General features: G+C 38.3%; 97 protein-coding genes (2 of these 97 cut by a window edge). 44 read left to right on the top strand and 53 right to left on the bottom strand.

Annotated elements, in window-relative coordinates; genetic code table 11:
• From atpD to DHD80_RS04300, 4 genes are all read right to left on the bottom strand, one after another.
• Positions 1-838: the 5' portion of a F0F1 ATP synthase subunit beta gene (gene atpD / locus DHD80_RS04315; protein ID WP_251739905.1), read on the bottom strand. The gene continues 674 nt to the left of window position 1, outside the view; the window shows 838 of its 1,512 coding nt (coding positions 1-838); it begins with the start codon at positions 836-838; its stop codon lies off the left edge, out of view.
• 216 nt (positions 839-1,054) lie between these two features.
• Entirely contained in the window at positions 1,055-2,902 is a 1,848-nt protein-coding gene (gene glmS, locus DHD80_RS04310; protein ID WP_251739904.1) for a glutamine--fructose-6-phosphate transaminase (isomerizing), read from the bottom strand.
• Positions 2,903-2,907: 5 nt separating this feature from the next.
• Positions 2,908-4,467, bottom strand: a complete 1,560-nt coding sequence (locus DHD80_RS04305) for a DUF4270 domain-containing protein (RefSeq protein WP_251739903.1) — start codon at positions 4,465-4,467, stop codon at positions 2,908-2,910.
• Between the two features lie 19 nt (positions 4,468-4,486).
• Positions 4,487-5,296 (bottom strand): glycogen/starch synthase, encoded by an 810-nt coding sequence (locus DHD80_RS04300; protein WP_251739902.1) that lies wholly within the window; start codon positions 5,294-5,296, stop codon positions 4,487-4,489.
• 111 nt (positions 5,297-5,407) lie between these two features.
• On the opposite strand from DHD80_RS04300, the gene panC reads away from it, so the two are divergent.
• From panC to DHD80_RS04270, 6 genes are all read left to right on the top strand, one after another.
• Positions 5,408-6,253, top strand: coding sequence for a pantoate--beta-alanine ligase (gene panC, locus DHD80_RS04295; protein WP_251739901.1), 846 nt, complete (start codon positions 5,408-5,410; stop codon positions 6,251-6,253).
• A gap of 11 nt (positions 6,254-6,264) precedes the next feature.
• Positions 6,265-6,615: an aspartate 1-decarboxylase gene (panD, locus tag DHD80_RS04290; RefSeq protein ID WP_251739900.1), complete on the top strand. Its 351-nt coding sequence runs from the start codon at positions 6,265-6,267 to the stop codon at positions 6,613-6,615.
• Positions 6,616-7,581: a lysylphosphatidylglycerol synthase transmembrane domain-containing protein gene (locus tag DHD80_RS04285; RefSeq protein ID WP_347709953.1), complete on the top strand. Its 966-nt coding sequence runs from the start codon at positions 6,616-6,618 to the stop codon at positions 7,579-7,581.
• 37 nt (positions 7,582-7,618) lie between these two features.
• On the top strand, positions 7,619-8,770 hold the full coding sequence (locus DHD80_RS04280) for an alpha/beta hydrolase-fold protein (protein WP_251739898.1): 1,152 nt from the start codon (positions 7,619-7,621) through the stop codon (positions 8,768-8,770).
• Positions 8,771-8,960: 190 nt separating this feature from the next.
• Positions 8,961-10,322 carry a DNA repair protein RadA gene (gene radA, locus DHD80_RS04275; RefSeq protein ID WP_251739897.1) on the top strand — a complete coding sequence of 454 codons (1,362 nt, stop codon included), beginning with the start codon at positions 8,961-8,963 and terminating at the stop codon, positions 10,320-10,322.
• 17 nt (positions 10,323-10,339) lie between these two features.
• Positions 10,340-11,500, top strand: a complete 1,161-nt coding sequence (locus DHD80_RS04270; RefSeq protein WP_251739936.1) for a M23 family metallopeptidase — start codon at positions 10,340-10,342, stop codon at positions 11,498-11,500.
• Here DHD80_RS04270 and DHD80_RS04265 read toward each other — a convergent pair.
• Complete coding sequence (locus tag DHD80_RS04265; RefSeq protein WP_251739935.1) at positions 11,497-12,528, bottom strand: NADP(H)-dependent aldo-keto reductase; 1,032 nt, start codon at positions 12,526-12,528, stop codon at positions 11,497-11,499. The two genes, DHD80_RS04270 and DHD80_RS04265, sit on opposite strands and share 4 nt — an antisense overlap.
• 193 nt (positions 12,529-12,721) lie before the next feature.
• Here DHD80_RS04265 and DHD80_RS04260 point away from each other — a divergent pair, with 193 nt between their 5' ends.
• Entirely contained in the window at positions 12,722-13,690 is a 969-nt protein-coding gene (locus DHD80_RS04260) for a carbohydrate kinase family protein (RefSeq protein ID WP_251739896.1), read from the top strand.
• An 8-nt stretch (positions 13,691-13,698) separates the two neighbouring features.
• Here DHD80_RS04260 and DHD80_RS04255 read toward each other — a convergent pair whose 3' ends face one another.
• The 5 genes from DHD80_RS04255 to DHD80_RS04235 all read right to left on the bottom strand — a co-directional run bounded on the left by DHD80_RS04255 (position 13,699) and on the right by DHD80_RS04235 (position 20,518).
• The gene (locus DHD80_RS04255; RefSeq protein ID WP_251739895.1) at positions 13,699-14,460 is read right to left on the bottom strand and encodes an exodeoxyribonuclease III; all 762 of its coding nucleotides are present in this window, start codon (positions 14,458-14,460) and stop codon (positions 13,699-13,701) included.
• 55 nt (positions 14,461-14,515) lie between these two features.
• Positions 14,516-14,818 (bottom strand): hypothetical protein, encoded by a 303-nt coding sequence (locus DHD80_RS04250; protein ID WP_251739894.1) that lies wholly within the window; start codon positions 14,816-14,818, stop codon positions 14,516-14,518.
• A gap of 110 nt (positions 14,819-14,928) precedes the next feature.
• Complete coding sequence (locus DHD80_RS04245) at positions 14,929-17,910, bottom strand: GEVED domain-containing protein (RefSeq protein ID WP_251739893.1); 2,982 nt, start codon at positions 17,908-17,910, stop codon at positions 14,929-14,931.
• A gap of 107 nt (positions 17,911-18,017) precedes the next feature.
• The gene (locus DHD80_RS04240; RefSeq protein ID WP_251739892.1) at positions 18,018-19,571 is read right to left on the bottom strand and encodes a glycine--tRNA ligase; all 1,554 of its coding nucleotides are present in this window, start codon (positions 19,569-19,571) and stop codon (positions 18,018-18,020) included.
• 65 nt (positions 19,572-19,636) lie between these two features.
• The gene (locus DHD80_RS04235; protein ID WP_251739891.1) at positions 19,637-20,518 is read right to left on the bottom strand and encodes a hypothetical protein; all 882 of its coding nucleotides are present in this window, start codon (positions 20,516-20,518) and stop codon (positions 19,637-19,639) included.
• A 64-nt stretch (positions 20,519-20,582) separates the two neighbouring features.
• Between DHD80_RS04235 and DHD80_RS04230 the strand changes: the two genes are divergently transcribed.
• On the top strand, positions 20,583-21,263 hold the full coding sequence (locus tag DHD80_RS04230) for a phosphoribosyltransferase family protein (RefSeq protein ID WP_251739890.1): 681 nt from the start codon (positions 20,583-20,585) through the stop codon (positions 21,261-21,263).
• Positions 21,264-21,508: 245 nt separating this feature from the next.
• Positions 21,509-23,122: an Ig-like domain-containing protein gene (locus tag DHD80_RS04225; protein ID WP_251739889.1), complete on the top strand. Its 1,614-nt coding sequence runs from the start codon at positions 21,509-21,511 to the stop codon at positions 23,120-23,122.
• On the opposite strand, the gene DHD80_RS04220 is transcribed toward DHD80_RS04225, so the two are convergent.
• Complete coding sequence (locus tag DHD80_RS04220; RefSeq protein ID WP_251739888.1) at positions 23,109-23,888, bottom strand: amidohydrolase; 780 nt, start codon at positions 23,886-23,888, stop codon at positions 23,109-23,111. The genes DHD80_RS04225 and DHD80_RS04220 overlap by 14 nt on opposite strands.
• Positions 23,889-23,991: 103 nt before the next feature.
• On the opposite strand from DHD80_RS04220, the gene DHD80_RS04215 reads away from it, so the two are divergent.
• Positions 23,992-24,495, top strand: a complete 504-nt coding sequence (locus tag DHD80_RS04215; RefSeq protein ID WP_251739887.1) for a DUF1440 domain-containing protein — start codon at positions 23,992-23,994, stop codon at positions 24,493-24,495.
• A 59-nt stretch (positions 24,496-24,554) separates the two neighbouring features.
• Here the strand turns inward: DHD80_RS04215 and DHD80_RS04210 are convergent, their stop codons facing one another.
• Entirely contained in the window at positions 24,555-26,126 is a 1,572-nt protein-coding gene (locus tag DHD80_RS04210; protein ID WP_251739886.1) for an FAD-dependent protein, read from the bottom strand.
• 649 nt (positions 26,127-26,775) lie between these two features.
• Between DHD80_RS04210 and DHD80_RS04205 the strand changes: the two genes are divergently transcribed.
• Positions 26,776-27,210, top strand: coding sequence for a retropepsin-like aspartic protease (locus DHD80_RS04205; protein ID WP_251739885.1), 435 nt, complete (start codon positions 26,776-26,778; stop codon positions 27,208-27,210).
• A gap of 238 nt (positions 27,211-27,448) precedes the next feature.
• On the opposite strand, the gene odhB is transcribed toward DHD80_RS04205, so the two are convergent.
• The 3 genes from odhB to DHD80_RS04190 form a co-directional block, all read right to left on the bottom strand.
• Entirely contained in the window at positions 27,449-28,747 is a 1,299-nt protein-coding gene (gene odhB, locus DHD80_RS04200; RefSeq protein WP_251739884.1) for a 2-oxoglutarate dehydrogenase complex dihydrolipoyllysine-residue succinyltransferase, read from the bottom strand.
• Positions 28,748-28,797: 50 nt separating this feature from the next.
• Positions 28,798-31,572 carry a 2-oxoglutarate dehydrogenase E1 component gene (locus tag DHD80_RS04195; RefSeq protein ID WP_251739883.1) on the bottom strand — a complete coding sequence of 925 codons (2,775 nt, stop codon included), beginning with the start codon at positions 31,570-31,572 and terminating at the stop codon, positions 28,798-28,800.
• A gap of 134 nt (positions 31,573-31,706) precedes the next feature.
• Positions 31,707-32,681: a polyprenyl synthetase family protein gene (locus DHD80_RS04190; protein ID WP_251739882.1), complete on the bottom strand. Its 975-nt coding sequence runs from the start codon at positions 32,679-32,681 to the stop codon at positions 31,707-31,709.
• A 137-nt stretch (positions 32,682-32,818) separates the two neighbouring features.
• Between DHD80_RS04190 and DHD80_RS04185 the strand changes: the two genes are divergently transcribed.
• From DHD80_RS04185 to DHD80_RS04170, 4 genes are read left to right on the top strand one after another with little or no spacing between them, the layout of a single operon-like run.
• Positions 32,819-33,424 carry a TetR/AcrR family transcriptional regulator gene (locus DHD80_RS04185; protein ID WP_251739881.1) on the top strand — a complete coding sequence of 202 codons (606 nt, stop codon included), beginning with the start codon at positions 32,819-32,821 and terminating at the stop codon, positions 33,422-33,424.
• A complete protein-coding gene (locus tag DHD80_RS04180) occupies positions 33,414-34,784 on the top strand; it encodes a TolC family protein (RefSeq protein ID WP_251739880.1) in 1,371 nt (456 codons plus the stop codon). The genes DHD80_RS04185 and DHD80_RS04180 overlap by 11 nt, the downstream gene beginning before the upstream one ends.
• A 10-nt stretch (positions 34,785-34,794) precedes the next feature.
• On the top strand, positions 34,795-35,958 hold the full coding sequence (locus tag DHD80_RS04175; RefSeq protein WP_251739879.1) for an efflux RND transporter periplasmic adaptor subunit: 1,164 nt from the start codon (positions 34,795-34,797) through the stop codon (positions 35,956-35,958).
• Between the two features lie 9 nt (positions 35,959-35,967).
• Positions 35,968-39,474, top strand: a complete 3,507-nt coding sequence (locus tag DHD80_RS04170) for an efflux RND transporter permease subunit (protein ID WP_251739878.1) — start codon at positions 35,968-35,970, stop codon at positions 39,472-39,474.
• Positions 39,475-39,548: 74 nt separating this feature from the next.
• Here DHD80_RS04170 and DHD80_RS04165 read toward each other — a convergent pair whose 3' ends face one another.
• A complete protein-coding gene (locus tag DHD80_RS04165) occupies positions 39,549-39,914 on the bottom strand; it encodes a nicotinic acid mononucleotide adenyltransferase (RefSeq protein WP_251739877.1) in 366 nt (121 codons plus the stop codon).
• A gap of 224 nt (positions 39,915-40,138) precedes the next feature.
• Here DHD80_RS04165 and aspS point away from each other — a divergent pair, with 224 nt between their 5' ends.
• The 4 genes from aspS (at position 40,139) to DHD80_RS04145 (ending at position 44,264) form a co-directional block, all read left to right on the top strand.
• Positions 40,139-41,887, top strand: coding sequence for an aspartate--tRNA ligase (gene aspS / locus DHD80_RS04160; RefSeq protein WP_251739876.1), 1,749 nt, complete (start codon positions 40,139-40,141; stop codon positions 41,885-41,887).
• A gap of 55 nt (positions 41,888-41,942) precedes the next feature.
• Positions 41,943-43,733, top strand: a complete 1,791-nt coding sequence (locus tag DHD80_RS04155; protein WP_251739875.1) for a chloride channel protein — start codon at positions 41,943-41,945, stop codon at positions 43,731-43,733.
• A gap of 9 nt (positions 43,734-43,742) precedes the next feature.
• A complete protein-coding gene (locus DHD80_RS04150; RefSeq protein ID WP_251739874.1) occupies positions 43,743-43,982 on the top strand; it encodes a hypothetical protein in 240 nt (79 codons plus the stop codon).
• A gap of 87 nt (positions 43,983-44,069) precedes the next feature.
• Positions 44,070-44,264, top strand: coding sequence for a cold shock domain-containing protein (locus DHD80_RS04145; RefSeq protein ID WP_251739873.1), 195 nt, complete (start codon positions 44,070-44,072; stop codon positions 44,262-44,264).
• 59 nt (positions 44,265-44,323) lie between these two features.
• On the opposite strand, the gene DHD80_RS04140 is transcribed toward DHD80_RS04145, so the two are convergent.
• Positions 44,324-45,283 carry an NAD-dependent epimerase/dehydratase family protein gene (locus DHD80_RS04140; RefSeq protein WP_251739872.1) on the bottom strand — a complete coding sequence of 320 codons (960 nt, stop codon included), beginning with the start codon at positions 45,281-45,283 and terminating at the stop codon, positions 44,324-44,326.
• Positions 45,284-45,433: 150 nt separating this feature from the next.
• On the opposite strand from DHD80_RS04140, the gene DHD80_RS04135 reads away from it, so the two are divergent.
• The 3 genes from DHD80_RS04135 to DHD80_RS04125 all read left to right on the top strand — a co-directional run bounded on the left by DHD80_RS04135 (position 45,434) and on the right by DHD80_RS04125 (position 49,068).
• Positions 45,434-46,000 carry a hypothetical protein gene (locus DHD80_RS04135; protein ID WP_251739871.1) on the top strand — a complete coding sequence of 189 codons (567 nt, stop codon included), beginning with the start codon at positions 45,434-45,436 and terminating at the stop codon, positions 45,998-46,000.
• A 30-nt stretch (positions 46,001-46,030) separates the two neighbouring features.
• Positions 46,031-46,567, top strand: coding sequence for a nuclear transport factor 2 family protein (locus DHD80_RS04130; protein ID WP_251739870.1), 537 nt, complete (start codon positions 46,031-46,033; stop codon positions 46,565-46,567).
• Between the two features lie 431 nt (positions 46,568-46,998).
• Complete coding sequence (locus DHD80_RS04125; protein WP_251739869.1) at positions 46,999-49,068, top strand: M13 family metallopeptidase; 2,070 nt, start codon at positions 46,999-47,001, stop codon at positions 49,066-49,068.
• Positions 49,069-49,232: 164 nt separating this feature from the next.
• On the opposite strand, the gene DHD80_RS04120 is transcribed toward DHD80_RS04125, so the two are convergent.
• Both DHD80_RS04120 and DHD80_RS04115 read right to left on the bottom strand, forming a co-directional pair.
• Positions 49,233-49,592, bottom strand: a complete 360-nt coding sequence (locus DHD80_RS04120) for a YraN family protein (RefSeq protein ID WP_251739867.1) — start codon at positions 49,590-49,592, stop codon at positions 49,233-49,235.
• Between the two features lie 7 nt (positions 49,593-49,599).
• A complete protein-coding gene (locus DHD80_RS04115; RefSeq protein WP_251739866.1) occupies positions 49,600-50,184 on the bottom strand; it encodes a hypothetical protein in 585 nt (194 codons plus the stop codon).
• Between the two features lie 122 nt (positions 50,185-50,306).
• Between DHD80_RS04115 and metG the strand changes: the two genes are divergently transcribed.
• From metG to DHD80_RS04095, 4 genes are all read left to right on the top strand, one after another.
• On the top strand, positions 50,307-52,373 hold the full coding sequence (gene metG, locus DHD80_RS04110; protein ID WP_251739865.1) for a methionine--tRNA ligase: 2,067 nt from the start codon (positions 50,307-50,309) through the stop codon (positions 52,371-52,373).
• 147 nt (positions 52,374-52,520) lie between these two features.
• On the top strand, positions 52,521-53,423 hold the full coding sequence (locus DHD80_RS04105) for a histone deacetylase (RefSeq protein WP_251739849.1): 903 nt from the start codon (positions 52,521-52,523) through the stop codon (positions 53,421-53,423).
• Between the two features lie 100 nt (positions 53,424-53,523).
• On the top strand, positions 53,524-53,781 hold the full coding sequence (locus tag DHD80_RS04100) for a DUF4212 domain-containing protein (protein WP_251739934.1): 258 nt from the start codon (positions 53,524-53,526) through the stop codon (positions 53,779-53,781).
• A gap of 27 nt (positions 53,782-53,808) precedes the next feature.
• The gene (locus DHD80_RS04095) at positions 53,809-55,581 is read left to right on the top strand and encodes a sodium:solute symporter family protein (protein ID WP_251739847.1); all 1,773 of its coding nucleotides are present in this window, start codon (positions 53,809-53,811) and stop codon (positions 55,579-55,581) included.
• A gap of 71 nt (positions 55,582-55,652) precedes the next feature.
• Here the strand turns inward: DHD80_RS04095 and ssb are convergent, their stop codons facing one another.
• On the bottom strand, positions 55,653-55,985 hold the full coding sequence (gene ssb / locus DHD80_RS04090; protein WP_251739845.1) for a single-stranded DNA-binding protein: 333 nt from the start codon (positions 55,983-55,985) through the stop codon (positions 55,653-55,655).
• A 225-nt stretch (positions 55,986-56,210) separates the two neighbouring features.
• Between ssb and DHD80_RS04085 the strand changes: the two genes are divergently transcribed.
• The 5 genes from DHD80_RS04085 to DHD80_RS04065 all read left to right on the top strand — a co-directional run bounded on the left by DHD80_RS04085 (position 56,211) and on the right by DHD80_RS04065 (position 59,373).
• The gene (locus DHD80_RS04085) at positions 56,211-57,080 is read left to right on the top strand and encodes a restriction endonuclease (RefSeq protein ID WP_251739843.1); all 870 of its coding nucleotides are present in this window, start codon (positions 56,211-56,213) and stop codon (positions 57,078-57,080) included.
• A gap of 323 nt (positions 57,081-57,403) precedes the next feature.
• The gene (locus DHD80_RS04080; RefSeq protein ID WP_251739842.1) at positions 57,404-58,120 is read left to right on the top strand and encodes a hypothetical protein; all 717 of its coding nucleotides are present in this window, start codon (positions 57,404-57,406) and stop codon (positions 58,118-58,120) included.
• 104 nt (positions 58,121-58,224) lie between these two features.
• Positions 58,225-58,572 (top strand): hypothetical protein, encoded by a 348-nt coding sequence (locus DHD80_RS04075; RefSeq protein ID WP_251739840.1) that lies wholly within the window; start codon positions 58,225-58,227, stop codon positions 58,570-58,572.
• Between the two features lie 46 nt (positions 58,573-58,618).
• Positions 58,619-59,035, top strand: coding sequence for a DUF4174 domain-containing protein (locus tag DHD80_RS04070; RefSeq protein ID WP_251739838.1), 417 nt, complete (start codon positions 58,619-58,621; stop codon positions 59,033-59,035).
• Between the two features lie 20 nt (positions 59,036-59,055).
• Positions 59,056-59,373 carry a gamma-glutamylcyclotransferase family protein gene (locus DHD80_RS04065; RefSeq protein WP_251739837.1) on the top strand — a complete coding sequence of 106 codons (318 nt, stop codon included), beginning with the start codon at positions 59,056-59,058 and terminating at the stop codon, positions 59,371-59,373.
• Between the two features lie 106 nt (positions 59,374-59,479).
• Here DHD80_RS04065 and DHD80_RS04060 read toward each other — a convergent pair whose 3' ends face one another.
• Together DHD80_RS04060 and DHD80_RS04055 are read right to left on the bottom strand one after the other, a co-directional pair.
• Positions 59,480-60,580 carry an ATP-grasp domain-containing protein gene (locus DHD80_RS04060; protein ID WP_251739835.1) on the bottom strand — a complete coding sequence of 367 codons (1,101 nt, stop codon included), beginning with the start codon at positions 60,578-60,580 and terminating at the stop codon, positions 59,480-59,482.
• Positions 60,581-60,612: 32 nt separating this feature from the next.
• Positions 60,613-61,080 carry a CBS domain-containing protein gene (locus DHD80_RS04055; protein ID WP_251739833.1) on the bottom strand — a complete coding sequence of 156 codons (468 nt, stop codon included), beginning with the start codon at positions 61,078-61,080 and terminating at the stop codon, positions 60,613-60,615.
• 125 nt (positions 61,081-61,205) lie between these two features.
• On the opposite strand from DHD80_RS04055, the gene DHD80_RS04050 reads away from it, so the two are divergent.
• On the top strand, positions 61,206-63,527 hold the full coding sequence (locus DHD80_RS04050) for a M28 family peptidase (protein WP_251739831.1): 2,322 nt from the start codon (positions 61,206-61,208) through the stop codon (positions 63,525-63,527).
• A gap of 1 nt (position 63,528) precedes the next feature.
• A complete protein-coding gene (locus DHD80_RS04045; protein ID WP_251739829.1) occupies positions 63,529-64,341 on the top strand; it encodes an NAD(P)H-binding protein in 813 nt (270 codons plus the stop codon).
• Here DHD80_RS04045 and DHD80_RS04040 read toward each other — a convergent pair.
• The 15 genes from DHD80_RS04040 to DHD80_RS03970 all read right to left on the bottom strand — a co-directional run bounded on the left by DHD80_RS04040 (position 64,338) and on the right by DHD80_RS03970 (position 75,619).
• Entirely contained in the window at positions 64,338-65,066 is a 729-nt protein-coding gene (locus DHD80_RS04040; protein ID WP_251739827.1) for a hypothetical protein, read from the bottom strand. The genes DHD80_RS04045 and DHD80_RS04040 overlap by 4 nt on opposite strands.
• 54 nt (positions 65,067-65,120) lie before the next feature.
• The gene (hflX, locus tag DHD80_RS04035) at positions 65,121-66,341 is read right to left on the bottom strand and encodes a GTPase HflX (RefSeq protein WP_251739824.1); all 1,221 of its coding nucleotides are present in this window, start codon (positions 66,339-66,341) and stop codon (positions 65,121-65,123) included.
• 121 nt (positions 66,342-66,462) lie between these two features.
• Positions 66,463-67,365 (bottom strand): DUF3078 domain-containing protein, encoded by a 903-nt coding sequence (locus tag DHD80_RS04030; RefSeq protein WP_251739822.1) that lies wholly within the window; start codon positions 67,363-67,365, stop codon positions 66,463-66,465.
• A gap of 9 nt (positions 67,366-67,374) precedes the next feature.
• Positions 67,375-67,890 carry a DUF2480 family protein gene (locus tag DHD80_RS04025; RefSeq protein ID WP_251739821.1) on the bottom strand — a complete coding sequence of 172 codons (516 nt, stop codon included), beginning with the start codon at positions 67,888-67,890 and terminating at the stop codon, positions 67,375-67,377.
• 11 nt (positions 67,891-67,901) lie between these two features.
• Positions 67,902-68,225, bottom strand: a complete 324-nt coding sequence (locus tag DHD80_RS04020) for an SUF system Fe-S cluster assembly protein (RefSeq protein WP_251739819.1) — start codon at positions 68,223-68,225, stop codon at positions 67,902-67,904.
• Between the two features lies 1 nt (position 68,226).
• Positions 68,227-68,649: a SufE family protein gene (locus DHD80_RS04015; RefSeq protein ID WP_251739817.1), complete on the bottom strand. Its 423-nt coding sequence runs from the start codon at positions 68,647-68,649 to the stop codon at positions 68,227-68,229.
• A 37-nt stretch (positions 68,650-68,686) separates the two neighbouring features.
• On the bottom strand, positions 68,687-69,118 hold the full coding sequence (locus DHD80_RS04010; protein ID WP_251739815.1) for a hypothetical protein: 432 nt from the start codon (positions 69,116-69,118) through the stop codon (positions 68,687-68,689).
• Positions 69,119-69,121: 3 nt separating this feature from the next.
• A complete protein-coding gene (locus tag DHD80_RS04005) occupies positions 69,122-69,331 on the bottom strand; it encodes a PLDc N-terminal domain-containing protein (RefSeq protein WP_251739813.1) in 210 nt (69 codons plus the stop codon).
• Positions 69,332-69,390: 59 nt separating this feature from the next.
• Positions 69,391-70,629 carry a cysteine desulfurase gene (locus tag DHD80_RS04000; protein WP_251739811.1) on the bottom strand — a complete coding sequence of 413 codons (1,239 nt, stop codon included), beginning with the start codon at positions 70,627-70,629 and terminating at the stop codon, positions 69,391-69,393.
• Positions 70,630-70,644: 15 nt separating this feature from the next.
• Complete coding sequence (gene sufD, locus DHD80_RS03995; protein WP_251739809.1) at positions 70,645-71,958, bottom strand: Fe-S cluster assembly protein SufD; 1,314 nt, start codon at positions 71,956-71,958, stop codon at positions 70,645-70,647.
• A 211-nt stretch (positions 71,959-72,169) separates the two neighbouring features.
• Complete coding sequence (sufC, locus tag DHD80_RS03990) at positions 72,170-72,922, bottom strand: Fe-S cluster assembly ATPase SufC (protein WP_251739807.1); 753 nt, start codon at positions 72,920-72,922, stop codon at positions 72,170-72,172.
• Between the two features lie 41 nt (positions 72,923-72,963).
• Positions 72,964-73,356, bottom strand: coding sequence for a hypothetical protein (locus DHD80_RS03985; RefSeq protein WP_251739805.1), 393 nt, complete (start codon positions 73,354-73,356; stop codon positions 72,964-72,966).
• A gap of 15 nt (positions 73,357-73,371) precedes the next feature.
• The gene (gene sufB / locus DHD80_RS03980) at positions 73,372-74,817 is read right to left on the bottom strand and encodes a Fe-S cluster assembly protein SufB (protein ID WP_251739803.1); all 1,446 of its coding nucleotides are present in this window, start codon (positions 74,815-74,817) and stop codon (positions 73,372-73,374) included.
• 36 nt (positions 74,818-74,853) lie between these two features.
• Positions 74,854-75,243 carry a four helix bundle protein gene (locus DHD80_RS03975; protein ID WP_251739801.1) on the bottom strand — a complete coding sequence of 130 codons (390 nt, stop codon included), beginning with the start codon at positions 75,241-75,243 and terminating at the stop codon, positions 74,854-74,856.
• Between the two features lie 46 nt (positions 75,244-75,289).
• Positions 75,290-75,619, bottom strand: coding sequence for an iron-sulfur cluster assembly accessory protein (locus DHD80_RS03970; protein ID WP_251739799.1), 330 nt, complete (start codon positions 75,617-75,619; stop codon positions 75,290-75,292).
• Positions 75,620-75,828: 209 nt separating this feature from the next.
• On the opposite strand from DHD80_RS03970, the gene thiL reads away from it, so the two are divergent.
• The gene (thiL, locus tag DHD80_RS03965; RefSeq protein WP_251739797.1) at positions 75,829-76,881 is read left to right on the top strand and encodes a thiamine-phosphate kinase; all 1,053 of its coding nucleotides are present in this window, start codon (positions 75,829-75,831) and stop codon (positions 76,879-76,881) included.
• Here the strand turns inward: thiL and DHD80_RS03960 are convergent.
• Entirely contained in the window at positions 76,878-77,777 is a 900-nt protein-coding gene (locus tag DHD80_RS03960; RefSeq protein WP_251739795.1) for a hypothetical protein, read from the bottom strand. The genes thiL and DHD80_RS03960 overlap by 4 nt on opposite strands.
• A 213-nt stretch (positions 77,778-77,990) precedes the next feature.
• Between DHD80_RS03960 and DHD80_RS03955 the strand changes: the two genes are divergently transcribed.
• Complete coding sequence (locus DHD80_RS03955; protein WP_251739794.1) at positions 77,991-78,455, top strand: hypothetical protein; 465 nt, start codon at positions 77,991-77,993, stop codon at positions 78,453-78,455.
• 842 nt (positions 78,456-79,297) lie between these two features.
• Here DHD80_RS03955 and DHD80_RS03950 read toward each other — a convergent pair.
• Positions 79,298-80,587 (bottom strand): aminopeptidase P family protein, encoded by a 1,290-nt coding sequence (locus tag DHD80_RS03950; RefSeq protein ID WP_251739792.1) that lies wholly within the window; start codon positions 80,585-80,587, stop codon positions 79,298-79,300.
• A 118-nt stretch (positions 80,588-80,705) separates the two neighbouring features.
• Here DHD80_RS03950 and DHD80_RS03945 point away from each other — a divergent pair, with 118 nt between their 5' ends.
• Complete coding sequence (locus tag DHD80_RS03945) at positions 80,706-83,555, top strand: glycosyl hydrolase (RefSeq protein WP_251739790.1); 2,850 nt, start codon at positions 80,706-80,708, stop codon at positions 83,553-83,555.
• Between the two features lie 251 nt (positions 83,556-83,806).
• On the opposite strand, the gene DHD80_RS03940 is transcribed toward DHD80_RS03945, so the two are convergent.
• From DHD80_RS03940 to DHD80_RS03930, 3 genes are read right to left on the bottom strand one after another with little or no spacing between them, the layout of a single operon-like run.
• Entirely contained in the window at positions 83,807-84,097 is a 291-nt protein-coding gene (locus DHD80_RS03940) for a chaperone modulator CbpM (protein WP_251739789.1), read from the bottom strand.
• On the bottom strand, positions 84,094-85,011 hold the full coding sequence (locus DHD80_RS03935; protein ID WP_251739787.1) for a J domain-containing protein: 918 nt from the start codon (positions 85,009-85,011) through the stop codon (positions 84,094-84,096). The genes DHD80_RS03940 and DHD80_RS03935 overlap by 4 nt, the downstream gene beginning before the upstream one ends.
• Positions 85,011-85,532: a DinB family protein gene (locus tag DHD80_RS03930; RefSeq protein WP_251739785.1), complete on the bottom strand. Its 522-nt coding sequence runs from the start codon at positions 85,530-85,532 to the stop codon at positions 85,011-85,013. Before DHD80_RS03930 ends, DHD80_RS03935 begins: the two co-directional genes overlap by 1 nt.
• Before the next feature lie 255 nt (positions 85,533-85,787).
• On the opposite strand from DHD80_RS03930, the gene DHD80_RS03925 reads away from it, so the two are divergent.
• The 3 genes from DHD80_RS03925 to DHD80_RS03915 all read left to right on the top strand — a co-directional run bounded on the left by DHD80_RS03925 (position 85,788) and on the right by DHD80_RS03915 (position 89,338).
• Positions 85,788-86,504 carry a succinate dehydrogenase cytochrome b subunit gene (locus DHD80_RS03925; protein WP_251739783.1) on the top strand — a complete coding sequence of 239 codons (717 nt, stop codon included), beginning with the start codon at positions 85,788-85,790 and terminating at the stop codon, positions 86,502-86,504.
• Between the two features lie 3 nt (positions 86,505-86,507).
• Positions 86,508-88,511: a fumarate reductase/succinate dehydrogenase flavoprotein subunit gene (locus DHD80_RS03920; RefSeq protein ID WP_251739781.1), complete on the top strand. Its 2,004-nt coding sequence runs from the start codon at positions 86,508-86,510 to the stop codon at positions 88,509-88,511.
• Positions 88,512-88,594: 83 nt separating this feature from the next.
• A complete protein-coding gene (locus DHD80_RS03915) occupies positions 88,595-89,338 on the top strand; it encodes a succinate dehydrogenase/fumarate reductase iron-sulfur subunit (protein ID WP_251739779.1) in 744 nt (247 codons plus the stop codon).
• Between the two features lie 54 nt (positions 89,339-89,392).
• Here DHD80_RS03915 and DHD80_RS03910 read toward each other — a convergent pair whose 3' ends face one another.
• Positions 89,393-92,542: a DEAD/DEAH box helicase gene (locus DHD80_RS03910; RefSeq protein WP_251739777.1), complete on the bottom strand. Its 3,150-nt coding sequence runs from the start codon at positions 92,540-92,542 to the stop codon at positions 89,393-89,395.
• 143 nt (positions 92,543-92,685) lie between these two features.
• Between DHD80_RS03910 and DHD80_RS03905 the strand changes: the two genes are divergently transcribed.
• The 3 genes from DHD80_RS03905 to DHD80_RS03895 are packed head-to-tail and all read left to right on the top strand — an operon-like array spanning position 92,686 to position 95,282.
• Positions 92,686-93,840: a methionine aminotransferase gene (locus tag DHD80_RS03905; RefSeq protein ID WP_251739775.1), complete on the top strand. Its 1,155-nt coding sequence runs from the start codon at positions 92,686-92,688 to the stop codon at positions 93,838-93,840.
• A complete protein-coding gene (pdeM, locus tag DHD80_RS03900) occupies positions 93,841-94,476 on the top strand; it encodes a ligase-associated DNA damage response endonuclease PdeM (RefSeq protein ID WP_251739773.1) in 636 nt (211 codons plus the stop codon).
• A gap of 14 nt (positions 94,477-94,490) precedes the next feature.
• The gene (locus DHD80_RS03895; RefSeq protein ID WP_251739771.1) at positions 94,491-95,282 is read left to right on the top strand and encodes a tryptophan-rich sensory protein; all 792 of its coding nucleotides are present in this window, start codon (positions 94,491-94,493) and stop codon (positions 95,280-95,282) included.
• Between the two features lie 190 nt (positions 95,283-95,472).
• Here DHD80_RS03895 and DHD80_RS03890 read toward each other — a convergent pair whose 3' ends face one another.
• The gene (locus DHD80_RS03890) at positions 95,473-96,828 is read right to left on the bottom strand and encodes an NAD(P)/FAD-dependent oxidoreductase (RefSeq protein WP_251739770.1); all 1,356 of its coding nucleotides are present in this window, start codon (positions 96,826-96,828) and stop codon (positions 95,473-95,475) included.
• 138 nt (positions 96,829-96,966) lie between these two features.
• On the opposite strand from DHD80_RS03890, the gene mfd reads away from it, so the two are divergent.
• On the top strand, positions 96,967-100,395 hold the full coding sequence (gene mfd, locus DHD80_RS03885) for a transcription-repair coupling factor (RefSeq protein ID WP_251739767.1): 3,429 nt from the start codon (positions 96,967-96,969) through the stop codon (positions 100,393-100,395).
• Between the two features lie 241 nt (positions 100,396-100,636).
• Here the strand turns inward: mfd and DHD80_RS03880 are convergent, their stop codons facing one another.
• The 3 genes from DHD80_RS03880 to DHD80_RS03870 all read right to left on the bottom strand — a co-directional run bounded on the left by DHD80_RS03880 (position 100,637) and on the right by DHD80_RS03870 (position 105,394).
• Positions 100,637-100,996, bottom strand: coding sequence for an endonuclease domain-containing protein (locus tag DHD80_RS03880; protein WP_251739766.1), 360 nt, complete (start codon positions 100,994-100,996; stop codon positions 100,637-100,639).
• Positions 100,997-101,196: 200 nt separating this feature from the next.
• Positions 101,197-102,570, bottom strand: coding sequence for a DUF5689 domain-containing protein (locus DHD80_RS03875; protein WP_251739765.1), 1,374 nt, complete (start codon positions 102,568-102,570; stop codon positions 101,197-101,199).
• A gap of 10 nt (positions 102,571-102,580) precedes the next feature.
• Positions 102,581-105,394, bottom strand: coding sequence for a TonB-dependent receptor (locus tag DHD80_RS03870; RefSeq protein WP_251739763.1), 2,814 nt, complete (start codon positions 105,392-105,394; stop codon positions 102,581-102,583).
• Between the two features lie 94 nt (positions 105,395-105,488).
• Between DHD80_RS03870 and DHD80_RS03865 the strand changes: the two genes are divergently transcribed.
• A complete protein-coding gene (locus tag DHD80_RS03865) occupies positions 105,489-106,571 on the top strand; it encodes an endonuclease/exonuclease/phosphatase family protein (RefSeq protein ID WP_251739761.1) in 1,083 nt (360 codons plus the stop codon).
• A gap of 84 nt (positions 106,572-106,655) precedes the next feature.
• Here the strand turns inward: DHD80_RS03865 and DHD80_RS03860 are convergent, their stop codons facing one another.
• The 6 genes from DHD80_RS03860 to DHD80_RS03835 form a co-directional block, all read right to left on the bottom strand.
• Positions 106,656-107,093 (bottom strand): hypothetical protein, encoded by a 438-nt coding sequence (locus DHD80_RS03860; RefSeq protein WP_251739759.1) that lies wholly within the window; start codon positions 107,091-107,093, stop codon positions 106,656-106,658.
• A 40-nt stretch (positions 107,094-107,133) separates the two neighbouring features.
• Positions 107,134-108,768, bottom strand: coding sequence for an Ig-like domain-containing protein (locus DHD80_RS03855; protein WP_251739757.1), 1,635 nt, complete (start codon positions 108,766-108,768; stop codon positions 107,134-107,136).
• Between the two features lie 110 nt (positions 108,769-108,878).
• Positions 108,879-110,591: a hypothetical protein gene (locus tag DHD80_RS03850; protein WP_251739755.1), complete on the bottom strand. Its 1,713-nt coding sequence runs from the start codon at positions 110,589-110,591 to the stop codon at positions 108,879-108,881.
• A 10-nt stretch (positions 110,592-110,601) separates the two neighbouring features.
• Positions 110,602-113,142: a TonB-dependent receptor gene (locus DHD80_RS03845; protein ID WP_251739753.1), complete on the bottom strand. Its 2,541-nt coding sequence runs from the start codon at positions 113,140-113,142 to the stop codon at positions 110,602-110,604.
• Positions 113,143-113,329: 187 nt separating this feature from the next.
• Complete coding sequence (gene pgi / locus DHD80_RS03840; RefSeq protein ID WP_251739751.1) at positions 113,330-114,961, bottom strand: glucose-6-phosphate isomerase; 1,632 nt, start codon at positions 114,959-114,961, stop codon at positions 113,330-113,332.
• Positions 114,962-115,343, bottom strand: partial view of a peptidoglycan DD-metalloendopeptidase family protein gene (locus tag DHD80_RS03835; protein WP_251739749.1) — the 3' portion only. Its footprint extends 851 nt past the window's final position; 382 of the gene's 1,233 nt are visible here — the last part of the coding sequence; the start codon falls outside the window, past its right edge — the gene reads right to left on this strand; the stop codon is at positions 114,962-114,964.

The raw sequence follows: 115,343 nt of genomic DNA, 5'->3' as shown, positions 1-115,343 counted from the left end.
AGAAAAGAACATCTTTTCCCTGACCTTCACCTGCACCATCACGAAAATATTCTGCAATAGTCAATCCTGAAAGTGCTACACGTGCACGTGCTCCGGGAGGTTCGTTCATTTGTCCAAAAACGAAAGTCGCTTTCGATTCTTTCATTCCTTCCTTATCCACTTTTTCAAGATCCCATCCACCTTTTTCCATAGAATGCATAAAATCATCGCCATATTTGATAATTCCAGACTCCAACATCTCACGCAGTAAATCATTCCCTTCCCGGGTACGTTCTCCAACGCCCGCAAATACAGAAAGACCACCGTGTCCTTTCGCAATATTGTTAATTAGTTCCTGTATAAGTACCGTTTTACCAACACCTGCACCACCAAAAAGACCAATTTTACCACCTTTTGCGTAAGGCTCAATAAGGTCAATTACTTTAATTCCCGTAAAAAGTACTTCCGTAGAAACAGATAAATCTTCAAATTTTGGAGCATCACGGTGAATGGAAAGTCCGTCTTTTCCAGTTTTCGGAAGATTCCCCAAACCGTCAATCGCATCCCCAACAACATTGAACAATCGCCCGTATACATCATGCCCAATAGGCATTTTAATAGGATTTCCTGTGTTTACCACCTCTACCCCACGGCTTAAACCATCGGTAGAATCCATAGAAATTGTTCTTACGGTATCTTCTCCAATATGAGACTGCACCTCAAGGACAATAAGAGATCCATCCTTCCGGGTAATCTCCAAAGAATCATAAATTTTTGGCAGTTCAGCATTTTCTGCGTTGAAAACAACATCAACTACAGGACCAATTATCTGGGCAACTTTACCTGTGACTTTAGACATTTATCTAATTCTTTAATTTTTAATAAGTATTATTTAAAAAATCTAATTTCCTGATTTAAAATTACCTAAATAAGGAAGCGATTCTTTTCAGGCTGCAAAGATAATTTTTTCTTGCAAAAAACATATTGAAAATAACAGAAGTTTTTGACGGAAAAAGACACTATAAAAAAAGCCCTTCCAATTTTCTGAAAGGGCTATAAATTTCAAGTGTTTTAATTATTCTACAGTCACCGATTTAGCCAGGTTTCTAGGCTGATCTACGTTCTTACCAAGCATTACCGCTATATGATAAGAAAGCAATTGCAGCGGAATCGTAGTCAACAAAGGCGTCAAAGATTCAATAGTTTCGGGTACCTCGATTACATGATCTGCAAGATCCCTAACTTCTTCATCTCCGTGAGTCACAATGGCTATAATCTTACCTTTTCTGGACTTTATTTCCTGAATATTGCTTACTACTTTTTCATAATGGCCTTTTTTGGTGGCAATGACCACAACTGGCATTTGTTCATCGATAAGAGCAATAGGGCCATGTTTCATCTCTGCCGCCGGATAACCTTCAGCATGGATATAAGAAATTTCTTTTAATTTTAATGCTCCTTCAAGCGCAACAGGGAAATTATACCCCCTGCCTAAATATAAGCAGTTTGGCGCGTCCTTATAAATATTTGCGATCTCTCTAATAATCGTATCAGACTTTAAAGAGTCCTTTATTTTATTCGGAATTAATTCCATTTCCCTTAAATGATATTGAAAATCACTGTGAGAAATAGTCCCTTTGAACTTTCCAAGTTTTAAAGCCATCAGGGTTAAAACCGTAATTTGGGTTGTAAATGCTTTTGTTGATGCCACTCCAATTTCAGGTCCCGCGTGCGTATAAGCCCCGGCGTTGGTTTCCCTTGAAATTGAAGAACCTACCACATTACAAACCCCAAAAGTAAAAGCTCCTTTTTCCTTGGCCAGTTTGATTGCCGCCATTGTATCTGCGGTTTCCCCACTTTGGGAAATAGCGATAACCACATCATTTTCTGAAATTACCGGATTGCGATATCTAAATTCTGAAGCATATTCAACTTCAACAGGGATACGGGCAATATCTTCAAAAATATATTCAGCAACAAGTCCCGCATGCCATGAAGTTCCACAGGCAACGATAATAAAACGCTTTGCATTGGCAATGCGCTCCATATTATCATCCATTCCTGCCATTCTAATAATACCTTCATCAACCAGCATTCGCCCTCTATACGTGTCGCTTATGGCACTTGGTTGCTCGTGGATCTCTTTCAGCATAAAATGCTCGTATCCCCCTTTTTCAATTTGTTCCAGGTTCATTTGAAGTTCCTGAATATAAGGATCCACTAAAGAGTCATCTTTAATTTTTCTAATTTTCACCTCTTTTCCCCGGCGTACTACCGCCATCTCACCATCTTCCAGGTAAATTGCGTTGTTGGTAAATTCAATAAACGGGGAAGCATCTGAAGCGATAAAAAATTCATCTTCACCAACACCAATCGCTAACGGACTTCCAAGTCTTGCTACCACTAATTCATCTGGTTTTTGCTTATTAAAAACAGCAATGGCATAAGCACCAATAGTCTGGTTCAAAGCAATTTGAACAGCTTTTCCCAGCTTCACATCCTCCTTGGAAATAACATCTTCAATAAGATTTACCAAAACCTCGGTATCAGTATCACTTTTAAATTCGTAGCCCCTGGTTTTTAATTCTTTTTTTAAGGAATCGTAATTTTCGATGATTCCATTATGGATAATTACTATATCCCCGGAGTTTGAGTAGTGGGGATGTGAATTTACATCATTTGGCTCGCCGTGCGTGGCCCATCTGGTATGCCCAATTCCCACTGTTCCTTTAGTAGAAATTTCAGCTTCAAGTTTGGTTTTTAAATCGGCGACCTTTCCTTTGGTTTTGCACATTTTTAATTCCGCACCATCATACAAAGCAATTCCTGCGCTATCATAGCCCCTGTATTCAAGGCGTTGTAGTCCTTTTAAAACTACGGGATAAGCTTCACGGTGACCAATATATCCAACAATTCCACACATAATTTCTAATATTCAGTATAATAAATTCTTAATTGCAATCGCTTCTCAGGATCAGTAGCACCACTTCCATACAAAACCGTGCCAAGGGGAGTTAAGGTAACTACCGACGGAGCAACTTCAATATCTCCTGAGTCCCTAATTGCAGAATTTCTAACAAAAATATTTCCATTTTGATCTCTGGCAGCAACAGCATTAATATTGGGGACTACCACAAGTCCCAAACGAACATTATCGATATCACCTTCTAAGATCCCGCTAACATGCTGGGTAATCCTTAATGTATATTGAATTCCCTCTTCATCCTCGGTCCTTTCTAAAGGCGTTGAAAAATTGATGATAGAATTGTATGGATTTGAAGGCGTATAACTTTCATCAAATGCGTAATCTATCAGTATATTTTTTGAATCCAGATCGAATAAATAAATCCTATCTGGTTCACGCGCTCCATTCAGCAAATCCCTGTTTACATAAAAGGTGAGATTGGCTTCATTAATCAACCAGTTTCTTGTTTTTAAATCGGCTAATTCAGTAGAATCCGGAAACAATTCCACAATCCCCATGATTCCTTCCTGTCCTTTTACATAAAGGTTTTCAGCATTTTCCTCATCAGCATTAATTTCAGCCAGAAAACTTTCGTTAAAATCATTTTCAAAAGCATTGAAGTGATTTCCGGTCAACACCAGATTATAAACATCACGTTGGCGAACAACTTCTTCATCTACCGTCACATCACTTTTATAATACAGGCTGATTTTTGCACTCGTTCCGCTAAAATCAAGCAAAACCTGAGAACCTTCAGAACTATTAGCTTCAGCTTTAATTAATAAGCTTCGTAAATAATTATTGAAATTCCCATGGTTTAATAAAATATTGGTACCTGCATTATCCAACACTTTTTTCTTGAAGAAATCTACCGGAAGTTTTATTCTTAGGGATGGCGGCAACACTATCGTATCACTTTCCCCATCATTATTAGGCTCAAAATCTACATTTACCTGAGCTGAAGGTTGGAAAGCACCATCTGTAAAAAGTGCCTCCCCAATGATGTTTTGCTCCACTGCCGGCAGCTGATTGGAATAATATTTTTGCGATAATGTAAAATCTGTATCCGGATCCAGAGTATTTAGAAAATACGATGTTTCAAAAATTGAAATTTTAAAGCTTCCTTCTCCATAAATCGAATCCAATTGATAAGTAGTAGTTTCGACAGACTCATCAGCTATTTCCGTAGAGAAATAAGGTATATTCAAAACCACACTATCCAGTTCAGGATTATCACCAAAGCCAGGGTTTTCAGAAGAAAGACTGGCCTGAGTTACAATACTGGCGATGCTGGAACCAAAGGCGGGATTTTTATCTACTCCTAAAAATAGGCCTGTAGTGCTATTGGTTTGTATACTATTTATTTTTTGAGAATAAGCCTTGACATTTGATGTATAAAGGTCTACGTTCGTTGGGTTGTTAATAACCTCTCCACCAATTGAAGTGAAATCTTCATCACATCCAATAAAAGCGAAAACAACAACCACTAGGGTTGTTATTTGTATCCATTTGTATAATTTCATTGTTGTTTTTACTTACTATTTAAGGTAATACGTGAATAGCATAAAATTCCTGATAAGCCTGAGAGAAATTTTCCTTACCTGCATATGGAAGAACTGGTTTGTCAAGTTTCTCGATATATTTTTTAAGGTCTTCCGGAACATTATCCCCACCTATGACAATTGCATCTGAATTATCTACCGCAGTTTTTATGAGTCCCGCATAATTAGGGGTTTTTAAATGTTTTACATTGGAGTTTTCCAAGCCATCAAATAATATTTTCTTATGCATTTCACTATCTAACGTCTCATCGAAGCTTTGATTGTAAACAGAGGTCACAATTTTTGAATCTTTAAATAATGGTTCGTTGCCATAATAATTTCTAAGGTATAAAGGCAATAAGGAGGCAAGCCATCCGTGAACATGTATAATATCTGGAGACCAGTTAAGTTTTTTTACTGTTTCTATAACACCTTTGGCAAAGAAAATGGCGCGCTCATCATTATCTAAAAAAAGATTTCCATCTTCATCGGTAAGGGTAGCTTTTCTTTTAAAATAATCTTCATTATCAATAAAATAAACCTGCATTCTTTCCTTTGGTATAGAGGCCACTTTTATAATAAGGGGCATATCCAGATCGTTAATCACCAGGTTCATTCCAGAGAGCCTTATCACCTCATGCAGTTGATGTCTACGTTCGTTGATATTCCCAAACCTCGGCATAAAAATTCTTATCTGTCCTCCCTGGTTATTAACCATTTTGGCAGCTTCAAAAGAAGTAGATGAGATTTCAGTTTCAGGTAAGTAGGGTATAACTTCAGACGAGACGTATAACACTCTCTTATCTTTCATAAATTCTTTACTTTAGGTTGCGTTTCGAAATAAAAAACACGCAAAATTACAAAAATTTATGCAGATTGCCAGAGATATCTTAAGTTTGCACGCTGTTAATTTTATAATAAAGTGCAGGTATTTAAAGAGAAGAGGCCTTTAATTGATAGGATCGAGAAGGCAAAATCTGATGATTTGATCTTAGGATTAGTGCCCACCATGGGTGCGTTGCACGAAGGCCATATTTCTCTTATCCAAACTGCTTTACAGCAAAGTGATCAGGTGGTGGTGACAATTTTTGTGAACCCAACACAATTTGATAATCCCGAAGATTTGGATAAATATCCCAGAACCCTTGAGAACGACCTTTTATTAATTTCAGCATTAAAGAAAGATATCTGGGTGTTCACTCCTTCTCCGCAGGAATTATATGGAGAAAATATCTTTTCGGAACATTTTGAATTCCAAGGGCTTGAAAAAGTAATGGAAGGAAAATTTAGAAGCGGACATTTTGACGGAGTTGGAACTGTAGTGAAACGGATCTTTGATATTGTTAATCCAGATAGGGCATTCTTTGGGGAAAAAGATTACCAGCAATTACAGATCATTCGTAAATTAACTGAAATCACTGCCTCTCCGGTGGAAATCATTGGTTGTCCTATCCTGAGAGAGCAATCGGGACTTGCAAGGTCTTCAAGAAATGAACGTCTAACTTCAGCCCAGCGTAACGAAGCAGCTTTTATATATAAAACGCTCAAGGATGTCAAAAATTTATTTGGCACAAAAAGTGCAAAATATATAAGCAAATGGGTAGAAAGGGAATTTAAGAATAAGAAAAACCTGAAATTGGAATATTTTGAAATTGCCAATGAAAACTCACTTGAAAAATTAGTAGTCCAATCGAAAAATGAAAAATACAGGGCTTTTATCGCCGCTTATGCCGATGATATTCGACTGATTGATAATATTGCTCTATAGACTTAATTAAAATGCAAATTCACGTAGTAAAATCTAAAATTCATCGCGTCAAGGTTACCGGCGCAGATCTGGAATATATTGGAAGCATTACCATAGATGAAGATCTTATGGAAGCTGCCAATATTATTGAAGGAGAAAAAGTTCAGATCGTAAACAATAATAATGGTGAACGTTTGGAAACTTATGTGATCCCGGGACCAAGGAATAGTGGTGAAATCACCTTAAATGGTGCTGCTGCGAGAAAAGTTGCGAAAGGCGACGTTTTGATCATTATATCTTACGCGATCATGGAAATGGAAGAAGCCAAAAAATTTAAGCCTTCTCTGGTTTTTCCAGACGAAACCACCAACCTGCTTAATTAAGTGAGTAAAAGTTTCAAAAAAATATTAAAAATAGTAATCCCCCTTTCTTTGGGGATTTTTTTAATCTGGTATTCATTATCCTCATCTACCCCGCAGGAAAGGGAAAATTTATGGAGTAGTATTAAAAGTGCAAACAAATTCTGGATAGCGCTTTCATTTTTCCTGGGCACAATTTCCCATATGTCCAGAGCTTACAGGTGGAAATATTTATTAGAGCCAATGGGCTATAAGACCCGGTTTTTGAACCGGTTTATGGCAGTAATGGTAGCATATTTAGCAAACTTCGGAATACCCCGCTCGGGAGAAATTTTAAGGGGAGTAACATTGGCGACTTACGAAAAAGTGCCTTTCGAAAAAGGTTTTGGAACCATCATTTCTGAAAGGGTTGCAGATCTAATTATTTTAATGCTGGTGGTTGCATTGGCTTTAATTCTTCAAACCGATGATCTTCTTGCATATTTACAGGATCAGAATATTCAGCCGTTAAACACATTCCTGATTTTTATAGGGGCTATTAGTTTGGGTATTTTAGCCTTAAACGTCATAAAAAAATCTACATGGAAACCTTTTCTGAAAATTAAATCTTTAGCCAAAGGACTTCTAGAAGGGATGAAAAGTATCTTTCACATGAAAGATAAATGGCCCTTTATATTTCATACCATCTTTATTTGGTCTCTTTATGTTTTGATGTTTTTCGTGATCAAGCATAGTATTCCTGAAACTTCGAATGTTCCCGCCGGAATCATCATGGCGGCATTTGTCGTGGGATCTTTTGCCGTATCTGCCACCAATGGCGGTATTGGAGTTTACCCAGTTGCCGTGGGAAGCATCCTTTATTTCTTTGGGGTGGATAAAAGTGGTGCCGAAGCTTTTGGATGGATTTCCTGGGCCACTCAAACCTTAGTTGTTGTGGTTTTTGGCGGTCTGGCATTCATATTGCTACCTATCTATAACAATAAGAAATAATTTCTTATCTTGGAAACCCGAATCTAAACCAATACATATGAAACTCATTATCACCATGATAGTGGCAATGTTGCTATTGCCCTTTCAACAATATGGGCAGGTAACCTACGAGACTATAAATTCTGCCAAGCTGGGAGAAGCCCGGCAGATAAAAATCCAATTACCCAGAAATTATAAAGAAAACACCAACAAACACTATCCGGTGATGGTTGTTTTGGACGGTGATTATTTATTTGAACCTGTCGCCGGAATGGTAGACTACTATTCTTACTGGGAAGAAGCTCCTGAAATGATTGTGGTGGGAATAAAACAGGGGGGCAAACGAATGGATGACACCAATTATGACAACAAACAATTTTTACCTGCAGAGAAAGGAGCGAAATTTTTTGAATTTTTAGGCATGGAGCTTTTGGCCAGCATGGATCAAAAATATCGCACGGCCGATTTTAAAATTATCGTTGGCCATGATTTTACTTCCAATTTTATCAATTATTATCTTCTAAAGGATAATCCGGTTTTTGATGGATATATTAATATAAGCCCGGACCTTGCCCCGGAAATGTCCAATAGACTGGTAAATGCACTTTCCAAAAGTCAGTCAAAAAAATGGTATTATCTGGCAACCGGTGGCAATGATATCCCGGAGTTGAAAAAGAATATTCTTGATCTGGACGCCAGTTTGAGTAAAATAGACAACGAAAATCTGGATTACAATTTTGATAATTTTAAGGATGCCTCACATTATTCTTTGGTAGCAAAAGCAATCCCCTCTGCGATCGGTCAAATGTTTGAGATTTATAGACCAATCAGTATAAAAGATTATAACGAGATTTTATTACAAACGTCAATATCCCCATCAGAATACCTTGCGGATAAATATGAAAGTATTGAAGAGCTATACAGTGTAAAAATCCCTATTCGTATAAGCGATTTTATGGCTATTTATAATGCTATTGAAAAAACCCGGCGTTGGGATGAGTATAAACCATTATATAAAATGGCCTATGATTCGTTTCCCGGTACCATGTTGGGAACTTTCTTTGAAGCCCGGTATGAAGAAGAACTGGGAAATCCGAAACGCGCTATGCGCATCTATCAAAATGCTTATGGCCAGCAGAAAGTTGCCTTTCTGGACAGTGATTTTATGCTCAAAAAAGCAGATGCAATCAAAAAAGATTTCGGTTATTAGCAATATAAAATTTCTTAAAACCGACTATCCCCCAGGCAAGCCGTAGGGGCATTTCGCCCCCCGATAGCCATCGGGGTTATTTTAGCCTCTGGGCAAAAAAGCAGTTCCGACCTCTCCCGAGGGAGAGGTGAAGAGGAAACCCCGACACAAAAGGATCGGGGAATTATTTAGATTAAATCGATTTGTTTTTATGGCTAAAGTTAAGACCGCTTATTATTGCCAAAAATGCGGAGCTCAATACTCCAAATGGCAGGGAAAATGCAATTCCTGCGATGACTGGAATACGATTGTTGAAGAAATTGTACAAAAAGCCGATCCTAAAGACTGGAAAGTTTCTGCCAAAAATGAAGCGAGGAAAGCGGCGAAACCTTTATTGATCGCCGAGATCGAAAATACACCGCAGTACCGTATTAAAACCAATAATAATGAACTGGACAGGGTGCTGGGCGGCGGACTCGTTCCCGGATCCCTTACCTTGCTTGGTGGAGAGCCCGGGATTGGGAAGAGCACGCTATTATTACAAATTTCGCTTCAGCTTAATATCAAAGTTTTATACGTTTCCGGGGAAGAAAGTCAGCAGCAAATAAAAATGCGGGCGGAACGCATCAATCCCAACCCCGCAAATTGCTATATTTTAACTGAAACCAAAACCCAGAATATTTTCCGACAGATTGAAGAGATTTCACCAGAAGTTGTAATTGTCGATTCCATTCAAACCCTGCACAGCGATTATATTGAGAGTTCCCCGGGCAGTATTTCACAAATTCGAGAATGCACTTCAGAATTGATAAAATTTGCCAAGGAAAGCAACACTCCGGTGATTCTTATTGGCCATATCACCAAAGAAGGAAGTATCGCCGGTCCAAAAGTTTTAGAACATATGGTAGATACGGTACTTCAGTTTGAAGGCGATCGTAATCATGTTTATAGGATTTTGCGAGCACACAAAAACCGTTTTGGTTCCACGCATGAACTTGGCATTTATGAAATGCAGGGCAGTGGGTTACGCGAAGTTTCCAATCCTTCAGAAATTTTAATTTCCAAAACCGAGGAAGATCTTAGCGGCACCGCCATTGCTTCTACGCTGGAAGGAATGCGACCTTTGATGATAGAAATTCAGGCGCTGGTGAGTACTGCGGTATATGGAACGCCACAACGTTCTACTACCGGTTATAACGCGAAACGACTGAATATGCTTCTGGCTGTTCTGGAAAAAAGGGCCGGTTTTAGACTTGGTGCAAAAGATGTTTTTTTAAATATCACTGGCGGAATAAGTGTGGACGATCCCGCAATCGATCTGGCAGTTATTGCCGCTATTTTATCCTCAAATGAAGATATCGCTCTTCTAAAAGATTCCTGTTTTGCTGCAGAGGTTGGCCTTGCCGGAGAAATTAGGCCGGTTACCAAAATTGAGCAAAGAATTCTGGAAGCTGAAAAACTCGGTTTCTCAAGAATTATGATCTCCAGGCAAAGTAAACTTCCGAAGAATAATTACAAAATTGAAATTATTAAGGTCGCCAAAATTGAAGACGTGGTAAGTCATCTTTTTTAACTATAATGGCATGATTGATGCGAAAACTAGCTCGTTACAGATTGATTATGCGAATTCCATTTTTACTAAGCATCCTGGCGATTTTAAATTTTGCTTCCTGCTCAAAGATTGAAAAGGCAGCCAACGCGCTTAAAGGCCTATCTGAAAAGGAACAGTATCGTGAAGAGCATGAAATTAGTGAAGAACTTTACAATCTCTGGATCTCCAGGATTGATACAGCCTTAGGTGATAATATTGAAATTGAATTGCCTTACCAGGAATTCGGTGAATTGCAACCCCGTAGTTTTTCTGTGTATTCTTATAATACGTATTTGATGACCGGCGAAGTTCTGGAAATTGAAATGGATTTGGATTCTCTAAATACACTTGTTTTCCTGGATGTTTATAAGCAGAATGGAGCGCAAAAAACTTTTAATAAAATTGAATCGGCTAAAGCCGAAAAAAGATTTTTAAATTTTGAGGCTCCTGAAAATGCTTTATATAAGATTGTAATTCAGCCTGAAATTGAAGCTCACTCGCCTTTTCATTTAAAAGTTCAGAAAAGCCCTGCCTATATTTTTCCGGTAGCAAACGGGAAAAATGGGGATATTGGAAGTTATTGGGGCGATGCCAGGGGCGGTGGAGAACGCAACCATGAAGGTATCGATATATTCGCCAAAAAAGGAACTCCCGTAGTTGCCTCAGTGAATGGCAGAGTTGGATTTACCGGAGAAAAAGGGCTTGGCGGGAAGCAGGTTTGGCTTAGGGATTCTCGAAGAAGGCAGTCGTTATATTATGCACATTTAGACAGTATAATGCCAAATCTCGGTCGGGTTAAAATCGGGGATACGTTGGGATTTGTTGGTAACACGGGCAACGCAAGGACAACTCCATCGCATCTGCATTTTGGCATTTATAAACGTGCTACAGGCGCGATCGATCCCCTGGGGTTTGTCTATAAAACTGATAGCTTGCAAGAGGATCCTTATCCACAAACAATTTTAGACAGGCTTGTTGTAGGTTCTACAAAAGCGAATTTCAGGAACAAACCTTCCACCATGAATTCCAAAATCCTTAGAAATGGAACAAATGGTGAAAAATTAAGGGTTCAGGGAATTGTGGAAGACTGGTATCATGTACGCGATAGTCTGGACAAATCCCTTTTTATTCATCAAAGTCTTGTTGGTCCTGCCGGTTAAGGTGCAGGATTTGGAATTGCTTCATGAATTTCTTCAATCTTATTCAAAATTTCTTTAGAAAGCGTCACCTCGATACTTGCAATATTTTCCCTCAATTGTTCCATACTGGTCGCACCAATAATATTACTGGTTACAAAGGGCTGCTGATTCACAAATGCCAGCGCCATATGCGTTAAGCTCATATCATATTCTTTGGCAAGTTGCTGATATCTTCTCGTAGCTTCTGTAGCCTGTGCGTTAGAATACCTGGAATACTGCGGAAAAAGATCCAGTCTGGAGTTTTTCTGAATTCCGTTTAAATGTTTTCCGGAGAGAACGCCCATGCCCAAAGGAGAATAAGGAAACAATCCCACATGTTCACGATGGAGAATTTCAGTTAAACCAATTTCATCCTTTCGGTTCAACAAATTATAAGGATTTTGAACCGTTACCACGCGAGGCAGATCATTGTTGCTTTCTTCCAGAAATCGCATCAATCCGTAAGCAGATTCATTGGAGAGTCCTATATATCGTATTTTTCCCTGCTTGATAAATTCCTTCAGATTTTCTAAAACCTCCCGGAAATTATCTTCCCAACTTTCATCCTGGTGTTGATAGCCCCTTTTTCCGAAGTAATTCGTATTGCGTTCCGGCCAGTGCAATTGGTAAAGATCGATATAATCGGTTTTCAGCCTTTTCAGGCTTTTATCAATCGCATCCTGCAAAGCTTCCTTATGAAAACCCATATTTTCGCGAATATGTGCAGCCATTTTTGCAGGCCCGGCAATTTTGGAAGCCAGCACTATTTTATCCCTATTTCCGGTCTTTTTTAACCAGGTGCCAATAATCCTTTCGGTACTTCCCTGTGTTTTTGCATTAGCTGGAACCGAGTATAATTCTGCCGTATCTATAAAATTAATTCCCTGCTCCAGGGCGTAATCCATTTGTTCATGACCTTCAGCTTCCGTATTCTGTTGTCCCCAGGTCATGGAGCCAAGGCAGATTTTACTAACTTTTACATCGGTATTAGGTAAGGTGGTATACTTCATCATTTTTCTTTTTCGAGGCGCAAAGTTAGCATTAATAATCTCAATCAAAAACCGAATTCCATTAGCAAAATAAACTGTTTTCAGCAGTTCAGATGAAATTAGATATTTACGGAAAACCTCCCGGAATTTTGATATATTTGAGATAAAGCATTCAGAATTTTATCATTTTCTGAAATTTCCTATTCTTTTTACTATGACCAAAATTGCCATTTTAGGACCTATTCCCAGAGATACGATTCTCACGCATAAAAATGAAACCATAAAAAAATACGGATGTGCTACGCACCCGGCCATTGCGCTTGCTAAACTGATGCAGGGAACCGGTAAAGTCGCTTTGATCTCCCATGTGCATAAAAAAGACCATGAAGCAATTACACAAATTTTTCAGCATTACGATAATGTGGACCTCAGCGGAATTGATTCCAGCAGGGATCGCGGGACGGTGATCGAACTTAATTTTATCGATCAGAACAACCGCCTGGAAAAGCAAACTGCTTTTATGAATCCCATTCTTCCGGAAGATGTTAAGCCACATTTAGATGCCCAGGCCTTTGTATTTGTACCTATTACCGATTTTGAGGTGTCCCTAAGCACGCTTCAGTATATTAAGCAGCATAGCGAAGGGATCATCATTTTCGATGCGCACGGCCCAACCACAGCCATGAATTTTAACGGCAGTCGTATTAGGAAATTCTGGACAGATCGTGATGAGTGGCTCCCCTACATAGATGTGCTGAAAATGAACCTCGAAGAATCCCTGTGTTGCTGGTTTAAAAATGAATATTCCCTGGAGGAAATGGGGAATTATGATGAAGAAGATACGTCCCATTTAGATGATTTCGCCGGCCATGTTTTGGAAAAAGGGGTAAAAGTGCTTTATGTAACGCTCGATTCGCGTGGTTGTGTTGCCTATACCCTGAAAAACGGAAAAATGGACAAACAGTTTATCGCTTCAGTTCCGGTAAATGAAGTGATCGATACCACGGGTTGTGGGGATTCTTTTGCTGGGGGTCTTGCTTATGGCTTTGCCGTGCATAATGATGAAGTGAAAGCCGCGCAATTTGCCAATACCCTTGGGGCTTTAAGAACGCAGGGAAAGACTTTTGATGTATTTAAAAATCTTGCCGATACGGAAGCAATTATCAAAAAACACTATTCTTAAATTGAGGATTATTCGATCTCAACAAGCACAGGGCAATGATCGCTGTGATAGACCTGCGGAAGAATCACTGCGCGTTTGAGCCTGTCCTCCAGGGTTTCTGAAACCAGGTTGTAATCTATCCTCCAGCCTTTATTATTGTTCCTGGCATTGGCACGATAGCTCCACCAGGAATACTGGTCCGGCTCCTGATTGAAGTAACGGAAAGAATCAATAAACCCACTTTTCATAAAGCCGTCTATCCAGGCACGTTCTTCAGGTAAAAATCCTGAAACTGTCTTAAGCCGAACCGGATCGTGGATATCTATAGGTTGATGACAAATATTATAATCGCCGCCAATAATAAGGTTAGGAATTTCCAATTTTAACTGATCGATATAAAGCTGAAATTCATCCATAAACCTGAACTTATATTCCAGCCGGTTAATATTGGTACCCGAAGGCAGATACAAACTCATTACCGAAAAAGTATCAAAATCGGCTCTTAGGCAGCGTCCTTCAAAATCCATATGATTGATGGAAGTACCGTATTCAACATGATTTGGTTCAGTTTTACTTAAAATTGCCACTCCGCTATAGCCTTTTTTATCTGCTGAAAACCAGTAATGATAAGGATAGCCTGCTTCTTCAATTTCTTTAAGATCCAGTTGCTCCTTATGTGCTTTTGTTTCCTGGAGAAGGATGATATCAGGATTTGCCTGTTGCAGCCATTCTAAAAAACCTTTTCTAATAGCAGCGCGAATGCCGTTAACATTATAGGAAATAATCGTCATGAAGTAGCATTTTTAAGATTCATTCCAGAAAAGGAAATTTCTGAGGTTTGCCCGGTTAAGTATAATTCAGCTTTAAACTATCAAAAAACGACTCCAGATCTTTTTTTGAATCTGAAGCAATGATTTCCCTGCCTATGGAAAGTTTTTTGATTTCAGTTTCAACAGAATAGGAATATCTAAATCTCGTAACCTTTTTGATTTCTGAAATTTTCAGGCTTTTAGAGAAAAAAAGCGTGATTCTTTTAATACGCTCTTCTGAAATGCTCAAATACTGGTTCTTCCGCTCAATAAAATAAATGATTAGTTGAAAAACCCCCAAAAGGAACCAGGTTGCAGAAATCAATATTTGATCTTTCATTACGAAAAGCCAGACGATGGAAATTATTATTTGGAAAATGCCAAAAATAAGATTGAACAGCAACCTCTTTTTTTCGAATTTTATCTTTAATTTTTCCGGCAAATTTGCTTTTATTTAACGATGAATCGAGTGACTTTACCCACCTTTCGCGTTCCTACCCGTAAGAGATAAACTCCTGTCGCGGCATAAGACATATCCAGTTCATAAACATAACCATCAGTAGTATTCAGAATTTCATTTTCGATCATTTTCTGACCTATAATATTATGCACGGTAATCCTTAAAGGCTCCGTAAACATAGTCTCAACAATTACCCTAAACTGATTATTTCCTTCAGAAACCACCACAACCTCAGCATCATTCATAAGAAAATCGCCAATATCCAGAGTGCTGTCTACGATATTCACCGAATAATCATGCGTGGTTCCATACTCCATCATACTACATGGATCATTTAAAGAACCGCCAAAAGAAGTATCGCCGGCTCTGGCCCGCAATAAATGTTGCCCTAAGGGGGCATCGTTTGGAATTTCAAAATCAAAATCGAACCATTCTATAGACCTGGGAATGGTTGCGCTGGAAACCACACGTTCGCTATCTTCAAAAACAGCATTGTCATTAAAATCTATCCACATGCTGAATTTTTCAGCATTGGCCGTGGTGATCGTTTCATTGAAGCGTGATTGTACGGAAACGGTAAAATTAGCCTGCGACCTGTCCAGATTTGTGGTAGAGGTAATAAAATCGGCATAACCATCCCCACAGGGAATTCTTTCGTTTAGAATACTGCCAAGTTCAAATGATGAGATTCCATCACCCAATGTACAATCTGAGCCTTCCGGAATACAATCCAGATTTGCAACAGATTTCACTTGTGTATCATTCGAAGGATCGAAATCGTCCTCCAATTTTGTACGTGCCGTAATCCGGTACCTGCCCGAAGTTCCAAAATTTCCTTTTTGATTAAAGGTATAAACCGCATTCTCCCCCACCGAAATTGTTGGACCGTACACTTCATTCACCGGTGTATTATTTCCAATTTGGTAACTCACCGGAATATTTTGCTGGGGCTCGCCACCAAAATTTTCAATCGTGATGGTAACGTCTTCAGCTGTGGTAAGATTTTCATCGGTTTGTGGCCCGTCGATAGAACTTACCCCAACATCACGAGCCGGAAGGTTCTTCACTTCTTCGGAAATATCATCATTGTCAGGATTACCGTCATTTTCCAAACTGGTAGTTACGGTAATGGTATACGTCTGTCCTATTTCTGAAAGATCTGCGGTTGTTTCAAAAGTATATTGAATAGAAGTTGAAGCTCCAACGGTTTGGGTCACTGTTTCGGTAACAGGTGCTCCGCCGTCAATACTATAACTCACTTCAAAATTTGATTGAGGATTACTTCCGAAGTTTCTAATCTCTACGGTAATTTGTTCCGCGTTGGTCAAAGAAGCATCGGTAGGAGAAACGAGACGAACAACGGCAAGATCATCTGGCTGGTCTGAAGCCAGTTTAAAGACACCAACCGTATTCAATCGATATGGGGAATCGAAAGTTTCCGCGTTATGCCAAAAGGTAAGATCATCTGAGGGATCGATATTCAAGTGGGCATAATCACCATATCTTGCATTGGGATCTATACTAACACCTTCAACAATAGAGCCTTCTTCCAGGGTCATTAGGCCAAGTGGGTCATTTACATATCTTCCGGTAAAACGAATAGAAGGGAAAACAGGACTTTCAGGACTGTCGTCTAAAACCGTATATCCCAAACCAATATTTCCCTGCGCATCAATTCCAATACTTCCGCTAAAACGGTCACTTTTATCTGGCGCATAGGTACCTTCCTGGTAAACACTATAATTTCCTCCGGCACTGGGTTGTCTTAGCTCATACCAGCGTATTGCGGCATGTTCCGCGGCAGAAGGTTCCACATCTACGACAAAATTCAGTACTACGGAGTTATGATTATCAAATCTTCGATACTGCGTCATGAACATCATCGTGGCCTGTAAAGCATCAATATCGGCACCATCATTTGGCTGGGAAAGATTTGAAAAATCCCCTCCGTCAAAAGTAGCCCTAAAAGGGGAAACTCCATTCGCTGCACCCAATTCCTGACTTTCAGCAATTGTTGAAGATGATAAATTATTCCAATTCACGTTGATAAGCCACAACTTTAAATTGTCTTCGCCTACTCCAGCCCATGCATCATCCTGCATGTAAATAATAGGCGAATTTCCCCGAGGTGGCAATTCTTTTCCCATTACCTGAAAACCAGCCGGACTGTAAAATCCGTTAGTCTCAATTCCCGGAAGTGGAAAAGAAACAATTTGCGCTGTATTTCCTTTAAGCATTTCATCCCTTTCCAAAACATACACTACCTGGGCGTTATCAGCATTTCTGGATTCTTTATTAGAAGTGATATAATATCCATCACTCCACAGGGAAATTTTAGGATAATCTGGATCTACCCCATTCGTGGGAAAACTATAGGTGTACCATCCATCATTGATAGGATCTGGACCCTGAGAAATCGCGACCAAAAGGCCCACGGGAGTTCCGGTTTTAAATTCCATGATCACCCACCGGTTTGCAATTTGATCGTAGATAACTATAGGATCTGTAACGGCAGAAGTTGCAAAAGTTCCTCCTATAGAAGAAAGATTTGCCGGTTCTACTAACTGGTTTCCATTTTTATCCCAGATTGAAAATGCGGTATTCCAGGCATTTACGTAATGATTTGGGCCCACTGCACCTGTGGGGTCTGAAGGAGTGGAAAATGTTTGCGCCGCTTCAAAAATAAATTGAGGTCCCCGGGCTTTCAAGGATCCCATTTCCTTTTGTGCGGTTAAATCTTCGCCTTTAGGATAGCCTTTTCCCGGAACGACCCGATTTATACCCCTGCCCCGAGGTTTAAATTCTTTGAATTTTTTTGGTGCAGGAATGATTACCCCCTTTTTTAAGCTGCTGCTGGGTATTGCTTTCGCAGAGTCTATATAAACAGGTCCTGCAACTTCATTGGATTGTGCGATAAGATTTAATTGAAATACAAACCCGAAAAAGAGCAGGAAATATAATTTTTTCGTCATTACTCAGATATTCTGGAAAAATTTCTCAAAAATAGGAAATAAGGATTTAAATGAAATATAAAAGGAAATTATATAATGAACCGCCATTTTGGAAAAATCTAAAATTTTTAAATTTTGTGCTGAAAGTCTTTCATCCAGGTTTTAAAAGCTGTTTCCGCCTGAATAATTGACTTTACTTCTGATATTTTCACCCGCTTTTGCTCCATACTATCCCGAAATCTTACCGTAACAGAATCATCTTCCAGCGAATCATGATCTACGGTGATACAAAGGGGCGTTCCCGCAGCATCCTGCCTTCTATATCTTCTCCCAATGGCATCTTTTTCATCATATTGCACCTGGAAATCCCATTTAAGATCATCCACGATTTTTTGAGCAAGCTCAGGTAAACCATCTTTTTTAACCAGGGGTAATATTGCAGCTTTGGTTGGCGCAAGGATTGACGGTAATTTTAAAACCGTTCTGATGTTCCCGTCTTCCAACTGCTCTTCTTTTAGCGAAGCTGAAAGTACAGATAAAAACATTCTATCCAGCCCAATTGAAGTTTCAATCACATAGGGCACGTAATTTTCCTTTAATTCGGGATCATAGAACCGTAGTTTTTTTCCTGAAAATTCTTCATGGGCTTTCAGGTCAAAATCGGTTCTGGAATGGATTCCTTCCAATTCTTTAAAGCCAAACGGGAAATTAAATTCGATATCTGTCGCGGCATTGGCATAATGCGCTAATTTTTCATGATCGTGAAAACGATAATTTTCTTCACCCAAACCTAAAGATCTATGCCAGTTTAAGCGGGTTTCTTTCCATTTTTCATACCAACCCAGCTCTTCTCCCGGTCTCACAAAAAACTGCATTTCCATTTGTTCAAATTCACGCATCCTGAAGATAAACTGCCTGGCGACAATCTCATTTCTAAAAGCTTTTCCAATTTGGGCAATTCCAAAAGGAATTTTCATCCTTCCGGTTTTTTGAACATTCAGAAAATTTACAAATATTCCCTGAGCGGTCTCGGGTCTTAGGTAAAGTTGCGTGGCCGAATCAGCCGAAGCGCCCAGCTTTGTCCCAAACATCAGGTTAAACTGGCGAACATCTGTCCAGTTTTTAGAACCGGTTTCCGGATCGGCAATTTCCAATTCTTCAATTAAAGATTTTACATCAGCCAGATCTTCGTTGGTAAGTGATTTAGCCAGCCTACCCAAAATTTCAGAACGATCATCCAAATATCGTTTTACCCTGGGGTTGGTTTCACGGTACATCGCTTCGTCAAAAGATTCGCCGAAACGTTTTTTTGCCTTCTGAATTTCTTTTTCAGCTTTCTGAAGCAGTTTTTCAGCATAGTCTTCTACCAAAACATCGGCTCGGTATCGCTTCTTCGAATCCTTATTATCGATTAAAGGATCATTAAAGGCATCTACATGACCTGAAGCTTTCCAGGTAGTAGGATGCATCAAAATTGCCGCATCTATGCCCACGATATTCTGGTGCAGCTGCGTCATGCTTCTCCACCAGTATTCTTTTATATTCTTTTTTAATTCCGCTCCATTTTGTCCATAATCATAAACAGCGCTTAAACCGTCATAAATTTCACTGGAAGGAAAGATATATCCATACTCCTTTGCATGGGATATTACATTTTTAAATAGATCTTCTTGATTTGCCATAGCGCAAAAATAAAAAAACCGCCTTGAAATAACTTCCAGGCGGCCTTTTAATTCAAATTATTAAATTATCTAAGATTAAAACTTGCTGTTCCCAGTAATACAGCGTCGTTATACACATATACTTTATAGGTTCCTTCTTCCAACATATCTTCATTCGTATTAGAAAGGATACATACATCCAGTTCTTCATTTTCGTAAAAAACTTTTGAAGAGGCACTGTAAACCATAGGCCCTCCATCATGTTGAACCACGATTTGATCCCCTACCAGTTCATTATTTGGATTATATACCTGTACATACATATTCTTTTCCCCGGCGGGAGAAAGGTCATTGGCGGTTAAAGTAAAACAGGTTCGAATCTGGTCGATTCTACCGGTTCTGTCGTTTTCCACGATTTTACCGCTATTTCTCACGATTACACCTTCACCTTTTAAACTAACGACTTTTAATCGTGCAGCCTTGTCTACTTTTGTAGATAAACTCTGATTGGTCGTTTGAAGGGAGTCAGACATTCTTACTCGTTGCTGAAGAGCGGTGCTGGTACTATCCAACGAACTGGTCAACATCTGGTTTCGATTACTTAAACTGTCTACTACTCTAAATAATCTATCTTTTTCAGATCTTAAATTACCAATTTCCCTGCGGTATCTTGAAATTAGGACCAAATTCGCATCATTGTCTTTTACTGAATCGAGTAAAGTAGCAATCCTATTCCTGGCGTTTACCAGATCCTGATCCATCACTTCATTTTCCTTTATCGCCTCGTCGTAATTAACAATTAACTCATTTAGTTCATTCTCTATAACTGATTTTTCCTTCTGAAGAATTTCCTTATTCTCCTTCTCCTCATTGTAGAATTTAATCGTGTAAATACTCAATGCGATAAGGGCAACAGCCAAAATACCAGTTAAAATTTTTAATGCAGTATTGTTTTTACTCTCTGTCATTTTTTTAGTTGATTTAGTTTGTAAATTTAGTTGTTTAACTAAGTAAGCTACAAGTCCTTAACAAATGTTTCACGATTTTTTAAACCTCCTCTATCCACGTGTTTGCCACATTTGTGAAGCTGAACTCTTAAAAAATGAAAACATTCTTTGTACAAATTGCCTTCATGATTTGCCGGTTACCAGTTATCACCTGGATAACGAAAATCCAGTTAAAAAAGTATTTTATGGAAGGCTCAAGGTAGAGGGCGCCACTGCTTTACTCCATTTTAGAAAGAAAGCCGGGGTCCAGCAATTGATCCATAATTTAAAATATCGTGGCCATCAGGAAATAGGTGAATTTCTTGGGGACTGGCTGGGAACTGAACTAAAAAATTCAGGAAATTATAATCACATTGAGGCCGTAATTCCCGTCCCGCTTCATAAATCGAAACTACAACAAAGAGGTTACAATCAGGTGGAAAAATTTGGAAGAAAGTTAGCTTCCCATTTAAATGCGCATTATTACGATGATATCCTCCTAAAAACTACCGCAATGCAAACTCAAACTTTAAAGAACCGAATTGCCCGCTGGGGGAAAATTGAAGAAACCTTGAAAATAGCTAATTCAGAAAAAATTAAAGACAAACACATACTTCTCGTAGACGATCTGGTGACCACGGGAGCAACGCTGGAAGCCTGCGGACATAAACTTCAGGAAATAAATGGTATTAAAATTAGTATCGCCACCATGGCAATTACCAAATAAAAAATTCCGAAAAATTTTTTATTTCCCCTCACCCGATCCCGAAAGCTTCCGGGAGCGAAATGCAGTTCCGTACATCTCCCCAAGGGAAAGTTAAAACGGAAATCCTTCTTATAAATAAGGGTAAGTGAACCCGGGTGAGAACCACAAGGGAATAATAATAGTAGACTTTGCGTTGTATTTTAAAATAATTGTTTCTTTGCTAATCCCGATGCAAAAGTATCGGGAGATTATTTATATTAAATTGTATGATCAAAAGGGTTCCCGGTTACATACTTGTGATGTTATGCATTTTTTCTCTGGTACAATGCGCTAAAAAAGGAATGCCTGAAGGGGGACCGATAGATGAAGACCCACCGGTATTTATACGGGCGAATCCAGAAAATTATACCACCCACTTTAAAGCAAAAGAGATTAGGATTTATTTTGATGAATATATCAAATTAGAAAAACCTCAACAACAAATCATCATATCCCCACCAATGGTTCCCACGGCCAATATCACACCTTTGGGAACCGCAAGAAAAGATATCAAAATTGAAATTTTCGACACCCTTGCAGAAAATACTACCTACGCGATCAACTTCGGAAAAAGTATCGTTGATAATAATGAAGGTAATTCTTTCGATTTCTTTAAATATGTCTTTTCTACGGGAGATTATATAGATTCCCTTACGGTTTCAGGAACTGTAAAGGACGCACTACTTAAAGAACCCAAGGAGCCCATTTCAGTCTTTTTATATGAGATCGATTCAACGTATTCAGATTCTATTGTGTATAAAGAAACTCCCCGCTACGTAACCTATTCCAAAGACAGCACCTTTACTTTTTCCCTGGAAAATCTTAAGGAGGGACAATATAAAATGGTGGCCATGCTGGATAAGAACAATAATTATTTATTCAATCCACGTTCAGAAAAAATTGGTTTTGTTGAACAGACTATAAGTATTCCCACGGATAGCACTTATAACCTCACTGTTTTTAAGGAACAACTGGAATTCAATGTGAAACGCCCCAGTCATTTTAAAGGAAATGTGATCCTTTTTGGGTACGAAGGTGCGGTGAAGCCTGACAGTATCAAAATTGACTTATTAAATGGCAGGCCGGAAGGTTTTGTTTCCCGGATTATCAAAGACAAAGTAACCGACAGCCTTTACTACTGGTATAATATAAAGCCGGAAATAGACAGTCTTTCTTTTAAAGTCTCCACACCTAAAACCATCGATACCTTATTTGCCAGATTGACCTCTTTGGAAAGGGATTCCATCAGTATTTCCACAGAACCCGGTTCAATTATAGGATTAGATGAAAAAGTGAGAATTACTTCCACGACCCCTATTATGGAATTCAACGAAGAATTCATCAATTTGATTGATAAGGATTCAGCAGAGGTTGTTTTTACATCAGAATATTTTCCCTTGAAGAATTCCGTAGAACTTTCATTCGCCAAAAAACCTGAAAATAATTATACACTTTCAGCATTTCCGGGAGCTATGATCGATTTGTTTAATGAAACGAACGATTCCATTCAAAAGAGCTTTAAAACAAAATCCCTGTCAGAATTTGGATCGGTACAACTCAATATCGTAAATGTAGATACGTATCCAATTATTGTTCAATTAACCGATACGAAAGGGGAAGTAAAAGCTGAAAAATTTTCAGAAAATTCTTCCAGCTTTCCGTTTAATTACCTGGAACCGGGAAAATATCTAGTGCGCGTAATCGATGATACTAATGGAAATGGGAAATGGGATACGGGAAATTATCTAAAAAAGATCCAGCCGGAACGAATCAGATATTATTCCGATACCTTGGAAATGAGGAAAAACTGGGATTTTAAGGAAAATGTTATTTTAAAGTAAACTCGTCCCGGTCTTCCAAAAACCTCAATTTATTACGGGTTTCATTCAAATGCTCTTTATTTAACTGAATTTCCTGAATAAAAGTTTTCTCAAAATCTTCGGAACTTTGTAAAATTCCAAGGGAATCATACACTGCAGAATGACCGTTGTATACATAGCCGTCTCCATCTTCACCGGTTCGGTTCACTCCAATACAATAACTCATATTTTCGATCGCCCTTGCTTTCAACAAAGCGTCCCAGGCGTTCACCCTTGTTTTAGGCCAGTTTGCCACATACAGCAAAAGGTCATAATCTTGGGTATTTCTCGCCCAAACCGGGAATCGAAGGTCATAACAAATTAACGGACAAATTTTCCAGCCTTTGTATTCTACCAGTAGTCTTTCTGTACCCGCAGTATACGTAAGATGCTCCTTTGCCAGCGTAAATGTATGCCGCTTATTATATTTTTTAAAAGAACCATCAGGGTATACAAAAAAAAGGCGATTAAAATAATTTTTATCTTCCTCAATAATGACGCTCCCGGTGATAGCCACATCATATTTTCGGGCATTATCCTTCATCCAGGATAAAGTTTTCCCATTTTCAGGTTCCGCTAAATTTTCAGCATTCATACTAAAACCAGTTGTGAACATTTCGGGTAATATGATGAGATCTACCTGCTCATTTAGCTGTTCAAATCTTTGGGAGAAAAGATTTCTGTTCGCTTCAGGATTTTCCCATATGAGGTCTTCCTGTATGATCGCTACATTCAAATTTCCAGTCATATTCAAAGATATCAAAATAGATATTCCAATGCCAAATACTTGTTAAATGGTTGGTGAAGAATTTACTAATAAATAGTTTTACCCAGATAAAAATATTGCAATTATGAGCGTTTCAAATTTTTTACAAGGTGAATCTTATATGTCCAGTACCAGCCGTAGTTTATTGGCCGGGGTGATTGGAGGATTAGTGGGAACAGCAGTTAAAGTTACCATTGAACATTTTCTCCCCGTAAGAAAGATAGAACAGCGGTCTGCTCAAATTAAAATTGTGGATGATCTTTCCACCAAAATTACAGGTACTCCTATTAGTGTGCAAAATGAAGCTTTAGCGGAACAACTGGTAAACATTCCTATGGGTGCATCTTTGGGTGCTGCTTACGGTTATGGTAAAAAAGGTCGCTACGGTTTAAAACCTATGGATGGGGTTATTTTTGGAGCTACCACCTGGGCGACTACTCATGAGACTTCTTTGCCAATCTTAGGTTTGGAGGCAAAGCCAACTAATATTCCTGTAAGGATGCAGTTAAACGAGTTGTTCGCACATGTTGCTTTTGGGATTACTACCGAATATGTTCGCCACAAAGTCGATGAAAACCTAAGAGGTTAATTTTCTAGTTGCTTCAGCATTTAAAGTAAAATTACCGCTGAGTTAGCGTTTAGAATTCTCTATATTTTTTCAGATTTGAGATCATACTTTTTCGTGATGGCATCTACACAATTGATCCCGTCTATCGCTGCGGAAATGATCCCGCCGGCATAGCCCGCACCTTCCCCGCAGGGATACAAACCTTTAATTTCTATATGCTCAAGTGTTTCAGGATTTCGCGGAATGGATATAGGGGAAGAAGTTCTACTTTCCGGCGCATGTAAAACTGCTTCATTGGTATAATATCCTTTCAGTTTTTTTCCAAATTGAATAAATGCTTTCCGCAGGCGTTTTGAAATAAGATCAGGCAGTACTTTATTCAAATCTACGCTAACAATCCCAGGCTGGTATGAGGTTTTCGGGAAGTCTTTAGATAGTCTTCCTTCCACAAAATCTATCATCCGCTGGGCAGGAACTTTCTGGGTTTTACCGGCAGCTTCCCAACATGCTCTTTCTACCATCTTTTGAAAATCCAGACATACAAAAGGATCATCTTCCTGGTAATTGGGAAGATCTTTCGGCTCCACACTCACCACAATCCCGGAATTTGCGTACGGATTGTTACGTTTGCTGGGACTCCATCCATTAGTCACTACTTCTTCCTGCTCAGTAGCACACGGCGCGATAATCCCCCCCGGGCACATGCAAAAGGAATACACTCCCAATCCATTTACCTGTTCCACCAAACTATAGGAAGCCGGAGGTAAATATGGGTTTTCATCATCTCCGTGGTACTGTATTTTGTCTATCAACTTTTGGTGATGTTCTACCCGCACCCCAATGGCAAAAGCTTTGGCTTCAATTTTTATATTCCTTTTGTGCAACAGGTAAAAAATATCCCGGGCTGAATGCCCTGTTGCCAGGATCACTTCAGAAAAAGTATACCATTTTTCAGCATTAATTTCTATAGAATCAATATGATCACCTGAAATTTTAAGATCGGTAAGTTTGGAATTAAAATGAACTTCTCCCCCGGCTCCAAGTACTGCCTCGCGCATAGCGGTAATAATTTTCGGAAGTTTATTGGTACCAATATGAGGATGTGCATCTACGAGAATATCAGGATCGGCTCCAAATTCCACAAACCATTCTAAAGCTTTAAGCACATTTCCGCGTTTTTTAGAACGGGTATACAATTTCCCATCAGAATAGGTACCTGCGCCCCCCTCGCCAAAGCAATAATTGGATTCAGGATTTACCAGATGTTCTTTATGGATTTTTGCCAAATCATGCCTTCTCGCCCGTACATCTTTTCCTCTTTCAAAAAGTATGGGTTTTAATCCGGCCTCTACGGCTCGCAGGGCAGCATATAAACCGGCAGGACCTGCACCAATAATTGCTATTTTATGAGCTCTGGAAACGTTCTGCGGAACAAATGGAGAAATATTTAGTTTTTCCTCTCCCCTTTTCCAAATTTCAATCTGGAGGTTTAAGCATACCGGTTTTTTACGCGCATCGATAGAGCGTTTGCGTATGCGCCAGTCGGCAATATCATCTTTTCGTATTAGTGATTTTTGAATAGCCCTATTTAGGAGCAATTCATGATCCTTCTGTTCTTTGGGGAAAGCGGTAATTTGTACCAGTGTGCTCATTGGCGGTAAAGATAAAAATTTATCAAGCGCAGGAGAATGAAGTTGAAAATTTAGAATTGAAGGCTAAAGTTTTCAAAGTTTGAAAGTTGAAGCCTTGTCACACTGGGCGGAGTCGAAGTGTGGCACATCCGATCTTTGAATAGGAAGGAAGATGAGATTGCTTCGCTGCACTACCATTGACATATTTTTATTTGGTTACGTATTAGAGACCCTGAAACCAGTTCAGGGTGACGATGCTGGTTTTTAAAATTTCCGTCATGCTGAACTTGTTTCAGCATCTTATTAGAGATACTAAAAAATACGTCAATTTCCTACGCTAGAAAATTTTTCAGGGATCTCGCAATGACTGGTTTCTCGTCACTGCGAGTGAATGAAATGAACGTGGCAGTCTCTAAATGCTGTTTGCCTCAATTCATGGGATTGCTTCGCTGCGCTCGCAAAGACGGCAAAATACAGTTTAAAAAGTTAAAAGTTGAAGCCTTGTCACACTAGCGGAGTCGAAGTGTGGAAGTTAAAAATTAGAGGTTAGAAAATAAGGAGAATTTTTAGACTCATAGAACAGAGAAACAGACAATACATAACAAAGATTTTTACGGAGTTCAACGGTTTTAATTCTTTTCCTTATAAGCCTATATTTGCAAAAAAAAGAATGTCTTTAAAAACGCTTTTAAAAGAAAAAGGCTACCACCATATAAAACTGGGTTACACTAAAACCAACCATCTTGAACTGGTAGCAAAAATTAATGATATTGAAGGGAATTTTATTCTGGACACCGGAGCTTCCAGTACCTGTGTTGGGCTTGAAGCAGTAGGGCATTTTGAACTAATGGCAGAAGATAGCGATATTAAGGCCGCAGGTGCCGGCGCCTCGAATATGTTAACCCAGATCGCCCAGAAAAACAGGATAGAGATAAAAGGCTGGAAGAAAAAGAAGATCGATATTGTGCTTTTTGACCTTAAGCATGTAAACGAAGCCCTAACGAATCATAAAGCTGAAAAAGTTCACGGGATCATTGGTGCCGATATCTTAAAGAAAGGAAAAGCTATCATTGATTATAAAAATAAATCGCTCTACTTAAAATAAAGGGGAAAATGCCCCTTTTAGAATTTTAAGACAGTCTCTATCTTTGAGTGAAAGAAATTAAAATGAGTACGACCACTAAAAAAAGAATTCAGCAGCAAGTGATATTTTTACTTTTAGTGATCATGGTTTTAAGCGTTTTGAGTTTGAATCTTTTTTATTTATTGTTTTTGTTATAGGTTAGTTAGAGAACAAAAAAAGGCAGCCTTTCAGCTGCCTTTTTTTATGAATTCTCTTTAGATTATAATTCCAAAGCTCTTTTTACATCATTATCCATCAATAATTCTTCAGGATTTTCAATCGCTTCTTTTACTGCAACCAGAAATCCAACAGATTCTTTTCCGTCGATAATTCTGTGGTCATAAGATAAGGCCACAAACATAATAGGCCTAATTTCTACATGGCCCTCGATCGCTACCGGTCTTTCCACAATATTGTGCATTCCCAGGATTGCACTCTGGGGAGGGTTAATAATAGGAGTAGAAAGCATCGATCCAAAAACTCCTCCATTGGTAATTGTAAAGGTTCCCCCGGTCATTTCATCTACCGTAATCTTCCCGTCACGCGCTTTAACCGCCAGTCTTTTTACTTCAGATTCTACTCCGCGGAAACTTAAATTTTCAGCATTTCTTATTACCGGAACAGTTAGGCCCTTAGGGCCCGAAACCGCGATACTAATATCTTTATAATCAAAGCTGATCATATGATCTCCATCGATCATAGAATTTACCGAAGGATATTCCTCCAAAGCTCTAACCACGGCTAAGGTGAAAAAGGACATAAATCCAAGGCCTACATCATGCTTTTCCTTAAACTCTTCCTTATACTTTTTTCGCAGCGCAAAAATGGCCGACATGTCTACCTCATTAAAAGTAGTCAACATAGCGGTATCATTTTTAGCACTTACCAAACGTTCAGCTAGTTTACGACGGAACATGGACATTTTTTTCTTGGATTCCCCACGTTTTCCGGTTCCCGGAGTTCCCATGGAAGCCTTTGCACCTACCGCATCTTCTTTGGTAATTCTACCATCCCTTCCTGAGCCTTTTATCTCTTTGGAATCCATTCCTTTTTCATCAAGGATTTTCTTAGCTGCAGGAGATGGAGTTCCGGAAGCGTATGTATCCTGTTTTTGACTTGGAGTTGAAGATTTTGAAGGACTTTCAGTTTTTGAATCTGCCTTTTCACTGTCTTTTTTGTCCTCTTTACTATCCTGACGTTCTTTTTCCTCTTTTTCAGCCGGTTTATCTTCAGAAGTATCTTTTTCAGACTTTTTCCCTGACGCTCCGCCACCTGGCTTTTCAGCTTCCGTATCAATAAGACATACAACATCGCCCACGGCTATTACATCGCCTTCCTCTGCCTTAAGAGTTATAATTCCGCTGGCTTCTGCAGGAAGTTCAAGAGTTGCTTTATCACTATCCACCTCGGCAACTGCCTGATCTTTTTCTACGTAATCGCCATCTTCTACCAGCCATTGAGCTATTTCAACTTCTGTGATAGATTCTCCCGGTGAAGGAACTTTCATTTCTAAGGCCATATTGTATTTTTTTGAGTTCCTGAAAAGCTTCAGGAAATTATTCTTAATTATTATGCTTCTTCGTTAATATTCCGGTCAAAAACGCTTTCAATCACACGTTCATGACGTTTTTTAAATCTTACTGCACTTCCTGCCGCAGGTGAGCCGTAGAATTTCCGGCTACATACACGCCATTTTCTTGTTTCTTCAAAATGAAGCAGTAAATGTGAGTAAGCCCCCATATTTCTTGGTTCTTCCTGAGCCCAAACCACATCATCTGCCTGATCGTATTTTTTGATGATCTCTAAAATTTCTGAAGTTGGTATGGGGAACAATTGCTCTACTCTAACTAACGCGATGTCATCTCGTTCAGTTTCTTCCTGATGCTTCAATAGATCATAATAAAATTTTCCGGTACAAAATACCAGGCTTTTTACTTTTTCTACTTTAGCTTCTTTATCGTCTATTACCGCCTGAAAACTCCCGTTGGCAAATTCTTCTTTCGTTGAAATTACTTTTGGATGTCGCAGTAAACTTTTCGGGGTAAAAATGATCAAAGGTTTTCTGAAGTCTGCCTTCATTTGCCTTCTCAAAATGTGGAACATGTTCGCCGGAGTAGAAATATCAGCTACATACATATTATCTTTTGCACAAAGCTGAAGAAAACGCTCCATTCTTCCGGAGGAATGCTCTGCTCCCTGCCCTTCATACCCGTGGGGCAACAACATTACCAATCCATTCTGAAGTTTCCATTTATCTTCTGCGGCAGAAATATATTGATCGATCAAAATTTGGGCACCATTCACAAAATCTCCAAATTGTGCTTCCCAAATGGTCAAGGTTGTTGGGCTCGTCATGGCATAACCATAATCAAATCCCACTACACCATATTCTGAAAGAGGGGAGTTATAAATAAAAATATCCCCTTCCCTACCTTCAATATTATTATGAAGAATGATCTCTTCTTCGCTATCTTCCACTTTTACAATGGCATGCCGGTGAGAGAAAGTTCCCCGTTCACAATCCTGACCACTCATTCTCACATTATAACCTTCAGTAAGTAAAGATCCATAAGCTAAATGCTCGGCCATAGACCAGTCCAGCTTATCATCATCAAAATACATCTGCTTGCGGCCATTTATAATCTTCTGGATCTTTCTCATGAATTTTTTACCCTCAGGTAAATGAGAAATCGCTTCCGCTACCTTGTCCAGTTTTTCCATGGGAAAGGTAGTATCTACTTTCTTCATCATTTCGTCTTCCTGGACGTTATGATACCCCTGCCACTCATCTTCCATAAAAGGAGTAATATGGGTTGTCTTTTCTTTTCGGGAATCTTCCAGTTTTTCCTCTAAAGAGGCTTTATATTCTTCTTCAAGTTTTTCAAGATATTTATCATCTATCAAACCTTCTTTTTTCAATTTATCAGCATAAATATCGCGTGCATTTTCATGTTTTGCGATTGCTTTATACAATTTTGGTTGGGTAAATCGTGGTTCATCACCTTCGTTATGGCCATATTTTCTATAGCCAAGAAGATCTATAAATACATCCCTTTTAAATTTCATCCTGAAATCCAATGCGAAAAGTATTGCGTGTACCACGGCTTCGGCATCATCAGCATTTACGTGGAGAATGGGTGAAAGCGTTACTTTCCCCACATCTGTACAATACGTGGAACTTCTTGCATCCAGGTAATTAGTCGTAAAACCAATCTGGTTATTGATGACCATATGTATGGTACCGCCGGTTTCATAACCTTCCAGCTGGGCCATTTGCACTATTTCATAAACAATCCCCTGTCCTGCAATTGCAGCATCCCCATGAACAACGATAGGTAAAACTTTAGAATTATCGCCATCATAACGACGATCCTGCTTAGCCCTTGTAATTCCTTCTACAACCGCACCCACTGTTTCTAAATGTGAAGGGTTAGGAGCAATATTGATATTGATCTCATGACCGGAATTAGTGCTTCTACAGGAAGTCCAACCCAGGTGATATTTTACATCCCCGTCAAAAATATCCTGCTCGTAATCTTTCCCGTCAAATTCACTGAAAAGATCTTTTGCACTTTTTCCGAAGATATTGATAAGGGTATTTAAACGGCCACGATGTGCCATTCCCATAACAAATTCCTTCACTCCAAACTCTGCTGCTTTCTCAATTAAAGCATCTACTGCCGGGATAAAACTTTCGTTCCCTTCTAAAGAGAACCTTTTTTGCCCCACATATTTAGTGTGTAAAAAGCTTTCAAAAGAAACGGCATCGTTCAGCTTTTTAAGAATTTGTTTTTTACGCGCCTCATCAAAATTTGGCTGATTATCATTTACGTTAAGCTTATTCTGGATCCATTCAATTTCCTCTGGTTTTCGGATATACATGTATTCAATCCCGATGGATTCACAATATACTTTTTCCAGATGCTGGATAATTTCTTTAAGGGATGTTGGCCCTATTCCAAGAATATCACCCGCATTAAAGATGGTTTCCAGATCTGCAGTTTCCAAACCAAAATTTTCAATATCTAAAGTTGGTCTGTATTGCCGGCGATCCCTAACCGGGTTTGTTTTAGTAAATAAGTGTCCGCGTGTGCGATACCCATCGATAAGACGAATTACCTGAAATTCCTTAACAACATGTTTGGGTATTTCCCCTTCGGCAAAATTCACCGGGGCTTCCGATAATACTTCATTGGAAATGCCATTTTGTTGCATTCCAAAATCTAATCCCTGAAAAAAAGCCCTCCAGCTTGGCTCTACACTATCGGGATATTGTAAGTATTGATCGTAAAGTTCTGCGAAATATGCAGTATGAGCAGCATTTAGAAATGAAAATCTATCCATAAAGTTTGAAACCTATGTTTCTTTTGTTATAAAAACAGAACAAAAATACAATTTTTAGCAAAAACAGCTCCTAGGCTTTATGATAATTCTCTATGGGATTATAGGAAATTTAACAATGAAGAACTCGGTGAAGATTAGACTTCCCTTTCCATAAGCATCATCCCAAATTTGTTAAGTGGTTCTTTTTTTTCAGCAGGGATGTTGATTTTTTCTAAAACTGAAAAAGCTTTTTCCGTATATTTTTTAATCTCGTTTCGCGTCATTTCTGCCGCGCCACTGGATTCAAATAAACTTTTTACCGCTTCAATTTTTGCTGAATTATCCCCGGGACTTATGCTGTATAAATGCTGAAGTTGTTGTGCTTCACTATCGTTGGCGGCTTCTAAAGTTTTTAGATAAAGGAAAGTTTTTTTGTTTTCGATAATATCCCCGCCAGATTGCTTTCCGAAGGTTTTAGGATCGCCAAAAGCATCTAAATAATCATCCTGAAGCTGAAAAGCAATGCCCAAAAGCCTTCCGTATTGATAGATAGCATTTTTGCAATCTTCAGAAGTTTCAGCAATGATAGCGCCCATTTGTAAAGAAGCTCCCACTAATACCGCAGTTTTATATTCGATCATCAGTAAATAATCTTCAATACTCACGTAATCGCGGGTTTCAAAGTCTATATCATACTGCTGCCCTTCACAAACCTCAATTGCTGTTTTGGTGAATAATTTTGCGAGTTGCTTAAAAATATCCCCTTCATAATTTTCAAAAAGCTGGTAGGCATTGATGAGCATCGCGTCTCCGGAAAGAATTCCCGTATTCAAATCCCATTTCTCGTGTACCGTCTTCATTCCCCTTCTTAAAGGAGCATCGTCCATAATATCATCATGAACAAGGGAGAAATTGTGAAAGATTTCAATGGCCAGAGCGGCATCCAAAGCTTTACGATGATCACCATCAAAAATTTCAGTCGCCATTAAAACCAAAACCGGCCGTAAACGCTTTCCTCCCTGTTTTAAAATATAAACCATCGGTTCATATAAATTTTCAGGTTTTTTTACGACCACTTTTTCACTAAGATAATTGGTAATAGCCTCTCGATACTGGGAAATAGAAAGCATGTTTCTGAAAATTTTCCGCTAAAATACCATTATTGGAAATAATTCAAATTGTATGTTTCTATTAAATCTTAGTAAAACTTTGGAAACTTTTATTGTTTTTAAAGTTTCCTGTGTTATATTTGCCGAAAATTTAGCAATTGAGAGAAAAGATTTTAGAAACGGCGGCAGAGCTTTTTTTAACCTTCGGGTTCAAGAGCGTGACCATGGATGATATTGCGGAGAAAATGGGGATCTCTAAAAAAACTATTTATGCCCATTTTTCCACGAAGACTAAACTCGTACAGGCAACAACAACTCATCTTTTAGAAAAAATTAATACGGGCATTGAAGATATTAGGAACCGACAGGAAAATCCAATTATTGAAAATTATTCGATCAAACGTTTTGTATTGCACAATCTAAAAGGTGAGAAAACCTCCCCTCATTACCAGTTGCAAAAATACTACCCCAAGATTCTCGAATCTATTAAGGAAAAACAATTCTACATTTTAGAAAAGTGCGTGGTTGAAAATTTGCAACGCGGCATTAAAGAAGGGTATTACCGTGAAACTGTTCCGGTTCAATTTATAACCCGGTTGCATTTCCTGGGAATGATGGGAATAAAAGATAAAAATCTTTTTTCAGCAGACGAATATACCGAAGAATATTTAATGGAAAATTTTTTGGAATATCATTTAAGAGCGATTTGTACGCCTAAAGGAATTAAAAAACTTGAAGAATTTATAAGTGAACATGAAAAATAAAAAGATTCTCTTCATTCATCTTTTCGTCATGCTTTCCGTGGGAGTTTTCGCCCAGGAAGACACGACCAAAACGTACTCATTTAGTCTAAGTGAAGCCATCGAATTTGGAATTAAGAATAGTTACCAGACCAGGATTGCCCAAAAGGAAGTAGATAAAGCATTGAAGCAAAAGTGGGAGATCATCTCCCAGGGATTACCTCAAATTAGCGGAAATGTAGATTACCAGAATTTTCTGAAGCAACCAGTAACTTTACTTCCTGCAGAGATTACCGGCGGTGAACCCGGAACTTTTGTTCCCGTGACTTTTGGAACCAAACAAAACCTCAACGCTACAGCAACATGGAACCAGTTGATTTTTGATGGTTCTTATATTGTTGGTGTACAATCTGTGCAAACCTTATTGCAGATTTCTAAAAATGCCAAAACCAAAACCAATCTACAGATAAAAGAAGCGATTATTAATGCCTATGGAAATGTGCTCCTTGCTGAAGAAAGTGTGACTATTTTCGAGAAAAACCTGGAGACAATCAATAAGAATTACAGGGAAACCCAGCAGATCTATGAAAATGGATTAACCGAGCAGGAAGATGTGGAGCAGTTGGAGATCACCTCACTGGGCCTCGAAATTAATCTTAGCCGAAGCCAGAGAATGAGGGATATTGCCTATGAAATGTTGAATATGACGCTGGGAATTCCCGTGGAAGACAGGGTTTATTTAACCGATGATCTCGAGCAGCTTTCCATGAAGTATTATGACCTCTCCCTACTCAATCAAACAATTCCTATTGAAGAAAATATAGATTACAGGATCGCACAAAATACAGCAGATAATGCCCAAATTCAGGTTCGCTTACAAAAAGCCAAGGCTTTGCCCACGCTTACCGGATTTGTAAATTATGGATACCAGGGATTTAGCGAACGCTTTACTTTCTTAAATGGAAACCAGGAATATTTTGACCAATCCATTTTAGGTCTAAGCTTAAATATTCCAATTTTTAGTAGTGGCATGCGCAGCTCCAGGACACAGCAACGTGAAATTGAATACGAGCAGGCGTTGATCGATTTGGAAAGAACTGAAAATGAAGTAAAAAGGCAAATCAATACCGCCAAAAGTGAATATGAATTTAGCCTGGAAAATTATAAAAATGCCCAGAGGAACCTGGAACTGGCTGAAAGAATTGAAAATAAAAACCAGATCAAATTTTTTGAAGGGATTGCGAGCAGTTTCGAATTAAGCGAAGCGCAGCGGCAGTTATATTCCGCGCAACAGGATTATCTGCAATCTATGCTGGACGTGATCACCGCTAAAGTCACTCTGGAAAATTTATTAGATACAAGAACCTATACCAAAAACGACTAATTTCTATACAATGAAAAAATTAATATATATCAGCTTTATTTTTATTCTTGCCGCCTGCGGAAATAAAGAAGAAAAATCTACCCAGGCTTTACTGGAAAGCAATGATGCAGAGAAAATCCAGCAAAAACGTGATGCCCTTACCGCCGAAATGAAGGAAATGGACACCGAAATTAAAAAACTGGATGCGCGTTTAAAGGAAATCAATCCAGAGAAAAATGTCCCATTAATTACGGCTTATGAAGTAAAATCTGAGAATTTCAATCACTTTCTTGAACTTCAGGGAAGTGTAGAAACCCGGAAAAATGTGGTTCTTAATGCTGAAATCGGCGGAATTCTTCAACGTCTCTATGTACAGGAAGGACAAAAAGTTTCCAAAGGCCAGTTACTGGCAAAAATCGATGATGGCGGGATGAGCCAACAGGTCGCGCAGCAGGAGATCCAAATGGAACTTGCCAAAACTACCTTTGAGCGCCAGAAAAGATTATGGGACCAGCAAATTGGAAGTGAAATTCAGTATTTACAGGCCAAATCCAGCTATGAAGCACAGCTAAGCGCGGTAAATCAAATGAAAAGTCAGTTAGCGAAATCCACCATAACTGCTCCTTTTTCAGGAAATATTGATGAGATTATTACGGAACAGGGAAGTGTAGTTAGCCCGGGCCAGACTCCGGTAATGCGCATCGTGAACTTGGATGATATGTACATTCAAACCGATGTTCCTGAAACCTATATCGCCGATGTTACCGAAGGTAAATCAGTGCAGGTCTATTTCCCGGTGCTTGGAGATACCATTGATTCAAAAGTGAAACAAACGGGAAGTTATATCAATCCCAACAACAGAACTTTTAATGCGGAAATAGATGTTCCCAATAAAAACCGGAACATTAAACCCAACCTTACCGCACGAGTAAAGATCAATGATTACACCAGTGATAATGCGATTTTAGTACCTCAAAGTATTATTTCTGAAAATGCCAATGGTCAGCAATATTTATATGTCCTGCAAAATGTTGAAGGCGATTATGCCGAAGCAAAACAGCTGATCGTACAAACAGGAAAAACCCAAGGCGATAAGATCGAAATCCTTAACGGACTTGAAGATGGCGATATGATCATTGAAGAAGGTGCGCGTAGCGTAAAAGAAGGCCAGAAGGTAAAAATCATCACCTATTAAACGAACAAAATGGCAAAAAATAAAAAAGTAACCGAGAAAGAATTTGGCCTTTCTTCATGGGCAATAAAGAATAAAACCACGATCTACATTGCGATGATCCTGATTCTGTTCTTTGGGATCACCGCTTATTTCTCTATGCCCCGGGAAAGTTTTCCCGAAGTAAAGGAAACTAAAGTCTATATAAGTTCCATCTATCCCGGGAATACTGCGGAAGACATCGAAAAACTGATCACCAATCCTTTGGAAGATCAATTAAAAACGGTGAGTAATGTTGTGGAGATCACCTCTTCTTCACAAGAAGATTATTCCATGATTATTGTGGAATTTGACGAAGGAATTTCCGTAGAGCTTGCTAAACAGAAAATTAAGGATGAGGTAGATTCTGAAACGAGTAGTGAAGACTGGCCAACCTTCAACGGCGCCAAAGTTGAACCGAATGTCTTTGAATTAAGCCTTTCCGAAGAAATGCCTATTCTGAATATTAATATTTCAGGAGATTATCCTGTTCAGAAATTAAAAGAATATGGAGAATATCTTCAGGATGAAATTGAGAATATTCAGCAGATCAAGCAGGTAGATATTCGTGGTGCGCAGGATATGGAAGTTGAAGTTGCCGTTGATATTTATAAAATGATGGCTTCTTCCGTAAGTTTTCAGGATGTTTCCAGTGCAATTTCAAATGGAAATATGACCATGAGTGCGGGAAATTATGTAACCAGTGGTCAGCGTAGAACGATTCGAATTATTGGAGAGATCGATAAACCTTCAGAACTGGAGAATTTCGTAGTAAAATCTGAAAACGGTAACACGGTTTATTTAAGGGATATCGCTGATGTTACTTTTCAGGATAAAGACAGGACTACCTATGCGCGTGAATTTGGCGATCGCGTGGTGATGCTGGATGTTAAAAAACGTGCGGGAAAAAATATGGTGCAGGCCGCAGAACAAATTGAAGAAATTGTTAAAGATGCCAGGGCAAATGTTTTTCCTTCAAATCTTCAGGTGACAATTACAAACGACCAGTCTTCACAAACCATTGGTCAGGTAGACGACCTGGTAAATAATATTATTTTCGGGATCATTCTGGTGGTGACGGTTTTAATGTTCTTCCTGGGATTCAAAAATGCGCTTTTTGTGGGATTTGCCATTCCCATGTCCATGTTCATGTCGCTTATGATCCTTAACCAATTAGGTTACACCATGAACACCATGATCCTTTTCGGATTGATTATGGGGCTGGGAATGCTCGTAGATAATGGGATTGTGGTTGTAGAGAACGTGTATCGTTTGATGGATGAAGAAGGAATGTCCAGGCTTGATGCCGCAAAAGAAGGAATTGGAGAAATTGCTTTTCCCATTATAATTTCTACCGCAACTACTGTGGCAGCCTTTATCCCTTTGGGGCTCTGGCCGGGAATCATGGGGGAATTTATGATTTACTTCCCAATCACCCTCTCTATAGTTTTGGGTTCGTCCTTATTTGTGGCCATATTCTTTAACTCGGTTTTAGTGTCCCAATTTATGACCACGGAAGACCGGGATATGCCTATTTCAAGAATCATAAAAATTTCAGCAATTGTTGCCGGGATCGGGCTGTTAATCTTATTATTTGGAGGAGAATATCGTGGGCTCGGAAGTCTCATGATCTTCACCGCTATCATGCTTTGGGTTTACCGATTATGGCTAAGGAAAGCTGCAAATAATTTTCAGGACAATTCGCTGGCTAAACTTGAAAACTGGTATGAACGAAAATTGACCTCATCTTTTAAAAGAAAAAGACCCTACTGGCTGGTTGGAGCTACGTTTTTATTACTGATTGGTGCATTTGTTGCTTTTGGAGCGTCACTTGCTTCGCAAAGGACTAAAGTTGAATTTTTTCCTGATAACAAGCCCAACCAGATCATCGTTTATATTGAATATCCTGAAGGGACAGATATTGAAAAAACCAATGCCATCACCAAAGAAATAGAAACGAAGGTTTATTCTGTTTTAAACTCGGAGGAATACATGGATGACGGTTATAATTTTATGGTTGAGAGTGCTGTTTCCCAGGTGGGTGAAGGTGCCGGAAATCCCCAAACCGATGGTGGCTCTGCCGCAGAAATGCCCCATAAGGGTAAGATTACCGCGACTATGCGGGAATATAAATATAGAGAAGGAAAGGACAGTGAGCTTTTAAGACAAAAAGTACAGGAAGCATTGGTTGGAATTTACCCCGGAGTGCTAATTTCCGTGGAAAAAGATCAAAATGGTCCCCCTACAGGTGCTCCTATTAATATTGAACTGGAAGGGGAAGATTACAATGAATTGATCAATACCGCAGAGAGAATGCGGGAATTCATCAACAGCAAAAACATTGCTGCAATTGATGAATTGAAGATTGATGTGAATAAAGACAAGCCTTCCATGCAAGTTGAAATTGATCGTGCAAAAGCCGGTGAATTGGGAGTAAGTGCAGGACAGGTAGGACAGCAACTTAGAAATTCAATTTTTGGAACCAAAGCAGGGATTTATAAAGAAGCCGGGGAAGATTATGATATTTATGTGCGTTTTAATGAAAACAGTAGATATAATTCCAGCGCTCTTTTCAACCAAAGTTTAACCTTTAGAACCAATACCGGGGAGTTGCGCGAAATCCCGCTTTCAGCAGTGACAAGCAAATCCAATAATTCCGGATTTAGTACCATTAAACATCGGGATACCCGACGGGTGGTAACTGTTTATTCAGCATTATCGCCGGGTTATACAGATGCCGGCGCGGCGGTAGCTCAAATTCAGCATGAAATGCAGGCTTTTGAAGGCCTGCCCGAGAATATTTCTGTTGATTATACCGGGCAAATCGAAGAGCAGAACAAACAACAGGCGTTTTTAATGGGAGCGTTTTTCAGCGGACTTGGTTTGATCTTCCTGATCTTAATTTTCCAGTTTAACTCCATTTCCAAACCCTTGATCATTATGATCGCAATTTTCCTAAGTTTAATTGGTGTGTTTGGTGGGATTGTAATCACCGGTTCAGCATTCGTAATTATGATGACCATGATGGGAATTATTTCGCTCGCGGGAATTGTGGTGAATAACGGAGTGGTGCTCCTCGATTATGCCCAACTTTTGATAGATAGAAGAAAAAATATACTAGATCTTGATGAGAGCGAATTTTTACCGAAGGATGAATTGTTAGCTGTAATCATACTGGCAGGGAAGGCCAGGTTAAGACCTGTATTATTGACCGCGATTACCACAATTTTGGGGCTAATACCCTTAGCAATTGGTCTCAATATCGATTTCTTTGGATTATTTAGTGAATTCAATCCGCATATTTATATGGGTGGTGATAATGTGATCTTTTGGGGACCTTTAGCCTGGACCGTCATATATGGTTTGATGGTGGCAACTTTCCTTACCCTAATTATTGTACCGGTATTATTCTATATAGCTATGAGAATTAAAATGTGGGCTTCTGAAAAATTTAGAAAAGAAGAAAATGTTCCTTCTCTTGAACCCGTTCCCGGGGAATAGGTTGAATACTCATTAGAAAATAAAAAAACCCCGAAGTTTTTCACTTCGGGGTTTTCCATAAAAGAAAAATTCATTTATTCGTTGATTACGACAGAACTTTCACTTTTATAGTTATTTACACTGGCCACCTTGTTTTCTTTATAGTCTACTTCAGTAAGTTTATCACCTGACCAAAAAAACCATTTGCCATCCTTTTCTCCTTGATTGTACTGACCGAGGGCAACCTTTTCACCGTTTTCGTCAAAAGAAACCCACTCCCCGTGGAGTTTACCGTCCTTGTACGTACCTTCCTGCTTAACACTTCCGTCGTCATAATAATACGTTCCTTTAATTAGATCGCCCTGTTTTTCGAATTCAGGTTTAGGGCTTTTTTCCTGTGCAAAAGCAGTCCCTCCAACTACAAACAACGCTGCTAATGCTATATTTTTGAAGGTTTTCATTCGTTTAATTAACAATTATCTTACAAATCTACCAAAATTTTACATATAATCAATATTTTGGTAACATTAAGTTTACATTAAAGCTATATTATACTGATTATTAGTATTTTATAATTTATGCATTTTATTACATTTAGCTGCTTTTGATAACATTTACACATTATTCCTATTGCAAAACATTAATACTTATTACTTTTGTGCCCATTCTCAAATGAATAAGAATAATGTATAGAAGTAATACCTGTGGCGAGTTAAACGCTACACATATAGGTCAAAAAGTCACTCTTTCCGGATGGGTTCAAAAAAGTAGAAACAAAGGTTTTATGATCTGGGTAGATCTTCGGGATCGATATGGTATTACGCAATTGATCTTTGATGAAGAAAGATCTTCTTCAGAATTAATGAAAAATGCAGCCGAGCTTGGAAGGGAATTCGTGATTCAGGTTGAAGGTGAGGTAATTGAGAGAGAATCCAAAAACCCTAATATCCCCACTGGAGAGATCGAAGTTCTGGTGGAAAATTTCAAGATATTAAACGCATCGCTTACGCCTCCCTTCACCATTGAAGATGAAACCGATGGCGGCGAAGATCTTAGAATGAAATACCGTTACCTGGATATTCGTAGAAATCCGGTGAAGAATAAACTTGTTTTTAGGCATAAAGTGGCCATGCAGGTGAGAAATTATCTCTCTGAAGCAGGATTTGTGGAAGTGGAAACCCCCTATCTTATTAAATCTACTCCGGAAGGTGCCAGGGATTTTGTAGTTCCCAGCAGGATGAATGAAGGCCAGTTTTATGCGCTGCCACAATCACCGCAAACTTTTAAACAATTGCTCATGGTTGGCGGCCTGGATAAATATTTCCAGATCGTAAAGTGCTTTCGGGATGAAGATCTTAGAGCAGACAGGCAACCGGAATTCACCCAGATAGATTGTGAGATGTCTTTTGTGGAGCAGGAGGATATCCTCAATATTTTTGAAGGCCTAACCACACATTTGCTGAAAGAAATCAAAAATGTGGATATTAAGGAGTTTCCAAGAATGACCTATGATGAGGCCATGAAGAGATATGGAAATGATAAACCTGATATTCGATTTGGAATGGAATTCGGTGAACTTAATGAAGTAGCCAAAAATAAAGGCTTCAATGTATTCGACCAGCAGGAATTGATTGTTGGGATTGCCGTTCCAAATGCGGCCAATTTTACCCGAAAAGAGATCGATAAATTAATAGACTGGGTAAAACGTCCTCAAATTGGTGCCAACGGAATAGTGTGGGCAAAATACAATGAGGATGGAACGATAAAGTCTTCCGTAGATAAATTTTATTCAGAAGAAGACCTTAAGAGTTGGGCTGAAGTGACCGGGGCGAATCCGGGTGATTTAATTGTGGTCATGGCCGGAGATGCCAATAAGACCCGAACTCAATTAAGTGCGTTAAGAATGCACCTTGGAAATGAGTTGGGCTTAAGAAAACCTGACGAATTCGCACCACTTTGGGTGGTAGATTTCCCCTTGTTGGAATGGGATGAAGAGACCGAACGTTTCCATGCCATGCACCATCCTTTTACTTCACCTAAAAAGGAAGATATTTCATTGTTAGAATCGGAACCCGGAAAAGTTAGGGCAAACGCTTATGATCTTGTTCTAAACGGAAATGAGATAGGTGGTGGATCTATTAGGATTCATGATAAGAAAACCCAGGCGATGATGTTTAAATATCTTGGTTTTACTGAAGAAGAAGCAAAGGAACAATTTGGATTTTTAATGAATGCTTTCGAGTATGGCGCGCCTCCACATGGCGGGATCGCTTTTGGTTTCGATAGACTTGTAGCTATTTTAGGCGGCCAGGAAAGTATCCGGGATTATATTGCTTTTCCTAAAAACAACGCCGGAAGGGACGTGATGATCGATGCACCTTCACGATTAGATCAGGAACAATTGAACGAATTGCATTTGCAAACGAAATTATAAAATAAACATCCCGCACGTAGCGGGATTCTTTATCTTCACGGCATAAAAAACAGGAATGCCCAATATTAGTAAATCCCTTCTGCACAGATTTTTAAGATGGAAATCAAAAAATCTTTCGCACAACCAGTTCCTCATGTTTTTGAGTGCGATCATAGGTTTAGGTGCAGGATTGGGAGCGGTACTCATTAAGAACCTTACCCATTTTATTCAGTTTTTGTTGGAAACTAAATTCATTGAGAATTATCGGGAAGGCTTTTATTTCATTTTTCCTTTGATAGGCTTGTTCCTGGTCTATATTATTATCAATTTCATCCTTCAAAAAAAAGTTGGTCACGGCATTCCATCTACCCTTTACGCCATATCGCGGAAAAAAGGGATTATGCGCACCTATCAAATGTATGCTTCCCTAATAACCGCACCAATTACAGTTGGTTTTGGTGGATCTGTTGGATTGGAAGGGCCTACAGTGGCAACAGGAGCTTCGTTAGGATCTAATATTTCCAGATTATTCCTAATGAACCAGGCTTCACGTACCTTATTAATAGGTTGTGCCGCCGCCGGCGCCATGTCATCGATCTTTAAAGCACCTATCGCCGCCATCATTTTTGCCATTGAAGTTTTTAGTCTGGACCTAACCCTGGCTTCACTTTTACCACTTTTAATCGCATCGGTTTCAGCTATACTCACCTCTTATTTCTTTTTCGGAAATGATATCATCCTCCCCTTTCGGCTGGAAGATGCTTTTAGCCTTTCTGAAGTGCCTTTTTATATTCTACTGGGAGTGCTGGCTGCGGCATGTTCCCTTTATTTTTCGAAAGTTTATTTTAGTATTATGAGCCTTATGGCAAAGATCAATTCCCCGCTCCTGCGCCTAACCACGGCCGGTTTGGGTTTAGGGGCATTGATTTATTTCATTCCGCCACTTTATGGTGAAGGTTATAATGTGATCAATAATTTACTTCAGGAGAACTATTTGCAGGCTTTAGGGACTAATTTTTTCAATGCGTACCTGGAAAATATCTGGGTGGTCATTCTATTACTCGCCGGACTCGTTTTCTTTAAAATTATTGCTTCCTCACTTACCTTTAGCGCGGGAGGTATTGGAGGTATTTTTGCACCGGTACTTTTTATGGGAAGCGCTATGGGACACTGTTTCGCCCTAATTTTGAATAATCTGGGTATTTTAAAAAATCCGTTATCGGTTAGTAATTTTACGCTGGTGGGAATGGCTGGTTTGATGGCCGGAGTGCTTCATGCACCGCTTACCGCGATATTCCTTATAGCCGAATTAACTCATGGGTACGAGTTATTTATTCCCTTAATGATTACCGCAACGATCTCCTTTATGATCACGAACAGGTTCCAGCCACATTCGGTTTATACCATGGAACTTGCCCAAAGGGGGGATTTGCTTACTCATAATAAGGATCAAACTGTCCTCACACTTATGAATATTTCCAGAGTGATCGAAAAGAATTTTATCACGTTGAATATCGACATGAATCTAGGTGATGTGATCCATAAAGGTGTGATGAAATCATCCCGAAATCTCTTCCCTGTTATTGATGGAAATCGTAATTTTATGGGAATCATATTGCTGGATGATATCAGGCCCATTATGTTCGATCAAAAAATGTATGAAAAATTAAGTGTGCGCGAACTTATGCATCAGGCGCCAGAAATTATCGATATTGAAAAAGATAAAATGCAAGAGATCATGGCCAAGTTTCAGGATAGCAATGCCTGGAATTTACCTGTGGTAAAACAGGATAAATATGTTGGCTTTATTTCGAAATCTAAACTTCTAACGGCATATCGACAAAAATTAATCGAGGTAACTGTATAAATTCGAATTATGAAAACCTTCATGAAGATCCTGGGAATTTCCATCTTAATCGCCATTGTTATTGGTTTTTATTACCGGATAAACGATGATGAAGCAACCGGGGACCGCATTATTGGAATTGCTGTTCTGGCCAGCGCTTTTATCCTGATGCCAATTTTTTTATACGTGAGGTGGAAAGGTAAAAGCCTGAAGGATTACACCTTATCCGAAGAAAATCTCAAAAAAATGAAAGAAAAAAAGATCGACTAAAACCAAAATTATCCATAAAAAAATTTGTTTTTCAGTTATTTCTTAAATTTTATCTATTATGTTTGTGATTATTAATTATTATTTTTTATGCAAGGCACAGTAAAATTTTTCAATGAATCTAAAGGTTTTGGGTTCATTACCAACGACGACACCAAAAGAGACATTTTCGTACACATTACCGGTTTAAACGGTGAAACTATCCAGGAAGGGGATAGAGTGGAATACGAAGAAACAGAAGGAAGAAAAGGAGTGAACGCTACTGAAGTACGCGTGATCGAATAATATATTTTTTCTGAAAAGTAAGAAAAGCTGCATCTTGCGGCTTTTTTCATTTCTAATAGTTATGCTTGGGTTTTCATCTTTTCGGAAATCCCTTCAAGCATTGTTTCAGTCATCTTGGGAAGATCAAAATCATGCTCCCAGCCCCAATCTTCACGTGCTTTAGAATCATCGATGATTGCAGGCCAGCTATCAGCAATATGTTGCCTAAAGTCTGGCTTATAAGCAATTTTAAATTCAGGTAAATGCTTTTTAATCTCATTTGCAAGCACTTCAGGAGTAAAACTGATCGCACCAAGATTATAAGAAGACCTGATCTTTATGTTTTCTGAAGGAGCCTTCATGATCTCTACGGTAGCTTTTATGGCATCTTCCATATACATCATAGGTAAGGCTGCGTTTTCTTTTAAAAAACTAGTGTATTTCCCTTCTTCCAGGGCTTTGTAAAAAATCTCAATCGCATAATCTGTGGTGCCTCCACCGGGCAAGGTCGTGTAGCTTATAATACCGGGAAAACGTATACTTCGAACGTCTACACCAAATTTGGAATGATAGTATTCACACCATCGTTCCCCGGTTTGTTTACTAATTCCATACACCGTGGTTGGTTCCATTATGGTGGTTTGAGGAGTATTTTCTTTAGGCGTGGTTAAACCAAAAACCGCGATACTGCTTGGCCAGAATATCTTTTTTAAAGTCCCTTCTTTTCCCAGATTCAAAACATTGAATAAAGAATTCATATTGAGATTCCACGCTTTCATAGGAAATTTTTCTGCCGTTGCGCTAAGCATGGCCGCCATTAAATAAATTTCCTCTACCTCATATTTCTTAACAAGTCTTCTTAAACCATCATCATTCGTAGCATCAAGAATTTCAAAAGGCCCGCTTTGCATAAGTTCATCGTTACCTTCACGAATATCACTGCCAACCACATTGGCATTACCATAAATAGATCGTAATTTTAAAGTAAGCTCTGTTCCAATTTGCCCGCATGCACCAATGATCAAAATCCTTCCCGTCATCTTTTAAATTTTGTGCAAATATATTTAATTAAAAATACGAATTCCTAATCGTTTTAGCCCTCTGCCGGATATTTTTGAATATTATTCAAAGCGCCGAAACTTAATCAATCTGGGATATTTCAATACCTTTGTTTCTCTTAGTACACGACTATGAAAAATTATATCTGGATACTTATTGTTTTATGCCTTTCGGCATGCAAAAAGGATGTGGACAAGACAGATCAGGAGACTGATGTAAATGAAGGTTTTCAGAAAGAGATAGAGGTCCATGAGAATAGCATCCAATTATCTCCAGATTCAAAAAAGATTGCCGCTAGATGGGTAGAATATATCACTGCAGAAAATGAGATTAGCCGAATCAAAAAATCTACCGTAGGCAATGTGGTAAATAATTCCGAAGCTATCGCCCAGATCATTTCCTCACTGAAGAATTCGGTTCCCGATAGTTTAAGGGCAGTTCCGGTAGTCTCGAGGCTCAATGTTCTAAATACCAAAGCGCAGTTACTAAAGCAATATTCGAACAAGCAAAAACCGAATGCCGAATTAATTGGCAAAACTGCCACTTCCCTAATTGATGAATTCGACAATTTAAAGATCCAGATGAATGAACTCTTTCTTAAGTCGCTTGAAGAATTTGAAAAAGAGCTGGATGAATTTGAAGAGAATGAGCGTGTACTTATGGAGCGTGATTCTATAGGAGATACCATCACACAATAATTACGTATCTTTTCCTTAAATTTTCAGGACATGAAAAAATTCTTGTTTATATTTTCCCTTATAGGATGTTTTTTCTTCACCCTTAATGCTGAGGCTCAGGTAAAAGAAACTGAAAAACTCATTGCGGCCTCAAAAAACCAGATCACTAAAAATCTAAACGGCTGGCATAAAGCCGCAGCAGATGCAGATTTTAAAAAATATTTTGGTTACATGACCAAAGACGCCGTCTTTATTGGTACCGATGCTACGGAAAACTGGGATTTGAAATCTTTTAAAAAATTTTCCAAACCTTATTTTGATGAGGGAAAAGCCTGGAGTTTTACGCCACTGGAACGAAATATCTATGTTTCCCTGAACCGGGGTATCGCCTGGTTCGATGAATTATTAAGTACCCAAATGGGAATTTGTCGTGGTTCCGGAGTGATGAAAATGGATGGTGATTCCTGGAAAATCCAGCATTATGTACTTTCTATCGCCATTCCTAATGAGAATGTGGATGAGATTACCAAAATGAAAAAAGAATTCGACGAAAATCTTATTTCGGCCCTTCAGAAGTCAGAACAATAAGTTTTTCATTTCTTTTCCATTTTCTGCCCATCAGATTAATTGCAGCTTGTTTGAACGAAAAGTTTGTCCCCCTGAGACCAGTGATAAAAAAATTATATAGCGCAGGAAATTGACATATTTTTAGATTATCTAATGAGATGCTGAAACAAGTCAGCATGACGGCAATTCTAAGATCAGTATCGTCACCCTGAACTGGGTTCAGGGTCTCTAATACGCAAATAAATTAAAATACGTCAATGTTAGCGCAGTCGAAGGGCTAAAAAGCATCTCAACTGCGCTCGATGTGACTTATTAAACCTAGACTTTATGTATTTTGAAATCTTTACAGATAGATAATCAAATTATTAACAGTTATATCAAACTTGGTTTAAACCTATTATATTTGGTCGCCTGAAAAGGAATTTGTAGTAATTAAAAACAAACAAACAAACATGAAAAAAATAAGTACGCTGTTTTTTAGCGTTTTCACCATGGGAGCGGTTTTGGTTTCCTGTAATGACGATGATAAAAAAGAAGATCAAAAAGAAGAGATCCATGGGATTAACCTTGCCTATATGGATACCACGGTATCACCAAAAGAGGACTTTTTTAGATATGTAAACGGGACCTGGCTGGATAGCACGGAAATTCCTGCTGATCGTACCAGTTGGGGCGGTTTTAATGAATTGAGAAAGCAAACCGATAATGACGCTCTGGCTATTCTGGAAAAATCTGCGGAAAGTGATAGCCTCGATGCTGCAAGCGATGAAGCAAAAGCTGTTTACCTCTACAAAAGTATCATGGATACGGTGACCCGAAATAAGTTGGGAGTGAAACCCCTTGAGCCATATTTGGCAAAAATCGATTCTATTCAGAATAAAAAAGACCTGCAGAAGTTCATTATGGAAATGAGCGAATATGGCAGCATGGGATTTTTCTCCTTTGGGGTTAGGGCAGATAGAAAAGACAGCAACATGAATGTTGCGTATCTTTTTCCTTCCGGCTTAGGCCTTCCTGATAGGGATTATTATGTCGCAGATGATTCAGACTCTAAAGACAAGCGCGAAAAATACAAGGAATATATCTCGGAAATGCTTCCTTATATTGGATATTCTGACGAAGAAGCTGATGAAAAAGCAAAAACTATCCTCGATTTTGAAACCAGCCTGGCTCAGCCCATGCTGGATAAAGTTGAAAGAAGGGATGCCCGGGTAACCTATAATCCCATGAGCGTGGCCGATGTTCAAAAAATGGTTCCGGCAATAGACTGGAAAGCCTATTTCAATGAAATTGGGGCTACAGAGCTGGATAGTATTATTGTTTCTGAACCAAAATACATGAAAGCCTTTCAGCAAATCCTGGCGAAGAATGATGTTGAGGACTGGAAAGCTTATTTAAAATGGACGATGTTCAATAATGCTGCTCCTGCTTTAACTACAGAATTAGAAACTAAAAATTGGGAATTTTACGATAAAACGCTTCGTGGGGCAAAAGAGCAAAGACCAAGAAAGGAAAGAGCTTTAGCTTCAGTAAATGGCGTTGTGGGCGAAGCACTGGGTAAATTATATGTGAAAGAACATTTCCCCGCCGAAGCGAAAGAAAAGGCTCAGGAAATGATCGATAATATCGTAAAATCCTACGAAACACGCATCAATAATTTATCCTGGATGAGTGATGATACCAAGAAAAAGGCCCTGGAAAAACTGGGCACCTTCAATGTAAAAGTTGGTTATCCTGATAAATGGAAAGATTATTCTGAGCTTGAGATCGTTGCACCGGAAGAAGGCGGATCTTATTTTCAAAACATGATGAACACTCTAAAATGGAGCACCGCAGAAAATATGGTAGATCTTGGCGAACCGGTAGATAAATCTGAATGGTTTATGTCCCCACAAACAGTGAATGCCTATTACAATTCAAGTTATAATGAGATCGTTTTCCCCGCCGCGATCCTACAACCACCTTTCTACGATTATAAGGCTGATGCTGCCGTTAATTATGGTGGAATAGGTGCAGTGATTGGCCATGAAATATCTCATGGTTTTGATGACAGCGGATCACGATTTGATGCCGAAGGCAACCTGAACAACTGGTGGACAGATAAAGATTTGGAGCAGTTTGAAGGACTTGGCGGTAGTTTGGCCGATCAATACAGCAATATTGAAGTTTTAGATAGTGTTTATATCAATGGGAAGTATACTTTAGGGGAGAACATTGGCGACCTTGGAGGAGTAAACGCCGCTTATGACGGACTTCAGCTTCACCTTGCTGAACATGGAGATCCCGGCAAAATTGATGGTTATACCCCGGAGCAACGTTTCTTCCTTTCCTGGGCAACTGTGTGGAGAACCAAAATGAGGGATGAAGCAATGAAAAATCAAATAAAAACCGATCCTCATTCTCCCGGAATGTACAGGGCTTATGTACCGCTTCAAAACATTGATGCCTGGTACGAAGCATTTGATATTCAGGAAGGAGATGCCATGTATATCGAGCCAGATAAAAGAGTAAGAATCTGGTAATCTTACAGATTTTAAAATGAAAGCTGTCTCACAAATATTTTAAAACGTCACCCTGAACTAGTTTCAGGGTCTGAATCAAAAAGTAAATTTTACTAAATGAGATTCTGAAATAAATTCAGAATGACGGCCTACTATCTTTTTGAGACAGCTTCTTTTATAAGGGCTTAAAAATAAAAATAAGCATCCTGGATATGCTCTATTTTAGTACCTGCTTTATTCTGAACAATCGCCAGAATATCAAAACGGACCTCAACCTCTAAATTATTATTTTCCACATAAAAATTCATTGCTTTTACCTGTTGCTGGATTTGTTTTGGTTTCACAAAATCCTGGGGGTTTCCAAATTCAGAAGTGCTTCGGGTCTTTACTTCAACAGCAACTAAAATATTTCCCCGCCTGGCGATAAGATCAATTTCAGCTCTCTGGTAGCGAAAATTCTTTTCCAGAATCTCGTATTCCTTCAACTGTAAATATTCTGCGGCCAGCTTCTCCCCTTTTTTGCCTAATCGATTATGTTCTGCCATTTTTATGCTATTCTGAAGCATAATTTATGACAATGGAAGCAACTTTTAAATTCATATCCTGAATTTCCTGCGCGGTCGCTTTTGCTATTTTATCACTATAAAATTTCGATGGTGGGGTCGCTTCCGGCTGTAAAAATACTCGTAGTCCGCTGTTTTCTAATTTTCCTCCATTCCAAAGCACTGCTCCTCCGTAATCCCAGCCAAATCCATAAAAGGAAATATCCTTTCCGTTCTTCTCCACTAAAGTTTGGTAAGAATCACCTACTTTAATGCCCGTATTAGAGGCCCATTTACCGTTTCCTTTGGTACGAATCTCATAGATTTGATCTTTTTCTTTATTCTTCCAAATAAGCATCAACTCATTTTCCGTATCCGGGTATAAAATGGAATAAGGTCTTTGCGTAGTTCCTTCCTCAAACATTTCCGAAGCTTCCTGAATATTGGCATCAGCATAGATACTTTTTATCTCTTCTGAATTTAAATTCTCCAGGTTCTCAATGCTATATGATTTTGCATTCGATTTTGAAGTAGTTTTCGTTCCACTACAACCTGCGAGAATAATAAGACTCAAAAACATCATAAATTTATTCATAACCTCAATTTTGACAGTAAAAGTAACTACTTCCCTAACCTGAACAGAGCCTTTTACAAGAATTTAACGCGTATTCACGAGCCTTTGCTTAACTTTGCTGATTCTAAAAAAGTTGATCCATAATGAGCCAAAAAACTCAGAGATATACCATTACCGCGGCCTTACCTTATACTAACGGCCCTATTCATATTGGGCATTTAGCCGGTGTTTATGTGCCAGCCGATATTTTTTCCCGTTTTCAGCGTATGCAGGGAAACGATGTGGCTTTTGTTTGTGGTAGTGATGAGCATGGCGTGCCCATAACCATTAAAGCGAAAAAAGAAGGTATTACTCCGCAGGATGTGGTAGATAAATACAACGGAATTATTAAAAAATCTTTTGAAGACTTCGGAATAAGCTTCGACAATTATTCCAGGACTTCAGGATCAACGCATCATGAAACAGCTTCAGCATTTTTTAAAAAATTATATGAAGATGGGAAATTTGTTGAAGAAACTACCATGCAATTGTATGATGAGGAAGCCGGGCAATTTCTGGCTGATCGTTTTGTAACCGGAACCTGCCCTAAATGTGGGCACGAAGAAGCCTATGGCGACCAGTGTGAAAACTGCGGAACTTCCCTTAATGCAACAGACCTCATTAACCCAAAATCGGCAATTAGCGGAGCCGTTCCCACATTAAAGAAAACCAAACACTGGTTCCTACCCTTAGACCAATATGAAAACTGGCTAAAAGAATGGATCCTTAAAGGCCACAAAGCCGACTGGAAAACGAATGTTTACGGACAGGTAAAATCCTGGATTGATGATGGATTGCGCGCCAGAGCGGTAACCCGTGATTTAGACTGGGGAATTCCTGTGCCGGTTGAAGGTGCTGAAGGAAAGGTTTTATATGTTTGGTTCGATGCTCCTATTGGTTATATTTCTTCTACTAAAGAGTGGGCGAAGGAAACCGGAAAAAACTGGGAAACTTACTGGAAAAATGAGGATACGAAATTGATCCATTTTATCGGGAAAGACAATATCGTTTTTCATTGTATCATTTTTCCGGTGATGCTTAAAGCGCATGGAGAGTATATTCTACCTGAAAATGTGCCCGCTAATGAGTTTCTCAACCTGGAAGGAAAGAAACTTTCCACTTCTAAAAACTGGGCGGTCTGGCTACATGAATATCTGGAAGATTTCCCCGGGCAGCAGGATGTGTTACGTTATGCTTTAACTGCGAATGCGCCGGAAACCAAGGATAATGATTTTACCTGGAAAGATTTCCAGGCCAGGAATAACAATGAACTGGTCGCTATCTTTGGGAATTTCATCAACCGGGTGGTGGTGCTTACCAGTAAGTATTATGATGGGGAAATTCCCAAGCCCAATGAATTTAGCGAAATTGATGAAAAAACACTTACAGAATTAAAAGCCTATCCTGCGGTGATCGCAAGTTCTATTGAGAAATATCGCTTTCGGGAAGCCCAGGGGGAATTGATGAATTTAGCCCGCTTGGGAAATAAATACCTGGCTGATGAAGAGCCGTGGAAAGTGATCAAAACCGATCCCGAACGCGTGAAAACGGTCATGTTTGTCGCCTTACAGATCGCTTCTGCCCTGGCTATTCTTAGCGAACCTTTCTTACCCTTTACTTCAGCGAAATTGAAAAAAATGTTGAACAATGCAAATGTTGAAAATGGCAAATGGGGCGATGTTTCTTTGACTACTGAATTAATTAAAGCCGGACACAAGATTGGGCAAGCCGAATTGCTTTTCAGCAAAATCGAAGATGAAGAAATCGAAAAGCAACTGGAAAAACTAAAAGCGACCAAAACCGCGAACGAGATGGAAAACCAAAAAGCTGAACCACAAAAGGATATCGCCACTTTTGAAGATTTTACTAAAATGGACCTGCGCGTGGGAACTATCCTGAAAGCTGAAAAAATGGCGAAAACCAAAAAGCTGATGGTGCTAAAAGTGGATACGGGAATCGACCAGCGAACTATTGTTTCCGGGATCGCCGAACATTTTAAAGCGGAAGAAATCATTGGAAAGAAAGTAACCGTTTTGGCAAATCTGGCCCCGAGAAAATTACGTGGCGTGGAAAGCGAGGGCATGATCCTGATGACCGAAAATGCGGAAGGCAAACTGGTATTTGTAAATCCTGATGAAGCCAACGTGAATGATGGGACTACTATAAACTGATTATGGAGACTGGAGGCTGGAGGCTGGAGGCTGGAGGCTGGTAAAATAGTAAGGAAACCTGAAATAGGAATGGGAGAGAAAAAAAATATTCGTGCATTCGTGGCAAGAAGCATACTGCTTACCTTCTAATAACAGGTTTAATTAAGAATGCTTAAAATCGCTTTTCATCCTATTTACAAACATCCGTTACCGGAAGGGCATCGGTTTCCCATGGAAAAATATGAGTTGCTGCCCAGGCAACTTTTATATGAAGGCACCTGTAAAGATGATAATTTTTTTAAGCCAGAATTTCCAGATCCGGAGCATATCCTTAGGGTTCATACCCAGGAATATTTTAATAGACTGCGCAATCTCGAACTTTCCTCTAAAGAAATGCGCAAAGCAGGTTTCCCCCTTTCCCGGGAATTGGTAGATCGCGAACAAATTATTGTAGACGGCACCATTCAAGCCTGTGGTCTTGCCCTTGAAAATGGCATCGCCATGAACATTGCCGGCGGCACGCATCATGCCTATTCCAATAGCGCGGAAGCATTTTGTTTACTCAATGACCAGGCCGTGGCTGCGAGATATCTCCAGCATAAAAAACTGGCGAAGAAAATTTTAATTGTAGATCTTGATGTACATCAGGGAAATGGTACGGCAGAAATTTTCCAGAAGGATGCTTCGGTATTTACTTTTTCCATGCATGGGAAGGGAAATTATCCTTTTAAAAAGGAAATTTCAGATTTGGATATTGCCCTGGCAAATAAAACTCAGGATGAAGAATATTTAAAGATCCTGAAATCCACCCTTCCGAAGTTAATCGATCAACAAAAACCAGATTTTATCTTTTACCTGAGTGGGGTAGATATTCTGGAATCAGATAAACTGGGAAAACTAGGTTGTACCACTAACGGTTGTAAGGAAAGGGATCGCTTCGTTTTGCAAACCTGCCACGACCTTCAAATTCCTGTACAATGTAGTATGGGCGGCGGTTATTCCGAAGATATTAAGGTGATCATAGAAGCACATGCAAATACCTATCGCCTGGCTCAGGAAATTTATTTTTAGAGTATTGCTTTAATAAGGAAGCTTCATTTTTATGAAAAACAAAATTTTATATTTTCTCCCTATTTTCATCATAATTAATTGAAAATTGTATCTTAGAATGATGAGCGAAAAATCTAATAGCCAGTCTTACTGGAAAACCAACTTGAAATACCTGGCAATTTTGTTAAGTATTTGGTTTCTCGTTTCCTTTGCTGCCGGGATTCTTTTTAAAGATTATCTGAATCAATTTAAACTTGGTGGTTTTAAACTCGGTTTTTGGTTCGCCCAACAGGGCTCGATTTATGTTTTTGTGATCCTCATTTTTATTTATATCAGGCTTATGAATAAGTTGGATAAGAAACACGGTTATCTTGAGTAGAACCCTCCTATTTAAAAATCACAATTTATGAATGTACAAATTTGGACCTGGATCCTTGTTGGCGTAAGCTTTGCGCTTTACTTCGGGATTGCCATTTGGGCCAGGGCAGGTTCTACTAAAGAATTTTACGTGGCCGGTGGGGGAGTCTCGCCACTTGCCAACGGAATGGCCACCGCAGCTGACTGGATGAGCGCGGCTTCCTTTATTTCTATGGCGGGAATTATTTCCTTTAGCGGTTATGACGGTTCTGTGTATTTGATGGGTTGGACCGGCGGCTATGTTTTACTGGCTTTACTTTTAGCGCCCTACCTTCGGAAATTTGGAAAATTCACCGTTCCCGATTTTATTGGCGACCGTTATTATTCTAATACCGCCCGAACCATCGCCGTTATTTGCGCGCTCATTGTTTCCTTTACCTATGTTGCGGGGCAGATGCGCGGGGTAGGAATCGTCTTTTCACAATTTCTTCAGGTAGATATTACTTATGGTGTATTAATAGGTATGGCCGTTGTGTTGGTTTTTGCCCTTTTGGGCGGAATGAAAGGAATTACCTATACCCAGGTGGCACAATATTGTGTGTTGATCTTTGCCTTTATGGTTCCGGCAATTTTTATTTCTATACAAATGACGGGAAATCCTATTCCGCAGATCGGGATGGGTGGCACATTAGAAGATGGAACTTATTTGCTGGATAAATTAGATTCTTTACATACTCAGCTTGGTTTTAAGGAATATACAGATGGATCAAAATCTACCTGGGATGTCTTTGCCATCACCCTAGCTTTAATGGCTGGAACTGCAGGGCTCCCCCATGTGATCGTTCGGTTTTTTACGGTTCCCAAAGTAAAAGATGCACGAAAATCTGCCGGATATGCCTTACTTTTTATTGCAATTTTATATACCACTGCTCCGGCGGTTTCAGTTTTTGCCCGAACAAATTTGATCAATACGGTAAGCGAAAAACGCTATTCAGATTTGCCGGAATGGTTTAAAAACTGGGAAAATACAGGACTTATTTCCTGGACAGATAAAAATGAAGATGGAAGGATTCAGTATGTAAACTCTGAAGCTATCGATGGTAAACCACTCTACACGGGTGATCGGGGGGAAAATGGGGAACGCCTGGTTTCCAATGCCACTTCAGAAAGAAATGAATTATATGTAGACCGTGATATTATGGTTTTAGCCAATCCTGAAATTGCCAGTTTACCAGATTGGGTAATTGCGCTGGTAGCTGCAGGGGGGCTGGCCGCAGCGCTTTCTACTGCCGCAGGATTGCTATTGGTAATTTCGACCTCGGTTTCCCATGACCTTATCAAAAAACAACTTAAACCAGATATTTCAGACAAAGGGGAATTGATGGTGGCCCGGATTAGTATTTTTGTAGCCATTATCATTGCCGGAATTTTCGGTATATATCCGCCGGGATTTGTAGCTGCAGTGGTTGCATTGGCTTTTGGTCTCGCCGCAGCTTCGTTTTTTCCCGCAATCGTGCTGGGGATTTTTGATAAACGAATGAACAAACAGGGTGCCATCACCGGAATGGTGGTGGGCATAAGCCTGATGCTCTTTTATATGATTCGCTTTAAAACCGGTCTTATTGGTATTCTGGAACCCTTACCCGAAAGTGAATGGTGGTTGGGAACATCTCCTGAAGGTTTTGGCGTGGTTGCTATGCTGATCAATTTTGTGCTGGCCATGGTAGTTTCAAGATTTACTACTCCCCCACCTCAACACGTCCAGGAAATCGTGGAAGATATTCGCATTCCCAGTGGTGTGAAAGAAGCCCAAAGTCACTAAAAACGATCCCGCCAATCCATATTGGCGGGATCGTTAATTAATTCTCAGGTTTTTTTGATCCAACTGACTTATTATTTTCCTAATAAAAGAATTTCATTACAAACCACTTCAGTCACATAACGTTTAATCCCATCTTTATCTTCATAACTTCTGCTGGTTAGTTTCCCTTCAATACCCACTTCTTTTCCTTTAGGGACATAATTTTCAATCAGCTCGGCTGTTTTTCCCCAGGCAATAATATTATGCCATTGTGTATCGGTAATTTTTTCCCCTTTCGCGTTCTTATAACTCTCATTGGTGGCTACAGAAAATTTGGCCAGCTTTTTACCGGAATCTAAATTGAGGATTTCAGGATCGTTACCTACGTGACCAATTAATTGAACTGTGTTTCTTAAAGTGCTCATAACTAAAGATTTTATTGCAGTTGAAAATCATTCGTTCATTTCAACAGGACAAATCTGCGCTAAGTTTTTTAAGTTATTCGTATCCAAAATATTTGCTTACGTTTACTTGCGTTTGTAAACGTTTGCAAATGACTGATCGCTTTATTTTGGGGAACTATATCAAGGAGCAGCAATAAAATATTTGTTAGTATATTAGGAGTTATCTTGCATTTTTAAACAAAATTTATGGATCATAACTTTAAATATAAATACGACGACTTATTTAATCCTGTATTAAAAGCCTTGAAAGAATTAGGAGGTTCTGGTTCTATAAGTGAAATTGAGGAAGAAGTTATTCAAATTTTGAATTTAAATGAGGATGCTATCAACGAAATTCATAGAGAAAGCACTACAAAACTCGCTTATAGATTAGCTTGGGCCAGAAATTATTTAAAAAGATATGGTTTAGTGGAAAACTCTTCAAGAGGAGTTTGGGCATTAACGGACAAAGGACAAAAAATAGACAAAGTTGACCAAGAAAAAGTAAAAAAAGCAGTTGTAAAAATTGATAGAGAAGAACGCAGCCAGAAAACAACAAAAAATAAAGAAAATAATGAACCTGAATTAGAAAATACAACTAACGAAATTGAGGAATTTAGTTGGCAGGATAAATTAATTCAAACTATAAGAAAAATAAGTCCTGATCAATTTGAAAGATTATGTCAAAGACTTTTAAGGGAGTTAGGATTTGTAAATGTTGAAGTAACAGGACGCACTAATGATGGCGGAATCGATGGAAAAGGTATTTACAAAATTGGAAGCGTATTATCATTTCACGTTGTTTTCCAGGCAAAAAGATATAAAGGTTCTGTGTCTCCTTCCGTAATACGTGATTTTAGAGGTGCAATGAGTGGAAGAGCTGATAAAGGACTAATTCTAACCACAGGAAGTTTTACAAGAGAAGCGAAGAAAGAAGCAACTAGAGATGGTGCAATACCAATTGACCTAATAGATGGAAATGACTTTGCAGAAAAACTTAAAGAATTGGGCTTAGGCGTTTCAATAGAAATGGTTGAAGATGTAAAAATAAAACCAGATTTTTTCAAGAGTATCTAAGAAAACGCAAGGTAACAAAGTTCATCGCAAATAACGGGCAATCTGGTGAAAAGTGCTATTTTAGAAACCAAGTAAAAACCAACAAAGCCGACAAGTTCTCGTCCATACCCCGCGCCACTTGTCGTTATAGATCGAAAGTGCACTCTATAAAGATTTCTATCCTAAATGGGATTTAAGACTTCAATCAAAATCTGGTGGTAATTAATAAGGAGCCGCCTATAAAAAAAAAGCAAATGATGTGTCTTTAATTGCTAACCATATTGTTTCATCCTAACATAAAATGAAAGGCAGGAAATTTGTAAATTTGGACAAAACCGAAGTCTTTGCCATATTTTTTAATAGCTTTCTTGCTAAGTTTCAATACCAGTACAAAAAATGTAAGCTATACTTTTGACCATTTACTACATTATGAATATCAATATGCTGAAGGAAAAGAAATGGAGGAAAGGTTTTTCCTAACCAATTCTAAAGATAACAGCTATTTTGCCGATTTACGTATTGTAAACCATGATTCTATCGAAATAAGATTTTTACACCACGATAAAATTATGGGTTTTTATAAAATTCAGGCTAAAGATATTTATGAAAAAGATCGTTTTGAAATGTTCTGCAAAAATCTGAGTAGCGCAAAGAATTATTTTAAATTCAGGACTAAGGAATATGCCTATCATCATTTTAAGGATACACTTCTAAAATCATATCCTGGAGAATTTTATGTTTTTAAACATAAATCACCCGGGATCGAGAAGAATTTAAACCTGGTTCGCAGCTGGTATAGACAGAAAAAAGGAACTGAAAATCATATGCCCTTACTTACTCATCCTACAGCCTATGCAGAATGGAAAAAAGAAAAGAATATGGGTAACGGAATTTCAGATTTAAGGTTCAAAGAATATCTGGATGAACCTATAGAAAGGGAAATTTTTAAGTTGAAAAATATCATCCCGGTAAGTAAAATCTTCTTTTATAATTCGCGGTGCGAACTCGATTCCCAGAAGAAAGAAATATATACTAAATTTTATAAAGTAGAACCGCATTAAATTGTTGTTCAGCATATTTAATGGGACTATAATTTTTCACAACAAATTCATCTAAACTTATAAAGCTGAAACAGGGATAAATCCATTTTTGATTATATTTAATCATGGAAAAATTGTGTTCTGAATGTGGCGAAAAAATAAAAGGCAGGACAGATAAAAAGTTCTGTAGCGATTACTGCCGGAATTCCTTCCATAATAAGGCAAATAAAGATGCTACAAATCTTATCAGGAATACAAATAACGCGCTGCGCCGCAATTACAGAATTCTTCAGGAGCTAAATCCCGGCGACAAGACGACCGTTCCTAAATCTAAACTGCTTTCCAAAGGCCTGAATTTTGAGTTTGTTACAAGTATTTACATCACCAAAAATGGCAAACAGTATTTCTTTGTCTACGATCAGGGATACTTGAAACTCGAAAATGATATTTATGCTTTAGTTAGAAGAAATTAGCGTTTTTTTGAGAGGCCTAATGGGAAAACTTGTTTAAATTCCCAATATGAAATTAGGTATCTTACTTTTAACGCTATTTAGCTTTCAAATGATGGATGCGCAAAATATTTCCAAGGAGAGATGGGAAAACAGGCTGTTAATTATCATAGCAGAAAATGCAGCTAATTCAAATGTAAAAGATCAAAGATCGATTTTAGCAAAAGATATAAAAGGTTTAAAAGATCGTAACTTAAAGATCATCCTGGCGACTCCAGGATTTCAACAGGAAATTTTACCAGAAAAAGGTGAAATCCAAAGTTCTACAATTTATTCTGAATTAAATGAAAGACAGGATTTTCAGGTGTTGCTGATTGGCCTGGATGGTGAAGTGAAATTGAAGAAAAATCAAATCCTCAATCTTAAAGAACTGTTTGGAACTATTGATTCAATGTCTATGAGACAGGCCGAAATGAAAAGCCAATAATAATAACTATAAATTAAGAAATGCCAAAGTTATTTGCATACGGGACCCTGCAGGACGAAAAACTTCAACAGAAACTCTTCGGAAAAATTCTCAAGGGCAAACCGGCCATTCTTAAAGGATATCATTTAGGGAAAATTACCATACCCAGAAACGAGACGGGAAGTATTTATCCGGCAATTCGTATTTCTGAAAATGACACTGACAAGGTTTTCGGTTATGTTTACGACATAAGCGATGACGAAATGGAAATAGCTACTGATTATGAGGGGGATGATTATAATTTGGTCGAAGCCACCTTGGAATGTGGTACAAAAGCCAAAGTCTTTATAGTGGATTGATTCTGTCTTGGTTATCGCAAGGCGTGTAAGAACACTCCCGAAAGCTATCGGGATTGTGTCGGCCAAGTTGTTTTGTTACTTGGTGTCTTAAAATATTACTTTTTGTTCAAATACCTGCTATTTGCTGAAAACCATCTTTGTTGGCAGCTGGCGTAATCCATTTTTGTTCTAATATATTTATCAATAAGTGTTCGTAATTCCAACCAATTTTTCTTGCGGCTAAGGAAGTTAAACTATCTTGATCTTTTCGATGTGGTCTTGAAGATCCCGTCATATTAGGTTTCATATTTAAATCAAAAATAAAGTAGTCCCCTTTGTCATTTGCCCTGCAATCTATCCTAATCGGTGCTTTTGCTTTTATGATTTTTGCTGCATTTTCACAATGTTTTGATACTATTTTGATTTCATCTTGTTGTAATTCATCATCATTTAAAATCGAACTATTCTCAATTACTGCAACAGTTCCATTATATGGAGCAATTCCATTATGGTGATTAAATCTTTTTATAGCCGGCAAACTCCAATAAGAATGAATTCTTTTTTCCTTGTTTGTAAAAATATATTTTCCCGGAGGCATCACGGTTATTGTAATTTCCTGACCGGACAAATATTCTTCTATATAGACTTCCTTGCCATATTTATTTGAATCGATTAAGTCGTTTATGAGTTGACATAATTCTTTTTGATTTTGGGCAACATATACACCTTGACTGCCTCGACCTCTAATAGGTTTTGTTACTATTGGAAAAGGAAAATCAAATTTATTATTCTTTAAGTTCTTTTTTGAAAAAACCTTTGCTCTGGGAATGGGTAAATTTTGTTCTTTTAATAATTGATTTGTCCTCCATTTATCATCGAATAAATCTACATCTTTTGGACGTTGACCAACTATTTCTATTTTTCCATCAAAAAAGGTTTCTATTGGATGATTTTTATATAAAACGGTATTTAACCAAAATATAGTTGCCCCTTTATCTAATGCCGATTGGATACCATTTTCCGTATCTGGAAAAACCCAATCATAGTCATTTTTTACATTAGGATTTTTAACCGGAGTGATTATGGATAGGTTGATATTTTTCAAAGAAAAAGCAATATCCGCTCCGCTATCAGAATATCCACCTGGTTTCATTGGTTTTTGAATTCCATCTTGGATCGGGGGTTTCTGTGCTTGAAATAAAATTGCAATATTTTTCTTTCCTGGCAATTTTTTCGTTTTGCTCCGCTTAAGCACAACTCCTAATATTGCCAGTTTTGACCCTTTAATTTTAGTGCGGCCCTTAACACATCACGCTGACTGATTTGCCCAATTAACCGCCCATTCTCAACAATCGGAAACCTTCGGAACTTTTTTTCAATAAAGATCTTCGCTGCATCCAAGACATTCATATTCCCATCGATGGTTTCTACATTGCGGTTCATTCGGTTTTCCACAAAAGAATCACTCATGGGCATGTTGTAATAACGGCTATCTGAAACCTGCTTCATACAATCACCTTCAGAAATAATTCCGACAAGTTCATGTTTGTCATTCACCACACATCCACCGGAAATCCCGTTCTTCACCAGTTTTTCCATCACATCCATAATATGATCTTTCTCCCTGAAGGTCACAAGTTTAGAAGTCATATAATCTTTCACCAAAATGGGTTCTTGAAATGACTTTTTTGATGCTGCCCGCTTTCCCATAAAACTCTTGATACCCATAACTTATAATATTTTGATTGCTAAGCTTTTAAATATAAGGATTTTTGTTTTAATTTCAATCGTTTAGCGAATCGCTTAGGTTTAAAAAAAGTTTCTATAACTTTAAGACTTTATGATCCCTATATATGAGTAACCGATTAACCGGCCTTGCTGCTTTCCTACTTTTAGTTTTTGCCGTTTGGTTATCTTTTCAATTCGACCAACCAAATTATAAGAATAATGAGAAATCACCACTTACTGCATTCTCTACAGATCGCGCTTTTAAACACGTAGAAGCTCTTGCTGAAAAACCTCATTATCTGGGCACTAAAGCCCACAGCGAGGTGAGAAATTATATCGTGAATGAGTTGCAGGATCTGGGTCTCGAAGTACAAACCCAGGAAGCTTACATCATGAATGCCTATGGGAACATCGCCAAACCTGAAAATATCCTGGCAAGGATCGATGGTTCGGGAACCGGGGATGCCCTGGTCCTTATGTCCCATTATGACAGTGCCCCACATTCATCCTACGGTGCCAGCGATGCGGGAAGCGGTGTAGCAACGATCCTGGAAGGAATTCGGGCTTCTTTGCAAAAGAAGGAAGCCTATCAAAACGATATTATTTTACTTTTTACAGATGCTGAAGAAATTGGCCTTCTGGGCGCTGAACTTTTTGTAAAAGACCATCCCTGGGCAAAAGATGCAAAACTGGCAATTAATTTTGAAGCGCGTGGCAGTGGTGGCGCACCTTATATGCTTCTGGAAACAAACAAAAAAAATAAAAACCTTGTGCAGGCATTTAAGGAGGCAAAGGTTCCATTCCCGGTTTCTAACTCACTCGCTTACAGCATTTATAAAATGCTCCCTAATGATACAGATCTTACTGTTCTAAGAAAACAGGCAAATATCAATGGATTTAATTTTGCCTTTATCGATGACCATTTCGATTATCATAGTGCGAACGATACTCCAAAAAATCTGAATAAAGAGACCTTAGCGCATCAGGGAAGTTATTTTATGCCCATGCTTTCTTATTTTAAGGATGCCAACCTTAATGAGCTTTCCAGTGAAAAGGATTCTATTTATTTTAACCTGATATTTGGTGAATTTATCACTTATCCTTTCAGCTGGATTTTCCCTATGCTGATCATTGCTATTATAATCTTTCTAATCTTGATCATCTATGGCTTAAGGAGAAAAAGCTTCAGGTTTTCAGATGTTTTCAAAAGTTTTTTGCCTGCACTATTGAGCATCGCCGGTTCCGGACTTGCCGTGTGGCTGCTTTGGAATCTTTGTCTCCTGGTCTACCAGAGATATTCTGAAATGATCAATGGCTTTACCTATAATGGCTATACTTATATGGCGGCATCGGTTTTTTTATCCCTGGCCATTTGCTTTTTTGTATATCAAAAATTCAGAAAAAAAATAGCGCCCGCAGCTTTACTTATTGGCCCGTTATCACTATGGATCCTCATTTGTACGCTTGTCGCCATTCATCTTAAAGGTGCTTCATATTTTATCATTCCTGTTTATTTTGCTTTAATACAATTCTTTGTGATGATTCAGCAAAAAAAGCCCGGAAGAATTTTAATGGCAATTTTATGTTTTCCAGCGTTTCTATTATTAATGCCATTTATTTGGGGATTGCCCGTGGCCTTGGGACTAAAAATGCTGTTTGTAACCGGAATCCTATCCGCTTTATTATTCGGACTATTAACCCCTGTTTTTGCCTATTTCAAAAGAAAAAGTGCATTTACAAGCCTTAGCCTGGTTGCCTTCATCGTATTTATGGTCATCGCTCATTTTAAAGGCGGTTTTAATGAGGAAAGACCCAGGCCTGATAGTTTATTATATATACAGGACCTAGACGCAAATACGGCAAACTGGTATTCTTATGATGCAAAACCCGATGTTTTTACTGAAAAGTATTTTAACGAAGAATCAGAAGTGGATTCAAATTCAGAATTGAATATAGATAGTAAATATAATGGCAAATTTACGCTGAAAGCTCCGGCTCCCATGATCGCTTTGCAAGTGCCTTCAATTAAAATGCAAGAATTACCTTCAGATTCATCAGGGTTCAGAAAATATTCCGTAAAAATTGTCCCAAATCGTGATATCAATCGGTTGGATCTTTATGAGATCAATGACACGAATTTTAAAGATTTTACAGTGAATGGCATGAGATCTAAAAATATAGATTTTAGGGGCAATGATCTTCATATGCATCAAAATCGCTGGCAGGAACGTTTATTGACTTATTACGCCTCCAACCGCGATACCATAAATATAGAATTCAGTTTTGAGGGAAACAATAGTCCAAAATTTATGCTTTATGAATCTGCCTATGATCTTATTGGGAATAAAAATTTAAAGGTTCCGGAAAGGCCAAAAGGAATAATCCCCAAGCCTTTTAAACTAAACGATGCGACAATTTTGAAGAAAACTTTTACCTTGGGGGAATAATATGAAAATTTCAATTTTAGGATGTGGCTGGCTGGGACTTGAACTGGGTAAAAACCTGGTAAATTTGCGGCATGATGTAAAAGGATCTGTAACCAAACACGAGAAGTTAAATGAACTTCAGGCTGCCGGGATCGTTCCTTATTCCATTAAAACTTTTGAAAGTGGGATTCAGGGGGACATTCGGAATTTTCTTTCAGGTTCCCAGTTTTTGATTATCGATATCCCTCCGGGGCTACGCAAAAATCCCGATCTCGATTTTGTGCAAAAGGTTAAAAACCTGGTGCCTCATATTGAAAGAGCCAATATTATACGCGTGCTTTTTGTAAGTTCAACTTCAGTGTATGCTGATACTGCCGATTTCCGAACTTATTCTGAAAAAGATAATACCAACGAAAATGATAATCCTGCAAGCCAGTTAGCTGAAGCAGAAAAAGTTTTTCTGGATCACCCTAAGATCGATGCTTCCATTCTAAGGTTTGGAGGATTATACGGCCCGGAAAGGCATCCGGTGAACTTCCTCTCCGGCAGGGAAAATCTTAAAAATGCTGATGCTCCCGTAAATTTAGTGCACCGGGATGATTGCATCCAGGCCATTTTGAAACTCATTAATCTCCAAAAGGACAATCAGGTTTGGAACCTCGTTACCCCGGAGTATCCTTCCAAGAAAAACTATTATACCAAAATCGCGAAACTTAGAAATTTGGAACCGCCGAATTTTGCAGAAAATTCAGACTCCCTTGGAAAGAAAATCAGTTCTGAAAAGATTCAGAAAGAATTGAAATTTCAATTTAAAAAGGGGGTTTGGAACGCCTAATTTTGTTGATAGGCTTCAGCATAGGCTGACCAAATTTCGTAGATTGGATCTCCTTTCGAGCTTTTCCCGCTGTGGTGCCATTTCCCGTCTTTTACTTCAAAATTAAATTCCAGTTGCGCCCCTACCCGATTATTATCCCGGGAGAATAAATCTATGTGCTCCACATATTTGCCATTTTCCGCGGTATAATCACCACCGCCCGTACCAAAAAATTCTCTCGTGGCAGAATTAAAAGCGATCCATTGAAATCGATCTCCCGCCAGGATCTTTACAGTCCTTCGGTCTCCGGGAGTCATTTTATTAATCTTTCCGTCGCGTTTTCTTCCTGTTATTACCCAGTTTCCGGTTAGCGCATTTCTTTCTGAAGAAATTTTCTCCCAAACCTGTTCCTTCTCCGCATATTTCAAGGTTAAAGTATTTTCGGAAGAAGAAAATTCAACATCGGGCTTATAGGTTTCACCTATCAATTCTGGATTTTTAGAATTAAAATCAATCTTTTCAGAATACGTGGCATCACTAAATTCTCCACCCAAAGTATAGAGAAATTCATTGTTTTCAGACTTCTTAGCTGCTTCAGAAAAATAATTATCCACGTAAATACGTACAATTTCACGGTTTTGTACCGGTTCTCCATTTTCTTCTACCAATTTCCAGGAACCTTCAAATTCCTGAGCTCCCATAAAAAAGCTGAGTATCAAACAAACAAAAAGGCAGGAGTATTTCATTTTAATATTCTTTAATAAATTGAATTTAAGAAAGTTATGGCAAAATTAAAAATATTATTCCTCTTCTCCATAAGCGTCGTATTCCGGATATAGAAAATTATTATAAGGAAAACGGGTGATGTGAATTTCCCTCACCGTTTCGTACACCTTTTTTCTGAAGTCTTTCATGTTCTCCTTCTTCAACGCCGAAATAAAGAGCACCCGCTCGCCCATTCTGTTCATCCAGGTTCTTTCCCATTCAGCTAAAGAATAATGCGCCGGGGTGCGTTCCGTTTCCAGATCGTCTTTTTCCAGGGGTTCAGCTTTATAATTATCGATCTTATTGAAAACCATTAAGGTGGGTTTATTTAAAACCTTAATTTCAGCAAGGGTCTGGTTTACAGATTCTATATGATCTTCAAAATTGGGATGGGAAATATCCACCACATGCAACAAAAGATCAGCTTCACGAACCTCATCCAATGTAGATTTAAAAGATTCTACCAGCTGGGTAGGAAGCTTTCTAATAAACCCAACCGTATCGGTAAGTAAAAATGGCAAATTTCTAATCACTACTTTTCTAACCGTGGTATCCAGCGTCGCGAATAATTTATTTTCAGCAAAAACATCACTTTTACTTATCACGTTCATAAGCGTAGATTTTCCCACGTTGGTGTATCCTACCAACGCCACGCGGACTAACTGGCCACGGTTCCCGCGCTGTACTTCCATTTGTTTATCGATGGTTTCCAGTTTTTTCTTCAGCAGGGAGATTTTATCCCTAACAATCCTCCGGTCAGTTTCAATTTCTGTTTCACCGGGTCCTCGCATCCCAATACCTCCACGCTGTCTTTCCAGGTGGGTCCACATTCCGGCAAGTCTGGGCAGTAAATATTCGTATTGGGCAAGCTCTACCTGTGTACGGGCGTAGCTTGTTTTCGCACGCTGTGCAAAAATGTCCAAAATAAGGTTGGTCCTATCCAGAATTTTGCAATTCAGGATCTTTTCAATATTCTTTTGCTGTGCAGGGGAAAGCTCATCATCAAAAATTACCACCCCAATATCATTTTCATGCACAAATTCACGCACCTGCTCCATTTTTCCTGTCCCAATAAAAGTCTTGGGATTTGGCATATCCACTTTTTGAGTAAATCTTTTGATAACTTCACCTCCCGCGGTGTAAGTCAAAAACTCAAGTTCATCAAGGTACTCGTCCAACTTATCCTCGTTCTGGTCTTTTGTAATTAAACCCACAAGGACCGTTTTTTCATAAGTTAAATCGGTTTTTTCAATCATAAAAGTAAAGGTAAGAAATCAACCGTTATCACTTCAAAAAGGCTTTAATTTCAACATTTAATTAACCTATAAAAAATCCCGAATCTTTTTAATTCGGGATTTTTAAAATTTTTTCAGAAATTTATAATTCTACATTAATTCCTAATCCAAAAACTTCCCGAATCTGAAATGCAGCTACGGCATTATCATCATAGATCGCCTGAAAAAGCAGATTTGCGGAAAGGTATTTATTGATTCCCATATTCAGGTTCATTAGATAATCAATATCTACATTTCCCGGATTTTCCAGGTAATTGGAATACAGGTTTAAGGAGTTTTCCATTTTCACATTTTCCCAAAGATCGAAACCTGCCTGTGCGGTTAAGGAAGCCCCAAATTCAAATCTGGTAGATTCACCTGAGTCCACACCAAAATAATCCCCGTCATTATAATCAGCGCCCGAGGTGAAATCTTTATCTACGATAATCAACCTGGCTGTTGCAGGCGCAAGATTCACCATGAAATCGTCATTCTTTTTCCACATGATCCCGGGACCTGTTTGCAAATAGGCCGGGGAAAAGATGTGCGTGGTTTCGGTTCTAATAGTTTCCCCGGTATCGGGGTCTTCAGAAAATTCATAGCCTTTGGCGAACTGGGTTCTAAAATTTAAAAACCAGGAATAATAGAAATTCGTTTCCTGAATTTGCTTTCCTGCAATAGAATTCAATTCAAACCTATCACTTGTTTTTCTAGCGTAATCATTCTCCTTCAGCTTGGTTAAACCATAATTTGCCAAAACCCTGTTGTCCCAGGTAAAGTCGTCTTTGCGATAATTAAAATCATAATTGAAAGTAAGGTTTCCGGCGATACTTGAAGTTCCACCACCGATCCATTCTTTGTTAAAGGCAGACTGGTTTAACAATAACTGCAAAGTTCCTTCTTTATGCCATCCGTTTGGAGGTATCGAATCCTTGGATGTTTCTTCCTGTGCAAAGGCAAAATTTCCAACTAAAATTGCACACATTAAGAGTAAAGCTTTTCTCATATTTATTGATTATCTGTTTTTTGATTTTTTGTATAGGGGAACCGATGAACATGCTTCACCATACATGAGACTGGCCACAACCGGTTGCAGTTTATTGATTAGAAATAAATAGGCATTTTTCGGAATTGGTTTATTAGCACAGCCTTTTACGATTACCGGTTTTCCCTGCAGTCCCGAAACATCCATTTTATCAATAATTTCCTGATATAAATGACTTTCAAGATCTTCCAGATTGCCTACGATCGTCTTTTTGCTGTATGGCTGTAAATAGGACGTTAATAGCATATATGCCCAGGCGGGCACAATAGCATCAGTAGAGCAATACAAGGCAACAAATGAATTGGCATACTGGCTCCAGTCATGTTCTAATGCCCTTTCCCTGAAATCTTTTTCCCTCAACACAAATCCTTCCAGTAACCAGTCGCTTACATCAAATGCAATTCTTTGTCCCGGGGGATAGTAATCTTCAAGATTAAAGGTAACCAGTTTACTATTGGCTATTCTGTTTACAATTTCCTCAGCCATCTAATGTGATTTTAGAGTAGTCCCAGTTCAAGTTTAGCTTCTTCACTCATAAGATCCTGGCTCCATGGGGGATCAAAAGTAATCTCTACTTCAGCATCCTTTACCATATCCACAGATTTTACTTTTTCTTCGACTTCAAGAGGTAAGGTTTCAGCTACGGGACAGTTAGGCGTGGTTAAGGTCATTAAGATTTTTACATCATGATCTGTACTTACCATCACATCATAAATTAATCCCAGTTCGTATATGTCTACAGGAATTTCTGGATCATAAATGGTTTTTAAAACCTTAACGATCTTTTCACCAAGTTCCTGAGTATTTATTTCTTCTTCCATCTTAATTTAATTGCGTTTGGTATGCGATTGCATACATTTTAAGCTGTTTAATCATGCTCACTAAGCCATTTGCCCTGGTTGGAGACAAGTGCTCCTTCAGTCCGATTTCATCAATAAAAGAGGTGTCAGCTTCAATAATTTCTGAAGGATGCTGATTGGAAAAAACCCGAATTAAAATAGCAACGATCCCTTTGGTAATAATCGCATCACTATCTGCCGTAAAGGCGAGTTGATCACCCTCCAATTCAGCATGTACCCAAACCCTACTCTGGCAGCCTTTTATCAGGTTATCATCGGTTTTATATTTTTCATCAATCAGAGGCAGGGATTTTCCCAATTCGATCATATATTCATATCGCTGCATCCAGTCTTCGAACATCTCGAATTCCTCAATAACTTCCTGCTGTTTTTCCTTGATCGTCATACTTCAATTTTATGCAAAAGTACAATAACAACCTGCACTATTCAACATTTTCTGCCAATCTTAAGATAGCTTCCACCAATGGTTTTACGGCTTTCGGCGCATTCCCATCATCAAACTGACTGGTTATATAAACCGAATCATTTTTTTTGATACTTAATACCGCCTGTGCCGCCGCATCACGGGAACTGTCTTCTGTAGAAGTTTCTAACCTGCCGATACTTGAGATTTCAATATCTTCCATAGCAGCTAAAACCTCTTTCCATTGTTTTACGGAAATTTCTTCGGTATATTCTGAAGTTTGCATCCCGGCTTTTTTTACCTGTATGGAATTTGGATGTACTGAAATATTAGTGGTGGAACCCCGGGTAAAGGTTTCGTATTTCACAAATTCAATAGTCTCCTTATCCTGGAACGTTCCGCAATTAATAGTCATCAATATAAACAGGTATGAAATGAAAAAATACTTCATGAGTTAGTTTTGAATTATTTTATGGTTCTTTCCAATAGTCCAGTAGAGAAGCATTCCAAAAAAAGGAATGAAAAGTACAACTACAACCCACAATAGTTTTAGATTATCTTTGAATTCATATCTGGCAACATCAACCAATGTGTAAATCCATAATCCAACTAAAAAGAGGGTCATGAGTTGCCATATAATTAAACCTGCGGAGAGATCATGCATTACTATACGTTTTATAAGCCTAGTAAAGATAAACAAATGCAAAAAAGAATGATCTAAAATTATTGCAGCATCATTTTAGCCTTTTTCACTCCTTCAACCAATCGATCGATTTCCTCGAACGTATTATAAAAAGCAAAAGAAGCCCTAACAGTACCGGGAATTTTAAAGAAATCCATAACAGGCTGGGCACAATGATGTCCAGTTCTAACGGCGATGCCCATTTTATCCAGCAAGGTTCCAATGTCGTAAGGATGTAATCCTTCAATATTGAAGGAAATCACCGCTGTTTTTTCCGCAGCTTCGCCGTAAATTTTCATTCCCTCGATTTCCTTTAATTTTTTGGTGGCATACAACAAAAGCTCGTGCTCAAATTCTGCTATTTGATCGAAACCAATTTGGTTCATATAATCTAAGGCCGCACCAAAGGCGATCCCGCCACAAATATTTGGCGTTCCGGCTTCAAATTTATGGGGAAGGCCCGCATAAGTGGTTTTTTCAAAATTTACGGTTGCGATCATTTCACCTCCACCCTGATAGGGTGGTAATTTTTGCAACCACTGCTCTTTTCCGTATAAAATACCTACACCGGTTGGCCCACACATTTTATGCGCAGAAACCACATAAAAGTCCGCATCCAGGGCCTGAACATCTGCTTTTATATGAGGTGCGGCCTGAGCTCCATCTATTAAAACAGCAGCACCAACACTATGTGCTTTTTTAATGATCTTCTCAATAGGATTTACTGTTCCCAGCGCATTGGAAACATGATTACAGAAAACTACTTTGGTTTTTTCATTCACCAGTTTTTCAAATTCTGAATAGACCAATTCCCCATTTAAATCCATGGGAATCACTTTCAGCACAGCGCCTGTCCTTTCGCAAAGCATTTGCCAGGGAACAATGTTGGAATGATGTTCCAGGGCTGAAACTATAATTTCATCACCTTTTTTCAGAAATTTTCCAAAACCATTTGCCACGAGATTTATTCCATGGGTAGTTCCTGAAGTAAAAATGATCTCATGAGCCTTTTCCGCATTAAAATGCTTTTGGATCTTTATTCGGGCTCCCTCATATTTATCTGTAGCTTCCTGTGAAAGCGCGTGCACACCGCGATGGATATTCGCGTTGTAATTGGAATAATAATCTACAATCGCATCCATCACCGGGATAGGTGTTTGCGAGGTAGCAGCATTATCGAAATATGCTAAGGGATAGCCGTTCACTTTCCTTTTCAGGATTGGAAAATCTTTTCGAATTTTCTCTACGTCGAAAGTTATATTTTGAATTTGCTGGCTCATCCTTAAAATTTTTAATTAAAGATTAAATCCCAGTTCTACCTCAAGTTTGGTAGCGATCAGTTTATTGATGCGTTTTTTAACTTCCGGAATTTTTACACTTTCCAGAACGTTGTTGGCAAAAGCATACATCAATAATCCGCGGGCTTCTTTAAGCGGAATTCCTCTTGACTGAAGATAGAAAAGTGCTTCTTTATCTAACTGCCCAATCGTACATCCATGGCTGCAACGCACATCATCTGCAAAAATCTCTAATTGAGGTTTTGAATTAATAGTTGCATTATCATCTGCCAGAATATTATTATTGGCCTGGTAGGCATTTGTTTTTTGTGCCTCTTTCTCCACTACCACTTTTCCATTGAAAACTCCAGTGGACTTATCGTCGAAAATTCCTTTATAATCCTGGTGGCTTTCGCAGTTTGGTTCAATATGATGAACAAGGGTATTATGGTCTACGTGCTGTTTTCCTTCAATAATCGTGACCCCTTTAAGCGTAGAATCGATCCGCTCTCCCCTCTGGTAAAAATGAAGATTATTTCGGGTAAGATTTCCACCGAAAGAAAAAGTATGTACAGACACATTGCTTTCCGACTTCTGTTCAATATAAGTATTATCGATTAAGGAAGCTGAAAGTTTATCATTTTGGATCTTATAATAATCCACAATCGCCCGGCGATCAGCGAAAATTTCAGTAACCGAATTGGTAAGTACAGGATGATCTGTCAAACTCTGGTTCCTTTCGATGATCTGAACATGACTATTCTCGTCTACTACCACTAAATTTCTTGGTTGTAGCAATAATGAGGTTTCGTTTCCAGTAGCAAAATTGATGATTTGAATGGGCTTATCTACCTGTAAATTTTTATGAATATGGATGAACGCACCTTCACGGGCGAAAGCAGTATTCAAAGAATTTAAACCAGACTTTGGTGCGATCTTATTGAAATAATTTTCAATAACCGGCTTGTATTTTGGTTTGGTCAAAGCGGAAGACATCAAACAAACATCGATCTTATCGTGTGTGGTTTGGGAAAGATGCGAAGAAAAAATTCCGTCGATAAAAACCAGATCATAGGTATCGATATCGTGGATAAGATATTTCTTGATATCACGATATTCCAGTACATCCTCTTTCTTCGGAAAAACACTATAATCGTGCTTTAAAATTGAATTTAAAGATGTGTATTTCCAGTCTTCATTCTTTCGGTTTGGAAAACCGATATTTTCAAAATTCTTTATCGCTTCATTCCTAAGATCATAAATACCGTTATCCGGATCGAGATCTTCTTCAAAAGCAAGAAATGATGTTATGAGTTTATCCTTTAATTCCATTATTTTTTAAGTTTAAAGTTGAAGGTTTGCAAGTTTAAAGTGGGGAAGAAATGATTCAAAGTGCCTTATTCGGGGCTTGTCCCTAACATTTTACCTTTCTACATTTCATCTAATTACTCCTACTTTTATTTTCCGCCTTCTAAAATAGAGCCCGGTTAGCTTTTCAATTAGTAAAATTTCAAATTGATGAATTTTCAAATTCTCAAATTGATTAAACTGTTTTCTCCGCTTTTATCCAGTCGTAACCTCTTTCTTCAAGTTCGTGCGCAAGCTCTTTTCCGCCAGATTTTACAATCTTTCCATCTATCATTACGTGAACATAATCTGGAACGATATAATTCAGCAGTCGCTGGTAATGCGTAATTAAAAGTACCGCGTTGTCTTTACGACGTAATTTATTCACCCCTTTGGCCACCACCTGCAAGGCATCTATATCCAGACCGGAATCGGTTTCATCGAGAATAGCCAGTTTTGGTTCCAGCATGGCCATTTGGAAAATTTCATTTCTCTTTTTCTCCCCTCCGGAAAACCCGGTATTTAAAGATCTTGATAAAAACTTGCGATCTATCTCCAGCATTTCAGATTTTTCCCGAATGAGCTTTAACATCTCACTTGCCGGCATGTCGTTCTCTCCATGAGCTTTTCGCTTCGCATTGATCGCCGTCTTAATAAAATTGGTTACAGAAACTCCGGGAATTTCTACCGGATACTGAAAGGATAAAAACACTCCTTTATGCGCTCTTACCTCAGGATCTATATCGTTAAGCTCTTCACCTTCAAAAAGGATCTCACCCTGGGTAACTTCAAATTCTTCTTTTCCTGCAATTACAGAGGACAAGGTGCTTTTCCCGGAACCATTAGGTCCCATGATCGCATGAACTTCTCCGGCGTTAATCTCCAGATCAATTCCCTTTAAGATTTCTTTATCTTCAATTTGAGCGTGTAAATTTTTTATTTTAAGCATGTATCAAAATTCTAAATCTGTCGAAATACAGATCAAATTATTTATTCTTCGTTTTCAATATTTTCTGAAAATCCCGCACCTTTTGGGATTTCTATAATTTCCAGTATTTTAATAATTTCATTCCAGCCTTCCAATCCTTTGTTTTTCATGATTTCAGCTTTGACTTTTACCGGAACCATATCAAAATCATCTTCTTTAAATTTTTCAATATCCTCAGCCAAAATTTTTGAAATAGAATCGAGTTTAACCCCGTAAACAAAATCCTTTCCGCGTAAAACCGCAGCATCGGCAACATATACAAAGCCACCTTCAAGTATCTGAATACTATCTACCACCTCTTCAGCCTCTGGTTGAGCCATTAATTCTTTGCGATCATCATCTTGACAGGATATAACTGAAAAGGCAAGCAGTAAAATGTAAAGGAAATTTTTCATCACTTTAATTCTCAATTATCCTACGGAACCTTCTAATGAAATTTCCAGTAATTTTTGAGCTTCTACGGCAAATTCCATAGGCAGTTTATTCAATACTTCTTTACTGAATCCATTTACGATCAACGCAATTGCTTTTTCCGTATCGATCCCCCGCTGGTTGCAATAAAAGATCTGGTCTTCCCCAATCTTGCTGGTCGTAGCCTCATGCTCTACCTGAGCCGATTTATTCTTAACCTCGATATAGGGGAAAGTATGCGCACCGCATTTATTTCCCATTAAGAGGGAATCACACTGGGAAAAATTCCGCGCATTTTCGGCTCTTTTATTTATCTGAACCAACCCTCGATAGGAATTTTGGGATTTTCCTGCGGAAATACCTTTGGAGATAATCGTGCTTTTCGTGTTCTTTCCTAAATGGATCATTTTCGTGCCCGTATCTGCCTGCTGGTAATTATTGGTGACCGCAATAGAATAGAATTCACCAACTGAATTATCCCCTTTTAAAATACAACTTGGATATTTCCAGGTTACCGCAGAACCGGTTTCCACCTGCGTCCAGGAAATTTTTGCGTTTTTCTCGCAAATACCTCTCTTAGTAACGAAATTGTAAACACCACCTTTTCCTTCTTTATTTCCCGGATACCAGTTTTGAACGGTGCTGTATTTAATTTCAGAATCGTCTAAAGCGATCAATTCGACCACCGCGGCGTGTAACTGATTTTCATCACGGGAAGGAGCCGTACAACCTTCAAGGTAGCTCACATAACTCCCGGCATCTGCAATCACCAAGGTTCTTTCAAACTGGCCGGTTCCTGCCTGGTTGATCCTGAAATAGGTTGAAAGTTCCATAGGACAACGTACACCTTTCGGGATATAACAGAAAGATCCATCGCTAAAAACAGCCGAATTCAAAGAGGCGTAGAAATTATCCCTTTGTGGAACCACAGTTCCTAAATATTTTTTTACCAGCTCCGGATGTTCCTGAATCGCTTCAGAAATGGAACAGAAGATAATCCCTTTTTCCGCAAGGGTTTTTTTGAACGTGGTAGTTACTGAAACGGAATCCATTACCACGTCTACCGCAACCCCGGCAAGCATTTTTTGCTCGTCCAGAGAAATTCCAAGCTTTTTGAAGGTATCCAGCAATTCCGGATCTACTTCATCCAAACTATCCAATTTCGGTTTTTTATTGGGTGCAGAATAATAAGAAATACTCTGAAAATCAGGTTTTTTATATTTCACATTCGCCCATTCCGGCTCTTCCATTTTTTCCCATGCCCGGTAAGCTTCAAGCCTCCAATCTGTCATCCATTGCGGCTCATTTTTCTTTTTAGAAATCGCCCTAACGATGTCTTCATTTAAACCAACAGGAAAAGTATCATACTCTATATCGGTATAAAATCCATACTCATACTCTTTGGTCTCGAGCTCTTTCTTTAAATCGTCTTCAGTATATGCCATAATCTCAATTCAAAATTCCTGGTTCCAAATTCAAAATTATTTGAACTTGCTTCCTTTAAAATCGCTTTTCTGCAGATAATTCATAAAACCACCTATCTGCATACTTAGATTTTTTAACTTATTCAACAACGTATTAAATTCTTCTTCATTTATATATTTCCGATCCAATACCCTATATAATTGCGAACGTGTCTCGCCACACGAGGCTTTTGCTATGGAAAGAAATTGAACAAATTCTTTATTTCCGTTTCTTTCAAAACCTTCAGCTATATTATCCATTATCGAACCTGAAGCTGCATTAATTTGGTCATAGAGCCTATAATCGGTCTTTAGCTGGCTTTTCTCACGAATTTTATAAACTTCGATACAAATATCCCTGGCTTTCTGCCAAATTTCAAGATCTTTAAAATTTACAATCTTACTCACTTATAAATTGATAATCTTAAATCTTAAACCCGGAATTTGGAATTCTTTAAAGAGAAAAACTCTCCCCACATCCACAGGTTCTTTGAGCATTGGGATTGTTAAAAACGAATCCTTTCCCATTTAAACCTCCGGAAAATTCTAAAATCGTTCCTGCCAGATAAAGCACACTACGCTTATCCACAATGATTTTTACATCGTTGTCTTCGAACAATTTATCGTCTTCAGCCTTCGAACCATCAAACTTTAATTCATAAGATAGCCCGGAGCATCCTCCACTCTTCACGCCCACGCGCACAAAATCCTGCTGCACACTGAAACCTTCTTCACTCATCAAGGCTGAAATTTTCTTTTTAGCCTCTTCGCTAACTTTAATCATAGTCTACAAAGATTAATTCTAAATTAGGCACAAATATACTACAAAGCATACGTTTAACCATAGCGAAAACATATGTTTTAGGAATCTGCCCATAGAGGTTTTCAATCAAAATAAATATCTTTTTCCTCTTCTGAAATAATTCCGAATCCTTCAGCCTAATTCCTATATTCTATTATATATGTTTATTTTTGCACTCTAAATTTTAGTACATGTTTGAGAATAGTCAGGAAAGCAGGACAAACCTTTCAGAACTTGGTGAATTTGGGTTGATAGATCATCTTACTAAAGATATCAAAATCAAACTCCCATCAACCATAAAAGGTGTGGGTGATGATGCGGCAGTAATGAATTATGAAGGCAAAGAAACCCTGGTAAGTACAGATTTTCTTATTGAGGGTGTTCATTTTGACCTGGCTTATATGCCGCTAAAACATTTGGGCTATAAAGCGGTGATCGTAAACCTTTCTGATATTTACGCCATGAATGGAACCGCTACCCAGGTGATTATCTCTATCGCAGTATCCAATCGATTTCCGGTTGAAGCTTTGGAAGAATTTTATGCCGGAGTCCAGCTTGCCGCTAAAATTTATAATGTGGATGTTGTAGGTGGCGATACCACTTCTTCTACTTCAGGATTTATTATTAGTGTGACCGCACTTGGTATTGCTGAAAAAGAAAAAATAGCTTACCGGAGCGGGGGGAAACCCAATGATCTTTTGGTGGTTACGGGCGATCTTGGCGCAGCCTATATGGGACTTCAGGTTTTAGAAAGGGAAAAAGAAGTTTTTAAGGCCAATCCCAATGCGCAGCCAGATCTTGATCAATATACTTATTTAATTGAAAGGCAATTAAAGCCTGAAGCCAGAAAAGATATTTCTGAAATGCTAAGGCAATTAGACATTCAACCTACCAGTATGATCGATATTAGTGATGGATTAAGTTCAGAAATTATCCATTTGTGTAAAAGTTCAAAAACAGGAATGAACCTTTTCGAGGAGAAAATTCCATTAGATCCTGCAGTGATTTCTGTGTGTGAAGAATTTGATATTGACAGCACCACCATTGCCTTAAGCGGTGGAGAAGATTATGAATTACTTTTTACCATTCCCCAAAGTGATTTTGACAAGATCAAAGGGAATCCAAATATGAGTATTATCGGGCATATGACTGAAGAAAGCGAAGGAATCCATCTGATCACCCGGGCCAATCAAAAATTACCCATTATCGCGCGTGGATGGAATTCTCTGAAAGAAGAGGATTAGTTATAGCGAATTTTATTAATCAGGTCGGAATTTCCGAAATAGCGCGCTTCAGATTCTATTATTCCTTCATTCAATCTTTTAGGATTGTCAATAATACTTATTAAACCTCCCAGAAGAAGATTATAATCGGTATAAAATATGCTTCTATAGATTTTTAGGATTTGATGATTTTTAGAGAAACGTGCTTCGGTTGTATCGAAATAATTATTGAAACCAGAAAAACTTTCATATTGATAGGTGTGAATGATTTCATGTGGAAGCGCTAAATCACCGTAGATATTATCTAAGAGTTGAATACTGTTCCCAAACGCCCGGCCATAATATCCAATTTCTTGACCTATTTCGCTAGTTCTAAAGACAAAAGTCCCAACTCGAACACTCATTTTCCAATCGGGTTTTGCATCCACAGCCTGATAGGCTGTAGCCAACAAATCCATAGGCATTATCCTGTAACTCAATTTAAAATTTTCCTTTGTATTAATTTCCAATCTATTAAAGCCTATGTTTAAATGCCAACGCGCCCACAAATCACGTTTGGCAGCGGCATTTTCAATAATAGAGGTTCCCACGGAATTTACAATTTTAGACGGCCAGATGTAGGTATAATTTCCACTTTTGGCAAATTCTCGAACCAATCGTTTACTCTCAAAAACCAAATATCCACCCAGGGCTCCCTGCCCCATTCCTTTAAATAATATCTTTCCGAATTTTTCTTCAGGTCTCTTATTGATAAGCGCACCTACACCCCCTAAAATAGATCCTATACCCACATTCATAAATCCGGCCTCGAAATCATTGTTTTGTGCAACAGTTTTTTCTGTTAGGTTGAAGAGAAAAAAAAAACCGAAGATAAATTTTAAAAAAAATGGAAAAGCTTTGATAGTACGAGTTTTCACAATAATAGGAAAATTCAATTAAATGCTTTATTATTCAGATTTAAAATAAAGAATTTGTTTGTCCGTAAAGCATCCTAAACTGAAAAATGATGTCATTCTGAACTTGTTTCAGAATCTCATTTCAATGTAAATCAATGTAATATGGAGACCCTGAAATAAATTCAGGGTGACGAAAGAACTTTTAGGGCAGAAAACGGATATACATAATAAAGAATGATGAAAAGAATTATTGCTATTCTAATTTGCGTAATCTTTCTGTATTCCTGTAGTGGAGAAAATCTTTATGAGTTTAAAGATCTTACTGCGGAAGATGATTATATATATTCTGTTTATATATATCCCAAGAATGAGGGACAGCCATTTTCTTATAAAATCGTGCATTATCAAACTAACGGATATAATGAGATCATTAGCCGTACTATGTCTACATCGGTGAACAATAGAAATCAGAATGAGCTATACTCAGTGAAAGGGTATAGACAAAATGGTATCAAATTTTATCCTGAAGAAAATATAGGAAAAATATACTTTTTATTATCTGAAGTGGGGCCTTATGATGGCTATATTGGATATCCCATATTTCAATATATCACCGATGGAGAAAAATCTGTTAATGTTGGTTTTGATTTTCAAACAAATACCAGAGTGATTCAAGAAGATATTTCGGAAGGAAATTAAGAAGCTTCGGCGAAAAGCTGATGCCTTTTTTTTCTTTTTTGGTGAATTTTAGCGAGGAAGGCGTTGGTCTCCTTAAATTTTGGAGTTAACCGGGCTAATAAGCCGTCGGCAGTATCGGTCATTTCCATACCGCATTTTGCGCACTTGTATTCATGAACATGATTCGTGATATTTTTGGATACTTTTAATTTATGGCCAAACATGTTACAATGTACCTTCGCTAATGAAAATGAAGAGGGGCTAGATTGGTTCATATTGCTTAGATTTTTGATTTTCTATTCCTAAATTATTAAATTAAAGTTAATTAACAGACAAAATGTATCAATTATTCGATGAAATGCATGTTTATCCCAATTTTGAGAGTCGATTTCTCATATATGTTTAAAAATTTTATTTCTCTCAAAGCACTATATATTATAGAGTTTTCTAAAAATCAATTCGTTGGAGCACTTCATATCATCTGAAAATTTAATAAAACAAGAGTGCTTTTTATAAAATATAATACGTAATACTTTTCCTACATAAATGAATCCGTTACGCACTTAAAATTTTCTTCTTGGCCAATTTTGTTGAATATTTCTACACCTTTCCCCAACTATCTTAACAAAAAATTAGAGCGATTCCAAAAATCATTAGATTGAATTTTAAATAAAAAATCCTAATTGACTGATTTTAAAAAATTTGTATAAACCTTAATTAAATACACACCTTTAGAAATACAGGTTAGTATCATTGATAAATTTCACGACACTATAAAATGCAAAACCTTTGCCAGAATTTTAATTTTTTGCATCAAAAAAAACCATCATTTTCATGATGGCTCTGTTTTATTTTTATGAAAATTAGTTCATAAGATCTTCGATCTCTTCAGCTTCAATTGGAATATTCCGCATTAAATTAAAAGGCTCTCCACTTTCCTGAATCACTACATCGTCTTCCAAACGAATTCCGAAGCCTTCATCTGGAATATAAATTCCCGGCTCCACTGTAAAAACCTGGTTAGCCTGCATTTTTTCTGTAAGAATCCCATAATCATGTGTATCCAGACCTATATGATGTGACGTCCCATGCATAAAATACTTTTTATAAGCTGGCCATTCGGGATCCTCTTTTTGCACATCGGCTTTATCGATTAATTTAAGCCTCAACAATTCTGAAGTCATCAGTTTCCCCACCTCCACATGATATTCTTTCCACATTGTACCGGGAACAAGCATCTTTGTCGCTTCATTTTTAACTTTATTAACCGCATTATACACTTCTTTTTGTCTTTCAGAATATTTTCCGGAAACCGGAATCGTCCTGCTCAAATCACTGGAGTAATTGGCATATTCCGCACCAGTGTCCAGTAAAATAAGTTCCCCGGCTTTACACTGGTTATTATTTTGAACATAATGCAGCACATTGGCATTATTCCCGCTGGCGATGATGGGCGTATAGGCAAAGCCCCGAGAGCGGTTCCTGATCATTTCGTGATAATATTCCGCTTCGATTTCATATTCCCAAACTCCGGGTTTTACAAATCCCAAAGTTCTGCGAAAGGCTTTTTCAGTAATATCACAAGCCTTTTGCATTAAATCCAGTTCGATGGAATCTTTTACCGAACGCAATCTTTGTAAAATAGGATTGGACTTGGCTACCTGATGGGCAGGATATTTTTCCTTACAGGTTTTAATAAATCGATCTTCCCTAGTTTCAGTTTGATGATTGGCACGATAATGCTCATTGGTATTGAAATAAACAATTTCTGCCTGGGTCATCACTTCATAAAAAACCCGCTCAAAATCCTTTTTCCAATACACAGTTTTTATTCCGCTTACTTCAATGGCATCATCTTTGGTAAGTTTTGCTCCTTCCCAAATAGCAATATGTTCATTGGTTTCAGTCAAAAAGAGAATTTCCCTGTGTTTAGGATCTGGCGCATCGGGGAACAAAACCAAAATACTTTCTTCCTGGTCTACGCCGCTTAAATAAAATAAATCCCTGTTTTGCTCAAAAGGCATGGTACTATCTGCCCCAATTGGGTAAATATCATTAGAATTAAAAACTGCAAGACTCTTCGGCTTCATTTCTTTCATGAAATTCTTTCTGTTTTTTATAAAAAGTTGAGCATCTATTCTATCGTACTTCATGGGTGTATTTTTCAATTTTCTCAAAATTAACGGGAATTGTAAACAATCCCTATTATTGGCAATTAAAATTTTCAGGAACCAAGGGTTTTAGTATTTTTAAGCATTCACAAAAAAATTTATGAAACAAACAACCACGCTTTTCAGTATTTTTTTACTTGGAATTTCTTCTGTTTTCGCACAGCAACCTGCAACCAGTGGAGCCGATCTAAAATCAGCTTTTACCAAAAAACAGGATCTCAACAATAGTTCGATTGTAAAAAATCTGCCTTTACAAAATATTGGTCCTACCGTGATGAGCGGCCGGGTAACCGACTTTGATATAAATCCTCAAAATCCTATTGAATTCTATGTAGCCTATGCTTCGGGTGGTTTATGGTATACCAATAATAACGGCACCAGTTTTTCTCCGGTTATGGATAATAGTCCTACGCAAAACATAGGTGATATCGCGGTAGACTGGAATACCGGAACTATTTGGGTGGGCACAGGTGAAGTGAATGCTTCCCGCTCTTCCTACGCAGGAATCGGATTATTAAAATCTGAAGATAAAGGCGAAAACTGGGAATTTATGGGGCTTCCCGATTCCCATCACATTAGCCGAATTTTAATTAATCCTGAAAATCCTTCTGAAATTGTAGTGGGCGTAACGGGGCATTTATATTCTGAAAATGCTGAGAGAGGAATTTTTAAAACCACTGATGGGGGTAAGAACTGGACGAAAACCCTATTCATCAATGCATCTACAGGAATTATCGATGTAGCCGTAAACCCTGATAATTTTTCAGAAATGTATGCTGCTGCATGGGACAAAGACCGGAAAGCCTGGAATTTTGTGGAAAGTGGCGAAAACAGCGGTATCTATAAAAGTACAGACGCCGGTACTAACTGGAAACTTATTTCTACGAAACAATCCGGTTTTCCGCAGGGTGAAGGGGTAGGAAGAATTGGAATGGTGGTTTTCGATGCGAATACCGTTTATGCTATTGTAGACAATCAGAATAGGCGGGAAAAAGATAAAAAAGAACCAAAAGGTTTACAGAAGGATGAATTCAAAAAAATGAATAAAAATGCCTTCGCGAAACTTGATGATAAAGAACTTGAAGAGTACTTGAGATCCAACAATTTTCAGGATAAATACACGGCAGAAAAGGTAAAAACGATGGTGAAAAATGATGAGATCACTCCAAACGACCTTGCCATTTACCTGGAAGATGCCAATTCCATGCTTTTTGACACACCCGTTATAGGCGCGGAAGTTTATCGAAGCGATGACGCTGGGAAAACCTGGAAAAAAACCCATGATGAATTCCTGGACGACGTATATTACAGCTATGGCTATTATTTTGGAATGGTGCACGTAGACCCTCAGGATAAGGAAGCCATATATATCTATGGTGTACCCATCCTGAAATCTAAAGATGGAGGAAAAACTTTTGAATCTATCGATGCTGCAAATGTGCATGCCGATCATCATGCGCTTTGGATCAATCCCAATCAATCCGGTCACCTAATCAATGGAAACGATGGTGGAATAAATATTTCCTACGATGATGGGGAAAACTGGATCAAGAATAATTCTCCTTCCGTAGGCCAGTTTTATTCCGTAAATGTGGATAATGAAAAACCCTATAATGTTTATGGCGGGCTACAGGACAACGGAGTTTGGGTAGGACCGCACACCAATGAAGAGAGTTCACGTTGGGCTGCTTCAGGACAATATAATTATGAATCGATTATGGGCGGTGATGGGATGCAGGTCGAGATCGATTCCAGAAATTCCAATATTGTCTATACCGGATTTCAATTCGGAAATTACTTCAGAATAAATAGAGAAACCGAAGAGCAGGAATTTATTACCCCAAAACATGAATTGGGCGAAAGTCCGTATCGCTTCAACTGGCAAACGCCAATTTTACTTTCCAGCCACAATCAGGATATTCTATATATGGGAGGGAACAAATTGATGCGTAGTATGGATCAGGGTGATACCTGGGATATGATTTCAGAAGATTTAACTCAGGGCGGCAAAAAAGGTGACGTTGCCTATGGGACTTTAACTACGATAAGTGAATCCCCGTTCCAATTTGGCCTTATTTATACTGGTAGCGACGACGGATTGATTCATGTTACTGAAAATGGCGGCGGAACCTGGACAAATATCAGCACGACGATGCCTAAAGACCTTTGGGTTTCCCGGTTGATCGCTTCAGAACATGCTAAAAATCGAGTATATGCAACCTTAAACGGGTATCGTTGGGATGATTTTAAACCATACGTCTATGTTTCTGAAGACATGGGGAAAACATGGAAATCTATTGCTTCCAATTTGCCATTGTCTCCGGTAAATGTGATTAGGGAAGATGCGAAAAATGAAAATATTCTATACTTGGGAACCGATAACGGCGTGTATGTTTCTCTGGATAAAGGCGGAAAATGGCAGGCATTCAATACCAATATTCCAAATGTGGCTGTTCATGATCTTAGAATTCAAAAAGAAGCTGAAGACCTGGTTGTGGGAACTCACGGTCGTTCTCTCTATATCGCAGATATTGCCGCTATTTCGAATATGGATATGGAGAAAATGAAAAGCGCGGTAAGTATTTCTTCAGCGGAATCGGTTAGGTTTTCATCCCGATGGGGAAATTCCTATAATAAATGGATGGATCCTTATCAGCCGGAATTGCCATTTACGTTCTATGCAGATAAAGCCGGAAATGCAACGATTAAAATTAAGACTGAAGGTGGAGCTGAACTTCAACAAATGGAAATAGAAGCCGATAAGGGTTTTAATACAGGAAATTATGATCTCAGTATCACTGAAGGCGCTGCGGAAAAACTGGATAAGTCCGATGAAAAAACGGCTCTTGAAAAAGCTGCAGATGAGAAATATTACATCCCAAAAGGAAAGTATATGCTCGAGCTCAATCTAAATGGTAAAAAAGCGGAAACTGCTTTCGAAGTAAAATAAAGCACTATAGACTGGAAGTCCACAGTTTTAAAATAAAAAATGAAATTCTTTTTAAAGTTAGCAAGTCCTTCCGAATGAGGTAAGAAGAGGAATCTCATTATTATAAGATTTCTCGTCACTCGTTCCTCGCTCTGTCGAAATGACAAGATGTTTTTAGAAACTAAAGTGACTGCCTAAAATTGCAGGGTTTTAACCCTTAACTCGAAATAAAAAAACAAGCCTGCGAAAATGAACAATTTCGCAGGCTTTCTCTATTCGTAAAGTCCTAATCGATTTCTCAGTTTTCGATTCTCATTCTTGAGTTGTTTTATTTGATCAAGCAAATGAGAAATCGCGCTAATTCCCTCCATATTAATATCAAGATCGCGATATAATCGCATCATTTTTTCTAAATTGGCAAGGTGATCGCAGGGAATATATTCAGTTTTTTCCATAACCACCAGTTTAATAATTCCATTTTCGCTAAGCGAGTGAATAAACTGTCTTTCTACCTTATATTTTATGCAAATTTCATCTGTAGGAATTAAATCTTCTGTTTTCATATTCCCGTTTTTTGAAGTTCTTCAAATAATTTTTTCTGTGCTTCCGTAAGCTTTTCAGGAATTTTCACTTTATAAGTAATAAAAAGATCTCCAAATTGTCCTTCTTTTTTATACTTCGGAAAACCTTTTCCTTTTAATTTCACTTTAGTGCCATTCTGAGTTCCGGGTTTTACGTTCAGTTTTACTTTCCCCGTAAAGGTTTCAACTTCAATCTCTCCTCCAAGAATTGCTTTGGTGAGATCAATTTCCTTTTCTGCATATAAATTAGATTTTTCTCGCCTAAAATTGCTGTTGTTTAAAATCCTGAAGGTAATATATAAATCGCCTTTAGGGCCGCCTTGCGCTCCAGCGCCGCCATGACCCGTTATTTTGATCGTTTGTCCATCTTCCACTCCCGCAGGGATCGTAAGCCTTATATTTTTGCCATTTACGGTTAAGGTTTGCTTTTGAGACGTATAAACATCGGTTAAACGTAATTGCAATTCGGCATTAAAATCCTGTCCTTTAAACTGCGGCCTTCTCCCTGCTCCTCTTGTTCTTGCTCCTCCACCAAACATCTGCTCGAAAAAATCTGAAAAAGTATCATCATCAAAATTTCCTGAATAGCCCTGTTGACCGGAGCCACCGCCAAAACCTCCAAAACCTCCAGCACTTCCCTGCCCGCTTCGCGCCTGCTCAAATTGATCGGCATGTTTCCAGTCTTTTCCGTATTGATCGTATTTTTTACGTTTTTCCGCATCACTTAAAACCTCATGGGCTTCATTGATCTGCTGAAATTTAACCTCAGCTTTCTTATCGTTAGGATTGAGATCTGGATGATATTTTCTAGCGAGTTTTCGATAGGCTTTCTTAATATCGCTTTGGCTGGCAGATTGATCCAATTCCAGCAATTTGTAATAATCTATAAATTCCATTAATCTAAGCGCTTTGTAATCTGAAGTGTTTTTGAGTATTCATCATTTCTTTTAATCTGGCTTTGTATAAGGCCAATCTGGCCTAAATGGTAAATATCATGTTGAATAAGCCCATATAAAAGATAGTCAAAATTATATTTCCTGCGGGGTACTTTTTTATCAAGAAAATCATCGCCTTTTTCCCTTAATTGCTCGTATATACCACACTGGCAGGAAACCAGCTTTCTTTTTAATTCTTCCCATTGTTTGGGGGTATTTATGGAAATTTCCGGCCAGTCAGTTTCAGAATTCAACTCAATATCATATCCATCGTTTCCCTTGAGTTTCTCAAGTGCGAACTTTTTCCAGGCGAGTAAATGACCTACAATTTCAGAAACACTATGGGATTGTGGGGCACAGGTTTTATAACCAATACTATGGGGAAGGTTTTCCAGTTTTTTCATAACCGAATCTCCATACCATGGCTCTCCCTCAAAAATTTCTGAAAGCGAAGCGATCAAATGTTCTATTCTGTTTTCCATTTTAAAACTTGCTGTGCATGAAAATTACAAAAATCCCATTTTAACTGCCGTTAAGCTTTTGCTAAATCCTTTCCTCAAAGGAAAGCATAGAAATTTTGAGATAAAAAAATCTAAGGCTTTGGTTTTCTTAATCTAAAAGAACATAAAGTCTTTAGATTGAGTGTAAATAGATTGTAAAAAGGTTCACAAAGTTTGTTGAAAATGATAATGAGCCGTATTTTTGCTACTCTTATATCTAAATAATTCAAAAATTTTATGGCGAAATCTGCGCTCCTAAAGTCATCACTGGCAAAAAAGTACTGGATGGCTTTCTCTGGCCTTTTTCTGTGCCTTTTCCTCGTGGGACATCTATTCGGAAATTTCCAATTATTACTCCCGGTGGGTGATGCTGCAAGGGATCAGTTTAATGAATATGCCTTATTCATGACCTCCAATCCCCTGATAAAAGTTCTTTCATACCTTACTTATTTCAGTATTATTTTTCACGCTATAGATGGGCTAATGCTTACCATTCGAAATCGAAAAGCGAGGCCTCAGGGATACGTAAATTTTAAACCTTCCGCCAATACTGTTTGGGCTTCAAGAAATATGGGGGTATTAGGTACTGTTATCCTGGCTTTTATTGTAGTTCACCTGTATATGTTTTGGGGACAAATGAAGTTTGGTGAATTAAAAGACAATCTTTATACCACTGCGAACGATCAGGAAGTTGCCGACCTTTATACCCTAACGATCCAAACTTTTCAGGATCCTCAAATGGGGCTTATCTGGGCAATATTATATGGAATTGCAATGCTCGCTATTGCCTTTCACCTTAGCCACGGTTTTGCCAGTGGTTTTCAGTCATTAGGGGTTAATCATCCAAAGTACAATGGATTTATTAGAAAAATAGGTTACGCCTTTGCGGTTCTTATTCCACTTGGTTTCGCCATTATACCTTTCTATATTTACTTCGTACTCGATAAAATTTAAGCTATGGGAATATTCGAATCACACTCACCTAAAGGCCCATTGGCTGATAAATGGGTGAATCATAAGAACAAAATTGATCTTGTAAATCCCGCGAACAAACGAAATATAGATATTATCGTAGTGGGAACCGGTTTAGCCGGCGGGAGTGCGGCGGCAACCCTTGCTGAATTGGGATACAACGTAAAAACATTCTGCTATCAGGATTCTCCAAGAAGGGCGCATTCCATCGCGGCTCAGGGAGGGATCAATGCCGCAAAGAATTATCAGGGAGATGGTGACTCGGTTTATCGTCTTTTTTATGATACGATTAAAGGGGGGGATTATCGCTCGCGTGAATCCAACGTATATCGTTTAGCTGAAGTTTCTGGAAATATTATCGACCAATGTGTGGCACAGGGAGTACCATTTGCCAGAGAATACGGCGGACTTCTTGACAACCGTTCTTTTGGAGGGGTTTTAGTTTCCCGTACTTTCTATGCGAAGGGGCAAACTGGACAGCAGTTATTGCTGGGTGCTTATTCCGCAATGAACCGCCAGATCAACCGTGGAAAAATCAAATCTTTCAATCGTCATGAAATGCTGGACATTGTAAAAGTTGATGGTAAAGCCCGGGGAATAATCGCCAGGAACCTTGTTACCGGTGAACTTGAAAGACATAGTGCCCACGCCGTCGTAATTGCTTCAGGAGGTTACGGAAACGTTTTTTATCTTTCTACCAACGCCATGGGAAGCAATGTGACTGCCGGCTGGAAAATTCATAAAAAAGGGGCGTATTTTGCCAATCCTTGTTTTACACAAATTCACCCAACCTGTATTCCGGTTTCAGGGGATCATCAGTCTAAGCTGACTTTGATGTCTGAATCCCTTCGGAATGACGGCCGAATTTGGGTCCCGAAAAATATTGAAGACGCGAAAGCCATTCGTGAAGGCAAAAAGAAGCCAACAGAGCTTTCCGAAGATGAAAGGGATTATTATTTAGAAAGAAGGTATCCGGCTTTTGGGAACCTGGTGCCCCGTGATGTCGCTTCCAGAGCGGCAAAAGAGCGTTGTGATGCCGGGTATGGAGTGAATAAAACCGGAGAAGCGGTGTATCTGGATTTTAGCGCAGCCATTATGCGCTACGGAAAAGAGGCTGCTACTACACAACATCTCAGTAATCCTTCAGAGGATCAAATCATAAAACTGGGAAAAGAAGTGGTGGAAGCAAAATATGGAAACCTTTTCCAGATGTATGAAAAAATCGTAGATCAGAATCCGTATGAAACGCCCATGATGATCTATCCCGCGGTACATTATACCATGGGTGGGGTTTGGGTTGATTATAATTTACAAACAACGATCCCTGGATGTTATGCCATTGGAGAGGCAAATTTCTCAGATCATGGTGCCAACAGGCTTGGAGCATCTGCGCTAATGCAGGGACTGGCCGATGGTTATTTTGTATTGCCTTATACTATTGGTAATTACCTTTCCCAGGATATTAGAACCGGCGCTATTTCTACTAAAACTGCTGAATTTGATGCTGCTGAAAAAGAAGTCAGAGAAAGACTGGAGAAATTTGTCAATAACAACGGAACTAAATCTGTAGATCATTTCCATAAAATTCTTGGAAAGATCATGTGGAACAAAGTTGGGATGGCCAGGAATGCTGAAGGTTTACGTGAGGCTATTTCTGAAATTAGTGCTTTACGGGAAGAATTCTGGAAAGATGTAAAAGTTCCCGGAAATGCGCAAGAGATGAACCCGGAACTTGAAAAAGCCGGTCGTGTTGCCGATTTTCTTGAACTGGGCGAATTATTTGCCAAGGATGCTTTAGATAGAAAAGAATCTTGTGGTGGCCACTTTAGAGAAGAATATCAAACCGAAGAAGGTGAAGCCTTAAGGGATGATGAAAACTTTATGTATGTAGCCGCATGGGAATATACGGGAAATCCTTCAGAAGCTATCCTTCATAAAGAAGAACTGGAATATGAGGATATAGAAGTAAAAACGAGAAGTTATAAATAGAAGTGAGATGTGAGCAATAAGAATTGAGATCTTTATTTCTACAATTCTAATATCTCATATCTGAATACTCAATACTAAAAAGTATGAACCTTACACTCAAAATATGGCGCCAGAAAAACGCCGAAACCAAAGGAAAAATAGTCAACTATTCGGTTGCTGATATTGAGCCGGATATGTCTTTCCTTGAAATGCTGGATGTTTTGAACGAACAGCTGATCATGAAAGGGGAAGAGCCAGTGGTTTTTGATCATGATTGCCGTGAAGGTATTTGTGGTTCCTGTAGTCTCCAGATTAATGGGGAACCTCACGGTCCAGATCGCGGGGTTACAACCTGCCAGTTGCATATGCGTAGATTTAAAGATGGAGATACGATTACTATCGAACCATTCCGTGCTGCTGCATTTCCGGTGATTAAGGATTTGGTGGTAGACCGTGGTTCTTTTGACAGGATTCAGCAGGCTGGGGGATATATTTCCGTAAATACTTCCGGAAATACACAGGACGCGAATTCCATACCTGTAGAAAAAGAGAATGCAGATATGTCTTTTTATGCCGCAACCTGTATTGGTTGTGGAGCATGTGTTGCTGCCTGTAAAAATGCCAGCGCCATGCTATTTACTTCCGCAAAGGTGAGCCAGTTTTCACTATTGCCACAAGGGGAAGTAGAAGCCGATAGGCGTGTTTTGGCCATGGTAGAACAAATGGATAAAGAAGGTTTTGGTAACTGCACCAATACCGGAGCCTGCGAAATTGAATGTCCTAAGGGGATTTCTTTAGAAAATATCGCACGTATGAACCGTGAATATATGAAGGCTTCAGTAAAATAAATTGAAACCAACAAAATATTGAAGATCCCGAACTTTGCAGTCCGGGATTTTTTATTAACCAACTGCTAACTTCATACTTTCTTTTAATAGATAACTTGGAATGGGCTCGTCTAATTTCCATTCAATATTCATTGGTTTAGCACCTGCCGATTTAACAAAATGGGCTTCTCCAATAAAAACGTACGACATCGTAAAACCATATTCGTCGGTATTTTTTTCACGAATAAAAAGAAGAATTTTTTTATTAATACTTTTATGTCTTATATATGAAACTCCTTTAGGAGATTCGGGTGAAGTACTATTTTGAGATTGCCAATGAAATAAGAATTCATTTAAGGCATAATCATCATACATTGTTGTTGGGGAATATTCTTTTTCAGATTTTTTAAGCGTTATAAATAACGCTTCTGTGTTTAATGATTTTTTATAAGCTACTCCTTCTCTATTCGAAGAAGACTTTTCAAATCTATGCAACCTTAATGCTGCTAAAATTTGATCTCGATTATACCGACTGTGTACTTTTAATGGAAAAGAATATCCCAGATCAACTTCTTTCTCGACAATAGCAATTTTTGAAATTAAATATCCAACCACTTCCTTTAACTCATCTATCATTGTAGGATTTACTAAAATGGCGTTCATACTCTCTTGAAGAGAATTAAATCCAAGCTTGGTGCCACTCTCCTGCCATACATCATAGTGAAACATAACACACATAATTTCTTCTTCTTTAGAAAAATTCTCTAATCTAAAATCCTGATTAATTAGCCGTTTAACAAAGTTCAAATAGCTTAACGAATTACAATTAAGAAGTTTTTTTATAATACATCGTGTAAGCTCCTTTTCATTTGGTTCAGTAAACTCTGCAATAACACCTGCATCGGCACATAAGCGTTTCCAGCTCCCCTTTTTGTAAAGTTGTGGTAGTTCTAAATGATTGAATTTAAGAAAATTTTGAATAGAAAGAGATAGCGTAGATTGATGCTTGAAATTTTGGATTTTAACGAGCAGCTGGGGTCTTCTAAAATCTGTAGCAGCTTTTATATTTTCAAGAATTATTTGTTTTGCTTTTTTTTCTAATATAACTGAACAGCCAAGAGGTAAATGGGGAAATTCATCTTCTATTTCTTTTGAAATTGAGGTATGTGTTTTTCCAATTAAAGCTCTAAATTTATGCTCAAAATCATATTCTGCTCTTGCATTTCCAACAAAATCTAAAACTGTTAAAACATCTTTCTTTTCAGCTAAGCGGAGGCCTCGACCTAACTGTTGAAGAAAAACGGTTAAACTTTCTGTAGGACGAAGAAATAAAACAGTATCAATTTCGGGAATATCAATACCTTCATTGAAAATATCAACAACAAAAAGATAATTAATTTCCTTACTCATTAATTTTTTCCTAATTTCTCTACGATAATTTGAATTATTACTGGTAAGATAGTCTGCCTTTAATTCCGCAAGAGTGAATTTTTCCGCCATGTAACGAGCGTGCTTCTGACTTACGCAATAACCTAAAGCTCTAACTTCATTTATGTCAGTAAGATAAGTATCACAATTCTTAATGATATCTCCAACTCGGCGGTCATTTTCAGTGTATAGTTTAGTAAGTTCTGCTACTTCATATTTTCCATTCCTCCAGGAAACGTTGGAAATATCAATAGTATCCGAAATAGCAAAATATTGAAAAGGAGATAATAATTTTCTATTAAGGGCTTCAGGCAATCTTATTTCAGTAGCAATTACATTACAGAAGTCCGTTAAAATATCTTCGCCATCCATCCTTTCAGGGGTAGCGGTAAGTCCAAGTAAAATCTTGGGTGAAAAATACTTTAAAATAGGGCGATAAGAATTTGCCGCGATATGATGGACTTCGTCAACTATAATAAAGTCGTAAAAATCCCTTTTTAGCGCTAAGTTCTGAATTCTATTATTCAAAGTTTGAACCGAAGCAAAAACGTGTTCAAAACTTTCTGGTTCTTGTCCATCAACCCAGAGTTCCCCAAAATTTCCATCGCGTAATATATGCTGAAAAGTTTCTTGTGCCTGTTCTAAAATCTCTTTTCTATGGGCAATAAATAATAATCGGGCAGCGGGAAATTGACTCCTAAATTGTTTAAAATCAAAACCTGAAACCACAGTTTTTCCAGTTCCAGTTGCTGCAACTAATAAGTTTTTGAAACGGTTATGGATTTCACGTTCAGAATGTAGTTTAGCTAAGATTTCTTTTTGATAAGAAAAAGGATTAATATCAAAAAAAGAGGTGGAAATTCTCTTATTTTGATTCTTCTGATTCTGAAGTGACTGTGATAATCTCTCTCGATCTTCTTTTGGTCTATAAAATTCAAATTCCTTATCTTCCCAATACGTTTCAAAGGTTTTCTGAAATTTATCAACAATATGTCCTATTTCTTGAGTAGTCACTTTTAAATTCCATTCTAACCCATTGGTAAGCGCAGAGCGTGAAATATTGGATGAACCAATATAGCCGGTATGAAATCCGGTATTTCTTAAAAATAAATAAGCTTTGGCGTGTAAACGTTCGTGTGCTGTATTGTAGGAAATCTTCACTTCAGTATTGGGTAGGGAAGCTAGATATTCTATAGCTTTTAAGTCTGAAGCACCCATATAGGAAGTTGTTATTATTTTTAGTTTTCTTCCGCTACTGGTAAATTCTTCCAATTCCGCCTTAAAAATGCGTATTCCTGAATATTTTATAAAAGAAACTAACCAGCAAATTTCATCAGCAGAAAGTATCTCTTTTCTAATTTCGCTTTCCAAGGAAATCCCTACCTGATTACCTGTGAAAAGTTCACTTTGACTAAGCCGCGTATAGGGTGTTATCTCTTTTAATCTTTTCCCAAAATTGGAATATGGAAAATCTAATTTTGAAAAAATAGCTTGTAGAATCTTTCCTTCATTGTCAATTATATTTTCAGAGAATTCGAGGTTATTTAATTCCTTTACAAGTAAACGAATAATTTTATTAGATAGTTCAATTTGCCTGATTGGTTTATCACCATCCTCTTTTATTTCATTTAAAGCAAACCTAATTGTTTTGGCAAGGTATAAGCTTAAATATTGTGAAGCTTCTTGTTTATCTAAAGAAATTTTACTTATAAAAAATTCATTTAAATCTAAGGACGCTATTTTATTAGCTACAATTTTATTTATTAGTTGTTCATAGAGTCCTGTTTCAATTCCCATTCTAAGATTTTATTGAAATTCGGCTAATTTCATTAATCACCAAACTTTTATTCGCTTAAAAGTATTAATTTTTTCGTATTTTTTTATAGTTCATTTTAACATCAAATAGATGTTCTGAGTTCAAAAATCAACAAAAAGAATATATGCAACAATTAATAAAAATTTCTTCTAAACTACCCTCCGTAACCCCAAGTATTTTCTCGATAATGAGCCAATTGGCTAAAAAACATAATGCTATCGATCTATCACAAGGTTTTCCAAATTTCGAAAGCGATACGCGATTGAAAGAAATGGCGATAAAAGCTATTGAAAATGGTTTTAACCAGTATGCGCCTATGGAAGGGATATTGCCATTACGAATGAGGATAGCCGAGAAAATAGCTGCTTTATATGACAAATTTTACGATTTTGATACTGAAATAACAGTAACTAATGGTGCAACAGAAGCAATTTATTCAGCTATAACGGCTTTTGTGAAAAAGGATGATGAGGTTATTGTATTTAAACCAGCCTACGACACTTATGAACCGACCATTAAACTAAATGGAGGGAAACCGGTTCAAATTCAGTTAAAAGGAGAAGATTATAGGGTTGACTGGAGCGAAGTAGCATCGGCGATCACTTCCCAAACCAAAATGATCATTATCAATACCCCACACAATCCCAGTGGAACTATTCTAGATAAATATGACATGCAACAACTGGAAAAAACGTTGAGATGCACTAAAATTATTCTCTTGAGTGATGAAGTTTACGAACACATTATTTTTGATGACAAACCTCACGAGAGTGTTTCAAGTTTTCCTGCCCTTGCTGAAAGGGCTATTGTTTGTGCTTCCTTTGGAAAGACTTTTCATAATACCGGCTGGAAAACCGGATACTGCGTGGCTCCTAAAGAATTGATGCAAGAAATAAGAAAGGTACACCAATATTGTGTTTTTTGCATCAACCATCCTCTGCAATATGCTTTTACCGAATATCTTAAGAACCCAGAACATTACCGAAATCTGGGTAATTTTTACCAGCAAAAAAGAGATCTTTTTCTTGACCTTATCCAAAATTCGAAATTTACTTTTACCCCGTCAAAAGGAACCTACTTTCAATTGTTGGGATTTGAAAATATTACCGACGAAAGGGACACGGTTTTTGCAGAAAGACTGGTAAAAGAGTTTAATATCGCGAGCATTCCGGTATCAGTCTTTAATATTGCCGAAAAAGATCAAAAAGAACTCCGCTTCTGCTTTGCAAAAACTGATGAAACTCTGGAAAAGGCAGCGAAGATCCTGTGTAGTTTATAAATGAATTTAAACATTCGCATTCAAAATCACGATTTCGTTCTCCATCCTTTAGGCGTTGTTTATTGGCCGGAAGAGGAAATCCTCCTGGTTGCCGATGTTCACCTTGGAAAGATCTCCCATTTTCGCAAATTTGGCAGTGCTGTTCCTGCAGGCGCAATTGCTCAAAATTTTAAAAAACTGGATGTAATCCGCAAGGATTTTGACCCGGAACATATTGTCTTTCTGGGCGACCTCTTTCACAGTTCGCTAAATCTTGAATGGGATATTTTTGCAGACTGGTATCATAGCATCGATAATCAGGTGCACCTGGTTGCCGGGAACCACGATATTATTTCTCCGCTTAAATATGAAATGCTGGGAATTTCCATGTTTTCAGAATTAAGAATTGGCGAATTTCGACTCACCCACCATCCTGAAGAGACCGATGGTTTTTTTAATATTTGCGGCCATGTACATCCCGGTTATAAAATGAGAGGCTTTGGCAGGCAGCTTTTAAAATTGCCCTGCTTTTATAAAAAATCCAACCAGTTAATCCTTCCTGCTTTTGGGGAATTTACAGGTAATTATTTCCTTCAGCCTGAAATAGAGCACCGTATATTTGCCATAACCGGAAAAGAAGTTATTTTAGTTAGCTAAAATCTCCTAGTATTATGGTGAAAAAATTAGCCGTTTTAAATTTTCTTTCCGTTATCCTCACTCTTTTTATTAATTATCTGGCCCAGCAACGGGTTTTTAATGCCACTACCATTGGAGAAGTAAGTGAAAAATATTCCAATTTATTTATCCCGGCAGGTTACGCGTTTAGTATTTGGATTCTTATTTATATTGGACTTTTCGCGTCCACAATTTTTATGCTCCAGCAGGCATTTTCAAAAGGTAAACATCAGGGTTTTATCAAAAAAACAAATTTTTGGTTTATCATCGCCAACGTTGGAAATTGCCTTTGGGTGCTTGCCTGGTGTTATGAATTTATAGGCATGTCCGTTATACTTATGCTATTAATTTTGATGAAACTCATCAAAATTATTCTCAATACCAGAATGGAAAAAAGGAATGCCCCGTTTCCGGTTATAGCTTTTTACTGGTGGCCCATTTGTTTATATTCGGGATGGATTTCTGTAGCGTTTATCGCCAATGTGGCCTCATGGCTTAAAGAGATTAATTGGCAGGTAATCCTCTTATCTGAAGTTAACTGGACGATCCTAATGACCTTCGCAGCTACTATCTTAAATCTTGTTATGGTTTATGCAAGAAACATGAGGGAATTTGCTTTGGTAGGAGTTTGGGCATTGATCGCCATTTTTATAAGGCATTATGATGCCCAGGAATTAATCGCCTATTCCGCATTGGCCGGAGCTATTCTCATTTTTCTGAATATTTCTTATCATGGCTTTATAAATAGAAAATCCAACCCTCTGTATAAGATAGTACATAGTAATTAACCCAAACTTTGAATTTTTCTAACTGGAAACTAGAGGCCGGATGCTGAAAACTGGAAGCTGGAAGCTGGAATTTTGAATTTTGAATTTTGAATTTTAGAAGATCGTATATAAAAGGAAGATCAGAACCTGAAACCCGAAATTTGAAACTTGAACCCATAACTTTAGGACTTTTAAACTTTTAAACATATGTTTAAACCATCGCCTTGATATCGCTGGCCCAACTAGGATAGGTAAAGATCATGCCTTTAAGGGTTTCGCAATCAAGTTTTCCGCACATGGCCATCACAAACATATTGATCATTTCACCGGCATCATCACCAACCAGGTGCGCACCTAAAACTAGGCCTCTGTCTTTATCTTTTATGGTTTTATAAGCATAGTATTTATCGTTGATTCGCTTTGCGTTAAACCATTCCGGAACATTTTTTACTTCTACATGAACATTATATCCTTTCTCTTTGGCTTCTTTTTCACTTAAACCTACGGAAGCAAGATTTGGCAGGGTAAATACCACTGAAGGTTGTGGCGGATAGTCATACTCTCTGGCTCTATCTAATTTTAAAATATTCGCTACCACAATTCTTGCTTCCTGCGATGAAAGGGGTGTAAGCGGTAAGCCTTCACTGGCAGAAACATCTCCACAAGCATACACATTTTCATTTGAAGTGCTTTGTAAATGTTCGTTAACCGTAATCCCTTTTTTGGAAAAATCTACTTTGCCTTTTTCGAGCTCCAGCTCATCAATAGCAGGAACTCTTCCGGCCGCATTTACTACTAGTTTTACTTTTACTGAAATCTCCTTCCCGTTTTGATCTGCCGTTACCCTATAATTGGTTTGCAGTTTTTCGATCCCACTTACCTTAGCGTCGTAGATAAATTTTATTCCAAGCTCTTCGGAAGCTTTTTGAAGATAGCCCACCATATCTTCATCAAAATTACTTAACATACGTGCCTTGGCATCCATTACGGTAACTTCTACTCCACACCTGGCGGCGATATGGGCGAATTCCATCCCTAAATAACCCGCGCCAATAAAGATCATGCTTTCAGGTAATTCCTTTAATTCCAGGAAATCATCACTTATGATCGCCCACTCTCTTCCGGGAATTTTCAGTTCAAGCGGTTTATTTCCGGTAGCTATTACCAGTTTATCAAATTTTACCGTTTTTCCTTCTACCGAAATTGTTTGTTTATCGATAAATTTTGGCGACTGATGGTACATTTTTATACCCAGCTTCTTAAATTTTTTCTCGGTAGAAGCGGGAACAGCATCGGTAAAGGTTTCTTTAAAGGTCATTAAATCTGCCCAGCTGAATTCCGGCATTTTAGTAATCCCCAAACCTTTAAGCTTCTCAGCACGGCTTAGAATTTCAGTAAGACCTACCAGTACTTTTTTGGGATCGCAACCGCGGTTGGCACAGGTGCCTCCAAATTCGCGATTATCGGCAATGGCCACTTTTTTTCCGGCTTCCACGCATTCAACAGCTACACTTTTTCCGGCGGTGCCAGTTCCAATAATAAACACGTCAAATTTATCGATTCCCATATTTTAGCCTTTTTCGGAAGTTAAGCAACCCCAGGCTCACCTTATGTTATGGAACTTATAAATTGAGAGAATGCTATTTTATCGTTAAATGTTGATTTCGTGTTGTGTGACTATACACTTGAAATTATATTTGCGGTAATGAGTACAAGTCTTATCGCCCAAAATTTTGCACGGTCCCCGCAACAGCAGGAATTGCAAAATACTATTGCCTCCTATCAGTCAACTCAAGATCATCAAAGGCCAAACATTCATCTTACAGGCCTTATTGGCTCGGCACTTTCTTTTGTTGTGGCCAATGCTTTCAAGGAAGCTGAGGAAGCTTTTTTGCTGATTTTTAATGATAAGGAAGAAGCTGCATATTATCTCAATGACCTGGAGCAACTCGTAGGTGAAAAGAATGTGCTTTTTTATCCCGGCAGTTATCGCCGGCCGTATCAAATTGAAGAAACCGATAACGCCAATGTGTTGCTTCGGGCTGAAGTCCTAAACCGCATTAATTCCAGAAAAAAACCAGCGGTGATCGTTACCTATCCTGAAGCGCTTTTTGAGAAAGTAGTTACCAGGAAGGAATTGGATAAAAGCACCTTGAAAATTGCCGTTGGCGATGTGCTTTCCATCGATTTTGTTAATGAAATCCTTTTTGAATATCAGTTTAAACGGGTTGATTTTGTGACGGAACCTGGTGAATTTTCGGTACGGGGCGGAATCATTGATGTGTTTTCCTTTAGCCATGATGAACCCTACCGGATTGAGTTTTTCGGGGATGATGTGGACAGTATCCGGACGTTTGATGTAGAAACCCAATTATCGACCCATAAGAAGAATAAGATTTCGGTGATGCCGAATGTTGAAAATAAGCATCTGGACGAATCCAGGGAAAGTTTTCTGAAGTACATTTCAGAAAAAACAATTGTTTTCATAAAAAATCTTGACCTGCTTGCTGCAAATGCCGATAAACTTTTTGCTAAAGCTGAAGAAGCCTTTAAAGAACTTTCCGAAGATATTAAACATAGTGCGCCCGCCGAATTGTTTTGTAACGGCAAGCTGCTGAAACAACAGTTGTTAGGTTATTTAACGGTTGAATTGAGCAACCACGCGTATTTAAGTCAATCCACTGAAAATGAGACCCTTAAACAAGTTCAGGGTGACGTTAAAAAAATTGAATTTAACACCAAACCCCAACCCTCTTTTAATAAACAGTTTGAACTGCTTATCGAAAATCTGGTTGAAAATCAACAGGCGGGATATAAAAATTTTATTTGTTGTGTAAGTGAACAGCAGGCAAAGAGGTTTCATGATATTTTTGATGACCACAATAAAGAAGTAAAATACCAGACTCCGGTATTTTCGATGTTTCAGGGGTTTATTGATGATGACTCAAAAACGGTGTGTTATACAGATCATCAAATTTTTGAGCGTTATCATAAATTCAATCTTAAGAACGGTTATGCCAAGAAACAGGCCATTACCTTAAAGGAGCTTACCAACCTCGAAATTGGCGATTATGTAACCCATATTGACCACGGAATTGGAAAGTTTGGGGGCCTTCAAAAAATTGATGTGGAAGGTAAAAAGCAGGAAGCGATCAAACTTATTTACGGTGAACGTGATATTTTGTACCTCAGTATTCATTCATTACATAAAATTTCCAAATTTAATGGTAAGGATGGTAAACCACCAAAAATCTATAAACTTGGAAGTAACGCCTGGAAGAATTTAAAGAATAAGACCAAAGCCAGGGTTAAACATATTGCCTACGACCTTATTAAATTATATGCGAAAAGAAGACTTGAAAAAGGCTTCAAATTTGATCCCGATTCTTACTTACAACATGAGCTGGAAGCTTCATTCATGTATGAGGATACACCAGATCAAAGTTCGGCTACGGAAGCTGTTAAGCGGGATATGGAAAATGAGCGGCCCATGGATCGTTTGGTTTGTGGAGATGTTGGCTTCGGGAAAACTGAAGTTGCCATACGTGCTGCTTTTAAAGCTGTAGATAATAATAAACAGGTGGCGGTGCTGGTGCCCACAACCATTCTGGCATTTCAGCATCATCAAACTTTCACTGAGCGCTTAAAAGACTTTCCGGTAAGGATAGATTACCTGAATAGATTTAGGACCGCTAAAGAAAGACGCGAAACTTTGCAGGACCTGGAAAACGGAAAAGTGGATATAATTATTGGTACCCACCAGCTGGTAAGCAAAACGGTGAAATTCAAAGATCTTGGTTTACTGGTAGTGGATGAAGAGCAGAAATTTGGCGTAGCTGTAAAGGATAAACTGAAGATGATTCGAGAAAATGTAGATACGCTTACGTTAACCGCAACGCCCATTCCGCGCACCCTTCAATTTAGCTTAATGGCTGCCAGGGATCTTTCTACTATTACTACACCACCACCAAACAGATATCCTATTGAAACGAATGTGGTCCGTTTTTCCGAAGAAATTATTAGAGATGCCGTGAACTATGAGATTCAGCGTGGCGGCCAGGTTTTCTTTATTCACAATCGTGTGGAGAACATCAAAGAAGTTGCCGGTCTTATCCAGCGCTTAGTGCCCGATGCTAAAATTGGTATTGGACATGGGCAAATGGAAGGTAAAAAACTGGAAAGACTGATGCTTAGTTTTATAAACGGTGAGTTTGATGTACTGGTTTCCACAACTATTGTGGAAAGCGGACTGGATGTTTCTGAAGCCAACACGATCTTTATCAATAATGCGAATAACTTCGGACTTTCAGATCTTCATCAAATGCGCGGCCGTGTAGGCCGGAGCAATAAAAAAGCTTTTTGCTATTTTATCACCCCGCCTTATTCTGCAATGACCGAAGATGCCCGAAAAAGAATTACCGCCCTGGAGCAATTTTCAGAATTGGGCAGCGGCTTCAATATTGCCATGAAAGACCTGGAAATTCGAGGTGCCGGAGATTTACTTGGCGGGGAACAAAGTGGTTTCATCAATGATATTGGTTTTGATACTTATCAGAAGATCCTGAATGAAGCGATTGAGGAGCTAAAAGAAAATGAATTTCGGGATCTTTATACGGAGACCGAAGACGTGGAGCATAAGAATTTCGTAAAAGATACCCAGATCGACACCGATTTTGAACTGCTCTTTCCTGATGACTATGTAAATAATATCACGGAAAGATTAAATCTTTATACCAAATTAAACGAATTAAAGTCTGAAGAGGAACTGGCAAAATTCGAGACAGAACTCAGAGATCGCTTTGGCGAATTACCCACGCAGGCAGTAGACCTTTTAAATTCAGTCAGGATCAAATGGATTGCTTCCCATTTAGGATTGGAAAGAGTAGTGATGAAAAAAGGCAAATTTGTAGGGTATTTTATAAGTGACCAAAATTCAAGATTTTATCAAACGGGCAATTTTACAAAGATCCTACAGTATGTACAAACGCATAAACATACCTGCACCATGAAGGAAAAACAAACCCGAAACGGACTTCGTTTACTGCTCACTTTTGACAGAGTTACTTCTGTAGAAAAGGCCTTAAAGATTTTAGAACCTCTGGATTTTAGGGAGAAAGAAGTAGAGGTAAGTTAGGTTTGACCCTTCCGTCAAGTTATTAGTTTTTAACCCATCCGTCAGATTTCATCTGACACCTTCCCTAATTTTTAGGGAAGGAGCTGTTTTGTGGGACTTTCAAGTTTAGCCTGAATTTGTGTTTTTTGCTTCCATCAAAATCTTACACCTTAAAGTTTAGAAATATTATTTCGATTTTCTACAAATTTTAAGTTCCCCACCTTTTTTAAGGAGGGGTGTCCGCCTTTGGCGGACGGGGTGGTCAGTTTTTAAAATTTAATTTTATCTCTTCCAGCACAAGTTCCAGATTTTCAAATACCATTTTATTTTCAAATCTTAAAACTTTAATTCCTAAGCTGTTTAGAAACTCGGTGCGAATTTTATCATAATCCTGAGCTACAGGATTAAAATGAACCTGCCCATCTAATTCAATTACCAGTCTTTCCGAAGGACAATAAAAATCTACAACATAATTTTCGATACTATGTTGTCTTCTGAATTTCCTGCCTTCCAGCTTACTATTTTGTAATTGTTTCCAAAGAAAAGCTTCTCCGGGAGTTAGAGATTTCCTTAATTTTTTACGATAGGGCTCGAGGTGCTTTTTGTTGTGTATTCTTTTCATGATTTTTTTTTAAAACCCTTCCGTTAAGTTATTAGGTTTTGACCTTTCCGTCAGATTTCATCTGACACCTTCCCTAAAAATTAGGGAAGGAGCTGTTTTTTGGTTATTTTCAAGTTTATTCTAAATTTTAATATTCTCATATTAATAGCTCCCCTCCTAAATTAGGAGGGGTGTCCGCCAAAGGCGGACGGGGTGGTAAGTTAATTTCCCGTTACCCGAATATTATCCAGATCATAGGTTGTGGTTTTATCAGGAGCTCCACCCAAATATTGAAAACCAATCCAAACTTTACCTTCCAGGCATGAAAGATCAATGGCTGACTTTTTAAATATTTCAGAATAACTTCCGGAAGGACCCAGGGGAATATTTGCATCTAAAGGCAGCCATTCCGTAGTTTTTGGATCTCCGGTGAAATTATGGGTTAGAAAGACTTTAAGAAGCAACCCATTGTCATAAGAAGATAAAATATCGAAATTGAGAACTTCATCTGATAAAATATCCAGATCAATTTTCGGGGTGACCAGCCAGGCTTCCAGAGGATTTTCTATCGTATTATATGCTGAAATTCTCAGTATTCTATTGCCATTTACCATCATGGGGGCAAATTTCTTTTCTCCGCCACTCACATTTACATTCGTAAAATCTCTGGCGTTGAGCGTGGTATTTGAAGTTACTCCATCAAAATTTTCTTCAAATAAAATGTGTGAACCTTGCATTTGATTCTCACTACATTTCAGGAATTCTGGATCACAACGTGGCCCGTTCATATCCAGTTGCGTAGGTAAGTTGACCACGATCACAAAATGCTCATCGTAAAAATCCCGGGTGAGTATGCCTTCGATGCTTCCGGAACCCGAAGGGATCAACAAAGATTTAAAATTTGAAAAAGTACTGGTGCTAAGAAAAGTAGTTTCACCGGTTTCGCAACTTTCAAGTTGCCTTTCGCCATCATAGCGATCGGCGGGATTGGACGCAAAAGAAAAAACCTGATCTTCTCTCACGAAATTCCGATCAAATTGAACGTTTTCCAGCTTAATATACATATTATTGAATTCCGAAGAAAATTCTGAAATTTTAAGTCGCAATGGTTTGATTTCCTTTACTTCAGAGCTTCTGGTTATAAAATTATCGATCAATGAATTGGGGATCGCCACAACATCTCCCCTGTTTTGAACTCCGAGTTGTAAGACTCCATTATTAAACCCCAGACTTAATCCATCTAATTTGATATAGATTTTCCTCCCAAAATCGTAGGTCTCAAAAAGCGAATTATCATCTACCAAAATTTGAATTCCGGCAGTAGGATTTTCGACTTTATCCTGAAGGATGATCTCTTTGTAGAAATTCCCGGCGGCATCACTGGAGATCACATAACCTGAAATATAAGTTTCAGTTTCTCGAAACGTATAGATTTCTTCCGTTTCAAAATTGAAATTTCCCTTTACCGAAGCGATGGTAGTTAGATTTCCTTCAAAATTATCTTCCTGAATCACAAGTTCGGGGATCGCGAAATCATCTGTTTTCACACAGGAAAACATTAGTAAAATTCCAAAAATCAGCATTAATTTCTTCATAGTCTTCAGCTTAAAATCTTAGGTAAACATTCATGAAATAAGTAGTTCCCTGGCCAAACCAGTATTTTGGTGAAAAGAGCGGCAATTCCCGGTCGCTGTCTTCTTTCAGGTTTCTGAAATTGGCATTCCTGGCCTGTTCGTAACCACCGCTTTTATAGAGCTTGTTTAAAATATTATTTAGGCTAACGAAAGTGCCCACATACTTATCTTTGATCCTCCATGATTTTCCACCAACGGCGTTCCAGAGGAAATAATCCTCAAACTGTTCCTGCTTTAATAATTTGGTGGCCATGTTTTTATCAAAATCATTAAGGGGCAATCCGTCAAAATCCTTTTGAAAATTGGTAGTCCTTGTTAGCGGATTGATATCCAGAAAACCTCTGGCGAAATAATTAATTGAAGTGCTAAACCACCAAAAATCCGGATCCCGGTATTCAACACCGAATTGCGCAGCTGTTTGTGGGCCTCCGGGTAAATGATAATTTTTGAGATATGCTTTTCCGTAATTTAAATTTTCGTCGAAATTGGCTGAGCTTATTTCCACTTCTGGATTATTGGCATAAACATATTCTCCTAATGCCAGCGCCGTTTTCAGTTTAATACTTGGGGTTATATGAGATTCCGCACCCAATTCAAGCCCATAATATTGCTTATCCATCTTGCTCAAACTCTCCTGGACAAAAGCCGTAGTATTTTCCCTATCCAGGCCAGAAAGGCCGTCAGCAAAATAATAAGACACTTCCGTGATATCCTGAATTAGGGAATAATAACCTGTGAGCCTTACATTAATTGGAGAAGACCGGTAGCGATAGCTAAGGTCCAGTGCAGAAATTTTTTCAGAATCTGGATTATTTACCAATTCGTTATTCTGCCGTGGATTGATGAAGGTATTTCTAAAACCCGGGGCTTTGGTAAAATAAGCCAGATTTGCTTCCAAATTTTGCCTCCCCGAAATTTTTAAAACGGAACCTGCTTTTAAACCGAAATTATTAAAATTAAGCTCTGCACTTTTTCTGAATGAATTTTCTGAAAATAATCCATTTCTATAGTTACCATTTCTCTGATAGCCCACTTTTTCGAAATTTCCACCAATAAAAATGTCCAGTTTATTTGAGGAATACTGTAACTGACTAAAAACCTCTGCTTCAGTAGCTGAAATATCATAATTGTATTTATACCGATCAGCCTCTTTTACAAAACGGTTTGGATTATTTAAGTCGCTTTGCGCCGCTATTCCTGAAATACTTCCATATTTATCCTGAACGAAAGAATCAATATCCAGAAATCGATCAGCGCCCAGCAAATCTTTTACCCGGGCAAAATTCTGACTTTCCAACCGGCTCAAACGAACGGAAGAATTCAGTTTTAGTGTTTCGTTAATAGTATACTCAAATATGGAATTTGCTGAAAATTGATTGTCCTTATTGACATCATTAGCCAGAACATATACCGCATCGCCGTTCCCCGTTTGGTTTGCATGGTATAATTCATTCCAATCCAATTGTCCTTTTTCCAAAATTTCATTCCTGGAACGGTAAGCAGATTCAAAATTTTGGTTGTTTTCAAATCTTAAAAAGTAGGAAGGCAATTTTTGATAATAAGATGGATCTGGATTTTCCCCACTGCCAAAGAAAGAAGTTTGTCCGTCAAAAATATTCAGGCTGGTGCCTCCGTAATCAATGCGCGAATTGGAGGTTTCACCAAATTGATACATCAGGTTGGTGTTTAGTTTCATTTGGTCTGAAATATGAAAATAATGGTTCAACTGAAAAATGGGTTCTCTAATCTCCCTTATCCTACTATTACGAATCTTTTCATTCTGGAATCCCCAGTATGGATTGTATGTTCTACCTTTTAGATCAAAAATTTCCCGGGTGAGCGCAGCAGATTTACCCCTGATATTTGGTGTATAAAGTGTGCTAAAGTTGATGCTATGATCCTCTGAAATTCTTTTTTCTCCAGAAAGAAATGCAGAATTTGCATCATAGGTAGTTCCATCGATATAAGCTCCTTCAGCAAATCTACGTCCAAGTGAAATGGCATAATACCAGCCATTTTTTTGCTCTCCGGAAGCATACGTGGCCATCACCCTTCCCGTATAACTTCGATTAGAACCGGAAAATGAAATCCGGCCACCTTTTTGATATTTTGACGCGCGCATAATAATATTTGTTGTGCCACCCAAACCTCCAAATTGTTCATCTAAGGCGGAAATTCCATTCGTAAAAACCTGATTACGCTGCATATCATTTAAACCACCCCAATTGCTCCATTGCGGCCTGCCATCATAGAACTTATTCATTTCCATACCATTTATCATGATTTTGGCATATTCTGAACCTAAACCTTTTGGCCTAAAAAATGTCTGGCTAAAGTCAAATGCCGCCGCGTTTAGAAAGACATCCCGGCTGGATTGAAGAATGCCGGAGATATTATCAAATTCACTTTCTTCGGAAAGTAATTCGGCATCGGAGAGGCTAATCGTGGCCAGTTGATTTTGTTCAAAAGAAAGATCTGGTTGCAGTAAGATTTCTCCAAGATCCTTAGTTGCTGTTATCGATAAGGCTAAGCGCTTCAATAGATATCCAGGCTTATAGATCCTAAGAATTATTTGAGAATCCTCCATAAAAGACATCACCAAAGAAAATTCTCCATTTTCATCTGAATATGTTTCTAAACTTTTATTTTCAATTGAAACTTTTACCTGTGGTAAGGGCACTTCAGTAAAGTTGTCTACAAATCTACCCGAGAGGGTCATTTGCTGGCTGCTCATCATCATACAACAAGGCATAATAACGATGGCCATAATAAGCTTTATGTTCATTAATTTCCCAAAAAAAAATTGAATTATTGATTAATATAAATATATAATAAACTTAATTTCAGTACTTTAATTTTATAAATAAATTATAATTCATTTGAAAAAGAACAATTTCAGATTTCTAATAAAATCACTGTTAGGGCTATATTTTATTGGTAGTTTTCCATTATTGGCTCAGGAAAAAAAAGATTACGAAATCTCAACCATCGCATTTTATAATGTGGAAAATCTCTTTGATACGGTAGATAATCCTGAAACTTTTGATGATGACAGATCGGCGACCGGGAAAGATGTTTGGGATGAAAGAAAATATCAGCTAAAAATTGAATATATAAGCAGAGTACTTTCTGAAATTGGAACAGATGTGCACCCTGATCCCCCAACGATTATCGGACTTTGTGAAATTGAAAATTTACAGGTGTTAGAAGATCTGGTCAATCATCCTAATCTGAAAAATTACAATTATAGGATCGTGCACTTTGATTCACCCGATGAGCGGGGAATAGATGTGGCCCTGCTCTACCGTTTGCAAAATTTCACCCCTTTAAATATTCAAAAGCGCAAACTGCTTATTTATGAAAAAGATGATCCTTCAAAAAGGGATTATACCCGGGACCAATTAGTGGTTACCGGATTGTTGAATAATGAGGAAATAAGTTTTATCGTTAATCACTGGCCTTCTCGCGGAGGCGGTGAAGCTAAGAGTGCCTATAAAAGGGAAAAGGCAGCGTATTTGAATAAAAGAATTATCGATTCCATTTTAAAAGTTAGTCCGCTGGCGAAAATTATTTCTATGGGCGATTTTAACGATGACCCAACGAATAAAAGTTTTAAAAAGGTACTGGGTACGATTGGGGAAAAGTCTGCTGATTCCATTATCACTTTATATAATCCCATGGAAAAAATGCTGAAAAATGGAAAAGGCTCTCTCGCTTATCGCGATTCCTGGAATTTATTCGATCAGTTTTTTATGACTTCAACCCTGGTCAATCAGGCGGGGAATGGTTACCAGTTTTACCAGGCCGGCATTTTTAACAAACCTTACTTAATTACACAAAACGGGCAGTTTAGGGGTTATCCTTTTAGAACCTATGGTTATGCCGGTTATGAAGGGGGTTACAGCGACCATTTCCCCGTTTATATGTATTTGATAAGAAAGGCCCCCTCTAACTCCCCCTAAGGGGGAGGATCTTATTTACTCCCCTCCCTATGGGAAGGGTTGGGGATGGGCTTTTCCCTACCCATTAGTAGAAATTAGAGGGTTTTAAAACCAAGCGTTCCAGGGAATTCTGGTTAGTACCACTACTAAAGCAAACCCGTAAAAAATCGCGAGGATTTTAAATTTTGGTCGGCTGGTTAGTTTCTTTTTATGTTTGGAATAGCCAATGGTGATTAAAGTAACTGCAATGATCATCATTAAAGGATGTTCCACATTATACAATCTTAAGACCGAATCTCCCATCACCCCGCCCACACCTTCCGTAGACCAAGCTTTAAAATAGGGTGAGGTAAAGTATAACGCGATCCCTATAAGTAATTGGATATGCGATACGATAAGCGTAAACAGGGCAATTCGGAAATTCATCGCACCATATTCCCTATCTGCAGCATAACCAATAATGGCATTAAAAGCTGCTATCAAAAGGATAAGCAACACTAAATATGCCCAGTAAGAATGTATAAATTGAATGGTTTCGTACATGATATAAAATTTTAAACTAAAATACTAAAAGCATTTGGGATTAGTCCCAGGTATTTTCAGCGGCTGTACCGCCCCAAATTAAGGTCGCTAAATATGGATTATCGATAAAAGGATTACGGTTTCCCTGTGCACCTGAAATCACTTCATTACGCTGCATCTCAAATGCTGAAACCGGATCTTCCCTATTCCATTTCAAAAACAGGGAAAGATTCCCCACATCTTCAAATTCTTCCCCGTAGCGAAGGTTTACATACATGACCATTCTGGCTACATCGCCTCTCCAGTCATCTCCCGGAAACCATTTATTTCCTTCCACAAGTTTATATGTTCCAGTTCCATCTGTAAAAGGGAAATTTAACCTTTCAGAATTAATATTTACATCAGCCACACGCATATGGTGAATATCATTTTTTGCTTCCTGAGTGGATAACAGTGACTGCGGATAAATATGTTCTGTATTATAGCTTTCACCATCATCAAGATCCCCAAGCTGATATTCGTCATCTGGTCTCACTTCTCCGGAATACATTAAAACTACTTTTGTAGGATCAGTTAAAGAAGCATCGGCATCATATAGATAATCATGACGATCTGTATATTCCAATCGGTTTACATGTTTTTCTGTGGTAAAATCTGAAAGGGTCTGGTAAAGAAGGTCAGGATCTGCAGTAAAAATTGCTGTAGCGTAATAAGCATCAAGTGCTGCCGAAATATTAAAAGCAATGGTTTCAACAATATTAATGGTCACCGTTCCCGTTACGCAGGTAGCTGTGGCATCGTCATCACATAAACTATAAGTAAAGGTATCGATTCCCGTAAATCCTGCGGAAGCTTCATAAGTGACGCTACCGTCCTCATTTAAAGTAAGCTTCCCTGAAGCAGAAGTATCATCTATAGAGGTGATCTTTGCATCATCAATTACCGCATCATTATTCAGAAGATTATTTAATGAAATCGCACCGCTGCCTTTGGCAATGACTACAGAATCGTCTTCAGCAACCGGAGAACCCGTATCAATTACATTAATAGTAATGCTAGCGGTGGAACAATTTGGGGTTTCATCATCATCACAAATGGTATAGGTAAAGCTATCCTGCCCGTCAAAACCTGTGGCGGGAACATAAGATATACTACCATCGTTTTCTAAAGTTATAGTTCCTGAAGCACCTTCTGTATTAATTTCAGAAACTGCAGCGTTATCCCTTAATTCATCATTTGAAAGGTAATTATTTATCGAAAAGGCTTTGTCTTCCTGGGTTTCATAAGTATCATTGGTGGCAACAGGATCACCTGCATCCCCCACACTTATGGTAACTGTAGCCGTATCACATCTTTCAGCATCAAGTGGAACGCAAAGCGTATAGGAGAAAGTATCATCTCCCATAAAGTCGGCAGGTGGTGTATAGGTATAAGTACCATCTCGATTATCTACCAGACTCCCTCCCTGGGCTGATGTTGCTACTATGGAAGAAATCCTTGCGTTATCCACCGCAGTATCATTACTTAATAATCCTGAAATATTAATGATCAAATCCTCATTTTGGGTAGCATTAAGTTTATCATCTACAGCAACTGGCTGTTGTTTTTCAGAAGGTGCTGGTTCTGGAGTTCCTGTATCATCGGAACTACATCCAAAAATAATAAAAGCACTGAACAGGTAAAATATTTTCTTCATGATCGTTTTTCTAGGGATTACAAATATCTTTAAAATCAAAGAATTAAAAAACCTCTTAACCGAAATCATGGCTAAGAGGTTTTTATTATTATATGGTATAAAATATATTCCTACTCATTAAGAATCCATTCCCCACCAGTTTTAATCACACTTAATTCCATATCTACCACAGATCCATTATAAGCTGCAAAAGTCACAACATACTTTTGACCTTCCTGAGCAGATGGATCTAAATTATCAAGGACCACGTTTACAGCCTCTAATAACATATCTGGATTCCAGTAGTTTCCTGATGATGATCTAACATCAAAACTTCCAAACTGACCAACATTTCCGGCCGGACCAGGATAAACATCGGCAAAAGTGCTGGATACTAATGAATAATCGCCACCAAGGAATCTATATCGAATTGTATTATCTGGAACGAACATTCCATTATCATAACCGAATTTCAAAGATTCAGTTCTTACGGTTGGAACCAGTTCAAAATTCCCATCGGTATATACGAAGTTAGCATAATTTGTTACCGTAGCGCTTCCGTTATAAAACTTATAAGCTACCGGAATAAGATCTCCCTCTTCAGCATATGGAAACTGATTGCTTAAATAAATCCCAATTAAACGTGCGGCTTCATCTTCATCATCAAAATTTCCAAAACGCTGACCAAATTCTTCCTGGTAACTATTAGCTGGTAAAATGAATGGCTCCTGAAAATCACCATCTACTTTAGCAAAAACCGTAGTTTCTTCAATTGTAGAAATAGAAACTGAATCATCTATTACATAAATTCCTTCAGAAAGTACTACAGATCTAATGAATGTTGTAACAGATCCATTATACACGGCGAAGCTTACATCAAATTGAGCTCCTTCAGCAGCTGAAGGGAAATTCTCTATTAATATTGCTCCAATAGCTTCAATTAGCATATCCTCGCTCCAGTAATTGGCGCTGCTTTCCCTTACATCAAAGCTGTTAAACTGATCTGCATTTGCAGCAGGCCCGGGATATTCATCAGCGAATTCATCCCCAATAAAATCAAAATCATCATTATCTAAAGTATATGCAGTACCACCAACAGCCACATAAGTGTTACCATCAAATTTCACGGTCATTACTTCTGAACCTGAGCTACCATCATAGATATCGTAAGTGACAGTATAAAGCTGACCTTCCACATCGTCAAACTGATCTGAAAGCACCACATTAAGAGCTTCCAGGATCATATCATTTGTCCAGTAAGCATCTCTTTCTTCTCTTCTTTCGAAATTGCCATATTGAGCTGCACTTGAAGCAGGAGCAGGATAGGTTGCAGACAATTCTTCACCAATTAGATCGAAATCTGCATCAGATAAAGTATACTCAATTTCGGTTGCAACGATGTTATAAGTAGCTCTTACATATGCACCATTTGCAGCAGTTTCAAATTTATCCGTTAGGAAATCGGCAACGCCATCAAGATCTGAGAAGTAGTCTCCGTCAAATCCACCTGCTGCATAATCTGCAGAGGTTACCATATAATCTTCAACAGTTAAAGGATCATATATAGCATAAGAAACATTTATTGATGAACCTGCACCGTAGGTAGGGTAAAGATCGGCCAGTAAAGAAGGTATTAAAGTTCTCGCTTCTTCCTGTGAGCCAAAGTTTGGGAAATTTAGTCCAAGATCATCATAATCATCTTCAGTAAGGGTATAATCAATATTCCCAACTGCCAACTCATTGTCCAGCTCTGCGTTTATTTCGTCCTGCACGTCTTCTAATGGCTCACAAGCTGTGAAAACCAGGGCGAAAAGAGCTAATATTAATAAGTACGTCTTTTTCATTATTTATTCTTTAGAAATTAATTTTTGTTCCAACAGTATAAGTGCGACCAAAACCGTACCATACACTGGATTCTCTTGCTACAGATCCACCACGGGCATCAGCAACATATTCAGTATCCAAAAGGTTAAATACATTCGCATTTAACTGAGCATTAAATGGCCCAAATTCAAACTTATGAGTTAATCCAACATCAATCACTCCGTAATCTGGAACTTCCCATGGATCAGGTAAACCCTGCTCATCTCTTTCAGTTGGTTCGAAGTTCGCATATAATCTATCAAAATAGGTGAAATCTGCTCTTAAGAACGTTCCGGGAAGCGCTTCAAAGTCTGCTCCCAAAGCCATCGTAGTTTGTGCAGAGTTTCCAACGGGTACGTCTTTTATAAAGATATTGATTGGATCGTCTTCATTCACAATATTTTGTCCTTCATCAAAGATGAAAACATTTGTCACATCTTCCTTCCATCTCCAGTCTCCAAATGAAGCCATACCAGAAAGCTCAAGTCTTTCGAATGGTCTATAGTTGAAGTCCAGTTCAACACCCTGGTGAAGTGCATCGATACCTAAGATATTTGCGAAGAATTGTGCTCCATCCTGACCATCAAAAGGAACTACAAAACTCCTATCCTGCCAAAGTGTTCTATATACGTTAAGATTCAGGCGAAGGTTTGGAAGACGAAATCCGTAACCAAGTTCTGCACTAAAAATCTTTTGGTTTTCAGCTTTATCGTTAATATCATTCTGGAAGTTTTGGAAAACTACATCAAAAAATGGAGCCTTTTCAAAATAGCCAATATTAGCGAATACGTTATGCTTATCTGTTAAGTTATAGTTAGCTCCCCCTTTTGCAGAATACCCAAAGAAATTTTGGAAATCTGTTTCCTGTGCAGGATCGCTATCCAGATAGTTGAAATAATCGATTCTCTTATAAGAAGTATTAGAAGCAGCAAGCGCAAGGAAAGCTGAAAGATCATTTTTAGCATATTCAAATTGACCAAATATACCTTCCCAAAGTACGATCCCATCATTCCAGTAACTGAATTTATCTCCAGCCTTTGCAAGATTTAAGGGTTCGTTCTCATTACTATCGTCGAGGAAATACTGACCGCCCAAAAGATCTTTGATCTCTCTAAAGTGTTTTCCTTTGTAGTATCTTAAGTCAACCCCACCCTGAAATTCAATATCCTCGGTAATTTCTGTCGTTAGGTTAGAAATAAGTCCGTACCAGTTATGATCGTTTCTTGAATTATAAAGAATTGTATTAGAACCATCAGCTCCATTTGCCACATTTTCAGCAACAACAAGGTCAAGATTTAGTGGTTCGTAAGGTGCAGCTCTAAAAGGTGAGTTTACACTTCTAAGATCCCCACCAGTGAATCCACCACCACCACCTGTCCCGAAGGAAACATATGCAGCAGTTGCCAAAGTTGTCTGGTCTGAGATTGTCCAGTAATGGTTCAGTGAAATTTGAGGTTTGTGATAGAAGTTATCCTGTACATTAACAACCTCTCCATTTTTATAACCCCAGTCACCATTGAATTTAATCCCACGGTCACTTCTTTCATAATCTTCAAGAGAATAAAGAGTTTCTCTTTGACCATGTCTTTGTGGCGCACCAAAAGCAGTTAAAGAAAGTTGGTGATCTTCATTAATTTCCTTAGCGATATTCACAAAATAGTTATAACCTTCAAACTGAAGTCCATCAACGAAACGTTCTCCGGTAGTTTTCGCTGCAGAAACCGTGGCGGCCCATCCGTTTTCAGTTTTTCCTGTAGATACGGTAGCTCCAAATTTCATCAATCCGTCGTTACCAGTCATCGCCATAACGCTACCACCTTTTTCCATATCGGTAGTTCTGGTAACCACGTTTACAGTACCCCCAATAGATGGTACGGCAACTTTAGAAGCACCGAGACCTCTTTGTACCTGCATGGTTCGGGTCACATCTGAAAGACCAGCCCAGTTACTCCAGTAAACACGACCATTTTCCATGTCGTTTACAGGAACACCGTTGATCATCACTGCAATATTTTCTGAGTTAAATCCACGCATTCTTAATTCTGCATCTCCAAAGCCCCCTCCAGATTTAGTGGCATAAATACCAGGAGTGGTTTTCAGGATTTCAGGGAATTCCTGGTTTCCTAATTTAGCTTCAATTTCTGCAGCTTTAATCGTAGAAACCGCCACCGGTGTTTTACGATCGATAGCAAGGTTGAAACTAGTTACTACAATTTCATCAAGGGCATCAGCATCAGTAGCCATACTAATGTTTCCTAAATCCTGTGTTGCACCATTGGACACTGAATACTTCACAGTTTTGGTTTCAAAACCAACGAAACTAATTTCAATAGTTCCGGTAGCATTGGTCACATTCAATGTAAACTTACCGTCAAAATTGGTAGTAGTTCCATTGCTGGTTCCTAAAACCATGACGTTAGCACCTGGTAACGGCCCGTTCATTTCAGAATCGATTACTGTACCGGTAACAGTTCCTTGAGCAAAAATAGTAGCTGATGTTAGTACCATCGCTAATAGTAATAATTTCCTCATTTTTTAAGTTTGTTTTTGATTATAATTTCAGTTGGCAAAAGAAGCTAATATCTTAACATCTAAGATTATCCAAATGTTAAGGTTTTTAACTTTAACAATCAGTCACTACAAAAATACATGAAAATAGAAAGTGCCTGATACTAGGCACTTTAATAGTTCTGAGATGTTTTAAACAATTTGTTGAAAACTATGCCATATATAATTTTAGCAGTTTTTTAGTAGAAGAATCGTGGTCTTCTGTCGAACTATTTGAGAAATCTGCAAGAATCTTGTTAGCAAGTTGCTTTCCCAATTCCACTCCCCATTGATCATAACTGAAAATATTCCAAATTACGCCCTGCACAAAGATCTTATGCTCATAAAGAGCGATCAATTTGCCCAAACTTTCGGGCGTTAATTGCTCTATTAATAAGGTATTGGTAGGGTTATTTCCGGAGAAAACTTTAAAGGGTTTTAAAACATCGATATCTTTTTGTTTAAAACCAATGAATTTTAGTTCATTTTCAACTTCTTCAGAAGTTTTTCCATTCATTAAAGCTTCGGTTTGAGCAAAGAAATTAGCCATTAATTTGTCCTGATGGTCTTTATTTCCGAAAAGTGATTTTTTAAAACCGATAAAATCTGCGGGAATTAGTTTTGTTCCCTGATGAATCAACTGAAAAAATGCATGTTGGGAATTTGTTCCCGGTTCTCCCCAAATGATCGTTCCGGTTTGATAGTCTACCTCATTTCCATTTCTATCCACACTTTTTCCATTGCTTTCCATAATGGCCTGCTGAAGATATGCTGGCAGTAGTGACAAATATTGGGAATATGGAATTACCGCTTCTGTCTCTGCTCCAAAAAAGTTGTTGTACCAAATACTGATGAGCGCCAACTGAACCGGAATATTTTCAGCAAAATCAGCAGTTTTAAAATGCTCGTCCATTTTATGGGCACCTTTTAATAGTCTGTCAAAATTATCATAACCAACAGCAAGGGCGATGGAAAGACCTACGGCGCTCCACAATGAAAATCTGCCCCCAACCCAATCCCACATGGGAAATATGTTTTCTTCAGCAACTCCAAAAGCTGAAACTCGTTCCAGATTGGTTGATACTGCCACAAAATGTTTGGCAACTTCTTTCTCTTCAGCAGCCTTTAAAAACCATTCCCTAACCGTATTTGCATTAGAAAGGGTTTCCATAGTGGTAAAGGTTTTAGAAACGATCAAAACCAGCGTAGTTTCAGGATTTAGATCCTGAATTACATCATTCACATGATCACCATCTACATTAGAGACAAAATGAACCTTTAAATGGTTCTGATAAAATTTTAAACTTTCAGTAACCATCACCGGACCAAGATCTGATCCTCCAATGCCAATATTTACGACATCTGTAAATTTTTTACCTGTAAATCCCCTGCGATCTCCTTCAATAATTTCTTTGGTGAAATTCTTTATTTTCAGTTTAGCTTCCTGCACAAGTGGCATTACATTCTCGCCATCTACTTCAATTTTAGAAGTTACCGGAGCACGAAGCGCTGTGTGTAATACAGGCCTTTTTTCAGTCTGATTTATTTCCTCTCCTGAAAAATAGCTATCAATTGCTTCTTTCAGCTTACATTCTTCAGCAAGGTCTATTAATAATTTTTGCGTTTTATCATTCAACCTGTTTTTACTGAAATCAACATAAAAATCTTCCCAACTTATACTCAGTTTTTTAGCTCTTTCCGGGTCATTTTTAAAAAGCTTCCGCAAATGCTCATTTTTAATTTCTTCAAAATGAGTTTGTAAATTTTTCCAGGCGTTTGTATGTGTTGGATTTATATTCTGCATTTAAATATTCTTATATGGAATGTCGTCTAATTCTTCTTTAAGTGGCTTGATAAAAGCAAAGTATTGATCTTTGTATTCATTTTCAATATGCTTGGCAGATGGCAAATTTTGTCTAAAAGGATCTACCTGTTTTCCATTTACCCAAAAGCGATAACAAACATGGGGGCCAGTTGCCAGACCCGTACTTCCAACATAGCCAATCACATCTCCCTGTTTCACATATTGTCCATTTCTAACGGCCCGCTTGGTCATATGAAGATACTGTGTAGTGTATTTGCTATCATGCTGGATTTTGACATAATTCCCATTTCCGGAGGTATAACTGGAAGCGATCACCCTCCCGTTGGCTGTGCTAACTATGGGCGTATTATAAGGCGCGGCA

Source organism: Gramella sp. AN32 (assembly GCF_023718305.1).
GTDB classification, from domain to species: domain Bacteria; phylum Bacteroidota; class Bacteroidia; order Flavobacteriales; family Flavobacteriaceae; genus Christiangramia; species Christiangramia antarctica.
Note: the sequence above shows the minus strand (reverse complement) of the source record. Positions and strands in the feature narration are given on the sequence as shown.

Coding starts and splice junctions, on each gene's coding strand:
- glmS (WP_251739904.1), bottom strand. CDS start 2,902: ATGTGTGGAATTGTTGGATATATTGGTCACCGTGAAGCTTATCCCGTA.
- DHD80_RS04305 (WP_251739903.1), bottom strand. CDS start 4,467: ATGAAATTATACAAATGGATACAAATAACAACCCTAGTGGTTGTTGTT.
- DHD80_RS04300 (WP_251739902.1), bottom strand. CDS start 5,296: ATGAAAGATAAGAGAGTGTTATACGTCTCGTCTGAAGTTATACCCTAC.
- panD (WP_251739900.1), top strand. CDS start 6,265: ATGCAAATTCACGTAGTAAAATCTAAAATTCATCGCGTCAAGGTTACC.
- DHD80_RS04280 (WP_251739898.1), top strand. CDS start 7,619: ATGAAACTCATTATCACCATGATAGTGGCAATGTTGCTATTGCCCTTT.
- radA (WP_251739897.1), top strand. CDS start 8,961: ATGGCTAAAGTTAAGACCGCTTATTATTGCCAAAAATGCGGAGCTCAA.
- DHD80_RS04270 (WP_251739936.1), top strand. CDS start 10,340: ATGCGAAAACTAGCTCGTTACAGATTGATTATGCGAATTCCATTTTTA.
- DHD80_RS04265 (WP_251739935.1), bottom strand. CDS start 12,528: ATGAAGTATACCACCTTACCTAATACCGATGTAAAAGTTAGTAAAATC.
- DHD80_RS04260 (WP_251739896.1), top strand. CDS start 12,722: ATGACCAAAATTGCCATTTTAGGACCTATTCCCAGAGATACGATTCTC.
- DHD80_RS04255 (WP_251739895.1), bottom strand. CDS start 14,460: ATGACGATTATTTCCTATAATGTTAACGGCATTCGCGCTGCTATTAGA.
- DHD80_RS04250 (WP_251739894.1), bottom strand. CDS start 14,818: ATGAAAGATCAAATATTGATTTCTGCAACCTGGTTCCTTTTGGGGGTT.
- DHD80_RS04245 (WP_251739893.1), bottom strand. CDS start 17,910: ATGACGAAAAAATTATATTTCCTGCTCTTTTTCGGGTTTGTATTTCAA.
- DHD80_RS04240 (WP_251739892.1), bottom strand. CDS start 19,571: ATGGCAAATCAAGAAGATCTATTTAAAAATGTAATATCCCATGCAAAG.
- DHD80_RS04235 (WP_251739891.1), bottom strand. CDS start 20,518: ATGACAGAGAGTAAAAACAATACTGCATTAAAAATTTTAACTGGTATT.
- DHD80_RS04230 (WP_251739890.1), top strand. CDS start 20,583: ATGTTTCACGATTTTTTAAACCTCCTCTATCCACGTGTTTGCCACATT.
- DHD80_RS04225 (WP_251739889.1), top strand. CDS start 21,509: ATGATCAAAAGGGTTCCCGGTTACATACTTGTGATGTTATGCATTTTT.
- DHD80_RS04220 (WP_251739888.1), bottom strand. CDS start 23,888: ATGACTGGAAATTTGAATGTAGCGATCATACAGGAAGACCTCATATGG.
- DHD80_RS04215 (WP_251739887.1), top strand. CDS start 23,992: ATGAGCGTTTCAAATTTTTTACAAGGTGAATCTTATATGTCCAGTACC.
- DHD80_RS04210 (WP_251739886.1), bottom strand. CDS start 26,126: ATGAGCACACTGGTACAAATTACCGCTTTCCCCAAAGAACAGAAGGAT.
- DHD80_RS04205 (WP_251739885.1), top strand. CDS start 26,776: ATGTCTTTAAAAACGCTTTTAAAAGAAAAAGGCTACCACCATATAAAA.
- odhB (WP_251739884.1), bottom strand. CDS start 28,747: ATGGCCTTAGAAATGAAAGTTCCTTCACCGGGAGAATCTATCACAGAA.
- DHD80_RS04195 (WP_251739883.1), bottom strand. CDS start 31,572: ATGGATAGATTTTCATTTCTAAATGCTGCTCATACTGCATATTTCGCA.
- DHD80_RS04190 (WP_251739882.1), bottom strand. CDS start 32,681: ATGCTTTCTATTTCCCAGTATCGAGAGGCTATTACCAATTATCTTAGT.
- DHD80_RS04180 (WP_251739880.1), top strand. CDS start 33,414: ATGAAAAATAAAAAGATTCTCTTCATTCATCTTTTCGTCATGCTTTCC.
- DHD80_RS04175 (WP_251739879.1), top strand. CDS start 34,795: ATGAAAAAATTAATATATATCAGCTTTATTTTTATTCTTGCCGCCTGC.
- DHD80_RS04170 (WP_251739878.1), top strand. CDS start 35,968: ATGGCAAAAAATAAAAAAGTAACCGAGAAAGAATTTGGCCTTTCTTCA.
- DHD80_RS04165 (WP_251739877.1), bottom strand. CDS start 39,914: ATGAAAACCTTCAAAAATATAGCATTAGCAGCGTTGTTTGTAGTTGGA.
- aspS (WP_251739876.1), top strand. CDS start 40,139: ATGTATAGAAGTAATACCTGTGGCGAGTTAAACGCTACACATATAGGT.
- DHD80_RS04155 (WP_251739875.1), top strand. CDS start 41,943: ATGCCCAATATTAGTAAATCCCTTCTGCACAGATTTTTAAGATGGAAA.
- DHD80_RS04150 (WP_251739874.1), top strand. CDS start 43,743: ATGAAAACCTTCATGAAGATCCTGGGAATTTCCATCTTAATCGCCATT.
- DHD80_RS04145 (WP_251739873.1), top strand. CDS start 44,070: ATGCAAGGCACAGTAAAATTTTTCAATGAATCTAAAGGTTTTGGGTTC.
- DHD80_RS04140 (WP_251739872.1), bottom strand. CDS start 45,283: ATGACGGGAAGGATTTTGATCATTGGTGCATGCGGGCAAATTGGAACA.
- DHD80_RS04135 (WP_251739871.1), top strand. CDS start 45,434: ATGAAAAATTATATCTGGATACTTATTGTTTTATGCCTTTCGGCATGC.
- DHD80_RS04130 (WP_251739870.1), top strand. CDS start 46,031: ATGAAAAAATTCTTGTTTATATTTTCCCTTATAGGATGTTTTTTCTTC.
- DHD80_RS04125 (WP_251739869.1), top strand. CDS start 46,999: ATGAAAAAAATAAGTACGCTGTTTTTTAGCGTTTTCACCATGGGAGCG.
- DHD80_RS04120 (WP_251739867.1), bottom strand. CDS start 49,592: ATGGCAGAACATAATCGATTAGGCAAAAAAGGGGAGAAGCTGGCCGCA.
- DHD80_RS04115 (WP_251739866.1), bottom strand. CDS start 50,184: ATGAATAAATTTATGATGTTTTTGAGTCTTATTATTCTCGCAGGTTGT.
- metG (WP_251739865.1), top strand. CDS start 50,307: ATGAGCCAAAAAACTCAGAGATATACCATTACCGCGGCCTTACCTTAT.
- DHD80_RS04105 (WP_251739849.1), top strand. CDS start 52,521: ATGCTTAAAATCGCTTTTCATCCTATTTACAAACATCCGTTACCGGAA.
- DHD80_RS04100 (WP_251739934.1), top strand. CDS start 53,524: ATGAGCGAAAAATCTAATAGCCAGTCTTACTGGAAAACCAACTTGAAA.
- DHD80_RS04095 (WP_251739847.1), top strand. CDS start 53,809: ATGAATGTACAAATTTGGACCTGGATCCTTGTTGGCGTAAGCTTTGCG.
- ssb (WP_251739845.1), bottom strand. CDS start 55,985: ATGAGCACTTTAAGAAACACAGTTCAATTAATTGGTCACGTAGGTAAC.
- DHD80_RS04085 (WP_251739843.1), top strand. CDS start 56,211: ATGGATCATAACTTTAAATATAAATACGACGACTTATTTAATCCTGTA.
- DHD80_RS04075 (WP_251739840.1), top strand. CDS start 58,225: ATGGAAAAATTGTGTTCTGAATGTGGCGAAAAAATAAAAGGCAGGACA.
- DHD80_RS04070 (WP_251739838.1), top strand. CDS start 58,619: ATGAAATTAGGTATCTTACTTTTAACGCTATTTAGCTTTCAAATGATG.
- DHD80_RS04065 (WP_251739837.1), top strand. CDS start 59,056: ATGCCAAAGTTATTTGCATACGGGACCCTGCAGGACGAAAAACTTCAA.
- DHD80_RS04055 (WP_251739833.1), bottom strand. CDS start 61,080: ATGGGTATCAAGAGTTTTATGGGAAAGCGGGCAGCATCAAAAAAGTCA.
- DHD80_RS04050 (WP_251739831.1), top strand. CDS start 61,206: ATGAGTAACCGATTAACCGGCCTTGCTGCTTTCCTACTTTTAGTTTTT.
- DHD80_RS04045 (WP_251739829.1), top strand. CDS start 63,529: ATGAAAATTTCAATTTTAGGATGTGGCTGGCTGGGACTTGAACTGGGT.
- DHD80_RS04040 (WP_251739827.1), bottom strand. CDS start 65,066: ATGAAATACTCCTGCCTTTTTGTTTGTTTGATACTCAGCTTTTTTATG.
- hflX (WP_251739824.1), bottom strand. CDS start 66,341: ATGATTGAAAAAACCGATTTAACTTATGAAAAAACGGTCCTTGTGGGT.
- DHD80_RS04030 (WP_251739822.1), bottom strand. CDS start 67,365: ATGAGAAAAGCTTTACTCTTAATGTGTGCAATTTTAGTTGGAAATTTT.
- DHD80_RS04025 (WP_251739821.1), bottom strand. CDS start 67,890: ATGGCTGAGGAAATTGTAAACAGAATAGCCAATAGTAAACTGGTTACC.
- DHD80_RS04020 (WP_251739819.1), bottom strand. CDS start 68,225: ATGGAAGAAGAAATAAATACTCAGGAACTTGGTGAAAAGATCGTTAAG.
- DHD80_RS04015 (WP_251739817.1), bottom strand. CDS start 68,649: ATGACGATCAAGGAAAAACAGCAGGAAGTTATTGAGGAATTCGAGATG.
- DHD80_RS04010 (WP_251739815.1), bottom strand. CDS start 69,118: ATGAAGTATTTTTTCATTTCATACCTGTTTATATTGATGACTATTAAT.
- DHD80_RS04005 (WP_251739813.1), bottom strand. CDS start 69,331: ATGCATGATCTCTCCGCAGGTTTAATTATATGGCAACTCATGACCCTC.
- DHD80_RS04000 (WP_251739811.1), bottom strand. CDS start 70,629: ATGAGCCAGCAAATTCAAAATATAACTTTCGACGTAGAGAAAATTCGA.
- sufD (WP_251739809.1), bottom strand. CDS start 71,958: ATGGAATTAAAGGATAAACTCATAACATCATTTCTTGCTTTTGAAGAA.
- sufC (WP_251739807.1), bottom strand. CDS start 72,922: ATGCTTAAAATAAAAAATTTACACGCTCAAATTGAAGATAAAGAAATC.
- DHD80_RS03985 (WP_251739805.1), bottom strand. CDS start 73,356: ATGAAAAATTTCCTTTACATTTTACTGCTTGCCTTTTCAGTTATATCC.
- sufB (WP_251739803.1), bottom strand. CDS start 74,817: ATGGCATATACTGAAGACGATTTAAAGAAAGAGCTCGAGACCAAAGAG.
- DHD80_RS03970 (WP_251739799.1), bottom strand. CDS start 75,619: ATGATTAAAGTTAGCGAAGAGGCTAAAAAGAAAATTTCAGCCTTGATG.
- thiL (WP_251739797.1), top strand. CDS start 75,829: ATGTTTGAGAATAGTCAGGAAAGCAGGACAAACCTTTCAGAACTTGGT.
- DHD80_RS03955 (WP_251739794.1), top strand. CDS start 77,991: ATGATGAAAAGAATTATTGCTATTCTAATTTGCGTAATCTTTCTGTAT.
- DHD80_RS03950 (WP_251739792.1), bottom strand. CDS start 80,587: ATGAAGTACGATAGAATAGATGCTCAACTTTTTATAAAAAACAGAAAG.
- DHD80_RS03945 (WP_251739790.1), top strand. CDS start 80,706: ATGAAACAAACAACCACGCTTTTCAGTATTTTTTTACTTGGAATTTCT.
- DHD80_RS03940 (WP_251739789.1), bottom strand. CDS start 84,097: ATGAAAACAGAAGATTTAATTCCTACAGATGAAATTTGCATAAAATAT.
- DHD80_RS03935 (WP_251739787.1), bottom strand. CDS start 85,011: ATGGAATTTATAGATTATTACAAATTGCTGGAATTGGATCAATCTGCC.
- DHD80_RS03930 (WP_251739785.1), bottom strand. CDS start 85,532: ATGGAAAACAGAATAGAACATTTGATCGCTTCGCTTTCAGAAATTTTT.
- DHD80_RS03925 (WP_251739783.1), top strand. CDS start 85,788: ATGGCGAAATCTGCGCTCCTAAAGTCATCACTGGCAAAAAAGTACTGG.
- DHD80_RS03920 (WP_251739781.1), top strand. CDS start 86,508: ATGGGAATATTCGAATCACACTCACCTAAAGGCCCATTGGCTGATAAA.
- DHD80_RS03915 (WP_251739779.1), top strand. CDS start 88,595: ATGAACCTTACACTCAAAATATGGCGCCAGAAAAACGCCGAAACCAAA.
- DHD80_RS03910 (WP_251739777.1), bottom strand. CDS start 92,542: ATGGGAATTGAAACAGGACTCTATGAACAACTAATAAATAAAATTGTA.
- DHD80_RS03905 (WP_251739775.1), top strand. CDS start 92,686: ATGCAACAATTAATAAAAATTTCTTCTAAACTACCCTCCGTAACCCCA.
- pdeM (WP_251739773.1), top strand. CDS start 93,841: ATGAATTTAAACATTCGCATTCAAAATCACGATTTCGTTCTCCATCCT.
- DHD80_RS03895 (WP_251739771.1), top strand. CDS start 94,491: ATGGTGAAAAAATTAGCCGTTTTAAATTTTCTTTCCGTTATCCTCACT.
- DHD80_RS03890 (WP_251739770.1), bottom strand. CDS start 96,828: ATGGGAATCGATAAATTTGACGTGTTTATTATTGGAACTGGCACCGCC.
- mfd (WP_251739767.1), top strand. CDS start 96,967: ATGAGTACAAGTCTTATCGCCCAAAATTTTGCACGGTCCCCGCAACAG.
- DHD80_RS03880 (WP_251739766.1), bottom strand. CDS start 100,996: ATGAAAAGAATACACAACAAAAAGCACCTCGAGCCCTATCGTAAAAAA.
- DHD80_RS03875 (WP_251739765.1), bottom strand. CDS start 102,570: ATGAAGAAATTAATGCTGATTTTTGGAATTTTACTAATGTTTTCCTGT.
- DHD80_RS03870 (WP_251739763.1), bottom strand. CDS start 105,394: ATGAACATAAAGCTTATTATGGCCATCGTTATTATGCCTTGTTGTATG.
- DHD80_RS03860 (WP_251739759.1), bottom strand. CDS start 107,093: ATGTACGAAACCATTCAATTTATACATTCTTACTGGGCATATTTAGTG.
- DHD80_RS03855 (WP_251739757.1), bottom strand. CDS start 108,768: ATGAAGAAAATATTTTACCTGTTCAGTGCTTTTATTATTTTTGGATGT.
- DHD80_RS03850 (WP_251739755.1), bottom strand. CDS start 110,591: ATGAAAAAGACGTACTTATTAATATTAGCTCTTTTCGCCCTGGTTTTC.
- DHD80_RS03845 (WP_251739753.1), bottom strand. CDS start 113,142: ATGAGGAAATTATTACTATTAGCGATGGTACTAACATCAGCTACTATT.
- pgi (WP_251739751.1), bottom strand. CDS start 114,961: ATGCAGAATATAAATCCAACACATACAAACGCCTGGAAAAATTTACAA.